The organism is Bradyrhizobium sp. DN3, from assembly GCF_041357655.1.
In the GTDB taxonomy this organism is placed as follows: Bacteria; Pseudomonadota; Alphaproteobacteria; order Rhizobiales; family Xanthobacteraceae; genus Bradyrhizobium.
On the sequence record NZ_JAULLN010000021.1, the window covers coordinates 56793 to 170061 of the forward strand.

Annotated in this window: 110 protein-coding genes, 1 other RNA gene and 1 riboswitch; of the genes, 55 read left to right on the forward strand and 56 right to left on the reverse strand. The window is 64.5% G+C overall.

Annotated features, from left to right (window positions below; genetic code table 11):
• Positions 1-42: 42 nt before the first annotated feature.
• Both AAE027_RS27705 and AAE027_RS27710 read left to right on the forward strand, forming a co-directional pair.
• On the forward strand, positions 43-1872 hold the full coding sequence (locus AAE027_RS27705; protein ID WP_370989328.1) for an aminopeptidase P family protein: 1830 nt from the start codon (positions 43-45) through the stop codon (positions 1870-1872).
• 270 nt (positions 1873-2142) lie between these two features.
• Positions 2143-3417 (forward strand): multidrug effflux MFS transporter, encoded by a 1275-nt coding sequence (locus tag AAE027_RS27710; protein WP_370989327.1) that lies wholly within the window; start codon positions 2143-2145, stop codon positions 3415-3417.
• Between the two features lie 179 nt (positions 3418-3596).
• On the opposite strand, the gene ligA is transcribed toward AAE027_RS27710, so the two are convergent.
• The 19 genes from ligA to rsmH form a co-directional block, all read right to left on the reverse strand.
• Positions 3597-5750 carry an NAD-dependent DNA ligase LigA gene (gene ligA, locus AAE027_RS27715; protein WP_370989326.1) on the reverse strand — a complete coding sequence of 718 codons (2154 nt, stop codon included), beginning with the start codon at positions 5748-5750 and terminating at the stop codon, positions 3597-3599.
• Positions 5751-5903: 153 nt separating this feature from the next.
• Entirely contained in the window at positions 5904-7577 is a 1674-nt protein-coding gene (recN, locus tag AAE027_RS27720) for a DNA repair protein RecN (RefSeq protein ID WP_091879190.1), read from the reverse strand.
• 13 nt (positions 7578-7590) lie between these two features.
• Positions 7591-8481: an outer membrane protein assembly factor BamD gene (locus AAE027_RS27725; RefSeq protein ID WP_091880315.1), complete on the reverse strand. Its 891-nt coding sequence runs from the start codon at positions 8479-8481 to the stop codon at positions 7591-7593.
• A 243-nt stretch (positions 8482-8724) separates the two neighbouring features.
• Positions 8725-9687 (reverse strand): UDP-3-O-acyl-N-acetylglucosamine deacetylase, encoded by a 963-nt coding sequence (gene lpxC / locus AAE027_RS27730; RefSeq protein WP_091879194.1) that lies wholly within the window; start codon positions 9685-9687, stop codon positions 8725-8727.
• 361 nt (positions 9688-10048) lie between these two features.
• Positions 10049-11842 carry a cell division protein FtsZ gene (gene ftsZ / locus AAE027_RS27735; protein WP_370989325.1) on the reverse strand — a complete coding sequence of 598 codons (1794 nt, stop codon included), beginning with the start codon at positions 11840-11842 and terminating at the stop codon, positions 10049-10051.
• A 90-nt stretch (positions 11843-11932) separates the two neighbouring features.
• A complete protein-coding gene (gene ftsA / locus AAE027_RS27740; protein WP_370989324.1) occupies positions 11933-13255 on the reverse strand; it encodes a cell division protein FtsA in 1323 nt (440 codons plus the stop codon).
• Positions 13252-14280: a cell division protein FtsQ/DivIB gene (locus AAE027_RS27745; protein ID WP_091879202.1), complete on the reverse strand. Its 1029-nt coding sequence runs from the start codon at positions 14278-14280 to the stop codon at positions 13252-13254. Before AAE027_RS27745 ends, ftsA begins: the two co-directional genes overlap by 4 nt.
• Before the next feature lie 351 nt (positions 14281-14631).
• Positions 14632-15618, reverse strand: a complete 987-nt coding sequence (locus tag AAE027_RS27750; RefSeq protein WP_370989323.1) for a D-alanine--D-alanine ligase family protein — start codon at positions 15616-15618, stop codon at positions 14632-14634.
• Between the two features lie 154 nt (positions 15619-15772).
• A complete protein-coding gene (murB, locus tag AAE027_RS27755) occupies positions 15773-16690 on the reverse strand; it encodes a UDP-N-acetylmuramate dehydrogenase (protein WP_370989322.1) in 918 nt (305 codons plus the stop codon).
• 4 nt (positions 16691-16694) lie between these two features.
• Positions 16695-18098 (reverse strand): UDP-N-acetylmuramate--L-alanine ligase, encoded by a 1404-nt coding sequence (gene murC, locus AAE027_RS27760; RefSeq protein WP_370989321.1) that lies wholly within the window; start codon positions 18096-18098, stop codon positions 16695-16697.
• A gap of 123 nt (positions 18099-18221) precedes the next feature.
• Positions 18222-19322: an undecaprenyldiphospho-muramoylpentapeptide beta-N-acetylglucosaminyltransferase gene (gene murG / locus AAE027_RS27765; protein WP_370989320.1), complete on the reverse strand. Its 1101-nt coding sequence runs from the start codon at positions 19320-19322 to the stop codon at positions 18222-18224.
• Between the two features lie 118 nt (positions 19323-19440).
• On the reverse strand, positions 19441-20592 hold the full coding sequence (ftsW, locus tag AAE027_RS27770) for a putative lipid II flippase FtsW (RefSeq protein WP_370989319.1): 1152 nt from the start codon (positions 20590-20592) through the stop codon (positions 19441-19443).
• Between the two features lie 236 nt (positions 20593-20828).
• Positions 20829-22229, reverse strand: coding sequence for a UDP-N-acetylmuramoyl-L-alanine--D-glutamate ligase (gene murD / locus AAE027_RS27775; protein WP_370989318.1), 1401 nt, complete (start codon positions 22227-22229; stop codon positions 20829-20831).
• 10 nt (positions 22230-22239) lie between these two features.
• Positions 22240-23343 (reverse strand): phospho-N-acetylmuramoyl-pentapeptide-transferase, encoded by a 1104-nt coding sequence (mraY, locus tag AAE027_RS27780; RefSeq protein WP_091879224.1) that lies wholly within the window; start codon positions 23341-23343, stop codon positions 22240-22242.
• Positions 23344-23512: 169 nt separating this feature from the next.
• Positions 23513-24892: a UDP-N-acetylmuramoyl-tripeptide--D-alanyl-D-alanine ligase gene (locus tag AAE027_RS27785; protein ID WP_370989317.1), complete on the reverse strand. Its 1380-nt coding sequence runs from the start codon at positions 24890-24892 to the stop codon at positions 23513-23515.
• Positions 24889-26346 carry a UDP-N-acetylmuramoyl-L-alanyl-D-glutamate--2,6-diaminopimelate ligase gene (locus AAE027_RS27790; RefSeq protein WP_370989316.1) on the reverse strand — a complete coding sequence of 486 codons (1458 nt, stop codon included), beginning with the start codon at positions 26344-26346 and terminating at the stop codon, positions 24889-24891. Before AAE027_RS27790 ends, AAE027_RS27785 begins: the two co-directional genes overlap by 4 nt.
• A gap of 84 nt (positions 26347-26430) precedes the next feature.
• A complete protein-coding gene (locus AAE027_RS27795; protein ID WP_370989315.1) occupies positions 26431-28185 on the reverse strand; it encodes a peptidoglycan D,D-transpeptidase FtsI family protein in 1755 nt (584 codons plus the stop codon).
• Positions 28182-28574, reverse strand: a complete 393-nt coding sequence (ftsL, locus tag AAE027_RS27800) for a cell division protein FtsL (RefSeq protein WP_091879235.1) — start codon at positions 28572-28574, stop codon at positions 28182-28184. The genes AAE027_RS27795 and ftsL overlap by 4 nt, the downstream gene beginning before the upstream one ends.
• Before the next feature lie 4 nt (positions 28575-28578).
• Positions 28579-29568: a 16S rRNA (cytosine(1402)-N(4))-methyltransferase RsmH gene (gene rsmH / locus AAE027_RS27805; RefSeq protein WP_370989314.1), complete on the reverse strand. Its 990-nt coding sequence runs from the start codon at positions 29566-29568 to the stop codon at positions 28579-28581.
• Between the two features lie 525 nt (positions 29569-30093).
• Here rsmH and AAE027_RS27810 point away from each other — a divergent pair.
• Positions 30094-30876: an N-acetylmuramoyl-L-alanine amidase gene (locus AAE027_RS27810; RefSeq protein WP_370989313.1), complete on the forward strand. Its 783-nt coding sequence runs from the start codon at positions 30094-30096 to the stop codon at positions 30874-30876.
• A gap of 114 nt (positions 30877-30990) precedes the next feature.
• On the opposite strand, the gene AAE027_RS27815 is transcribed toward AAE027_RS27810, so the two are convergent.
• Positions 30991-32223, reverse strand: coding sequence for an RNA polymerase sigma factor (locus tag AAE027_RS27815; protein ID WP_370989312.1), 1233 nt, complete (start codon positions 32221-32223; stop codon positions 30991-30993).
• Positions 32224-32299: 76 nt separating this feature from the next.
• Complete coding sequence (locus AAE027_RS27820; protein WP_091879244.1) at positions 32300-32653, reverse strand: YciI family protein; 354 nt, start codon at positions 32651-32653, stop codon at positions 32300-32302.
• 150 nt (positions 32654-32803) lie between these two features.
• Here AAE027_RS27820 and rnpB point away from each other — a divergent pair.
• Positions 32804-33284: RNase P RNA component class A (gene rnpB, locus AAE027_RS27825), an RNA gene on the forward strand.
• 279 nt (positions 33285-33563) lie between these two features.
• Here the strand turns inward: rnpB and AAE027_RS27830 are convergent.
• On the reverse strand, positions 33564-33992 hold the full coding sequence (locus tag AAE027_RS27830) for a DUF983 domain-containing protein (RefSeq protein ID WP_370989311.1): 429 nt from the start codon (positions 33990-33992) through the stop codon (positions 33564-33566).
• Positions 33993-34071: 79 nt separating this feature from the next.
• Between AAE027_RS27830 and AAE027_RS27835 the strand changes: the two genes are divergently transcribed.
• Positions 34072-35442, forward strand: a complete 1371-nt coding sequence (locus tag AAE027_RS27835) for an aminotransferase-like domain-containing protein (RefSeq protein ID WP_370989310.1) — start codon at positions 34072-34074, stop codon at positions 35440-35442.
• 5 nt (positions 35443-35447) lie between these two features.
• Here AAE027_RS27835 and AAE027_RS27840 read toward each other — a convergent pair whose 3' ends face one another.
• Entirely contained in the window at positions 35448-35714 is a 267-nt protein-coding gene (locus tag AAE027_RS27840; RefSeq protein ID WP_370989309.1) for a hypothetical protein, read from the reverse strand.
• A gap of 227 nt (positions 35715-35941) precedes the next feature.
• Between AAE027_RS27840 and AAE027_RS27845 the strand changes: the two genes are divergently transcribed.
• The gene (locus AAE027_RS27845; protein WP_370989308.1) at positions 35942-36685 is read left to right on the forward strand and encodes a sulfite exporter TauE/SafE family protein; all 744 of its coding nucleotides are present in this window, start codon (positions 35942-35944) and stop codon (positions 36683-36685) included.
• 97 nt (positions 36686-36782) lie between these two features.
• Here the strand turns inward: AAE027_RS27845 and AAE027_RS27850 are convergent, their stop codons facing one another.
• From AAE027_RS27850 to AAE027_RS27870, 5 genes are all read right to left on the reverse strand, one after another.
• Complete coding sequence (locus AAE027_RS27850; protein ID WP_370989307.1) at positions 36783-38189, reverse strand: MATE family efflux transporter; 1407 nt, start codon at positions 38187-38189, stop codon at positions 36783-36785.
• Positions 38190-38242: 53 nt separating this feature from the next.
• Positions 38243-40042 (reverse strand): ABC transporter ATP-binding protein, encoded by a 1800-nt coding sequence (locus AAE027_RS27855; protein ID WP_370989306.1) that lies wholly within the window; start codon positions 40040-40042, stop codon positions 38243-38245.
• A gap of 72 nt (positions 40043-40114) precedes the next feature.
• Positions 40115-40279 (reverse strand): hypothetical protein, encoded by a 165-nt coding sequence (locus tag AAE027_RS27860; protein WP_164940314.1) that lies wholly within the window; start codon positions 40277-40279, stop codon positions 40115-40117.
• A 261-nt stretch (positions 40280-40540) separates the two neighbouring features.
• Complete coding sequence (locus tag AAE027_RS27865) at positions 40541-42124, reverse strand: DHA2 family efflux MFS transporter permease subunit (protein WP_370989305.1); 1584 nt, start codon at positions 42122-42124, stop codon at positions 40541-40543.
• A gap of 211 nt (positions 42125-42335) precedes the next feature.
• Complete coding sequence (locus AAE027_RS27870) at positions 42336-43652, reverse strand: HlyD family efflux transporter periplasmic adaptor subunit (RefSeq protein WP_370989304.1); 1317 nt, start codon at positions 43650-43652, stop codon at positions 42336-42338.
• 197 nt (positions 43653-43849) lie between these two features.
• On the opposite strand from AAE027_RS27870, the gene AAE027_RS27875 reads away from it, so the two are divergent.
• Together AAE027_RS27875 and AAE027_RS27880 are read left to right on the forward strand one after the other, a co-directional pair.
• Complete coding sequence (locus tag AAE027_RS27875; protein WP_370989303.1) at positions 43850-44482, forward strand: TetR/AcrR family transcriptional regulator; 633 nt, start codon at positions 43850-43852, stop codon at positions 44480-44482.
• A 54-nt stretch (positions 44483-44536) separates the two neighbouring features.
• The gene (locus tag AAE027_RS27880; RefSeq protein WP_370989302.1) at positions 44537-44878 is read left to right on the forward strand and encodes a DUF6665 family protein; all 342 of its coding nucleotides are present in this window, start codon (positions 44537-44539) and stop codon (positions 44876-44878) included.
• Between the two features lie 109 nt (positions 44879-44987).
• Here the strand turns inward: AAE027_RS27880 and AAE027_RS27885 are convergent, their stop codons facing one another.
• Both AAE027_RS27885 and AAE027_RS27890 read right to left on the reverse strand, forming a co-directional pair.
• A complete protein-coding gene (locus tag AAE027_RS27885) occupies positions 44988-46199 on the reverse strand; it encodes an extensin-like domain-containing protein (RefSeq protein WP_370989301.1) in 1212 nt (403 codons plus the stop codon).
• A 472-nt stretch (positions 46200-46671) separates the two neighbouring features.
• Entirely contained in the window at positions 46672-47541 is an 870-nt protein-coding gene (locus AAE027_RS27890) for a DUF2147 domain-containing protein (RefSeq protein WP_370989300.1), read from the reverse strand.
• Positions 47542-47736: 195 nt separating this feature from the next.
• On the opposite strand from AAE027_RS27890, the gene AAE027_RS27895 reads away from it, so the two are divergent.
• Both AAE027_RS27895 and AAE027_RS27900 read left to right on the forward strand, forming a co-directional pair.
• Positions 47737-48525 carry a DUF2147 domain-containing protein gene (locus AAE027_RS27895; protein ID WP_370989299.1) on the forward strand — a complete coding sequence of 263 codons (789 nt, stop codon included), beginning with the start codon at positions 47737-47739 and terminating at the stop codon, positions 48523-48525.
• A 298-nt stretch (positions 48526-48823) separates the two neighbouring features.
• Entirely contained in the window at positions 48824-50215 is a 1392-nt protein-coding gene (locus AAE027_RS27900) for a FecR family protein (protein ID WP_370989371.1), read from the forward strand.
• Between the two features lie 249 nt (positions 50216-50464).
• Here AAE027_RS27900 and AAE027_RS27905 read toward each other — a convergent pair whose 3' ends face one another.
• Together AAE027_RS27905 and asd are read right to left on the reverse strand one after the other, a co-directional pair.
• Positions 50465-51031, reverse strand: coding sequence for an NUDIX hydrolase (locus tag AAE027_RS27905; RefSeq protein WP_370989298.1), 567 nt, complete (start codon positions 51029-51031; stop codon positions 50465-50467).
• Positions 51032-51097: 66 nt separating this feature from the next.
• A complete protein-coding gene (gene asd, locus AAE027_RS27910) occupies positions 51098-51961 on the reverse strand; it encodes an archaetidylserine decarboxylase (protein WP_370989297.1) in 864 nt (287 codons plus the stop codon).
• Between the two features lie 35 nt (positions 51962-51996).
• Between asd and AAE027_RS27915 the strand changes: the two genes are divergently transcribed.
• A complete protein-coding gene (locus tag AAE027_RS27915; protein WP_370989296.1) occupies positions 51997-53661 on the forward strand; it encodes an aminotransferase class III-fold pyridoxal phosphate-dependent enzyme in 1665 nt (554 codons plus the stop codon).
• Positions 53662-53978: 317 nt separating this feature from the next.
• On the opposite strand, the gene AAE027_RS27920 is transcribed toward AAE027_RS27915, so the two are convergent.
• The 3 genes from AAE027_RS27920 to AAE027_RS27930 all read right to left on the reverse strand — a co-directional run bounded on the left by AAE027_RS27920 (position 53979) and on the right by AAE027_RS27930 (position 56535).
• Positions 53979-54638 (reverse strand): hypothetical protein, encoded by a 660-nt coding sequence (locus AAE027_RS27920; protein WP_370989295.1) that lies wholly within the window; start codon positions 54636-54638, stop codon positions 53979-53981.
• A gap of 121 nt (positions 54639-54759) precedes the next feature.
• Positions 54760-55449, reverse strand: coding sequence for a class I SAM-dependent methyltransferase (locus tag AAE027_RS27925; protein ID WP_036003432.1), 690 nt, complete (start codon positions 55447-55449; stop codon positions 54760-54762).
• Positions 55450-55482: 33 nt separating this feature from the next.
• Positions 55483-56535, reverse strand: coding sequence for a glycosyltransferase family 4 protein (locus tag AAE027_RS27930; protein ID WP_370989294.1), 1053 nt, complete (start codon positions 56533-56535; stop codon positions 55483-55485).
• Positions 56536-56809: 274 nt separating this feature from the next.
• On the opposite strand from AAE027_RS27930, the gene AAE027_RS27935 reads away from it, so the two are divergent.
• Positions 56810-57517 (forward strand): L,D-transpeptidase, encoded by a 708-nt coding sequence (locus AAE027_RS27935; protein WP_370989293.1) that lies wholly within the window; start codon positions 56810-56812, stop codon positions 57515-57517.
• Positions 57518-57628: 111 nt separating this feature from the next.
• Positions 57629-58051, forward strand: coding sequence for a c-type cytochrome (locus tag AAE027_RS27940; RefSeq protein WP_370989292.1), 423 nt, complete (start codon positions 57629-57631; stop codon positions 58049-58051).
• A gap of 68 nt (positions 58052-58119) precedes the next feature.
• Here AAE027_RS27940 and AAE027_RS27945 read toward each other — a convergent pair whose 3' ends face one another.
• Together AAE027_RS27945 and AAE027_RS27950 are read right to left on the reverse strand one after the other, a co-directional pair.
• Positions 58120-58401, reverse strand: coding sequence for a hypothetical protein (locus tag AAE027_RS27945; protein ID WP_370989291.1), 282 nt, complete (start codon positions 58399-58401; stop codon positions 58120-58122).
• Entirely contained in the window at positions 58398-59192 is a 795-nt protein-coding gene (locus AAE027_RS27950) for a DUF899 domain-containing protein (RefSeq protein WP_370989290.1), read from the reverse strand. Before AAE027_RS27950 ends, AAE027_RS27945 begins: the two co-directional genes overlap by 4 nt.
• A gap of 150 nt (positions 59193-59342) precedes the next feature.
• Between AAE027_RS27950 and AAE027_RS27955 the strand changes: the two genes are divergently transcribed.
• The 8 genes from AAE027_RS27955 (at position 59343) to AAE027_RS27990 (ending at position 69115) form a co-directional block, all read left to right on the forward strand.
• Positions 59343-60563, forward strand: coding sequence for a helix-turn-helix domain-containing protein (locus tag AAE027_RS27955; protein WP_370989289.1), 1221 nt, complete (start codon positions 59343-59345; stop codon positions 60561-60563).
• A 29-nt stretch (positions 60564-60592) separates the two neighbouring features.
• Positions 60593-61231, forward strand: a complete 639-nt coding sequence (locus AAE027_RS27960; protein ID WP_370989288.1) for a Vgb family protein — start codon at positions 60593-60595, stop codon at positions 61229-61231.
• A gap of 141 nt (positions 61232-61372) precedes the next feature.
• A complete protein-coding gene (locus AAE027_RS27965) occupies positions 61373-62941 on the forward strand; it encodes a DUF4403 family protein (RefSeq protein ID WP_370989287.1) in 1569 nt (522 codons plus the stop codon).
• A gap of 106 nt (positions 62942-63047) precedes the next feature.
• Entirely contained in the window at positions 63048-64157 is a 1110-nt protein-coding gene (locus AAE027_RS27970) for an ABC transporter ATP-binding protein (RefSeq protein WP_370989286.1), read from the forward strand.
• 84 nt (positions 64158-64241) lie between these two features.
• Complete coding sequence (locus tag AAE027_RS27975) at positions 64242-65300, forward strand: ABC transporter substrate-binding protein (RefSeq protein WP_370989285.1); 1059 nt, start codon at positions 64242-64244, stop codon at positions 65298-65300.
• Between the two features lie 282 nt (positions 65301-65582).
• Positions 65583-66845: an ABC transporter permease gene (locus AAE027_RS27980; RefSeq protein WP_370989284.1), complete on the forward strand. Its 1263-nt coding sequence runs from the start codon at positions 65583-65585 to the stop codon at positions 66843-66845.
• Positions 66842-67672 carry an ABC transporter permease gene (locus AAE027_RS27985; RefSeq protein WP_370989282.1) on the forward strand — a complete coding sequence of 277 codons (831 nt, stop codon included), beginning with the start codon at positions 66842-66844 and terminating at the stop codon, positions 67670-67672. The genes AAE027_RS27980 and AAE027_RS27985 overlap by 4 nt, the downstream gene beginning before the upstream one ends.
• A gap of 228 nt (positions 67673-67900) precedes the next feature.
• Entirely contained in the window at positions 67901-69115 is a 1215-nt protein-coding gene (locus tag AAE027_RS27990) for an ABC transporter substrate-binding protein (protein ID WP_370989281.1), read from the forward strand.
• A 130-nt stretch (positions 69116-69245) separates the two neighbouring features.
• Here the strand turns inward: AAE027_RS27990 and AAE027_RS27995 are convergent, their stop codons facing one another.
• Entirely contained in the window at positions 69246-69761 is a 516-nt protein-coding gene (locus tag AAE027_RS27995; RefSeq protein ID WP_370989280.1) for a PRC-barrel domain-containing protein, read from the reverse strand.
• A gap of 227 nt (positions 69762-69988) precedes the next feature.
• Positions 69989-70561, reverse strand: a complete 573-nt coding sequence (locus AAE027_RS28000; RefSeq protein ID WP_370989279.1) for a hypothetical protein — start codon at positions 70559-70561, stop codon at positions 69989-69991.
• A 180-nt stretch (positions 70562-70741) separates the two neighbouring features.
• On the opposite strand from AAE027_RS28000, the gene AAE027_RS28005 reads away from it, so the two are divergent.
• Together AAE027_RS28005 and AAE027_RS28010 are read left to right on the forward strand one after the other, a co-directional pair.
• A complete protein-coding gene (locus AAE027_RS28005; RefSeq protein ID WP_091879339.1) occupies positions 70742-71482 on the forward strand; it encodes a response regulator in 741 nt (246 codons plus the stop codon).
• Between the two features lie 14 nt (positions 71483-71496).
• On the forward strand, positions 71497-72816 hold the full coding sequence (locus AAE027_RS28010) for an ATP-binding protein (RefSeq protein WP_370989278.1): 1320 nt from the start codon (positions 71497-71499) through the stop codon (positions 72814-72816).
• A gap of 1 nt (position 72817) precedes the next feature.
• Here AAE027_RS28010 and AAE027_RS28015 read toward each other — a convergent pair whose 3' ends face one another.
• Positions 72818-73018: a hypothetical protein gene (locus AAE027_RS28015; protein ID WP_370989277.1), complete on the reverse strand. Its 201-nt coding sequence runs from the start codon at positions 73016-73018 to the stop codon at positions 72818-72820.
• 229 nt (positions 73019-73247) lie between these two features.
• Between AAE027_RS28015 and AAE027_RS28020 the strand changes: the two genes are divergently transcribed.
• The 10 genes from AAE027_RS28020 to AAE027_RS28065 all read left to right on the forward strand — a co-directional run bounded on the left by AAE027_RS28020 (position 73248) and on the right by AAE027_RS28065 (position 82152).
• The gene (locus tag AAE027_RS28020) at positions 73248-73796 is read left to right on the forward strand and encodes a transglycosylase SLT domain-containing protein (RefSeq protein WP_370989275.1); all 549 of its coding nucleotides are present in this window, start codon (positions 73248-73250) and stop codon (positions 73794-73796) included.
• Positions 73797-73918: 122 nt separating this feature from the next.
• Positions 73919-74047: riboswitch (TPP riboswitch) on the forward strand.
• Positions 74035-75045: an FAD-dependent oxidoreductase gene (locus AAE027_RS28025; protein ID WP_370989274.1), complete on the forward strand. Its 1011-nt coding sequence runs from the start codon at positions 74035-74037 to the stop codon at positions 75043-75045. Its footprint overlaps the riboswitch before it by 13 nt.
• Entirely contained in the window at positions 75036-75233 is a 198-nt protein-coding gene (gene thiS / locus AAE027_RS28030; protein WP_370989273.1) for a sulfur carrier protein ThiS, read from the forward strand. The genes AAE027_RS28025 and thiS overlap by 10 nt, the downstream gene beginning before the upstream one ends.
• A 153-nt stretch (positions 75234-75386) precedes the next feature.
• The gene (locus AAE027_RS28035) at positions 75387-76169 is read left to right on the forward strand and encodes a thiazole synthase (protein WP_370989272.1); all 783 of its coding nucleotides are present in this window, start codon (positions 75387-75389) and stop codon (positions 76167-76169) included.
• The gene (locus tag AAE027_RS28040) at positions 76156-76764 is read left to right on the forward strand and encodes a thiamine phosphate synthase (protein ID WP_370989271.1); all 609 of its coding nucleotides are present in this window, start codon (positions 76156-76158) and stop codon (positions 76762-76764) included. Before AAE027_RS28035 ends, AAE027_RS28040 begins: the two co-directional genes overlap by 14 nt.
• Positions 76765-76934: 170 nt before the next feature.
• Positions 76935-78833 carry a phosphomethylpyrimidine synthase ThiC gene (thiC, locus tag AAE027_RS28045; RefSeq protein WP_370989270.1) on the forward strand — a complete coding sequence of 633 codons (1899 nt, stop codon included), beginning with the start codon at positions 76935-76937 and terminating at the stop codon, positions 78831-78833.
• A gap of 97 nt (positions 78834-78930) precedes the next feature.
• Positions 78931-79542 (forward strand): hypothetical protein, encoded by a 612-nt coding sequence (locus AAE027_RS28050; protein WP_370989269.1) that lies wholly within the window; start codon positions 78931-78933, stop codon positions 79540-79542.
• Positions 79543-79606: 64 nt separating this feature from the next.
• Positions 79607-80119, forward strand: coding sequence for a mismatch-specific DNA-glycosylase (locus AAE027_RS28055; RefSeq protein ID WP_370989268.1), 513 nt, complete (start codon positions 79607-79609; stop codon positions 80117-80119).
• Between the two features lie 440 nt (positions 80120-80559).
• A complete protein-coding gene (locus AAE027_RS28060; protein ID WP_370989267.1) occupies positions 80560-81207 on the forward strand; it encodes a glutathione S-transferase family protein in 648 nt (215 codons plus the stop codon).
• A gap of 249 nt (positions 81208-81456) precedes the next feature.
• Entirely contained in the window at positions 81457-82152 is a 696-nt protein-coding gene (locus AAE027_RS28065; RefSeq protein WP_370989266.1) for a glutathione S-transferase family protein, read from the forward strand.
• 83 nt (positions 82153-82235) lie between these two features.
• Here the strand turns inward: AAE027_RS28065 and AAE027_RS28070 are convergent, their stop codons facing one another.
• On the reverse strand, positions 82236-82670 hold the full coding sequence (locus AAE027_RS28070; protein ID WP_370989265.1) for a hypothetical protein: 435 nt from the start codon (positions 82668-82670) through the stop codon (positions 82236-82238).
• A gap of 467 nt (positions 82671-83137) precedes the next feature.
• Between AAE027_RS28070 and AAE027_RS28075 the strand changes: the two genes are divergently transcribed.
• From AAE027_RS28075 to AAE027_RS28085, 3 genes are all read left to right on the forward strand, one after another.
• Positions 83138-83521 (forward strand): RidA family protein, encoded by a 384-nt coding sequence (locus AAE027_RS28075; protein ID WP_370989264.1) that lies wholly within the window; start codon positions 83138-83140, stop codon positions 83519-83521.
• A gap of 156 nt (positions 83522-83677) precedes the next feature.
• Positions 83678-83938 (forward strand): hypothetical protein, encoded by a 261-nt coding sequence (locus AAE027_RS28080; protein ID WP_091879387.1) that lies wholly within the window; start codon positions 83678-83680, stop codon positions 83936-83938.
• Positions 83939-84178: 240 nt separating this feature from the next.
• Complete coding sequence (locus tag AAE027_RS28085; RefSeq protein WP_091879390.1) at positions 84179-84430, forward strand: hypothetical protein; 252 nt, start codon at positions 84179-84181, stop codon at positions 84428-84430.
• A gap of 109 nt (positions 84431-84539) precedes the next feature.
• Here the strand turns inward: AAE027_RS28085 and AAE027_RS28090 are convergent, their stop codons facing one another.
• Positions 84540-85094: an REP-associated tyrosine transposase gene (locus AAE027_RS28090; protein WP_370989263.1), complete on the reverse strand. Its 555-nt coding sequence runs from the start codon at positions 85092-85094 to the stop codon at positions 84540-84542.
• Between the two features lie 63 nt (positions 85095-85157).
• Entirely contained in the window at positions 85158-85643 is a 486-nt protein-coding gene (locus tag AAE027_RS28095) for a J domain-containing protein (protein ID WP_370989262.1), read from the reverse strand.
• A gap of 111 nt (positions 85644-85754) precedes the next feature.
• Here AAE027_RS28095 and AAE027_RS28100 point away from each other — a divergent pair, with 111 nt between their 5' ends.
• The 3 genes from AAE027_RS28100 (at position 85755) to AAE027_RS28110 (ending at position 87741) form a co-directional block, all read left to right on the forward strand.
• Entirely contained in the window at positions 85755-86522 is a 768-nt protein-coding gene (locus AAE027_RS28100) for an SDR family NAD(P)-dependent oxidoreductase (RefSeq protein WP_370989261.1), read from the forward strand.
• 340 nt (positions 86523-86862) lie between these two features.
• Entirely contained in the window at positions 86863-87111 is a 249-nt protein-coding gene (locus tag AAE027_RS28105) for a helix-turn-helix domain-containing protein (protein WP_091879398.1), read from the forward strand.
• A 108-nt stretch (positions 87112-87219) separates the two neighbouring features.
• Positions 87220-87741, forward strand: a complete 522-nt coding sequence (locus AAE027_RS28110; RefSeq protein WP_370989259.1) for a collagen-like domain-containing protein — start codon at positions 87220-87222, stop codon at positions 87739-87741.
• Positions 87742-87750: 9 nt separating this feature from the next.
• Here the strand turns inward: AAE027_RS28110 and AAE027_RS28115 are convergent, their stop codons facing one another.
• Positions 87751-87963 carry a hypothetical protein gene (locus AAE027_RS28115; RefSeq protein ID WP_091880329.1) on the reverse strand — a complete coding sequence of 71 codons (213 nt, stop codon included), beginning with the start codon at positions 87961-87963 and terminating at the stop codon, positions 87751-87753.
• 97 nt (positions 87964-88060) lie between these two features.
• Positions 88061-88327, reverse strand: a complete 267-nt coding sequence (locus tag AAE027_RS28120; protein ID WP_370989258.1) for a DUF2277 domain-containing protein — start codon at positions 88325-88327, stop codon at positions 88061-88063.
• A gap of 122 nt (positions 88328-88449) precedes the next feature.
• Between AAE027_RS28120 and AAE027_RS28125 the strand changes: the two genes are divergently transcribed.
• The 3 genes from AAE027_RS28125 to AAE027_RS28135 all read left to right on the forward strand — a co-directional run bounded on the left by AAE027_RS28125 (position 88450) and on the right by AAE027_RS28135 (position 90697).
• On the forward strand, positions 88450-89511 hold the full coding sequence (locus AAE027_RS28125) for an alpha/beta fold hydrolase (RefSeq protein ID WP_370989257.1): 1062 nt from the start codon (positions 88450-88452) through the stop codon (positions 89509-89511).
• 166 nt (positions 89512-89677) lie between these two features.
• Entirely contained in the window at positions 89678-90022 is a 345-nt protein-coding gene (locus tag AAE027_RS28130) for a hypothetical protein (RefSeq protein WP_370989255.1), read from the forward strand.
• Between the two features lie 72 nt (positions 90023-90094).
• Positions 90095-90697: an MSMEG_1061 family FMN-dependent PPOX-type flavoprotein gene (locus AAE027_RS28135; RefSeq protein WP_370989254.1), complete on the forward strand. Its 603-nt coding sequence runs from the start codon at positions 90095-90097 to the stop codon at positions 90695-90697.
• Between the two features lie 127 nt (positions 90698-90824).
• Here AAE027_RS28135 and bfr read toward each other — a convergent pair whose 3' ends face one another.
• From bfr to AAE027_RS28150, 3 genes are all read right to left on the reverse strand, one after another.
• Positions 90825-91313 (reverse strand): bacterioferritin, encoded by a 489-nt coding sequence (gene bfr / locus AAE027_RS28140; RefSeq protein WP_091879416.1) that lies wholly within the window; start codon positions 91311-91313, stop codon positions 90825-90827.
• A 133-nt stretch (positions 91314-91446) separates the two neighbouring features.
• Positions 91447-91719, reverse strand: a complete 273-nt coding sequence (locus AAE027_RS28145) for a (2Fe-2S)-binding protein (RefSeq protein WP_370989253.1) — start codon at positions 91717-91719, stop codon at positions 91447-91449.
• 161 nt (positions 91720-91880) lie between these two features.
• A complete protein-coding gene (locus tag AAE027_RS28150; RefSeq protein ID WP_370989370.1) occupies positions 91881-92189 on the reverse strand; it encodes a hypothetical protein in 309 nt (102 codons plus the stop codon).
• Positions 92190-92320: 131 nt separating this feature from the next.
• Between AAE027_RS28150 and AAE027_RS28155 the strand changes: the two genes are divergently transcribed.
• Together AAE027_RS28155 and AAE027_RS28160 are read left to right on the forward strand one after the other, a co-directional pair.
• Complete coding sequence (locus tag AAE027_RS28155) at positions 92321-92644, forward strand: hypothetical protein (protein ID WP_091879422.1); 324 nt, start codon at positions 92321-92323, stop codon at positions 92642-92644.
• A 212-nt stretch (positions 92645-92856) separates the two neighbouring features.
• Positions 92857-93138, forward strand: coding sequence for a hypothetical protein (locus AAE027_RS28160; RefSeq protein WP_091879425.1), 282 nt, complete (start codon positions 92857-92859; stop codon positions 93136-93138).
• 89 nt (positions 93139-93227) lie between these two features.
• Here the strand turns inward: AAE027_RS28160 and AAE027_RS28165 are convergent, their stop codons facing one another.
• Both AAE027_RS28165 and ettA read right to left on the reverse strand, forming a co-directional pair.
• On the reverse strand, positions 93228-94454 hold the full coding sequence (locus AAE027_RS28165) for a lytic murein transglycosylase (RefSeq protein ID WP_370989252.1): 1227 nt from the start codon (positions 94452-94454) through the stop codon (positions 93228-93230).
• Positions 94455-94461: 7 nt separating this feature from the next.
• Entirely contained in the window at positions 94462-96111 is a 1650-nt protein-coding gene (ettA, locus tag AAE027_RS28170) for an energy-dependent translational throttle protein EttA (RefSeq protein ID WP_091879432.1), read from the reverse strand.
• A 233-nt stretch (positions 96112-96344) separates the two neighbouring features.
• On the opposite strand from ettA, the gene AAE027_RS28175 reads away from it, so the two are divergent.
• Together AAE027_RS28175 and AAE027_RS28180 are read left to right on the forward strand one after the other, a co-directional pair.
• Positions 96345-96560 carry a hypothetical protein gene (locus AAE027_RS28175; RefSeq protein WP_128936099.1) on the forward strand — a complete coding sequence of 72 codons (216 nt, stop codon included), beginning with the start codon at positions 96345-96347 and terminating at the stop codon, positions 96558-96560.
• Positions 96561-96688: 128 nt separating this feature from the next.
• The gene (locus AAE027_RS28180; protein WP_370989251.1) at positions 96689-97651 is read left to right on the forward strand and encodes a D-2-hydroxyacid dehydrogenase family protein; all 963 of its coding nucleotides are present in this window, start codon (positions 96689-96691) and stop codon (positions 97649-97651) included.
• An 88-nt stretch (positions 97652-97739) separates the two neighbouring features.
• On the opposite strand, the gene AAE027_RS28185 is transcribed toward AAE027_RS28180, so the two are convergent.
• Together AAE027_RS28185 and AAE027_RS28190 are read right to left on the reverse strand one after the other, a co-directional pair.
• Positions 97740-98939, reverse strand: a complete 1200-nt coding sequence (locus tag AAE027_RS28185) for a L,D-transpeptidase family protein (RefSeq protein ID WP_370989369.1) — start codon at positions 98937-98939, stop codon at positions 97740-97742.
• 199 nt (positions 98940-99138) lie between these two features.
• Complete coding sequence (locus AAE027_RS28190; RefSeq protein WP_256477639.1) at positions 99139-99261, reverse strand: hypothetical protein; 123 nt, start codon at positions 99259-99261, stop codon at positions 99139-99141.
• Between the two features lie 44 nt (positions 99262-99305).
• Between AAE027_RS28190 and AAE027_RS28195 the strand changes: the two genes are divergently transcribed.
• Positions 99306-100097, forward strand: coding sequence for a hypothetical protein (locus tag AAE027_RS28195; RefSeq protein ID WP_370989250.1), 792 nt, complete (start codon positions 99306-99308; stop codon positions 100095-100097).
• Positions 100098-100161: 64 nt separating this feature from the next.
• On the opposite strand, the gene sseA is transcribed toward AAE027_RS28195, so the two are convergent.
• The 3 genes from sseA to AAE027_RS28210 all read right to left on the reverse strand — a co-directional run bounded on the left by sseA (position 100162) and on the right by AAE027_RS28210 (position 102977).
• The gene (sseA, locus tag AAE027_RS28200) at positions 100162-101013 is read right to left on the reverse strand and encodes a 3-mercaptopyruvate sulfurtransferase (RefSeq protein ID WP_370989249.1); all 852 of its coding nucleotides are present in this window, start codon (positions 101011-101013) and stop codon (positions 100162-100164) included.
• A gap of 135 nt (positions 101014-101148) precedes the next feature.
• Complete coding sequence (locus AAE027_RS28205) at positions 101149-101562, reverse strand: rhodanese-like domain-containing protein (RefSeq protein ID WP_091879449.1); 414 nt, start codon at positions 101560-101562, stop codon at positions 101149-101151.
• Positions 101563-101801: 239 nt separating this feature from the next.
• A complete protein-coding gene (locus AAE027_RS28210) occupies positions 101802-102977 on the reverse strand; it encodes a vWA domain-containing protein (RefSeq protein WP_080134207.1) in 1176 nt (391 codons plus the stop codon).
• A 123-nt stretch (positions 102978-103100) separates the two neighbouring features.
• Between AAE027_RS28210 and AAE027_RS28215 the strand changes: the two genes are divergently transcribed.
• The 7 genes from AAE027_RS28215 (at position 103101) to AAE027_RS28245 (ending at position 111965) form a co-directional block, all read left to right on the forward strand.
• Positions 103101-103346, forward strand: coding sequence for a GlsB/YeaQ/YmgE family stress response membrane protein (locus AAE027_RS28215; RefSeq protein ID WP_091879455.1), 246 nt, complete (start codon positions 103101-103103; stop codon positions 103344-103346).
• Positions 103347-103441: 95 nt separating this feature from the next.
• The gene (locus AAE027_RS28220) at positions 103442-104284 is read left to right on the forward strand and encodes an AAA family ATPase (RefSeq protein ID WP_370989248.1); all 843 of its coding nucleotides are present in this window, start codon (positions 103442-103444) and stop codon (positions 104282-104284) included.
• Positions 104285-105573: 1289 nt separating this feature from the next.
• Entirely contained in the window at positions 105574-106980 is a 1407-nt protein-coding gene (locus tag AAE027_RS28225) for a tyrosine-type recombinase/integrase (protein WP_370989247.1), read from the forward strand.
• Between the two features lie 330 nt (positions 106981-107310).
• Positions 107311-108585 carry an AAA family ATPase gene (locus AAE027_RS28230; protein WP_370989246.1) on the forward strand — a complete coding sequence of 425 codons (1275 nt, stop codon included), beginning with the start codon at positions 107311-107313 and terminating at the stop codon, positions 108583-108585.
• Positions 108586-108619: 34 nt separating this feature from the next.
• Positions 108620-109012 (forward strand): hypothetical protein, encoded by a 393-nt coding sequence (locus AAE027_RS28235; RefSeq protein WP_370989245.1) that lies wholly within the window; start codon positions 108620-108622, stop codon positions 109010-109012.
• Between the two features lie 768 nt (positions 109013-109780).
• Entirely contained in the window at positions 109781-111571 is a 1791-nt protein-coding gene (locus AAE027_RS28240; RefSeq protein ID WP_479714252.1) for an adenylate/guanylate cyclase domain-containing protein, read from the forward strand.
• 193 nt (positions 111572-111764) lie between these two features.
• Positions 111765-111965, forward strand: coding sequence for a hypothetical protein (locus tag AAE027_RS28245; RefSeq protein ID WP_370989243.1), 201 nt, complete (start codon positions 111765-111767; stop codon positions 111963-111965).
• A 23-nt stretch (positions 111966-111988) separates the two neighbouring features.
• Here the strand turns inward: AAE027_RS28245 and AAE027_RS28250 are convergent, their stop codons facing one another.
• Complete coding sequence (locus tag AAE027_RS28250; protein ID WP_370989242.1) at positions 111989-112201, reverse strand: hypothetical protein; 213 nt, start codon at positions 112199-112201, stop codon at positions 111989-111991.
• 655 nt (positions 112202-112856) lie between these two features.
• On the opposite strand from AAE027_RS28250, the gene AAE027_RS28255 reads away from it, so the two are divergent.
• Positions 112857-113117, forward strand: coding sequence for a hypothetical protein (locus tag AAE027_RS28255; RefSeq protein ID WP_370989241.1), 261 nt, complete (start codon positions 112857-112859; stop codon positions 113115-113117).
• The last annotated feature ends 152 nt before the right edge of the window (positions 113118-113269 follow it).

Here is a 113269-nt window from a genome sequence, read left to right on the forward strand (position 1 = left end):
CTAGATTGCGGACTGATCCCCATGATCCTAAAGTGATCCACCATGTTCGAAGCGCACTTCCAGACATTCGAGGAGCCCGAGGCCGGCGTCGCATTGGCGGCGCGCCTTGCTGCACTCCGCGAAGAATTCGCCCGCCGCAAGCTGACCGGATTCGTGATCCCCCGCGCCGACCAGCAGCAGAATGAGTATGTGCCGCCGTCGGAAGAGCGGCTCGCCTGGCTGACCGGCTTCACTGGATCGGCTGGATTGGCGGTGATCCTGACCCAGGAGGCCGCGATCTTCGTCGACGGCCGCTATACGCTCCAGGCCGCCAAGCAGGTGGATGCGAAGGCCTGGGCGGTGGAATCGCTGATCGATCCGCCGCCGGAGAGCTGGGTGTCGGCGCACTTGAAGCCCGGCGACCGCCTCGGATTTGATCCGTGGCTGCACACTTCTTCAGCAGCCGAGCGCTTGTCCGCCGCCTGCGCCAAGGCCGGCGCCGAGCTCGTTGCGGTCGACAGCAATCCGGTCGACGCGATTTGGCACGATCGACCGCAGCCTCCCCTCGCGCCGGTGACCGTGCACGGAATGCAACATGCCGGCATCACTGAGGCCGACAAGCTGACGCAGATCAGAGGCGAAATCGCCAAGCTCGGCGTCGATGCGCTGGTGGTGTCGGACAGCCATGCCGTGGCCTGGACCTTCAACATCCGTGGCGCCGACGTCGCGCATACGCCGCTGCCGCTGTCCTACGCGCTGGTGCCGAAGGACGGACGGCCGACGATCTTCATCGACCACCGCAAGCTCTCCAACCTCACGCGCGACCATCTCGAACAGTCCGCCGACGTGCGCGAGCCCGATGCGATGGCGCCGACGCTGATGGCGCTGGCCAAGAGCGGCGCCGCAATCGCGCTCGACAATGCCACGGCGGCCGACGCGCTCAGCCGGCTGATTGCAGGCGCTGGCGGCAAGCCAGTGCGGGGCAGCGACCCGATTGCGCTGCTGAAGGCGGTGAAGAACGCGACCGAGATCAAGGGCACGAAGACCGCACATGTGCGCGACGCCGTGGCGCTGGCGCGCTTCCTCGCATGGATCGATCGCGAGGCGGGAAGCGGCAAGCTCACCGAGATCGACGCGGTCGAGGCACTGGAGACGTTCCGCCGCGACACCGGCGCGTTGAAGGACGTTTCGTTCCCGACCATCTCGGGCACCGGTCCGAACGGCGCCATCGTGCACTACCGCGTCACCCGCAAGAGCAACCGGCGGATCGTACCCGGCGACCTGCTGCTGATCGATTCCGGCGCGCAATATGAAGACGGCACCACCGACGTCACCCGTACGATGGCCGTGGGCGAGCCGACGGAGGAGATGCGCGACCGCTTCACCCGCGTGCTGCGCGGCCATATCGCGATTGCGCGCGCGGTCTTCCCCGACGGCACCACCGGCGCGCAGCTCGACACGCTGGCGCGGCAATATCTCTGGGCCGCCGGCGTCGATTTCGAGCACGGCACCGGCCACGGCGTCGGCAGCTATCTCTCGGTGCATGAGGGGCCGGCGCGGATCTCGAAGCTCGGCACCACGCCGCTCAAGCGCGGCATGATCCTGTCCAACGAGCCCGGCTACTACAAGACCGATGGCTTCGGCATCCGCATCGAGAACCTCGAGCTGGTGGTCGCCGCCGACATCAACGGTGCCGAGAAGCCGATGAATGCGTTCGAGACGCTGACGCTGGCACCGATCGACCGCCGGCTGATCGATGTCGCGATGCTGAGCCGCGACGAGCTCGACTGGCTCAATGCCTATCACGCCCGCGTTCGGGCCGAGGTGCGGCCGGCGCTTGATGAAGCGACGAAGGCCTGGCTCGATCAGGCAACGGCGGAGCTGAAGCCGTAAGATCGGTGCGCATGGCGCTAGGCGATTTGCGCAACGCTGCCTGCTCCACTACAGCCGTTCCCCCGCAGTACGCCGCAGCTTCTCCGCATACGACATCTGTCTCTGGAATACTGGATTCCCCGCCTCCGCGGGGAATGACAGCGGAGGCCGGGGCGGTCATCGCGCCATCATCGTAACCATCCCGGAATCCGTATAGCCGCATTCCGAAACGCCGATATCCGTCTTGCACGAGCGCGCTACAGTCGATTCGAATTCGAAAGACGGATACGTATGCACGGCATGATCAGCAAGCCGCCGGGAGCGGCGACAAACCTCGCGACGTCGCGCTTGGTGCTCCTGCTCTTGGTGGTCATGACCGGGATCGCGCCGATCTCGCTCTACATGCTGGTTCCGGCGCTGCCGGTGCTGGCGACCAATTTCGGCAGCGACATCTCGATCGCGCAGATGACGGTGTCGCTCTACATGGTCGGCATCGCGCTGTCGCAGCTCATCATGGGGCCGCTGTCGGACAGGTTCGGCCGGCGCCCGGTGCTGCTTGGAGGGCTGGCGCTGATGATCGCGGCCAGCATCGCCTGCATCTTCGCGCAAAACCTGCCCCAGCTGATCGCCGCGCGCTTTTTCCAGGCACTGGGCGGAGCCGCCGGCATGGTGGTGAGCCGCGCCATCATCCGCGACATCTATGAACGCGATCGCGTCGCCTCGATGATCAGCCTCGTGGTCGCCGCCCTGATGATCGGACAGATGGTCTCCCCGCTCACCGGCGGCCTGATCGAGACCGCGTTCGGCTGGCGCGCGATCTTCTACGCCATCACGATCGCCGCGATCATCGTCGCCGTCGGCATCGCGGTGGCGCTGCCCGAGACGCGCCGCAGCCGCGCCGCCGGCAGCGGCTTTCGCGGCGACGTCGGCATCCTGATCCGCAACCGCGCCTTCGTCGGTTACGTGATGTGCCAGGTGCTGGCCTCGCAGATCATCTTCACCTTCGCCGGTGGCGGTCCCTACATCGTGGTGACGCAGATGGGCCGCAGCAGCGCCGAATATGGCGCATGGTTCGCGACCTCGGGCTTTGCGTTCCTCGTCGGCAATCTGCTCTGCGTGCGCTTTGCGCCGCGGCACTCGCTGGAGAAGCTGATCTGGTTCGGGCTTGCCCTCCAGCTCTGCGGCAGCCTGCTGAACCTGATATGGAGCTTCGCCGGCTGGAACGAGGCGCCCGGCTGGCTGTTCGGCACGCAGATGATCGTGATGGCTGGCAACGCCTTCGTGATGGCGAATTCAGCCGCCGGCGCCATCAGCATCCGTCCCGAAGCCGCCGGCACCGCGTCGGGCGCAATGGGCTTCCTCCAGCAGGGTATCGGCGCACTGATGTCGCAATTCGGCGCCTATCTCGGCGGCCACTCCACGACCACGCTGCCGCTGACCTCCGCGGTCCTCGCGATCTCGCTGCTCTGCGCCTGCACGATGATCTTCGTCGTCCCCCGCCGCGAAGTCATGGTCAGCGAGAAGCTGATCGAGCAGGCCGAGGAGGAAGAGACGGGGATGATGTGAGGGGGCGCGGGACCGTCCCCACCCTGGCTGTCATGCCCGCCTAGTGCGCAATTGCGCACGGGGGCGGGGCATCCAGTACGCCGCGGCCTCTCGGTTCAATTACCACCGTCTCTGGAATACTGGATCGCCCGGTCAAGCCGGGCGATGACAGCGGAGTGAGTAGCACCAGAGCGTGAAGCTCACTCCCCGATCAGCTTCAGCCACTCGTCCTCGGTCAGTACCTTGACGCCGTGCTTGTTGGCTTCCGCGAGCTTCGAGCCGGCGCCGGGACCGGCCACCACGAGATCGGTCTTCTTCGACACCGAGCCCGACACCTTGGCACCGAGCCGCTCCGCGGTTGCCTTGGCCTCGTCCCGCGTCATCTTCTCCAGCGAGCCGGTGAACACCACGGTCTTGCCGGCGACGGCGGAGTTGCTCTTCGGCTTCTCGGCGTCGACGATCTCGACTTCCTTGGTCAGCCGCTCGACGATGCCGCGATTGTGGCTCTCGCCGAAATAGTCGGCGATGCTCTTGATGACGGTGTCGCCGATCTGGTCGAGCGCGTCCATGTCCGCCATCGCCTCCTCGTCGCCCTTGGCAACCTTGAGGCAGGCGTCGTGAAAGACATCCCAGGAGCCGTAGCCGCGCGCCAGCGCCAGCGCCGTGGTCTCGCCGACATGGCGCATGCCGAGCGCATAGACGAAGCGCTCCAGCGCGATTTTGCGCCGGCTCTCGATGGCGCCGAACAGATTTCGCACCGACGTTGCGCCGTAGCCCTCGATCTGTTCGAGCTTGAGTTTTGAGTTGCGCTCCTCCAGCGTGAAGATGTCAGCAGGCTCCTTCACCCACCCCTCATCGAAGAAATACTGGAGCTGCTTCTCCCCCAATCCGTCGATGTCGAAGGCACGGCGCGAGACGAACAGCTTGAGATGCTCGATCTTCTGATAGGGACAGGCGAACTCGCCGGTGCAGCGGGCGCGCGAGCCCTCCTCGCCGGCCGCCGTCTCCTCACGCGTGACGTCGGTGTGCAGCGGACACGGGCACTTCTTCGGAAAGTGAAATTCCTTGGCGGTCTTCGGCCTCTTGTCGAGGACGACGTCGACCACCTGCGGGATGACGTCGCCCGCGCGCTGAATCACCACCGTGTCGCCGATGCGGATGTCGCGGCCCTCGCGCAGCACCTCGCCCTTGTTGCCGATGCCCTTGATGTAGTCCTCATTGTGCAGCGTGACGTTCTGCACGATCACGCCCCCGACGCCGACCGGTTCGAGCTTGCCGACCGGCGTGAACGAGCCAGTGCGGCCGACCTGGATTTCAATGTCGCGCAGCACCGTCATGGCACGTTCGGCCGGGAATTTGTGCGCGATGCCCCAACGCGGCGTGCGCGAGACGAAGCCGAGCCGCTCCTGCCAGTCGATCCGGTCGACCTTGTAGACGACGCCATCGATGTCGTAGTCGAGCCTTGCGCGCTGCTCTTCGATCGAGTGATGGAACGCGAGCAGCTCCTCGATTGAGTGACACAGCTTGGTCAGCGGATTGGTCTTGAAGCCGCAACGTTCGAACCAGCCGATCATGCCGCTCTGCGTGCCCTCGGGCATCGCGCTCATCTCGCCCCAGGCATAGGCGAAAAAACCGAGGGGACGCGAGGCGGTGATGGTCGGATCCTTCTGCCGCAGAGAGCCTGCGGCCGAGTTGCGCGGATTGGCAAAGATGGTGTCGCCGGCGGCCTTCTGCCGCTCATTGAGCGCCAGAAACGCCCTCTTGGTCATGTAGACCTCGCCGCGCACCTCGCAGATATCGGGGACGTTGCGGCCCTTCAGCTTCTGCGGCACGTCTTCGAGCGTGCGGATGTTGGCGGTGACATCCTCGCCTACCGCGCCGTCGCCGCGCGTCGCGGCCGTGATGAGTTCACCGCCCTCATAGCGCAGCGACATCGACAGGCCGTCGATCTTGGGTTCGGCGGAGAAATTGACCTGATCGTCGCCGAGCTTCAGGAAGCGCGCGATGCGGCCCACGAAGTCGCGCACGTCCTCTTTGGCAAACGCGTTGTCGAGCGACAGCATCGGGAGGGCGTGCCGGATCTTCCTGAAGCGGCCCGACGGCGCCGCGCCGACCTTCTGCGACGGCGACTCCGCGCTGACGAACTCCGGAAAGCGCTTTTCGATGGCGTTGAGGCGCTGCCGCAACGCATCGTATTCGGCGTCGGTAACGGTGGGCGCGTCCTCTTGATAGTAGCGCTCGTTGTGCCCCTCGATCTCGAGCGCCAGCCGCTTGTGCTCGACCTTGGCCTGCGCCTGAGTGAGATCGGCGACGTCGCGAGGCGGTGTTGCTTTGGATTTTGCTGCTCTGGCCATGGTGCTTGGATACGACGGAGCGGGCGGGAGGGTAAAGGTGGTTACGTTTGCGTGCCCCGGGCGCAGCGCAGCGCTCCTTCGGCGGTGCGCTGCAGAGCCGGGGCCCATGCGCGGCATTCTGGGTCCCGGCTCTTCGGCCGGGACAAGAGAGGGTCAAGCCGTCGCCGCCTTGAGCAGCCGTTCTGCGGCTGCCCTGGCTTCCGCCGTGATTTCGGCACCGGCCAGCATCCGCGCGATCTCCTCGCGGCGGTGGTCGGCGGCCAGTGCATTGACGCGGGTGGCGACGCGCTTGCCCTTGTCGAGGGCGTCCTTGGAGATCAAGAGATGCTGGTCGGCGCGGGCGGCGACCTGCGGGGCGTGGGTCACGGCCATCACCTGCACCTTGCCGGCAAGCCGCGCCAGGCGCCCGCCGATGGCATCGGCAACCGCACCGCCGACGCCGGTGTCGATCTCGTCGAACACCAGGGTCGGCGCCGAGCCGCGGTCGGACAGCACGACCTTGAGGGCCAGCAGGAAGCGTGAGAGCTCGCCGCCGGAGGCGACCTTCATCATGGGCCCCGGCTTGGTACCCGGGTTGGTCTGCACCCAGAACTCGACGCGATCGAAACCCTGCGGCCCCGGTGAGGCCTCGTCGGTCTCGACCTGGGTCATGAATTTTGCGCGTTCGAGCTTGAGCGGGGCGAGCTCGGCGTTGACGGCCTTGTTGAGCTTCTCCGCCGATTTCTGCCGCGCCAGCGACAATTTCTTGGCGGCGGCCGCATAGCGGCTATCTGCCTCGATCGCGGCCTGCTCCAGCTTCTTCAGCCGCGAGGCGCCGGCATCGATCAGCACGACGTCGGCGGCATATTTGGCGGCAAGCGCGGCGAGGCCATCCACCGGCGTCGAATATTTACGTGACGCCGCACGCAAAGCAAAAAGCCGCTCCTCGATGCGTTCGAGCTCGGCGGGATCGAAATCGGTTGCGGCCAAGGCCGCCTGGAGATGCTGGTCGGCTTCCTCCAGCGCGTTGATCGCGGCGTCGATCGCCTTCACCGCCGGCTCGACCAGCGCTGGCGAGTTGACGCCGCGCCGTTCCAGCCGGCGCACCGCGGCCGACAGCGCCGCGACCGGCGAATGATTGCCGCCAACCGCCTCCTGCGCCTCGCGCAAATCGGAAGCGATCTTCTCGCCCTGCATCATGGTGGTGCGGCGCGAAGCCAACGAGGTCTCTTCGCCGTCCTTGGGCGCGAGCTGCTTCAGCTCGTCGGAGGCATGGCGCAGATAATCGGCCTCGCGCGCGGCGCGCTCCATGCCGGCGCGATGCTCCTCAAGCTCGGTGTTGGCGGTGCGGCGGGCGTCCCAGAGCGCTTCCACGGCGGCGACGTCCTTTTCGAGGCCGGAAAAGGCGTCGAGCAGGCGGCGGTGGGTGGCGGCATCGACCAGCGCGCGCTCGTCGTGCTGGCCATGGATCTCGACCAGGGCGGCACCGACCGCCTTCAGCGTCTGCACGCTGATCGACTGGTCGTTGATGAAGGCGCGGGTGCGGCCGTCGGCGAGCTGCACGCGGCGGAGAATCATCTCACCGGTGTCGTCCAGGCCGTTCTCGGCCAGGATCTTCGTCGCGGGGTGATTCTTGGGGACATCGAACATGGCGGTGACCTGCCCCTGCTCCGCACCGTGGCGCACGAGGCCGGCGTCGCCGCGGCCGCCGAGCGCCAGTGCAAAGGCATCGAGCAGGATGGATTTGCCCGCACCGGTCTCGCCGGTCAAAACCGCAAGGCCGGTGGCGAATTCGATATCGAGCCGTTCGATCAGGACGATGTCACGGATCGACAGACGCGCCAGCATGGAACCAAATTTCCTAGCCGAGACCCATCTTCTTGAAGGTCCGGCTGATCCAAGACCCCTGATTCTCGCTCGGTTCGAGACCGCCGGATTTTACAAGATTATAGGCGTCCTTGTACCAGCGGCTGTCAGGAAAATTGTGCCCGAGCACGGCCGCCGCGGTCTGCGCCTCGCCGACGATGCCGATCGCCATATAGGCCTCGGTGAGCCGGAACAGCGCCTCCTCGACATGCCGGGTGGTCTGGTACTGCGTGACGACGGTCTTGTAGCGGTTGATCGCCGCCGTGTAGTCGCGCTTCTGCGCGTAGTAGCGGCCGACATTCATTTCCTTGCCGGCGAGCTGGTCGCGCGCACCCTCGATCTTGGCCTTGGCCGAGGTGGCATATTCCGAGTTCGGATATTTGCGCACCACCTCTTCCAGCGCGGCGATCGCCTTCTCGGTACGGGCCTGGTCGCGGCTGATGTCCGGGATCTGGTCGTAATGCGAGGCGGCGATCAGGTATTGCGCATAGGCCGCATCCGGGCTGCCGGGATGCAGCGTGACATAGCGGGTGGCAGCGCCGATGCAGCCGTCATAGTCGCCGCCCTGGTAGGACGCATAAGCGGACATCAGCAGCGATTTGCGAGCCCACTCGGAATAAGGATGCTGGCGGTCGACCTCTTCGAACTTCTTGTTCGCCGCCTTCATGTCCTTCTTCTCGTTCATGAGGTACAGGCCCTCATTGTAGATCTTGTCGGCGGGCTCCTCGACGAAGGTGTCGTCCTTGGCGGTGAACTTGTCCCAGAGCGAGCCGGTGCCACAGCCGGCCAGCGGCAGCGCGAGCAGGATGAAGGTGACGGCGTGAAGCAGGCCGCGGGCTCGAGACGAGACCGGGAGATATCCGCGCGTCATACGCTGTGCCGACATGAGTTTTGCCTTGACGCCCTGTGATGCGGTGCCCGCCAGCCCATGAACCCCGTCATGGGCGCGAAATGTGACCGTGGTGCCTGCCATGCGACCACGCCGATCTATCCGAAAAACGATCTTTAACGAACCGGATAGGCAGGCATTTCGCCCGGATTAAGGCGAAACTGCCGCAATGCTAGTCGATCATGGTTACCAGGAATTTCCCGGGGTCAGTTGCAACCCGTACCTGCGACAACAGGTCCGTCAGGACACGTCCGGCCCGTAGGCCGCGGCGATCCGGCCGCCGACGATGCCGCGACCAACTTCGCCCTGGGGACGCGTGGTGCGGCGGGCCGCTTCGCCCTCGACCACCCGCCAGGCGGTACGGTCGGCCAGCAGCGCGGTCAGGACGGCGTGGTTGAGCTTGTGGCCGCCACGCACCGAGCGGTAAGCGCCAAGCAGCGGCAGGCCGGCCAGCGCGAGGTCGCCGATCACGTCCAGCACCTTGTGGCGGGCACATTCGTCGGCGTAGCGCAGGCCCTCAGTGTTGAGCAGCCGCTCATCGTCGAACACGACGGTGTTGTCGAAGGAGGCGCCGAGGGCATAGCCGGCGCTCCAGAGCCGCGCGACATCGCCCATCAGGCCGAAAGTCCGGGCGCGGCCGACCTCGCGGCGGAAACGCTCGGCGCTGAGGTCGAAAGCGTAGCTCTGCTGGCCGATGACGGGGTTGGTGAAGTCGATTTCGACCTCAGCGCGGAACCCGTTGGCGTAGGGCCTGATCTCGCCGAAGGAATCGCCGATCTTGACCGAGATCGGCTTCAAAATCTGAATGAAGCGGCGCTGGGCCGATTGGGTGACGATGCCGGCCTGGTCGATCGCCGCAATGAAGGCGGCGGCGCTGCCGTCCATGATCGGCACTTCGGGCCCGTCGATCTCGATCGTGGCATTGTCGACACCCATGCCCCGCAGTGCAGCGAGCACGTGCTCGGCGGTGGAGACCAGCGGGCCGTCGCGATCGCCGAGGACAGTGGCGAAGTCGGTCGCAATCACCTGCTCGGCAGTAGCCTGAACCTCGCGGTCACTTCCCTCAAGTCCGGTGCGGACAAAAATAAAACCTGCGTCGACAGGCGCAGGCCCAAGCGTGAGAGTGACGGGAAGACCGGAATGAACGCCTACGCCTGCCACAGAGGCTTGCGCACGAAGCGTTGTTTGCCGGCTAAATTTCATCAGGAACCGCCCCACTACGACCACTGCGACTTATACGAGACCCGCCTGGCCGGTCAGTGCCGACGTCCCGCGAATCCGTATCCCCAAGTCACGGCAAACCATAGTCACTGCCCCAAACAGCGCCAACTCACGCTTTTTTACCGATTGTTACCCCAAACCTGCCGTATTCGCGCCAAGGCTTAACCAAATTGCGCCGAGGTTTGGGGCCGTCATCGGCAGTTTTACTGAACCACCGAATGCGTAATTAATGATTTAAAATCAGTTGCTTGGCTGCGCAATCCGGATATGCACGGGACCAAAGGAAAGGTCCCGGCAAGCTTGTTGCCGGGACCTTTTTTCGTCTGCCTTATTGTAACAATCCTCAGTTCGCCTGCCGCCGCAGGAAGGCCGGGATATCAAGATGGTCGTCTCCCTGTGGCGCCGGCGCAACAGGCGCGGGGCGGCCATGCATGTCCAGGCCCTGCGGCGCGGAACGGCGGGCATACTCCGATACCGGCTCCGTAGCCGCGATCTGCTGCGCCACGGTCTTCTGCGGCCGGCGATCGGGCAGCGGCGGCATCGCGGGACCGGCGGTGCGGGCGGCGATCGGCGCTTCGCTCTCCTCGTCGCGACGGCCGAGGCCGACATTGGCGAGACGCTGGAGCAGCGACAGGCGGGTCTTCTGCGGGGTCTCTTCCTCGACCTCGCCGCGGGCCTGGCGAAGCTCGGCCTGGGCCGGCATCGGCAGTTCCTCGATGCGTGGCATCCGCGGCGCACGGACCGGTGCACGCTCGGCCTGCGGCGGGATGAAGGTTTCCGGCGTCATCGGCTCCTGCATGGCGAGCGGGGCCTGCTCGGGCTCCGGGAACAGGGTCGGCTTCTGCGCGATCGGGCGCACGGTGACATCGCCGTAGGTCTGCATCGGCGCGGGCGCCTGCGGGACGTCCGCGACGGCGGCGGCGATGGCGGCGAGCGCAGCACGCTCGACGTTCGGACGGGGCGCCGCAGCGGCCGGAGCCGGCGCGGCCGCCGGGACCTGCCCCTCCAGCTTCTGGGCGCGTTCGGCCAGACGCTGATTGTCGGCACGGAGCCGCGCGGTCAGGTCGGCGAGACGGCTCTCGGCAGCAGCGGCCGGAGCGGCAGCCTGCTGCGCCTGCGGTGCCGGGTTCGCGACGGGAGCGGAGGTCGCCTGGCTGTTGCGGGCGATCGCGGCCTGCTCGATGCCCGTGGCAACGACCGAGACGCGGATCAGGCCGTCGAGGGCTTCGTCGAAGGTCGCGCCGACGATGATGTTGGCGTCCTGGTCGACTTCCTCGCGGATGCGGGTCGCGGCTTCGTCGACCTCGAACAAAGTGAGGTCCTTGCCGCCGGTGATGGAAATGAGGAGGCCCTTGGCGCCCTTCATCGAGCTATCGTCGATCAGCGGATTGGCGATCGCGGCTTCCGCGGCGGTCAGCGCGCGCTTGTCGCCGGAGGCTTCGCCGGTGCCCATCATCGCCTTGCCCATCTCACGCATGACGGCGCGGACGTCGGCGAAGTCGAGATTGATCAGGCCTTCCTTGACCATCAGGTCGGTGATGCAGGCAACGCCCGAATAGAGCACCTGGTCGGCCATCGCGAACGCGTCGGCGAAGGTGGTCTTCTCGTTGGCGACCCGGAACAGGTTCTGGTTCGGGATGATCAGGAGGGTGTCGACCACCTTGTGAAGCTCGTTGATGCCGGCTTCAGCGGTGCGCATGCGGCGGCCGCCCTCGAAGTGGAACGGCTTGGTGACGACGCCGACGGTGAGGATGCCCATGTCGCGCGCCGTCTTGGCGATGACGGGGGCAGCGCCGGTGCCGGTGCCGCCGCCCATGCCGGCGGTGACGAACACCATGTTGGCGCCGGAGAGATGGTCGCGCAGCTCGTCGATCACCTCTTCCGCCGCCGCGGCGCCGACATTCGGCTGCGAGCCGGCGCCGAGGCCTTGGGTGACTGCGGTGCCCATCTGCACGATGCGCTGCGCCTTCGACATCGTCAGCGCCTGCGCGTCGGTGTTGGCGACCACGAAGTCGACGCCCTGGAGGCCCGCCGTGATCATGTTGTTGACGGCGTTGCCGCCGGCGCCGCCGACGCCGAACACGGTGATCCGGGGCTTCAGTTCGTGAATATCAGGAACATTGATGCTGATGGTCATGGTTGCTGCCTCTCGATCACGCGCGCGTGGGTTCGCCCCGGCCGGCGGCCGCGGGAGTTGGTGAAAATCGACAATTGCGGAAAGCGGTCATCAGAAGCCCTCGCGTAGCCATCGTCCGACCTTTCCAAAATATCCGCCGGTCCCTGTCTTGACCTGCTGCCGCGTATGCCGCGGTTCGACATGTTCGAGGTGAACATATTGCGGGTAGACGAGAAGTCCGGCCGGCACCGCGAACGCGGCATTCTTCGCCTCGTTGGGCAGCCGGCCGAAGCCGAGCGGACGTCCGACCCGCACGGGCCGGCCGAGAATCTGGGTGCCGAGTTCGACGAGGCCGGTCAGCTGCGAAGCGCCGCCCGAGAGCACGACGCGGCCGTTGGGCTCTGAGGCGAAGGGCGAATCCTTCAGCTTGTCCCGAACCATTTCGAAGACTTCCTCGGCACGGTGCTTGACGATGTTGGCGATAGTGGCGCGGGAGACGATCTGCGGCAGATCCTGCTCGTCACCGGCTGTCGGCACAGACATCAGCTCACGCGAGTCCGATCCGCCGGTGATGACGGTCCCATATAAAGTCTTGATTCGCTCGGCATCGGCAATGGTCGCGGAGAGTCCGCGTGCGAGATCCATCGTGATGTGTTGCCCGCCGACCGCAAAACCCGCCGCATGCACGAAACGGCCGCCGGAATAGACCGCGATCGTGGTGGTGCCGGCGCCCATCTCGACGACTGCGGCGCCGAGATCGGCCTCGTCGTCGGTCAGCACCGACAGGCCGGCCACATAGGGGCTCGCGGCCATGGCTTCGACATTGATGTGGCAGCGTTCCACCGCCAGCATCAGGTTCCGTGCCACGGTGGCGTCGCAGGTGACGACGTTCATGTCGACGCCGAACTGGTGCGCAACCATGCCGCGGGGATCGCGGATGCCTTTGACGCCATCGAGCGTGTAGCCGACCGGCAGGGCGTGCAGCACGGTGCGGCCTTCGCCGGTGGCATGGCGCATGCCGGTGGAGGTGACGCGGCTGACATCGGCCTGAGTCACGGCGCCGCCGCGGATGTCGGCGGCGGCCTCGACCAGCTGGCCGGAGAGCCGGCCACCGGACACGGACAGCAGCACGGACTCGACCCGCACCTTGGCCATCTTCTCCGCGAGCCCGACGGCCTGGCGCACCGCCTGCTCGCATTCGCCAAGATCGATCACCGCGCCGGCCTTCATGCCGCGCGACTGGATCTGGCTGTAGCCGATCAATTCCACCGCGTGGGTGCGGCCGCGCAACGCGTCGCTCGGAGGCGACGGCTTCAGCCGTGCGATCATGCAGGCGATCTTGCTGGTGCCGATATCGAGGCAGGCGACGATGCCGCCGCGCTTGTGCGGCATCGGGCGTGTCTTCGGCGTCTGGGTGCGATCGAGACCGGTCATGCGGAATCCCCGGCCTTCTTTTTCTTCTTGTCCTTGAACTGCTCCTCGCGCGCCTTGGCGGCGTCGTCGGACAGCTGCACCACCAGACGATCGGGCAGGCGCATGTCGACGGCGACGATGTCGCGGGAGAACAGCCTGTCCTCCTTGTCGAGCTTGGACAGCATCGCAAGGGCGTTGCCGACATCCTGCTCGGGCAGGCGGATGTCGAGACCATCCTTGAGCCTCAGGTTCCAGCGCCGCTCGCCGACGAAAATCGCGGCTTTCGTCACCGAATTGACCTGCGGATAACGCGCCAGCAGGGCGAGGAAATCGCGGGCCTGGGTGTCGGCGCCCTTGCCGACCACGAGCGGCAACGACAGGAAGCGGCGGGAGACATAGGGTTCGAGCACGGCGCCGTCATCGGCGATCACGGAGAGCCGGCCGGCCTCTTGCCACAGCGCGAACGCCTTGCGCTCGGTGAGCTCGATCATCAGCTGGCCCGGATAGAGCTTCAGCACGGTTGCGTCCGCGATCCAGGGATTGGCCTTGAGCTTGTCGCGCACCGCGTCGGCGTCGAGGAACAGCAGCGAGGAGCGGCCGCTGACGCCGCCGATCGCGAGGATCTCGTCCTGGGTGAGCTGCTTGCGGCCGTTGATCACGACGGAGGTGATGCGGAAGCCGGCGGAATTGGCCAGCGCGTTGCGGGCGTCGTTGACCGCAGTGATGAAATCCTGGAGATGGCCGCCCTTGACGATGCCGAAGCCGCAGCTTCCGATCAGGAGCAGCACGGTCATGCTGATCCCGACCCGGTGCGGCAGATAGCGCTCGACCAGCGCGACCATGCGCGGCGGCGGTTCGCGCTCGACGATGGCCTTGGTCTTGGCCTTGTCCTTGGCGGCGGCGCGCGCCGCCTCGAGTCTTTCCTGGCGCTTGTCCTGCACCCACTCGCGCAGAAGCACGACCGCTCCGATAGCGGCCGCCTTCAGGTCAGCTTGGGGCCTCAGCGATCTCAGAAACGACCGGGTGAGGCTTCCTGCACCATCCATTGCACGAGCTCGTCAACAAGTTTGGCCGCGACATCGCGCGGGTCCTGGCGAACATGACGTCTCGGACTTGCCGGGCCGGGTGCTGGTCTTCAGCAGAAGAAAACCTCTCCCCTTCAAAGCGTTCGCTGGAGGTGACATCACCGCAAACAGCTCACGCGCCGGCAGCCAAAGCGCCATATGCGCCGCCAGCGTTAACCTTCGGACGTCCTGGTAAACAAAAGGTAAAATTCGTTAACGCGGGATGCTTTTTGCCCCGCGATATCTGGCATTTATGCCGCGATATCCGGCATTTTACCGGTTTTTGACCCCAAATCGGGCCGTTTCGGCCTTTCGGTCGTTAACCAGTCCTAATTATTTCCGGGCCCGCTGCTCGGCGAGCTCGATCAGGCCACGCAGGAAGTCCACGAACGCGATGCCCTCGGCCTTCAGCGCCTTGGGGTAGAGCGAAGAGTTCGTCAGCCCGGGGAGCGTGTTGGTTTCGAGATAAACGAGGCCCCTGTCCGAGACGATGAAGTCCGAGCGGGAATAGCCGGCACAGGACATCGCCCGATGCGCCGCCATCGCCTGCCCCTTCAGCGCGGCGGTGATCTCGGGTGCGAAACGGCCGGGGCAGATCTCCTGGGTCGACTTCAAAAGATATTTTGCGGCGTAGTCGAAATTGCCCTCGCCCGGAATGATCTCGATCGGCGGCAGCGCGATGATCGAGCCATCGGTGCGCTCCAGCACGCCGCAGGTCGCCTCGACGCCGGCGACGTAGGGCTCGATGACGTACTCCTCGTGCTTCGCCGCGTTGCGGACGGCGACGAGATCCTGCTTGGCGTTGACGAAGATCAGGCCGTAGCTTGATCCGTCCCGCGCTGGCTTTGCGATCAGCCGACCATATTCGGCGAAAGCCTCGTCAATGTTGTCGAGCGCGACGTTTGCCGGCGGCGTCACGCCGCCGAGCGCGGCGAAGTGCTTGGCCGCGATCTTGTCGAAGGCGAGATGCGAGGAGGCCGAGCCCGATCCGGTGAAGGCCACGCCGCGCGCCTCGCACATCACCTGCAATTCGCCGTTCTCGGCGCGCCCGCCATGCAGGCCGAGCACCAGCACGCGGCCTTCCGCCTTGGCCTGGTCGAGCGCCTGCGCCAGCGGAATGCCACGCGTGCCGGGCTTGAACTCGTCCTCGAACGGACGGGCATGTTCGAGCAGTTGTTTCGACTGCACGACATGCACCTTGTCCTCGACGTCCCACCACCACAGATCGGCCTCGGGCAACGCCTGATGCAGCGCCTGGGCTGAGGCGACCGAAACCAGACGCTCGCGGTTGGAGCCGCCGAAAAGGAGGGTGATGCGCATGTTCATAGTCCGCAATCTCTCCAGTTCGTCATTCTGGGGCTCGCGAAGCGAGAGCCCGGAATCCATTCATCCACGAACACTGCCGCCCGATGGATTCTCCGATGCGCAATTGCGCATCGTAGCTCTCGCTTCGCGAGCCCCGGAATGACGGTGATCATGAAACCCCGATCCGCTTGATTTCCCAGTGTAGCTCAATTCCGGAATTCGCTTTCACGCGTTCGCGCACCGTCTCGCCCAGCGTCTCGATATCGTGCGCGGTGGCGTCGCCCGTGTTGATCAGGAAATTGCAGTGCATCTCCGAGACCTGCGCACCGCCGACGCGCAGGCCGCGGCAGCCGGCAGCATCAATCAGCTTCCAGGCGGAATGGCCGGGCGGGTTCTTGAAGGTCGAGCCGCCGGTCTTCTCGCGGATCGGCTGCGCGGTCTCGCGATGGGTCTGCACCTCCGCCATGCGCGCGCGGATCGCATCGCTATCCCTGATCTCGCCGCGAAAGCGCGCGGAGGTGAAGATGATGGAGGGATCGACGCCACTGTTGCGGTAGACGAACTTCATGTCAGCGTTGGAGAACACGTGCTTGCTGCCGTCGCGCGCGACGCCCCTCGCCTCGATCAGGACGTCCTTGGTCTCCCCGCCATTGGCGCCCGCATTCATGCGCAGCGCCCCGCCGATCGTGCCGGGAATGCCGAAATAGAACTCGAGCCCGCCGATATTGGCGGACACCGCAACTTCCGCCACGCGCTTGTCGAGCGCCGCCGCGCCCGCGGTGACGACATCGCCGCTCGCGCTCGTCTCGCCGAAGGCGCGCGGTGCGAGACGAATCACCACGCCCGCAATGCCGCCGTCGCGCACGATGAGGTTGGAGCCGACGCCGACGACATAGACGGGAATGTCGGACGCGAGATGCGCGAGGAAGTAGGCGAGGTCGTCTTCGTCAGCCGGGGTGAACAGCACCTGTGCCGGACCGCCGACGCGAAACCAGGTGAGCTCGGCGAGCGACTGGTTGGCGAGCAGCCGACCGCGAAGATCGGGCATCGCGACTTTGAGCGAAGGGGTGATGTCGGGGAAGCTCACCGCCCTACCCCAGCGCCTTCAATTCGTCCGGCAACGCATACGCCCATTGCGTGATGTTGCCGGCCCCCAGGCACACGACGAGGTCGCCTGGCTTCGCCAATCCCTTGACGATGCCCGCGAGCGCCGAGGCCGCCGGCAGCGGGATCACCTCGCGATGGCCGTGGGCGCGCAGGCCCGCGACGAAATGATCGCGGTCGACGCCCGCGATCGGCACTTCGCCGGCGGCATAGACTTCGGCGACTACAACCGCGTCCGCATCGTTGAAGCAGGTGCAGAATTCCTCGAACAGCGATTGCAGGCGGGTGTAGCGATGCGGCTGCACCACGGCGATCACCTTGCCGGTGTAGGAATCGCGCGCCGCTTTCAGCACGGCCGCGATCTCCACGGGATGATGGCCGTAATCGTCGATCACGGTGACGCCGTTCCACTCGCCGGTCTTGGTGAAGCGCCGCTTGACGCCGCCGAAGCCTGCGATGGCGCCGCGGATCTTGTCGTCGGAAACACCGAGCGTGTGCGCGACCGCGATCGCCGCCGTCGCGTTCGAGGCGTTGTGCCGGCCCGGCATCGGCAGCGCGAGGTCGGCGATCTCCTGCACGGCCCCGCTCTTGCGATCGCGGATGACGACCTTGAATTTCGAGCCGCCGCCGCCCGCCGTGAGGTCGACCAGCCGCGCGTCCGCCTGCGGATTCTCGCCGTAAGTGATGATGCGACGATCCTCGATCTTGCCGACGAGGCTCTGCACCACGGGATGATCGATGCACATCACGGCGAAGCCGTAGAACGGCAGATTCTCGACGAAATGGCGGAACGCATCCTGCACGGCATCGAAGGTCTTGAAATGATCGAGATGCTCGGGGTCGACATTGGTGACGATCGCGACATCGGTCGGCAGCTTCAGGAACGTACCGTCACTCTCGTCGGCTTCCACCACCATCCAGTCGCCGGCGCCGAGCCGCGCGTTGGAGCCGTAGGCATTGATGATGCCGCCGTTGATCACGGTGGGATCGAGACCGCCGGCGTCGAGCAGCGTTGCGACCATCGTGGTCGTCGTGGTCTTGCCGTGGGTGCCGGCGATCGCGACGCAGCTCTTCAGCCGCATCAGCTCGGCCAGCATCTCGGCGCGACGCACCACGGGAATGCGCCGTTCGCGCGCCGCCATCAATTCCGGATTGTCGCGCTTGATCGCGGTAGAGACCACAACGACCTCGGCGCCGTCGACGTTCTCCGCCTTGTGGCCGACCGAGACCTTCGCGCCCTTCTTGCGCAGCCGGTCGAGATTGTAATTGTCGGCAGCGTCGGAGCCCTGCACGACATAGCCGAGATTGACCAGCACCTCGGCGATGCCGCTCATGCCGATTCCGCCGATCCCGACGAAGTGGATGGGTCCGATCTCGCGCGGCAGTCTCATACTCTGTTCCCTGACCTCGCCGCCCCCGAAGGCGGCATCTGGCGAAGGTCACGGCCAAATCAGCCGCGCGCCTTTCCTACTGGATGCCCCGCTTTAGAAGGCGATGACAAGGGCTTTTTCGCGTCAGATTCCCGCGACTTTGAGCACGAGATCCGCCAGCCGCTCGGCCGCGTCGAGCCGGCCGGCGCCGCGGGCGGCTTCGGCCATGGCGGCAAGACGCGCCGGCTCGGCGGCGAAGGTAGAGATTTCGGCGGCAAGGCGGTCCGAGCTGAACTCGGTCTGCGGGATGCGGATGGCGCCATCGACCTTGACCAGCACGCCGGCATTGGCGAACTGATCCTGGTCGATCGAGCCCGGCAGCGGCACCAGGATCGAGGGCCGCCCGATCGCGGCAAGCTCGGCGACCGTGCCCGCGCCGGAACGCGACACCACCAGATGGTTGGAAGCAAGCCGCGCTGGCAAATCCGTGAAGAAGGGTGCGAGCTCGACCCTGATCTTGAGCTTGTCGTAGACCGCGCGCACGCGGCTCATATCCTCTTCGCGCACCTGCTGGGTCAGGACGAGGCGGCTCCACAGCGCAGGCTCGAGCCGCTCGATCGCGCCCGGCACGATATCGGCCATGATGCGCGCGCCCTGACTGCCGCCGACGACGAGCAAGCGGAGCGGACCGTTCACGTCAGGGGTGATATATTTTACCGCAGCGGCCGCGAGGATCGCCGGCCGCATCGGCGTGCCGACGGTCGTGGTCTTAGCCGATAGCGCCGGATCGCGGTCGAGCACGCCGGGCAAGGACGTCGCGATGGCGCGGACACGGCTCGACAGAAACCGGTTGGCGCGGCCGAGCACGGCGTTGGCATCGTGGATGATCCCGGGCACGCCGGCGAATTTCGCCGCGACCAGCGGTGGCAGCGTCGGATAGCCGCCGAAGCCGACGACAGCGGCAGGCTTCAATCGCTTGATCAGAGCGTAGGCGGAGAGCGTGCCGACGGCGAGCGTGAGGCCGGCATAGGCAAGCTGGAACGGATTGCGGCCGCGCGCAGTCTCGCTCGAGACGACGTCGATCATATCCTTGCTGAACAGCCCGCTATAGCGCAGCGCGCGCTCGTCGGTGACGAGGCGCACGCGAAAGCCGCGCCGGATCAATTCGACGCCGAGCGCCTCGGCCGGAAACAGATGACCGCCGGTGCCGCCCGCGGCGAGAAGAATCAGGGGGGACGTGTCCATGACGGAGGGTTTTACAAGGTCTTTCTCGTCATTGCGAGCGAAGCGAAGCAATCCAGACTACCTCCGCGGAGACAGTCTGGGTTGCTTCGTCGCAAGAGCTCCTCGCAATGACGACGAATTACGCGTAACTCCGCATTGCCTCGGCGCGGCCGCTCGCCTCGACCTCGGTGCGCGGGCGTAGCCGTGTCAGCGCCAGCATCATGCCGACGCCATAGGCGAGCGACACGATCGAGGAGCCGCCATAGGAGATGAACGGCAGCGTCATGCCCTTGGCGGGGATGAGCTGCAGGTTCACCGACATGTTGATCGCCGCCTGCACGCCAAACAGGATCGCAAGGCCGGAGGCCGCAAAGCGCGAGAACATGTCCTCATTGGCATAGGCGCGCGACAGCGTACGGATGACGACGAAGGCGAACAGCGCCAGCATCGCCAGGCACAGGATGATTCCGAACTCTTCGGCAGCAACAGCGAACACGAAATCGGTGTGGCTGTCTGGCAGGCTGCGCTTGGCGATGCCCTCGCCCGGTCCGAGGCCGAACCAGCCGCCATTGTAGAAGGCTTCCATGGCGGTATCGACCTGGAAGGTGTCGCCGGAGGCCGGGTTCATGAAGCGCCTGATGCGGCCCGCTACGTGGGGAACAAAAAGGTAGGCACTGAACAGGCCGGCCGCGGCGGCGCCCGCAAGGCCGAACACCCAGATCATGCGCATCCCTGCGATGAAGAACAGCGAGCCCCACACCATCAGGATCAGCATGGTCTGGCCGAAGTCCGGCTCCATCACCAGCAGCGCGACCAGCATCAAGAGCAGCGCCAGCGCCATCGAGGTCGCCGGCATCTCCGGCCGCTTGGTCGATTCCGCGAACAGCCAGGCCGCGATGACGACGAATGACGGCTTTGCGATCTCGGAGGCCTGGATGTTGATGCCGAGCAGCGTGATCCAGCGCCGAGAGCCCTTCACCTCAGGACCGATCGCGAGCGTCACCACGATCAGGATGATGCTGACCGTGAAGATGATCAGCGCGCTCCTGCGGATCGCGCGCGGCGACAGGAAGGACACCCCGAGCAGCACCAGGCAGGACGGGAGGAGGAACATCACGTGACGGCTGAAGAAATGGAAGGGATCGAGCCCGATACGGGTCGCAACCGGCGGGCTCGCCGCCAGCGACAGGATCACTCCGGTCAGCATCAGCGCCAGGATGGCGCCCATCAGCGGCTTGTCGACGGTCCACCACCACTCGGAAAAGGGGGTGCGTTCTTCACGGGAGAGCATGGGCGGCCGCTTTCGGACAGAGGTCCGTCCATTGGTCGCCGAGGTTGGTTACCGGGGGGTTAATGAATCGCGGATGTTTGGAGATGATCCCCGCTGCCGCCACAAAACACACTGTCATGCCCCGCGAAGGCGGGGCATCCAGTACGCCGCGGCACCTCGGCTCGAGCACCGTCTCTGGGATACTGGATCGCCCGGTCAAGCCGGCCGACGACAGCGGAGTGTGACGCACGTGTTCCCTACACCACCGGCTTCACGCCCGGCAGCGCTTGCACCAGCTCGCGGAACTTGGTGCCGCGGATTTCGAAATTGCGGTACTGGTCGAAGGAGGCGCAGGCCGGCGACAGCAGCACGACGGCGTCGGTGAGCCCTGAGGCTTCTGCGTCGCGCGCGGCGTGCTCGACGGCGACGTCCAGCGTCTGGCTGATCTCGTGCGCAACCTCGCTGCCCAGCGTGCCGGAAAATTCCTGCGCGGCCTCGCCGATCAGATAGGCCTTGCGAATGCGCGGGAAGAAGCCGGTCAGGCTGGTGATGCCGCCCGCCTTCGGCTTGCCGCCCGCGATCCAGAAGATGTCGGCGAAGGACGACAGCGCGTGCGCGGTGGCGTCGGCATTGGTGCCCTTGGAATCGTTGACGAACAGCACGTTGCCGCGGCGGCCGACCTGCTCCATGCGATGGGCAAGGCCCGGAAAGCTGCGCAGGCCGCTCTGGAGCACATCGAGATTGATGCCCATCGCGAGCGCGGCGGCGGCGGCGCAGGCGGCATTCTGCGCGTTGTGCTGGCCGCGCAGCGAGCCGATGCCGCCGAGCGCGGCGATCTCGCTGCGGGCGCCGCCCGAGGTGCGCACGATATTCCCATGCTCGACATGGATGCCGCTCGCCAGCGGATTCTTGACGGAAATGCGCACCACGTTCTTACCGGCGCGGTCGAGCCGGTCGGCGATGTCACGGCAAAAACCGTCGTCGACGCCAACGATCGAGGTGCCGCCCGCCTGCACACCGGCAACGAGACGCTCCTTCACCGCGGCGTAATGGGCAACCGTGCCGTGGCGGTCGATGTGGTCTTCGCTGACATTGAGTAGGATGCCGACGGAGGGATCAAGCGAGGGCGTGAGATCGATCTGATAGGACGACATCTCGATGACGTGGACGCGGCCCATGCGCGGCGGCTCCAGCGACAGGATCGCGGTGCCGATATTGCCGCCCATCTGGGTGTCGTAGCCGGCGACTTTCGTCAGGTGCGCGATCAGCGCCGTCGTGGTCGACTTGCCATTGGTGCCGGTGATGGCGACGAACGGCGCCTCCGGCGCGTGACGACGCCGCTCGCGGCAGAACAGCTCGATGTCGCCGATCACCTCGACGCCCGCCTCGCGCGCCTTCAGCACGCTCCAGTGTGGCACCGGATGGGTCAGCGGCACGCCGGGCGCCAGCACGAGCGCGGCGAAACTCGCCCAGGAGATGTTGCGCAAATCCGCGGTGACGAAACCGGCCTGCGCCGCCTTGGCGACGTTCTCGGCATTGTCGTCGGCGGCGATCACCTCGGCACCACCGGCTTTCAACGCATGGCAGGAGGCGAGCCCCGAACCGCCGAGGCCGAACACAGCGACAGTCTTGCCGGCAAAGGATGTGACCGGGATCATCGCGCGACCGTCAGCGCAGCTTCAGGGTGGAGAGCCCGGCGAGCGCCAGCATCACCGAGATGATCCAGAAGCGGATCACGATCTGCGGCTCGGTCCAGCCGAGCTGCTCGAAATGATGATGGATCGGCGCCATCCGGAAGATGCGTTTTCCGGTGAGCTTGAACGACACCACCTGCACGATGACGGAGACCGCCTCCAGCACGAACAGGCCGCCGATCACCGCGAGCACGATCTCGTGCTTCACCGCGACCGCGATGGCGCCGAGCATTCCGCCAAGCGCGAGCGAGCCGGTGTCGCCCATGAAGATCGAGGCCGGCGGCGCGTTGAACCAGAGGAAGCCGAGGCCCGCCCCTAGCAGAGCGCCGCAGAGCACGGCGAGTTCGCCGGTGCCCGCGACATATTTGATCTGGAGATATTCGGCGAACACGGCGTTGCCGGCGAGATAAGCGATCATCGCAAAGCTCGCGGTCGCAATCATCACCGGCACGATGGCGAGGCCGTCGAGACCGTCGGTGAGGTTCACCGCGTTGCCGGAGCCGACGATGACGAAGGCGCCGAAGATGACGAAGAACCAGCCGAAATGCAGCACCGTGTCCTTCAGGAACGGAATCGTCAGCGCGGTCGACGCGGGATCGCGGTTCAGCCGCACCAGCGCGTAGCAGGCGACCAGCGCGATCGCCGCCTCGATCAGCAGGCGAAGCTTGCTGCCGAACCCGGTCGTGGTCTGCTTGGTGACCTTGAGGTAATCGTCATAGAAGCCGACGAAGCCGAAGCCGAGCGTCACCGCCAGCACGATCCAGACATAGGGGTTGAGCGGATTGGCCCACAGCACCGTGCCAACGGTCAGGCCGGACAGGATCATCAGCCCGCCCATGGTGGGCGTGCCCTTCTTGGCGAGGTGCGATTGCGGACCGTCGGTGCGGATCGGCTGGCCCTTGCCCTGGCGGATGCGCAAGTGATCGATGATCCATGGTCCGAACAGGAACACGAACAGCGCGCCGGTGACGACGGCGCCGCCGGTGCGGAAGGTGATGTAGCGGAAGACGTTCAGGAAGGTGCGAAATGCACCGAAGCCCGGAAATGTGTTGGAGAGCTCGATCAGCCAGTAAAACATTCAGACGGTCCTATGGCGCCTTTGCATGCGCGGCCTTGGCATTGTTCTTGGCCTCAACGTGCCTCACGCGCATTCGCTGGCCTTCATCATCGGGGCGGGCGCGACCTCAGGGACAACGCACGGCTTCGCACCGCAAAGGGGGATTCGGGAACAGCGCCTTCCAAGCAGTTTACGCCTTTGCCTGCAAGGCGGCCACCAGGCCCGGCACAAACTTGTTGACCCAGAACATCTTCTTGCTGCCCTTGACAACCACGACGTCGCCTGCCTTCAGCAGGCTCGCAACCTCGTCCGGCTTCAGCGTGGCGGGATCGTCGTGCCAGCCGAGGCCCTTGCCTGACGGCAGCACGTCGAAGAGGTGGCGCATCAGGGACCCGACACAATAGACGCCGTCGATGCCTTCGAGATGCTTGGCGAGGCCGGTGTGGTAGCTTGGTGCGTCAGCACCCAGCTCCAGCATGTCGCCGAGCACCGCAATGCGGCGCCCGCCAGTCATGTTGCGCGCCTGCAGGCTTTGCAGCGCAGCAGCGACGCTGGCCGGGTTGCCGTTGAAACTGTCGTCGATCACGGTGATGCCGCCGACCGCCTGCTCGACGCCGCGGCCGGTCATGATGCCGACCCGGTCGAGTTTGATCGCGAGCGTCGCCGCATCGAGGTTCGCCGCGCGGATCGCGGCGAGCGCGGCCAGCGCATTCTGTACGCGGTGCGGCGCGCCCGGCGTGAGGCTGAAGGCGATCTCCTTCTTGCCGAGCTTGGCCACGACCTGCCAGCTCTCGCCATGCGGGGCGTGCGCGATCTCGTGCACCTCGGCATGCTCGCCGAAGCGCACCACCGTGCCTTTCCAATCCGGCGCCTTGATCCCGGCGGGCAGCACCAGCACGCCGTCCTCGGGCAGGCCGAGCGCGATCGATACTTTCTCGCGCCTGATAGCTTCGAGCGAGCCGAGCTTTTCCAGATGCACCGGCTGGACGTTGACGACCAGCGCGACCGTCGGCCGCGTCAACTCGCTGAGCCGCGCGATTTCGCCGGGCTGGTTCATGCCCATCTCGACGACCCAGAGGCTGGCGTCCGGCCTGGCGTTGCACAGCGTCAGCGGCACGCCCCAGAAATTGTTGAAGCTCGACGGGCTGGCATAGGCGTTGGGGTAAGCGGCCAGAAACTCCTTGGTGCTGGTCTTGCCAGCGCTGCCGGTGAGCCCAATCACCGGACCGCCAAAGCGAGCGCGCGCGGCGCGCGCAAGGCCCCACAGGCCGTCGATCAGTGTATCCTTCACGACGATCTGGGGAATGCGGATGCCCGCGATCTCGTGCGGCACGATCATCGCGACCGCTCCCGAGGCTTCCGCCTTGTCCGCGAACTCCCAGCCGTCACGCGCGCTGGCGAAGGCGGAGACGAAGCCACCGCTTGGCGTGCCGCTCAGCGCGACGAACAGGCTGCCCGGCTTCACCAGGCGGCTGTCCTGGGTGACGAAATCGATCGGCGTATCCGGGAATGATCCGCCGACACCCAGCGCGCGCGCCACCTCGGCAACCGTCCATATCGGCGCGCTCATGCAACCCTCGATGCTAGTGCGGCGGCGACCGCCTCGTGATCACTGAAAGGCAGCACCTCGCCGCCGACGATCTGCCCGGTCTCGTGGCCCTTGCCGGCGATGAGGAGCGCATCGCCCTCCTGCAAGTCCTCGATCGCCGCGCGGATCGCAGCAGTGCGGTCGCCGATCTCGCGAGCGCCCTTCGCGGTGGCGAGGATCGCCGCGCGGATCGCTTCCGGCTGCTCGCTGCGCGGATTGTCGTCGGTGATGATGACGCCATCGGCGTTCTCGGCCGCGATCTCGCCCATGATCGGCCGCTTGCCGGCATCGCGATCGCCACCGGCGCCGAACACGACGATCAGCTTGCGCCTGGCGTAGGGACGCAGCGCCTGCAAAGCCTTCGCCAGCGCATCGGGTTTATGCGCGTAGTCGACGAAGATCGGCGCGCCGTTGCGCTCGCCGACTCGTTCGAGCCGGCCCTTGGCGCCTTCGAGATGTTCGAGGCTCGCGAACACGTTTGCCGCATCGCTGCCGGTGCCGATGGCAAGGCCGGCAGACACCAGCGCGTTCTCGATCTGGAACTCGCCGACCAGCGGCAGCCGGACCGCGTAACGCTTGCCGCGATGCTCGAGCGCGAGCGCTTGCGAAAAGCCCTCGACCTCGGCACCGGCGAGACGAATGCCCTCGCCTGCCCCGCCGCCGTTGCGGCCGACTGCCATCACGCGCAGGCCGCGCGCCTTCGCCGCGTCAATGACGTCCACTGAACAATCATGATCGGCCGAGATCACCGCTGCTCCATCAGGGGCGACCAGCTCGCGGAACAGGCGGAGCTTGGCCGCGAGATAATGTGCGACGGTCGGATGATAGTCCATGTGGTCGCGCGAGAGATTGGTGAAGCCGCCGGCGCAGACGCGCACGCCGTCGAGGCGGTACTGGTCGAGCCCGTGCGAGGACGCCTCGAAGGCGAGATGCGTCACGCCGTCGCGCGCGATCTCGTCGATCTGCCGGTGCAGCGCGATCGGGTCCGGCGTCGTCAGCGAGCCGTAGACGGTGCGCTTGGGCGAGACGAGGCCGATGGTGCCGATGCTGGCGGAGGCATGCCCCAGCCGCTCCCAGATCTGGCGCGTGAAGGCTGCGACCGAGGTCTTGCCGCTGGTGCCGGTCACCGCGGCAATCGTCGCGGGCTGTGCGGGAAAGAACCTTGCCGCGGCCAGCGCCAGAGCGCGGCGTGGATTGGCGACCGTGACGAACGGCACCTTGAGCCCATCAAACGCATGGTCGCCGACGACGGCCACCGCGCCTGCCGCGACCGCAGCATCGATGAAGCGCGCGCCGTCGGTCTTGCTGCCCGCAAGTGCGAAGAAGAGATCGCCCGGCCTGACCTGGCGGCTGTCGAGCGCAAGGCCGCTCACATCGAGCGCCGTGGCAGCGGGCTCGATTGCGGCATCATTGCCTAGCAGTTCGCGCAGCTTCATGGTGTTCCAGTCGACACGCCGTGCCGGAAAGCCGAATCTTCGGAAAAGCCCCGACTCAGCAGCGGCAACGGCCTACCCGGTTGATTACTGGGTTGTCCTGGATGCTGCAAGAATAAGGCGGTCGGACGGCGGCAGGTCGAACCGCGGCTCGACGCCCAGAAGCGGCGCGATTCGCTCGATCACCTTGCCGCCCGTCGGCACCGCGTTCCAGCCCGACGTGATGAAACCCTTGGTTTCAGGAATCGCCTGCGGCTCGTCCAGCATGATCAGGATGTGATATTTCGGATCGTCGCAGGGCATGACCGCGGTGAAGGAGTTGAGCACCCGCTTCTTGGCATAGCGCCCGTTGATGACCTTCTCGGACGTGCCGGTCTTGCCGCCGACGTAGTAGCCCTTGATGTCGGCGGTCTTGGCGGTACCGATCTCGGCATTGAGCCGCATCAGATACCGCATCTTGTCGCTGGTGTCCTGCTTGATCACGCGCTTGGCCAGCGCCGCCGCTTCCGCTTCGCTGCGCTTCATGAAGGTCGGCGGAATCAAATAGCCGCCGTTCACCAGCGCGTTGATGCCCATCACCGCCTGGAGCGGCGCCACCGAGAGACCCTGGCCGAAGGCTGCCGTGACCGTGTTCAGCTCGCTCCAGCGGCGCGGGATCAGCGGCGCCGCGCTCTCCGGCAGTTCGGTGCGCAGCCGCGTCAACTGGCCCATCTTGGCGAGGAACGCCTTGTGGGCCTCGACACCCTGGCTGAGCGCGATCCGCGCCGCGCCGATGTTGGACGAGAAGGTGAACACTTCCTTGGTGTTGATGAAACGCCCGAGCGGGTGGCTGTCGTGGATGGTGAACTTGCCGTAGTGCAGATTTCCGCGCGCATCCCACGACGAGTTCAGGTTGATCTTGCCGGAATCGAGCGCCATCGCCAGCGTGAACGCCTTGAAGGTCGAGCCCATCTCGTAGACGCCGGTGGTCAGGCGGTTGATGCGGTCGGGGTCGTGCGCTTCCTTCGGATTGTTGGGATCGAAGTCCGGCAGGGAGACCATCGCCACGATCTCGCCGGTCTTGACGTTGGAGACGATGCCGGAGGCGGCCTTGGCGTGGAACTTGTCCTTGGCCTTCAACAGCTCGTCACGGAGCGCGTGCTCGACGCGCAGATCGACCGAGAGCTCGATCGGCTTTTGCAGCCGGTCGGTGGCGAAGCCGGCGCGATGGAGATCGGCGAGCCCTTGATTGTCGAGCCACTTCTCCAGCCCGGCGATGCCCTGGTTGTCGATATTGACGAGACCGATGAGGTGGGCGACTTCGTTGCCGGTCGGATAGACGCGCTTGTTCTCGCGCAGGAAGCCGATGCCGGGAACGCCGAGCTTGTGGATGTCCTGCTGCTGCTTCGACGTGACCTCGCGCTTGAGCCAAACGAAGCCCTTGCGCGTCTTCAGGCGCTCGCGCACCTCGGCCTCGTCGAGGTCGGGCACGGTGGCGGTCAAAAGCTCGATCGCCTCGTCCTTGTCGATGATGCGGCGTGGCTCGCCGAACAGGCTCGCCGCCTTGACGTCGGTTGCCAGGATCGCACCGTTGCGGTCGACGATGTCGGGCCGCGCGGTCGCGACCACTTCCTGCGCCGCGGCGCGGCGTGCACCGTGGGCGTCGGCGCCGATCGCGAACATCACGAGGCGGCCGCCGATCAGGGCATAGACCGAGGCGAAGGCGAGCATTGCGAGGCCAACACGCGCGCGCGCCTTCGCCGCGCGATCGACATTGCGCCCGTAGAGCAGGCTGCGGATCAGCCGCTGCCGCCAAGGCTCGGTCGGCTTTTCCATGGGTTTTGCCGGGATCGGAGCGCTCATTGATTGTCCTCCGGCTGAGGCACGGAGCCCGTCACGGTCTCGGGATCGCTGGCGGCTTCGATGGTGTTGAGCATCGCTCCGATCGGGTCGGGCTCACCCGGTCTGAACATCCGCGGCGGGCGCTCCGGCAGGTTCTTCAGCGAGTCATATTGCGTGCCGTTGACCGGCTTGAGCGACAGATGCCGGTCTGACAATCCTTGCAGGCGCAGCGGCGCATCGAGCTTGGCCCATTCGGCGCGCAGCGAGGCGATCGCATCGCGCTGCTCCCGGATCTCCGCATGCAGCCGCAGCACCTTCTCGGTGCGCGCGGTGGAGTCCATCTTGATCCGGTAGACATGGGCCGCCGCGAAGATCAGCGCGCCGATGACGAGGAGGTGGATGAAGCGCATGCCGCTAGCCGCCCCTCATGACGTCGGAGAGTCTTGGCCAGGACGATGGCTCGCCATCGTCATGCGCGGGCGCCGAGGTGCGCTCGGCGGCGCGCAGCTTTGCGGAGCGCGCACGCGGGTTATGCGCCACTTCGTCCTCACCGGCGACGACCGGCCGCCGCGTCAGCAGCTGGAAGCTCGGCGCGGCCTGCGCGACCTCCGGCAGATGCCGCGAGCCGCCGCCGCTCTTGGAACGTGAGGCGAGAAAATTCTTGACGATGCGGTCTTCCAGCGAATGGAACGAGACCACGACGAGGCGGCCGCCGGGCTTGAGCACGCGCTCGGCCGCAGCGAGCGCCGTCTGGAGTTCCTCGAGCTCTTCGTTGACGAAGATGCGCAGCGCCTGGAACGTCCGCGTTGCCGGATGAATGTCGCCGGGCTTCGAGCGCACGACCCTGCCGACGAGATCGGCGAGCGCGCGCGTGGTCGTGAGCGGCGTCTCCTGCCGATCTGCAACGATGGCACGGGCGATGCGCCGCGAATGCCGCTCCTCGCCGAAGAGATAGATGATGTCGGCGAGATCGCCTTCGGAGGCGCGCGCGACGACGTCCGCCGCGGTCGGGCCCGCCTGCCCCATCCGCATGTCGAGCGGACCGTCGAGACGGAAGGAGAAGCCGCGTGCTGCCTGGTCGAGCTGCATCGAGGACACGCCGACATCCATCACGATGCCATCGACGGTGTCGACGCCCTGCGCCGCGCAAACCTCGGCGAGGTTGGAGAAGCGGTCTTCGACCAGCGTGAGCCGGCCGGCGGAGCGTTCGACGAGCTCGGCACCGCCAGCGATCGCAGTACGATCGCGGTCAATGGCAATGAGCCGAGTTCCCGCCACATCGAGAATGGCACGGCTGTAGCCGCCGGCGCCGAAGGTGGCATCGACGTAAATACCGCCCTCCCGCGGGGCGAGATGGTCGATGGCCTCGCGGCCGAGAACCGGAATGTGCGGAGCCGAGCTCATGCGCCACGCCTGCCGAACGCCCGGCCTGACGTCGACGCCAGATCGGGAACGAAACAGCCCATGACGCCTCGAATGATTCTGCGTCGCGGCGGTTCCACGACAAAGCCCTCGTCCTACATGGTTATCGAGTCCGGTCGTCCCGGGCGGCAAACCCAGTGTTCCCAGCGAATTTTGTCGGGCAGCCATGGGATTTCGAGCCAAAATACGCTTTGGCCGCCTCCGTACGCGGGTCGGCACTTCATCTCTCAGTAACGGCCCTTAGCGTTAAGAAAGCGTTGATCGGCTCGCGACAAGTCGAAATGGTGACGTTGTGGTGATGCTTCATCCACACACATGCGCCAAAATGCATTCGTTAACCGCGCCGCGCGATTGCGCGCGGCCGAGGGTAAAGGAATAGTAAAGAGAAGGGCTTGGCCCACACTCTCCGTCCAACTCGAGCTGTCCATGCCGTCCGGTTCGTCCACGCCGTCTGGATCTGATTCGAAGCGTCAACGCGTTCTGCCGGTTCCCAAAGCCGCGGCGGGCATGCGGACGTTCGATCCGGATTCCTCGATCGTCTCCGACATCATCCCTTCGCCGAACCATGGCGAGCGCGCCAAGGGACGCCAGCCGGACATGATCGTGCTGCACTACACCGGCATGCCCGATGTCGAGGGCGCGCTGGCGCGGCTGTGCACGGCGGGGACAGAAGTGTCGGCGCACTACGTCGTGCTGGAGGATGGCCGCATCGTGCAATGCGTGCCCGAGGCCAGACGCGCCTGGCACGCCGGCGTCGCGTCCTGGGCCGGCGAGGACGACATCAACTCCTGCTCGATCGGCATCGAGATCATCAATCGCGGGCATGACTGGGGCTATCCGGAGTATCCGCTGCGCCAGATCGCCGCCGTGATCGCGCTGTGCCGCGGCATCATGCTCCGCCGCAAGGTGCCGCCGCACCGGGTGCTCGGCCATTCCGACGTCGCGCCCACGCGCAAGAAGGATCCCGGCGAAAAATTTCCGTGGCATTCGCTGGCCAATTCCGGCGTCGGCCACTGGGTGACGCCCGCCCCGGTCGTGCGCGGCGAGACCCTGATGCTCGGCACCATCAGCGACGCCGTGCTGAGCATGCAGCAGGCGCTCGCCAGATACGGCTACGGCGTGCCGCTGACCGGCAAATACGATGCCGCGACCATGGAAGTCATCACCGCCTTCCAGCGCCACTTCCGCCCGGCCCGTCTGGATGGTGTCGCCGATCATTCCACGCTATCGACATTGCAGGCGTTGCTGGCGAGCTTGCCGCAAGAGGGGACGCCTGTCGCGTCGAAGTGACGACGACGGCCACATACTCTGTCATTGCGAGCGAAGCGAAGCAATACAGACTGTCTCCGCGGAAACACTCTGGATAGCTTCGTTCACTCCTCGCAATGACGGAGCTCGTGGCGACTATCCCATCTCCCTCACCCGTCGCGCATACAGCCGCCGCAACGGCTCCAGCTGCGTCGCCTCCGTCGCCGCCCGATACGCCTCGCGCGCCTCGTCCTTGCGGCCGAGCCGCCGCAACAGATCCGCGCGCACCGCGGGCAACAGCTCGTAGCCATCAAGCCCGCCGCGCGCGGTGATCGCGTCGACAAGAGCGAGCGCACGTGAAGGTCCATCGACCATCGACACCGCCGCGGCATGATTCAGCTCGATCACCGGCGAGGGACTGATGCGTAGCAGCACCTCGTAGAGCCCCGCAATCTGCGGCCAATCGGTCTCCTCAAAGCTGGTCGCGCGTGCATGCAGCGCCGCGATCGCGGCTTGCACGGCATAGGGTTGCGGGCGGCTGGGTAGGCGCAGCGCGTCCTCCACCAGGAGCAGGCCCTCCTCGATCTGCGCGCGATCCCACAGCGAGCGATCCTGTTCCTCTAGCAGCACGATATCGCCGGCCGGTGTCTCGCGCCCGCCGCGGCGCGCATCGTGCAGCAGCATCAACGCCAGCAGGCCCTTGATGCCGGCGCGATCGGGCATCAACCGGTCGAGCAGGCGGCCGAGCCGGATCGCCTCGACGACGAAATCGGGCCGCATCAGGCCCGTACCCGAGGTCGCCACGTAGCCTTCGGTGAAGACGAGATAGATCACGGCGAGCACGCCGTCGAGCCGCAGCGCCAGCGCGTCGCGCTCCGGCACTTCGTAAGGAATACCGGCGAGGCGGATCTTCTGCTTGGCGCGAACGAGGCGCTGGGCCATCGCCTCCTCGCTGACGAGAAAGGCGCGCGCCACCTGCGCGGTGGAGAGCCCGCACACGGTGCGCAGCGTCAGCGCGATCTGGACTTCGGCTGCGAACGCGGGATGGCAGCAGGTGAAGATCAACCTCAGCATGTCGTCGTCGAGCATGGCCGGCGGCTCGTCAGGCGCTTGCGCGTTCAGCTCGAGCTCGTGCACCAGCGCTTGCTGCTTGCCGCGAAAGATGGCCCGGCGGCGAATGCGGTCGATCGCCTTGTTGCGGGCGACATTGACCAGCCAGGCGCGCGGATTGTCGGGGACCTCGCAGGCCGGCCAGCGTTCCAGCGCGACGGCGAAGGCGTCCTGAAGCGAATCCTCGGCGAGATCGAAATCACCGACGAGGCGGATCAGCGTGGCCAGCGCCCGCCCCGCCTCGTCACGGAAGATGGCTTCGATCTCGGAAGGGGTCATGTCACACGATCACTCTCCTCCCGTCATTCCCGGACGCGGCAAGGCCGCGAGCCAGGAATGACGAAGGTGAGAGTTGTCACTTCTCATACACCCAGATCGGCCGCACCTCGATCGACCCGATGCGCGCGCTGGGAATCCGCGCCGCAATCTCGATCGCGGCGTCGAGATCCTTGGCCTCGATCAGATAGTAGCCGCCGAGCTGCTCGCGCGTTTCCGCGAACGGACCGTCGGTCGTCAGCGTCTTGCCGTCGCGCACGCGCACCGTGGTCGCGGTCGTGGTCGGCCGGAGCCGATCGCCGGCCTTGAAATTGCCGTTCCGGATGATGGATTGCGTGAAGGCCTCATACTCCGCCGACATCTTCTGAGTGGTTCCCGTGTCAATCTTCGCGTACTCGGCCTCGTTCTGGTAGATCATCAGCAGATACTGCATCGCTTCACTCCTGTTGTTCGGCTGTGTTGCCGACATCCAGTCGAACGGGGCACGCTCCAAACGACATCTTCAGGATAAATTATTTCGGGCCAAGCGTGCACGGCGATATCGGCTTGACGGAACCGTCACAAATGCTCCATGCGTAGACCGTCAGTCGGCCGGACGGCCGCTCCGGCAGGGGCCGAAAGGCCGCCGGGGAGGAAAGTCCGGGCTCCCTTGACATGCGGTGCCGGATAACGTCCGGCGGGGGTAACCCCAGGGAAAGTGCCACAGAAAACGAACCGCCCGCCTTCGCCCCTTCGGGGCTATGGCGTGACAAGCCCGCGAGGCTCGCCACGCCGAAGCAGCGCAAGCTGCATAGGCGGGTAAGGGTGAAAAGGTGCGGTAAGAGCGCACCGCGGCTGCGGCAACGGAGCCGGCATGGTAAACCCCACCGGGAGCAAAACCGAATAGGGACGGCGCAGCGGGCTGTTCGCGCAAGCGATAACGCCGCGGGGCGATGTCAGGCCCGCCGTCCGGGTAGGTTGCCCGAGGCCATGTGCAAACATGACCCCAGAGGAATGGCCGTCACGTACCGTTCGCGCAAGCTGACGGTGCCCTACAGAACCCGGCTTACAGGCCGGCTGATATTCTAAAGCGTTTTCGAGCGAAGTGGGTTTCCGGTTCGCGTGAGGAAAACGCGTCTTGCTAAGGAAGCAACGAGGGGTTCGGCGTGAATACGCCGGGCCCCTCACCATTTTAGGGGCAAGCGCGCAGCCATTTAAATGGTGTCATTCCGGGGCGCGCGAAGCGAGAGCCCGGAATCCATCGGACGGCACGTTGGTGGAGAAATGGATTCCGGGTTCGTGCTGCGCACGCCCCGGAATGACGATGTAGCGGCCGGCCGCGCAATGTAAACGCTGCGGCCACGTTAGGCCGCGCGCGTATTCGCCTTTACGATGACGGGTGCAAGCTCGCCGGCCTCGCGCCGCAGCTTGCTCGCCTCGAAACCGTGCATGCCAAGCTGCCATTGCAGCCCGACGATGGCGCCCTTGGTCCGCTGCAGTAATGCGAGCGAGGCGAACAGGGTCACCGGCAGCCACAGCGCGAGTTGCAGCCAGAGTGCCGGCGCGTAGGCCGTCTCGACCGCGAGGATCGCCGGCACCACGAGATGGCCGACCACGACCATCACGAGATAGGCAGGAAAGTCGTCTGCGCGTTGGTGGAACAGCTCCTCGCCGCAGTGGTCGCAAGCGTGAGCCACTTTCAGGAAGCGGCCGAACATGTGCCCTTCCCCGCAATTGGGACATTTGCCGCTGAAGCCGCGCCACATCGCCTTTGCCAGAGAGACCGTCGCCATGACCACACCTCTTCCTTTTCAACGATCCAGACAATAATATCTTGTATCCATACATTCAAAGGATATGGGCCTATATTGCATGGACTGGACCCCTACAATCTCGGAGCTCTCCGGCCCGCGCTACCAGCGCATCGTCGAAGCCATGGAGGCCGACATCGCCGCAGGGAGGCTGGTGCGCGGCCAGCAATTGCCGACGCAGCGGGCACTCGCAAAAGCACTCGGCATCGATCTCACCACGGTGACGCGCGCCTACACCGAGGCGCGGCGCCGCGGCATCATGGAGGCCCGGGTCGGACAAGGCTCGTTCGTATCGGAGACCAGCGCGCGCCGTGCGGTCGACATGCCGCATCCCGTCGCGATTGATCTCTCGATGAATGTGCCGCCGCGTCCGCTCGAGGCGCAGCTCGACGAGCGCATCATCGCCGGAATGGAGTCGATCCGCGCGCAATCGGGCCTGACGGCGCATCTCAACTACCAGCCGCCAGGCGGCAGCGCGCATGAGCGCGAGGTCGCAGCGCGCTGGATGCGCGCGCGCGTTCCGCATACACATGCCGACAGGTTGGTGATCTTTCCGGGCGCGCAAACGATCCTGTTCAACCTGCTCGCCCATCTCGCGCGGCCCGGCGAAATCGTGCTGACGGAAGCGCTCACCTTTCCCGGCATCAAGGCCGCCGCGGCGCGGCTCGGCGTCAAGCTCGTCGGTGTCGCCATGGACGACGGCGGCATCCTGCCCGACGCGCTGGCGAAGGCCTGCCGCGCGCACAGCCCGAAGGCCGTCTATCTCATTCCGACGCTGCACAATCCGACCACGGCGACATTGTCCGCCGAGCGGCGTCACGCCATCGCAAAGATCATCAGCGATGCCGGCACGACGCTGATCGAGGACGACGCCTACGGGCTGCTCGATCGCTCGGCATCGCCGATCGCGAACCTCATTCCGGAGCGGACTTATCTCGCGACCACGCTGTCAAAATGCATCGCGCCGGCGCTGCGCGTCGCCTATCTGTTGGCGCCCGACAGCGACGCGCAGCAGACGATGCGTAGCCATTTGCAGGCCACCGTGCAGATGCCGGCGCCGCTGATGGTCGCGCTGGTCACGCATTGGATCGAGACCGGCATTGCCGATCGCATCATCACCGCCATCCGCAACGAGGCAGTCGGCCGCCAACAGCTCGCGCAGCGGGCGCTGAAGGGGTTTCAGTTCCTGGCCAGGCCCGCCGCTCATCATCTCTGGCTGCGGCTGCCGGAGGGCCGGTCCGATGTCGCGGGGCATCTCTTGCGGAATGGACTCGCGGTGGTAGGCGGCGAAACCTTCACCGTGGACGGAACACCGCCACATGCGGCGCGCCTCTCGCTGGGCGCAGCGCGCAACCGGGCGGAATTGACCGAGGCGCTGCGCATCCTGGTCGGCGCGCTGCACGAGCCCGCCGACACCAGGCAGATCGTCTAGACTCTTTATTGATGAGGACGGCGATGGCGCGAGCGAACCACGGGCACAGCGGGTGACGGATAGGCCTGCAATGCATAGGCATCGCGCGGGCTGCCCGGCTCGCCGCGCGCGGCGCGCCCAGCCGGCGTGAGCTGACCGCCATTCAGCACGTCGCGGTCGGGATGGGCGGCCTGATAGGCCGCAGGCTCCGAAAACTGCGCCTGCGCCATTGTCGGCATCAAGGCCGTCGCCGACAACAGCGCGGCCGCAACGGCAATGTTCATGCGGGTCATCGTCATTCTCCATCATCTCGTTCGGGACTGGCCGATCGGAGCGCACGATGGCGTCGGGGGCCCCGGAATTGCAGTACGACCGTCATGTAGGCGTGTCTTTCGCGAAAGCCCGAACGCCGCAGATCACGCTTGCGTGCAGCATGGATTGACCTGCAATCCAGCAAGCGTGCTATGCGGGCAATGGCGATCAACCGTTCGGAATCGCCCATTGCGACAAGGATGATCCATTGGAAACGCTCACCTACGTCCTGCTGCTGTTCGGCGCGCTGGCCGGCGGCTTCGTCTCGGGACTGGCCGGCTTCGGCACGGCGCTGATGGCGCTCGGCATCTGGCTCTATGTGCTGCCGCCATCGCTCGCCGTGCCGCTGGTGCTGATCTGCTCGGTGATCGCGCAAACCTCGACGCTACCGTCGATGTGGAAGAGTTTTGACCTCTCGCTGGTCTGGCCGTTCCTGATCGGCGGACTGATCGGCGTGCCGCTGGGAACGATGATGGTCGCCGCGGCCGATCCAAAAGTGTTCAAGCTGAGCGTCGGCGTGCTGCTGCTGATCTTCTCGAGCGCGCTGTATCTGAACAAGAGGCCGCTCGCGATCAAGTTCGGCGGCCGGATTGCCGACGGCGCGATCGGCTTTGCCGGCGGCATTCTTGGCGGCCTCGCCGGACTGTCGGGGCCACTGCCGATCCTGTGGGCCAACATCCGCGGCTGGAACAAGCACGAGCGGCGCGGCATCTTCCAGCTCTTCAATTTCACGGTGCTCGCGACCGCGCTGGCGTTGCAGACCGCCTCGGGCCTCGTCGAACTCAAAGTGGTCTGGCTCGCGCTGGTCGCATTTCCAGGCACGCTGATCGGCGCATGGGCCGGCGCGCGGGTCTATCACGCCCTGAGCGACAAGCATTTTGGCGATGTCGTGCTCGGCCTCCTATTCCTGTCGGGCCTCGGCCTCGTCTGGAATAGTGTTGGTACGCACTAAAGCATGATCCGCAAAAGTGCGGAGCGGTTTTCCGAAAAGATCATGCTCAAACAACAACCTAAAGCGCGATGACGATTCATCCTAATCTCATCGCGCTTTAGGCGGGCACGCGTGCGGGAGGCGCGACTGGCTCGGTCCCCGCCTGCTCCAGGGGTTGCTCCGGACGGGGCAATACCAGTCGCCTCCTGAATTCGCGACGCAACAACCACAAGCTCAGCGCAGCATGGAGCGTCGTCGCAGCGATCGACAAGTACCACACGTGCTCCATGCGGAAGCCCGGCCGCGTCGACAGCCAGATCGCCGGCAACGAATAGGTGAACACGCGTGTCGCCGAGCTCAAGAGCACCGGCTTGGTATTGCCGAGCCCCTGGAACATGCTCGAGCAGGTGAAGATCAGGCCCTGCGCCACCATGTTGAGCGAGATGATCCGCAGGAACAGGAAGGCGATCTCCATCGTCTCCCGATCGTTCGAGAATCCGGCGAGCAGCAGTTCCGGCTTCAGCTGCGCAAGAATCATGAAGCCGATCATCACGACGGTGGTGATCAGCGCCGCCTTGACGAAGGTTTCGCGCACGCGCGCGCCGTTTGCAGCGCCGACGTTCTGGCCGGCGATCGGCCCGGCCGCCAGCGCGACCGCGAGCGCCGGCATCTGGATCAGGCCGAGCACGCGCTGTCCGATGCCGAATCCCGCCTGCGCCGCCGCGCCGAAATCGCGCAACACGTAGTAGACCACCGCCATGAGGATGAACATCATCGCGAATTCGCCGCTGGCGGGCAGCCCGACATTGAGGATGCGCTTCAAATGGCGCGGCTGCGGGCGCCACTGCGTCGCGTCGAACGCGACGTAGCGCTCGACCTTGCGGAAGTACGCCAGCAGCATCAGGACGCCGATCACCACCGCGATCGAGCTTGCGAGCCCCGCGCCGGCAACGCCGAGTGCGCAGCCCGTGCCCCAGCCCGCGATCAGCGCCGGCGCCAGCGCGATGTTGATGACGACCGCAAGCGCCTGCACCAGCATGGCGGGACGCACGATGCCGGTCGCGCGCAGCGCAGACGCCATCACCTGCGTGGCGAATTGCAGCGCGAGCGCCGGCATGAACCACAACAGATAGATGGTCCCCGCCTCGATCGTCGCCTGGTCCGCGGCAATCGAGCGCATATAGAAGCGCGACAGTGCTGCGCCCATGGCCAGAGTCAGCAGGCCGAACAGCACAGACAGTGCGATCGCCTGGTTGAAGATCAAATTGGCATCCTGCCGATCCTTGCGTCCCACCGCATGCGCAATCAGCGCAACAGTGCCGACGCCGAGCACCTGCATCAGCGCGTTGACGAGAAATCCTGCGTTGCCGGCCGCGGCGACGCCCGCGACCGCTGCATCGCCCAATCCCGAGACGAAGTAGAGATCGACCAGCTGGCAGACCATGATCGTGACCATGCCGACCATGATCGGAGGGGCCATGGCCAGGATGTGTCTCACGATGGAGCCGTTCGTCAGGTCTTTCATGTCAGTCCATCCTTGGCGCCGTAACATCGGGACGTTCGCCCCTGCCGCGCGCCTCACTCCGCTGCTGCGATATGTCCGAGCTCCACCACCTGGCGCTCGAACAGGCCGCGATAGATGCCGCCGGGCTTGGCCGCGAGCAGAGCATGCGTGCCCTGCTCGACGATCTCGCCGCGGTCGAACACCAGGATGCGATCGAGGCTCTTCACCGTCGACAGGCGGTGCGCGATCACGATCGAGGTGCGGCCCTTCATCAGCCGCTCCATCGCCTGCTGGATCAGGGCCTCCGATTCCGAATCGAGGCTCGAGGTCGCCTCGTCCAGGATCAGCACCGGCGCATCCGCCAGGAAGGCGCGCGCCAGCGCGACGCGCTGGCGTTCGCCGCCCGACAGCTTCACGCCGCGTTCGCCGACCAGCGTGCCGTAGCCCTTGGGCAGACGCAGGATGAAGTCGTGCGCATTCGCAAGCCGCGCCGCCTGCTCGATCGCCTGCAGGCTGGCGCCCGGCCGGCCATAGGCGATGTTCTCGGCGAGCGAGCGATGGAACAGGATCGGCTCCTGCTGCACGATCGCGATCTGGCTGCGCAGCGATTGCTGCGTAGCCAGCGCGATGTCCTGCCCGTCGATCAGCACGCGGCCGCCGGAGACGTCGTAAAGCCGCTGCACCAGCTTGACGAAGGTCGTCTTGCCGGAGCCAGAGCGGCCGACGAGGCCGACCCGCTCGCCGGCGCGGATCGTCAGCGACAGCCCGTCATATAGCGGCGCGCGATGGCCGCCATAATGGAACGTGACGTCGTCGAACACGATCTCGCCGCCCTCGATCGCGATCGGCCGCGCATCGGAAGCATCCGCAATGCCGACCGGCTCGTCGTGGATCGCCACCAGCTCGTCCATGTCGTTGACCGAGCGCTGGAGGTTGTTGATGTGCATGCCGACGTCGCGCAAGTAGGCGTGGATGACGTAGTAGCTCGTCAGCACATAGGTGACGTCGCCGGGCGAGGCGTGCCCTGACATCCACAGCAACACCGATCCGCCGATCACGGATGCGCGCAGGCACAGCAGCAGGGAAAGCTGCGACATGGCCGTGTAATTGTAGCGCAGCCAGGTCCGCCGCACGCGCACGCGCCAGCGACTGATGACGCGGGCGAGCCGTGCATCTTCGCGCAGCTCTGCACCGAACGACTTCACCACGGCGTTGCAGGTCAGCGCGTCCGCCAGCGTGCCTCCGACCTTGGTGTCCCAGGCATTGGAGACGCGCGCCGCCGGCGCGATGTAGCGGGTCGAGAACACCACCGTGATCGTGACGTAGAAGATCGCCCCGAGCGCGATCACCAGGCCGAGCGAGGTCCAATGCACGCCGATCAGGACCATCGAGCCGATCAGCACCAGCAGCGAGGGCGCCAGCGCCATCAGAATGGTGTCGTTGAGCAGGTCGAGCGCCCACATGCCGCGCGTGATCTTGCGCACCGTGGAGCCTGCAAAGGAGTTGGCGTGCCAATCGGTCGAGAAGCGCTGCACGCGCGTGAACGCATCCTGCGCGACGTCGGACATGATCTTCAGCGTGAACGGCACGATCGCCTGGAGGCCGACGAGCCGCAGCACCATCGAGGCGGCGCCCAGCGCCACGATGGCGCCGAATGCCACCAGCGCCGCGTGGCGCGCGTCCGGATCGGATGGGCCGCGCGTCAGCGCATCGACCAGGTGTCCTGAGAACACCGGCATGAACAGGTCGGCGATGGTCGCACCCAAGAGGCCGCCGGCCACGATGAGGCCGCGCCCGGGCTGCTTCAGCCAGTGCCGGAACACGAAGGGCAGCACCACGCGGATCGCGGCGGGCTTTTTGGACAGAGCGGTCATGACATCATCCGGCCGCTCGCGCAGGCCGGCTCCATCGATGGACGCAGGCCGGCCGCGAGGGCCGAAACGGCGTCACTCAAAACTGACTTTGACTTGGGAAGCGGAGCGATCGGGGCGCTTGGCCGAAACCTTGGCCCAATCGAAGCTGGCGGAAAGGGCCCCTACGAGGCCGAGCACATACCGAGCCAGAACATCGAGCGCGGGCGTGCGATCTGCGAATGCGACGAAATCATGCAAATCCCTCCCCGGTTCGATTGAATGAGGTGCGCTTTATAGATGTGTCGTTTGCGATTTGCAACGGGGCTCGCGCGAGATCACAGATGAGTGTTGCAATTTGGTGCGGCTTTGGTGCGCATCAACGCCGTCATGCCCCGCGGAGGCGGGGCATCCAGTATTCCAGAGGCGGTAGTATTTCAATCGATAAGCCGCGGCGTACTGGATCGCCCGCCCCAGTGCGCAAGTGCGCACAAGGCGGGCGATGACATCGAGAGTGCCGCGTCAATGCGCGTCGCCGCCGCCGGTCATCGCGGCCGGCTTGTTCAGCAACCCGACCAGCAGGCTGAGGCCGAGATAGAACAGCGTCAGCATGAAGAAGGCGTCGCCGAAGCTCATCACCACGGCCTGGCGGTGCACGAGTTGGGAGAGCTGCTTCATCGCCATCAGCGTGGAATCGCCGAGCCCCTGGAATTTCTGCATGAACATGGTCAGGGTTTCGGTCGCGGTCGCGTTGCCCCAGGTCACGCGCTCCTGCAGGCGCGTGATGTGCAGATCGGTGCGATCGTTGAGCACGGTGTTGATGATGGCGAGCCCGACCGCGCCGCCGAGATTGCGCATCAGGTTGAACAGGCCGCTCGCGTTCTTCACCCTGTCAGGCGCCAGCGTGCCGAGCGCGATGTTGTTGGTCGGCACCATCGCGAACATCATGCCGATGCCGCGCAGGATCTGCGGCACCAGCAGCTCGTAGAAATCGTAGTCGCGGGTGATCCAGGTCATCTGGTAGGAGCCGATCGCGAACACGACGAGGCCGAACGCGATCATGTAGCGCATGTCGAACTTCACCATGAGACGGCCGACCAGCGGCGCGACCAGGAACATGGTGATGCCGGAGACGAACATGGTCTCGCCGATCATCAGCGCGCTGTAGCCGCGCACTTCGGCGAGATAGCGCGGATAGATATAGGTCAGGCCGTAGAGGCCGATACCGATGCAGAACTGCAGCAGGCAACCGATCGCGAAGTTGCGGTTGGAGAAGGTGCGCAAATTGACGATCGGCTCGGCCGCCGTGAAGACGCGCCAGAAGAAGGCGATCGCCGAGATCGCGCAGATCCAGGCGCAGATCGCCACCGAGGTGTCCTGCAGCCATTCATATTGCGGACCTTCCTCCAGCACATATTCCAGCGTGCCGAGGAAGCCGGCCATGAACAGCAGGCCCCACCAGTCGAAGCGGTCGAGCAGCTCGAAATGCGGCTCGTCGAAATCGACCAGCGCCAGCACGCCCAAGGTGATGCTGATGCCGGGCACGACGTTGATGAAGAACAGCCAGTTCCACGACATCAGGTCGGTGATGTAGCCGCCGACGGTCGGCCCAATGGTCGGGGCCAGCGTCGCGACGAGACCGATGATGGGACCGACGATGTGGAATTTCGTGCGCGGGAAGACGGTATAGGCCGAGGCGAACACCGTCGGAATCATGCCGGCGCCCAAAAAGCCCTGGAGCGCGCGCCAGAGGATCATCTCCTCGATCGTGGTGGCGAAGCCGCAGAGCAGGCTCGAGAAGGTGAAGCCGGCGGCCGAGATCGCGAACAACAGCCGCGTACCGAAAGCGCGCGACAGAAATCCCGACAGCGGGATCGCGATGACTTCGGCGATCAGATAGGCGGTCTGCACCCAGGACACTTCGCTGGAGCTCGCCGACAGGCCGGCCTGGATCTCGCTCAGGGAGGCCGAGACGATCTGGATGTCCAGGATCGACATGAACATCCCGAACACCATGATGATGAAGGCAAACAGCCGCTTCGGCGCGATGCGCTCCGAAGCGGGATCCGCGATCATGGCAGGTGAAGCGGTGGTGGCGTTGGCCATGGTGTCAGCTCAGATGCAAGCTGCGAGCTCTCTTCACCTCTCCCGCTTGCGGGAGAGGTCGACGCGCTCGCAGAGCGCGGCGGGTGAGGGCTCTATCCTCTTGGGGAGTCTCCCTAGCGGAGGCACCCTCTCCCCTGCCCTCTCCCGCAAGCGGGAGAGGGAGCGCAGCTGCACTCGGAGCTAGAGTGTCGCGAGTCATGAGTGATCAATCCTACTGCGGGTGGATCGCGGTGGGATCGTCGAGATCGACCTCGCTGTCGGCGTCGGCCGCGCCTTTGTTGGTGTCGACGGTGGCGTAGACCGACATGCCGGCGCGGAGCAGGTTCTGCTTCGCCACCGACTTCGGCACGCGGATGCGCACCGGCACGCGCTGCACGATCTTGGTGAAATTGCCGGTGGCATTGTCAGGCGGCAGCAGCGTGAACACCGAGCCTGCGCCCGCCGCGATGCTGTCGACCACGCCCGAGAACTTGCGCATGCCGTAGGCATCGACCTTGATCGTCACCGGCTGGCCGGGACGGATGCGCTTGAGCTGCGTTTCCTTGAAATTGGCGTCGATATAGACATCGTTGAGCGGCACGATGTTGCCGAGGCGCTGGCCGACCGCAACGAAGTCGCCGGCGCTGACCAGGCGATTGGAGAACGTGCCGTCGACCGGCGCGCGCACGGCGGTGAAGCTGAGGTCGCGCTCGGCCTTGGCGAGCGTGGTCTTGAGCTCGGCGAGCTGCGCCTGCGCTTCGGCCTGCTGCGCCTTGGCGACGTCGACATTGCTGACGGCGACGTCGTAGGCGGCCTGCGCAGCCTTGACCGCGGCGGCGCCCTGATCGCGTCCGGCTTCCGAGCTCTCGAACACGGCGCGCGAGGCAAACCCCTTGTTGCTCAGCGCCTGCTGACGCTCATAATCGAGATCGGCGCGCTTGAGGCCCGCCTCAGCCGAGACGAGCTGCGCCTTGGCTTGCGCGACCTGGCTGTCGAGCGCGGCGACCTGGCGGCCGATGCGATCGATCGTCGCCTGCTGGGTCGTAATCTTGGTCGCGGCGGCATCGACCGCGATCTTGTAGTCGCCGTCGTCGATGCGGAAGACGACGTCGCCGGCGCGAACCGGCGTGTTATCGCCGGCGAGTATCGAGGAGATGTGACCGGCGACGCGCGCGCCGAGCATGGTGTTGTTGGCGCGGACATAGGCATCGTCGGTGGAGATGTAGAAGCGGCCGACCAGCGTGTAGTAGCCGGCATAGCTCGCGACCGCGAGCGCCAGCAGCAAGCCGACGCCCATCAGGACGAATTTGCGCTTGCCGGATCTGGGCGCGCCGGCAGCGGCGCTATCGGCAGGTACAGCCGGGGCCGCCCTGTCGGGTGCGGGCTTCTCGGCCACCTCGGCGGTGCGGCGCTTGGTTTCCTCGGCCACATGAGCGCGCAATTGCTCGGCCAGGACGGCGGGTTTCTCGGTCGCAGCGTCACCGCCCGTCTGCTCGTCCACCGCTTCCTGGCGAAGAACGCGCGCAGCCTGGTCTCTCGATACGGCCATAAAGGCCTCCCCAAAAAAGCGCGACCAAGGGCAGGCCGTCGTGCGGCCTGTTCCCTCCCGCTCACCTCAAATACCATTGACCGAACCGTTCGGTCAATATACATAATATTCCCGTCCGGGACCCTACGGGCCCGAATCCTTATATTTGCGTTTCATGGTGTCAGACCCGATCCAAAACCTTCCGAGACCCTAAACCAATGGTTGTAGCTGCCAGCGAACATCTGCACGTCGTCCACGAGGAGGACAGCTCCAAGCGCCGCCAGATCCTGGACGGTGCCCGCAAGGTGTTCATGGCGCTCGGTTTCGACGGGGCCAGCATGGGCGAGATCGCGCGCGCCGCGCAGGTCTCAAAGGGCACGCTCTATGTCTACTTCGCCGACAAATGCGCGCTGTTCGAAGCCATCCTCGAAGAGGAGGCGCTCCAGCACGGCCAGGTCGTGTTCAATTTCGATCCCGCGCGCGATGCCGAAACCACGCTGAAGGAGTTCGGCCGGGCCTACATCCATCTGCTCTGCCGCCCCGGCGGCGGATCGGCGATCCGCACCGTGATGGCGATCGCCGAGCGCATGCCCGATGTCGGCCGCCGCTACTATGGGCGGGTACTGGACAAGACCATCAACCGCCTCTCCGAGTATCTCAGAGCCCATGTCGCCTCCGGTGATCTCGCGATCGACGACTGCGATCTTGCTGCCTCGCAATTCATGGAACTCTGCAAGGCTTCACTGTTCCTGCCCTTCGTCTTCCAGGCCGCGTCTGCGCCATCGGAACAACGGATGACCGAGGTGGTCAACAGCGCAACGCGGATGTTCCTGGCGGCGTACCGGAAGTAACGGCAAGCAGGCCGCGCGTTGCGCAGGCCGGCGCCGCGGCCCTATATTGCGACCATGTCTCGTGATCTTCGCCCGCCGGTCGATATCCTCCATTATGAGATCGTCCAGGAACAGGCCTCGGCGCTTGGACGGATGGGTCGCGCGCTCGAACAGACGCTGACGCGTCTGCGCGAGTTCGACGCCGCCCACGCACTCTCGGAGACGCCGGCCTCGCTGCAACCGGCGAGGCGCAGGCTGGTCGCGGAAGCCGGCCAGGCGCTCTGGATGTTCGTGGTGCAACGGGAGGCGTCCGGCTTGCGTGACAGCCGCCATATCATGCGGACCTACAACGTCCCCGGCGAGGTGCAGCAGTGCATGGGGCTGGTCCCCGTACCGTTGAAGCCGGCGTCGACGTGAGTTGCTGAGCCGTCGAGCTACGCCCCATCGTAGCCCGCATGGAGCGAAGCGGAATGCGGGGATACCTGTCCCGGATTGCGCTTCATCCGGCTACAGGGTTTTGCAAGCCTCAATCGTCGGCGTACTCGTCCTCTTCGCGCTTGTGCGCGGTGCTCTTGCGGCCGAGCGAACCAGTCACGGAAGGATCACGCGCGTTCGCATACGGACTGCGTGACTGCGCACGCGCGGCGACCTCTTCGCCGGCGACGGCGGCGGGCTGGCAGATCAGGCGACGGCTGGCGCGGCGCATCAGGTCGACGTGGATGTGATCGTAGTGATAGACGTTGGAGCCCGGCGCGAGCACCGTGGTGAAATGCGCGCAGGCGCCGGACTGCACGTCGCGCAAAAACCCCTGCTCTTCCGGCATGCCGCGCCAGCCGTCCTTCACGGTGACGCGGCGGCCGTCGGCGAGCACGAAGGCGGATATGTCGAGCGCATTGCCGAAGGCGTGCTCGGAGATGTGGGCGCGCGAGTTGCCGTTCATGCCGCGGCAGGAATAGGCTGAGATCTGCTTGATCTCGGCGACGCGGACGCCGAACCAGCGCATGGCCGAGGGCTGCACGGTGTCGGCGAGCCAGCGGTCGAGCTCGGACACGATCGGACAGGCCAGCGTCGCAGTCGGCTTGATCGCAACGGGACCGACGGCGGTGACGGGATTACCCTGCGCCGGGCCAAGACGCGGCAGCGGCTGCTGCGCGGGCGCCTGCGAGTAAGGTGCCGGACCGGCCGGCCGCGCCGGATAGCTCGGCGCATTCATGTAGCGCGCGGCACCCGCCGCATCAGTGCCCTCGGGAGGCAGGTCGATCTCGTCTTCCTGCGGCGCCACGCCGGGCGCGTTCAGCGACATCGGACCGGTTGAGCTGCCATAGCCGGAAGGCTGTTGCACGGCGCTCTCGGGGTAATTCGATCGCTGCGGATAGGAGGAGGCAGGATAATTCTGGCTCTGCGGATAATTCGATCGCGGCTGCGTCACCGGCCAGCGCGGCTGGTTGCCGATGTTCGCCGGCGGACGCAGTTCCTCGTCGGCAAAGCCGTAGCTGCTGGAGGCTTCGCCGATGGCGGCGACCTTGAGCGGAAATTCGGCGCCGCACTGGCCGGGGCCGGAGATCGGGTCGATGCGGACGATGTCCGCACTCTCCTTGACCGCCCCCGATTTCAGGCACGCCGCTTCCGCCTCGGCCCGCCACGGTTCGCGTTCGGCCTGAAAGAAGCCGCGACCGCAACCCGCTAGCGAAACAAGGACGATGGAGCCGACGAGATACAAACGAACTCCGCGCGTCATGAACGCACGTTCGGCGAATTTACTTAAAGACTCTTCAACGTGTCGATTTCAGCCTTCTTTAACCATGCCGGCCCGCGCGCGCCGAAATGCTGCAAGGACTGAGCGACAGCAAAGCTGCCTTTTTCGGCAAGAGACTTTCTGTTAACCATAAAGCTCGCGCCCAAGGCGGCGCGACAGCGGGACCGATCTCATGACGTTCGCCGACAGATTGAGCATTATCACCGCGTACCTCGCCATGGCCTTCGTCGGCGCCATCGTGCTCGGCATGATTTAGCGGCTCAAACGTAAGACGGTGTCTCTCCTCCCTTCTCCCCTTGTGGGAGAAGGTGGCGCGAAGCGCCGGATGAGGGGTCTCTATCCTCGCGCGCTTCTGGTGGAGACAGACCCCTCACCCCAGTGAGCCCGCGTCGACCAGCGGAGCTGCCCTCTCCCACAAGGGGCGAGGGCACAACAATGCGCATCTCTCGATGAGCTACGACCGCGTACCCCACTGCTGCGACGTCGTGACCACCTTCTCCTGCCGCTCCTCAACACGCGTCCAGTCGTTGCCGGAGCAGAAGAAGCGGCCGAGCGCACAGGCTTCGACGTGCAGCTTGCCGGAGCTCTTCAGCGTCATCGTCGCGTAATAGGTGTTGCCGCTGGAGCGGCTATAGATGCTGCCGGTCCAGGCGTCGTGCGATTTCGGCTTCATGTTGACGAGAACGCTCTCGCCTCGGTTTGAGGCCTCGCTCAGCGCGTAACCGCACAGTGCCGGTCCGCAGCGCTCGATGCGAACGGTGCCGTTGGCGCCAGCGCTCTCCCACTCACCGAGCGGCGTATAGCCCTCGTCGTCGCTGCGCTGTGCGACTGTTGCGGTCTGCTTGATGTCGGGCCTCGGGACGATGACCGGCGGCGCGACGCGCGGCGGATCGAGCGCAACAATCTTCGGCGGGTCTACGCGCTGCAAATCAACCCGCGGCGGATTGAGGCCCGCCCCCTCGAGTTTTGGCGCCGGCGGCAACACAACGGGCTGCGACGTCGTCGCGGCAAGGACGGGAGGCGCTTGTGGCGGCACGACCACAGTCGCTTGTGGCGGCCGGACCGGCGCCGCCGGACAAACCGGGTGCGGTGCCTGGACCATCGGCGCGGGCGCCGGCTGCGAGGCAGGTGTTGTGCTGACGTCTTCTATCGGCCGGAGGCTGCGACTGGACACCGAAACACAGGAAGCAGATCGGCAATTGCGCGGTGCCTCGACATGAAGCCGGTGGCCGCCGATCGAAAACGAATAGGAACCGGCCTGGGCGGCGGGCGCAATCGCCATCAAGGCGATCAATGTGCCAAGCGAAGTCGCAAGCCGCTGCATCGAGGCCTCCCTCCGTGTCGCGGCGACGTTACCCGGATGAAGATTGGCCCGAATGTGCGCCGGCTCACGCAAGCGGCCGCAAGCCGGCGTGACGTTTGTCACGGAAGAAGGGACCGCCCCGGCGTAGGGTCGAACCACGCTCAGTCACCAGCGACATCAGTCCATACCGGGACCAGGCCATTTTCGGAGGTTGTCATGAACAAGCTGGCCATCGCCACCACGGCGCTCTTCCTCGCTTCGACCGCCGCCGCGCATGCCGGCAATTCGATCTCGTTCCAGATCGAAGGCCAGCACATCCGCATCGAGACGCCGCGCAACTGCGCCTCGCTCAATTGCGTGACCATCGTCGCGCCGGGCCTGTCGGACAGGCCGATCAAGCTGAACAACATCAACCTCAAGGGCCTTGGCGGCTCCAACGACGATGACGTCGACACCACGCCGGCTCCGGCGAACACGACTGCACAGCCCGCGCCGACTCCGGTGCAGCAGCCCGTGCCGCAGGCGCCGGTCCAGGCGGCTGCGCCCGCCATTGCCGCCCCCACAGCCCCCGCCGCGAGCGTTGCCGCCGCTCCGTCCGTCGGCGTCGACAATACGCAGCCTGCGCCTGTTACCGCGCCTGCTCCCGTTACCGCGCCCGCTCCCGTCGCTGCGGCTCCCGCGCCGGCCCCGGCGCCGGTTGCGGCGGCGACTGTGGCGGCACCGAACTCGCCGATCGGCGTGTGGGCGACCGAAGAGAACAAGGGCAATGTCCGTGTCGAGCAGTGCGGTCCCAATCTCTGTGGTTACGCCGAGAAGACCAACGCGCGTATCCTGATCAACATGAAGCCCGAGGGCTCGAAATGGAGTGGCCGCATCCACGATCCCGACTCCGGCCGCAATTACGACTCGACCATCGCGATGAAGGGCCCGAATGCGATGCGCGTGCAGGGCTGCGCCTTCGGCGGCATGTTCTGCGGCGGCCAGACCTGGAAGCGCGTGAGCTGACACTGAAGGCGTCACATCGACAGGCAAGCACAAGTCATCGTCATGCCCGGGCTTGTCCCGGGCATCCACGTTCTTCGAACCGCGCGCCAGCACGTGGATGGCCGGGACAAGCCCGGCCATGACGGTGAGGAGATGCCGGAGCCCATAACACTGGCATTGCTCGCGACCTGGTCTTGTGGACACGACGTTCGAGCATTCGCTCCCCCCTGCCACACATGTTCATCCGCCATTCAGCTGCCCCCGGCTGAAATCCGCAGCTCTCACCTCGCGTTCTCACCGGGATCTCCTCGTGACTTCATTGGCAGCCTGGCGCCGCTTCGTGTTTGCGCTCGCCCTGCTGGCCTTGCCGCTGGCCGGCGCGAGCGTGACGTTCGCAGCCGACTCGATCGAGTTTGCGCAGGCGCAGCCGCAAGCACAGCCGATACCCGCACCCTCCCCGACGCCGTCGGCCTCATCTAGCCCCGCGACAGACGCGCAGCCCGCCGCCGTCGAGCCGATCGGCAACGTCGCGACCGTGACGGGGATCGCGACCGTGATCCGCGACAAGAACTCGTATCCGCTGCGCGTGCGCGACGACATCTATCTCAACGACGTCGTGCAGACCTCGTCGAACTCCTCGCTCGGCATCACCTTCAACGACGCCACCACGTTCAACCTCTCGGCCAGCGCCAGGATCACCATCGACAATTACGTCTATGAGGACGGCGGCAAGCAGAACGCCGCGATCTTCGACGTCGGCAAGGGCACGGTGGCTTTCGTTGCCGCAGCGGTGGCGAAGACCGGCGACATGAAGATCACGACGCCGACCGCGACGCTCGGCATCCGCGGCACCACCGGCGTCGTCGATGTGCCGGAAGGCGCGGCGGCGAACAGGTCGAGCAATGTCAACATCAAGCTCTATCCCGACGCAGACGGCCGGGTCGGGCACATCGACGTCGATGACCGCACAAGCGGCACGCGGCTCGGCGCGCTGACGCAAGCAGCGAGCGGCTTTGCGATCCGGCCGGGTGCAGGCGGCGCGGGCGGCGTCATGCGCTTTGCCGCGGTGCCGATCACGATTCCGCCGCAGCAGATCGCGCGCGACCGCGGCTTCGTCAGCCAGGTGCATCTGGCGCAGACCACGGGCCGGCAGATCGTCACCGAGCAGCGCGACTTCCGCCGCGCCAATCCCGGTGCGCTCAGCCGCATTCCGCGACCGCTCCAGCTGCAACAGCAGCAATTGCGGCCGACCACGCCGCCAAGCCAGCAGCCGCAGAGGCCGAACGGCCAGCCCGGCCAGAACAACCGTCCGGGTCAGCAGCAACCGGGCACACCGGGCCGGCAAGGCGCGCAGCCACCGCAGCGGCAGGGCCAAGGCGGCGCCGTGCAGCCGGGCTCACCGCGCGCGGGTCAGGGGCAACAGCAGCGACAAGGCGAGCAGAAACAGGGACCGCAACATCAAGGCCAGCAAGGCGCGGGGCGGCCGCCAGGAGCGCCACGCACTGGGCAAGGCGCCCAGCCCGGTGGCGTACAGCAGCAGCAGCCGCAAGCACCGCGCACGGGACTACGACCTGGCCAGCCAGCACAGCCACCTGCGGCCCAACAGCCAGGCGGGATCCAACGTCAAGGCGGCTTCCAGCAGCGCCTCCCTGGCGCGCAACGCCCCACAGCGCCGCGCAAACCGGCGCCGAAGGAGAAGGAGCGGCGGTGACTCTTCCTTCTCCCCTTCGTGTGCGCGAAGCTGCATCGTCAGCGCGACGGCGGTTCTGAGGAAATCGTGCGAAAGAAGCCCGCTCCGCCGCCTCCCCGTCATTGCGAGGAGCCCTTGCGACGAACAATCCAGAGTCCCGCCGCGGAAAGATCCTGGATTGCTTCGCTGCGCTCGCAATGACGACTTGGAAGGAGCTGGCGTTACCGCACTAACTTGCAGATGCCGTTTTGCTCAGCACGCGGCACGCGCTCATGCATCGCCGCGGAGCCATGCCTTCACCTTCTGCAACAAACCATGCCGCAATTCATCGACCGAGGCGGCTTCGGCCGGCGTCAGCGTCTGCAGGGCCGCATCGATGTCATCGGTCGCCGGCCGTGTCGGCTCGGGCGGCGGCGAGGACATAACACCAGCCGCCGCCAGCGCGATCGGGCCAATCTGCGTCAGGAACGCGCGCTCATACTCGCGTGACAGCCGCGCGATCGCATCGTCCAGCGTCAGCCAGTCGACCGCCTTGATGTCATTCATCAGTTTGCGGACCGGCCCACCGTCAGCCTCCATCCGCCAGAAATGCACGACCTTGGAGCGCCCGCCGGACTGATAAACGAGCGTGCCCAGAAATTCGCGCACGGCTACATCGTGGCCGGTCTCCTCCAGCACCTCGCGGTGCGCGGCTTCCTTGGGCGTCTCGCCGTCGTCGAGCTTGCCCTTGGGCAAGACCCATTCATTGCGCTTGCGCTGGCGCACGACTGCAATCAGCGGCGTCGAACCACGCCGCAGCACGATACCACCCGCCGCCATCACCGGCGCCCGCGCCATCACCAAATCCGTATCGGTCGAACCGCCCCGCTGACGATATAGGCCGCGGGCGCGGCGGATTGAAGGCTACTTTCTTTTCAGCAGCGCTTGACCTGCACGAATGCGCGTGCCCTCGGTGATGCCGTCGCAGAACGTGAAATCGCCGGGCGCCAGGATGATGATGGTCGAGCCGTGCTCGAACCAGCCGAGTTCCTCGCCTTTGGTCACGTTGACGTCGCAGGGGAAATTGACCGGCCCGCGGGTCTGCGCGTTCAGCACCATGTTGAGAAAGTGCAGGCGGATGCTCGCGACCAGGATCGCCGCCACCGGCACCAGCGTCACGGCTTCGCCAGTCGACAAATGCGTGCGGATCACCGCGCGCTCGTTCTTGCAGAACAGCCGCTCGACCCGCTTCAAGGCGATCGGGTTGACGTTCCAGACGTCGCCATGGATCAGCGTGACACGCTCGATATGCGCGTCATAGGGCGCGTGGAAACGGTGATACATGCTCGAGGTCAGCCGCAGCGTGACGAAACTTCCGTTGCGGTGCTGGTCGACGAGCGCGGAATCGCCGACGAGGTCAAGCAGCGAATAAGGCGCGCCCTTGACCTGAAACAGCTCGGTGTCGGCGATCCGGCCATGGGCGCCGACAATGCCGTCCGAGGGGCTGGCGACAATGGAAGCGTCCGGATCAAAGGGACGCAGGCCTGGCTTGAGCTCCCGGGTGAAGCAGTCGTGCAGACTCCGAAAGTGGGTTTTGCGCGCCTCCGACAGATCGAGGTCGGAGAACAGCTTCCACAGCGCGATCGAGAAGTCCCGCACCAGCGGGTTCTCGACCTTGGAGAACCAGCCCATGAAGCGGGTCAGCGCCGCACGCGGGATACGGTTGGTCAACAGGAAGTTGAGGTCTTCCTGCTGGGTGAAAGAGGCGATGAGGGCTTTGACTGTCATGAATCTGTCAGCTCGCAGTATTAGCGCTTGTTGTCATGGAAACGACACTCCCGATTCTCTCGATGTCCGTGGCCGCCGCAGCGTCCGCTGCCGCCGCCTTCCCGAAGCTCAAGGCGCGCATCGAGCTCTCCCGCGCCAAGCACCGCTCGCTCGCGGGGCACTCCAAGATGTCGCGCCGCGTGGCGCGGCTGCTCCCGTTCTACGAGTTCGAGGGCGACAAGTACTTCGGCTGCGACGGCGCGCCTGCCAACGTCGTGGCTCAGCGCCAGGACGCCTTCTTCCGCCTCGCCAAGCTTTACGCCGAGCGCTACCCCAAGGGCCGCGCGATGACGAAGGAAGCGGCGGAGACGATCTCCGACCTGAACTTCACCGAGAGCTATCGCGTGCCGTTCCAGTTCTCGCGCCTCGTCCGCGAGCATCTGGGCACCTCGACCTTCATGGAATCCTCCAGCGGCGTCACCGTCACGGATGTCGATGGCAACATCTCCTACGACCTCACGGGGTCCTACGGCGTCAACATCTTCGGCAATGACTTCTACAAGGAGTGCATCGAGGGCTCCGAGAAGCGCGCGCATGCGCTCGGACCGGTGCTCGGCCCCTACCATCCCGTCATCCTCGAGAACGTGCAGCGGCTCTGCCAGATCTCCGGCCTCGACGAGGTCTCGTTCCACATGTCCGGCACCGAAGCGGTGATGCAGGCGGTGCGACTCGCGCGCTACCACACCAAGCGCACGCATCTCGTTCGCTTCGCCGGCGCCTATCACGGCTGGTGGGGCGACGTGCAGCCCGGCGTCGGCAATCCTATCCCTGCGCACGAGACCTACACCCTCGCCGAGATGTCGGAGAAGACGCTGCACGTGCTGCGGACGCGCAAGGACATCGCCTGCGTGCTGGTCAACCCGCTCCAGGGCCTGCATCCGAACGCCAATGCGCCCGGCGATTCCTCCCTGGTCGATTCCTCCCGCGGCGGCGATTTCGATCGCGCGGCATATACGGAGTGGCTGAAAAAGCTGCGCGAAGTCTGCACCGAACGTGGCATCGTGCTGATCTTCGACGAGGTGTTCGTCGGCTTCCGTCTCGCCGCCGGCGGCGCCCAGGAATATTTCGGCGTACGCGCCGACATGGTGACCTACGGCAAGAGCCTCGCTGGCGGCCTGCCGGTCGGCGTGGTCTGCGGCAAACGCGAGTTGATGCGCCGCTTCCGCGACGATCGCCCCGCCGACATCTGCTTTGCCCGCGGCACCTTCAACTCGCATCCTTACGTCATGACGGCGATGGACGAGTTCTTGAGCCGTCTCGCCAGCCCCAACTTCCGCGCCGTCTATGACGGGCTGGAGGAAACCTGGAACGGCCGCGTCCAGAAGCTCAACCGGATGATGACTGAGGCCGACCTGCCGGTGCGGTTCGCCAACTTCTCGTCGATCTGGACGGTGAAATACACCACGCCGTCCCGCTACAACTGGATGCTGCAATACTACCTGCGTGCCGAGGGTCTGGCGCTGAGCTGGGTCGGCACCGGACGGCTGATCTTCAGCCTCAACTACACCGACGCCGACTTCACCGAGGTCGCCGAGCGCTTCGTCCGCGCGGCCGAAAAAATGAAGGCCGACGGCTTCTGGTGGCACGACGGCGTGCTCACCAACAAGAACATCAAGCGGCAGATCCTGAAAGAGATGCTGGCCAAGCGCTTCGGGCGCTGAGGCCAACACTCCAAGCACATTCACCGTCATTCCAGGGCGAGCTCTCTCCTCCCCCTCTCCCCGCTTGCGGGGAGAGGGTTGGGGTGAGGGGGGCCCTCCGCGAGTGCGGTGAAAGTTGGCGGATAAACCTCTAGCAGTGCCCCCGCGGAGACTCCCCCTCACCCGGATCGCATCTGCGATGCGCTCCGGCCTCTCACCGCGCGCGGGGAGAGGCGAAGGACACACCGCGCTCGCAGCACTCGACACGTGGATGCCCGGGACGAGCCCGGGCATGACGCAACCAATCGACATCGCAGTATTGGATATGCGCAGCGCGCTCAGGCGTGCTGCTCTTCGAGCGTGGGCTCGCCGATGAGGCCCAGCGTGTGCTCGGGGTTGAGGTGCAGGCCGGGGTCCATCAGCTCGCCGCGCATCAGCGCGAGCGGGGCTTTGTGATAGAGCATCAAATCGTGGAACGGGTCGGTCAGGATCTTGGTCATCCAGACGAGGCCGGTCTCGATGTCACGGATGAAGAACAGGTGCACGGTGCGGAACAAGAGGCCACCGCCGCCGACCACGAGCCAGATCTTGGCGACCTGCCGCATGAAATCGGTCGCGCTCGCCCAAGGTGTGAACAGGCCGAACAGCGTGGGATCGGCGACCAGCACCAGCGGCGAGAGCGCCCAGATCGCCATCAGCACCACCTTGCGCTGAAGGTTGTAGCCGACCTTGATCTCTTCCTTGTACTCGTGCGTCGCCTGGTTGATGTGGTCGTAATCGTGCGGCTCGAAGAAGAAGTGACCGGCCTGGCGCGAGGTCATCGAGACCAGCCAGCCGACCAGCCCGGAGACCACGGGATCGATGAACAGCCAGACATAGGCAAAGAGGAAGCTCAGCGCGCTGACGAAGTGCAGGCTCTGATTGATGCGGCTGTGGTGATAGTAGCGATGGTCGTCCCAGCGCTGGATGCGCAGCTGCTCGAGATAATTCTTGATCATGCTCTTCCCCAAAATGCTTTCGGGTACGGGATTTAAAGGGATTCGATGTACGCCGTGTGACATCATCATTTTGTCATGTGACGATGTGCAGCGGCGCGATGACGCACGCGGACGCGTAAGCTCAAGCCGCCTTGGCGACGTCGACCTTGCGGAAGCGCACCAGCGAGAAGTGTCCGAGCGGCGGGATCAGACGACGCTCGGCGAGTTCGATGCCGTGGGCGCCGGCCAGCCATTTGGCGTAACGCGACCAGGCGAACTCGGCGGTGCGGAAGCCGAGCGGACGCACCACCGGCTGGAGCTTCTGCTCGATGAAGCGGCGCATGCCGGTGTCGGCGCTGACGCGGGTGAGGATGATCAGCTCGCCGCCCGGGCGCAGCACGCGGGCGAATTCGTCGAGCGCCTTTTCCGGATTTGGCACGGCGGTGACGACATATTGCGCCATCACCACGTCGAAGGAATTGTCGGGGAATTCGAGCTTCTCGGCATCCATCACCGCGAGACCCTCGACGTTCTTCAGCTTCTGCTCCGTCACGCGGCGACGCGCCTTGTCGAGCATCGCTTCCGAGATGTCGGTGCCGAAGATGCGCAGGTTCGGCGCATAGAGCGGCAGCGAGATGCCAGTACCGACGCCGACCTCGAGCACCCGGCCGCCGATCTTGTTGGTGGCCGCGATCGCCGCCTGCCGGCCCTTGGCGAACACGCCGCCGAACACGAGGTCGTAGACCGGCGCCCAACGGTCATAGGCCTGCTCGACCGTGCCGCGGGTGAGGTCGAGCTGCTGGGTGCCGTCAAGGTTCATGATCTTAGCCATCGATGAGGTTCTCGCTGTGGTTCAAATAAAAGATCAACCGCGCACCGGCCGCCGCGCCATGCGAGGCGAGGCGCGCAAGACGCGACTGGGCTGAAGTGAGGTGAGGTTGCCGACGAACTGGCGCGCGCTGTTCTCCCAGGAGCGTTCCAGCGCGAAATTGCGGCAGGTCTCGCGCGACATCGTGAGCGCGCGCAGGCACGCGTTGCGCAGATCATGGTCGATCGCGCCGATCGGATGATCGGCGATGACGTCCTTCGGGCCCGTCACCGGAAAGGCCGCAACCGGCGTGCCGCAGGCGAGCGCTTCAAGCTGCACCACGCCGAAAGTGTCGGTCAGGCTCGGAAACACGAAGACGTCGGCCGCAGCGAGATGCGCAGTGAGATCCGCCCCCTTCTTCTCGCCGAGGAAGACGGCGCCGGGGTATTTCTTTTCCAGCGCGGCCTTCTGCGGGCCGTCGCCGACGACGACCTTGCTGCCGGGCAGATCGAGCGAAAGGAAGGCTTCGAGATTCTTCTCCACCGCCACGCGCCCCATCGTCATGAAGATCGGGCGCGGCAGGTCGAGTTGAGCCGGACTGTCGGGATGGAACAGCTCGGTGTTAACGCCGCGCGTCCAAAAGCCGAGCCGCTTGAAGCCGCGTTCTGACAGCTCCTGCCGCAGCGAGGGCGTCGCCACCATGGTCATGGCGGCGGCATCGTGGAAGTGGCGCAGCACGGCATAGCCGATGCTCGCGGGGATGCCGGTCCGCACCGAGACATATTCGGGAAAGCGCGTCGTATAGGAGGTGGTGAAGGCGAGCCGGTTACGCCGGCAATAGGCCCGCGCGGCCCAGCCGATCGGGCCCTCGGTCGCGATGTGCAGCGCTTCCGGCGCGGCCTTCTCGATCCGCCGCGCGATCTCCTTACCCGTAGGCAGCGCGATGCGCAGGCCTGGATAGGTCGGCAGCGGCCATGACGGAAAGCCGTCCGGGGTCAGAAAGTCGATCTCGACATCGAGAGCCTTGGCCGCGTTCGCCAGCGAGGTCAGCGTCCGCACCACACCGTTGACCTGCGGATGCCAGGCGTCGGTCGCGATTAATACCCGCATGGGAAAATCCCGAGAGTTTGATGATTCTCGGTTTCCGACCATCAACGAAGGATATTTCAGGCGTATGACGTCACAGAAGTGTCGGCCCACTGTTTTGTTCGTTAACGGGTCCGCGCAGCCACGAAACTGTCATGAAACAATCCTTGCCGCCGTGAAACCGTTTTCGGTTTTCCGCGCAAATGTCCCGAAACGTTTTGCCGTTAAGTGATCTACCCAACGGAGCACCGAAACGGTGCCGCGGTGAGCAAAAACACCGAGCAAACAGGGGCGATCAATGTTCAATCTGGACACGTTCAAGAATTATTCGCGCGCCGTTGCTTTTGGCGCAGTGGCGATCTCCGCATTCGCGTTCGCAGGTGCGGCCAACGCCGCGCCGGTGCAGCTCTTTCCCTTCTTCCAGCCGCTGCCGCCGATGACCGCGCCGCAGCCGCTTCAGCCCTACCAGACCACGCCTTACCAGGCCGCGCCGTCCGAGGATCAGGACGCGGTCGAGATGCCGGCCCGCTTCCGCCGCCAGACCGTTTCCTATGCGACGCGCGAGGCGCCGGGCACCATCATCATCGATACGCCCAACACCTATCTCTATTACGTGCTCGGCAACGGCCAGGCGCTGCGCTACGGCATCGGCGTCGGCCGCGATGGCTTCACCTGGTCCGGCATCCAGTCGGTGAGCCGGAAGGCCGAATGGCCGGCCTGGACTCCGCCGCCGGAAATGATCGCCCGCCAGCCCTATCTGCCGCGCCACATGGCCGGCGGCCCCGGCAATCCGTTGGGAGCCCGCGCCATGTATCTCGGCAGCACCATCTATCGCATCCACGGCACCAACGCGCCCGAGACGATCGGCAAGCACGTCTCCTCCGGCTGCATCCGCATGACCAACGACGACGTCACCGACCTCTACGCCCGCGTCAACGTCGGCACCAAGGTGATCGTGCTGCCGATGACGGAGCGGCGAGCGGAACTCGGAGCTGCGACGCGCTGAGCGACAGGACATTGTGACGCAAACGGCCCCGGAACCCACCGGGGCCGTTTTCGTTTGCCCTCGACATCCCGAAGCGCGCTTGCTGTGGCGCGATCCCCGATGGAGGCGCAGATGCAAGCACGCCTGCAACGTTCGTCAAGCGCCTGGCTGCGCGCGATCGGCACCGGGGCACTGACGCTGCTCCTGTCACCACCACTCCTCTCGTTCGCGCAGCAGCCGGCGAGCGACGACGCGGCCCACCAGGCCTTCAACAATTCCTGCCGCACCTGCCACTCCGTGAAAGAGGGCGACAATCGCCTCGGACCCAATCTCAACAAGATCGTCGGACGCAAGGCCGGCTCGCTGCCGAACTACAATTACTCGTCGTCCATGAAGGAAGCCGGCTTCGTCTGGGACCAGGACAAGCTCACCCGCTTCATGGTCAAGCCGGACGAGGTCGTGTCCGGCCACAAGATGCAGCCCTATGGCGGCATCTCGGCGGAGGAAGCGGCCAAGGTGGTTGCCTATCTACAGGCGGCGGGCGGCTCGCAATAAGAGGCCGGACACACCGCGCCATTTTGGTGTGGCGCATCCTTCGAGACGCTCGCCGTTGGCCAGCGCCTTCAGGATGGCTCGCCCCCGCGCCGTCGTTCCGCAATCAACCGCAGCCACGCCGCGGAATGAAACGCGCTCATCAACAGATACATCGGCACCATGCCAATGAGCGCGGATCCCTGGCCGGCGGAGCAGAGCATGTCCGCCGGACCGCCGCCGAGCACGGCGGTCAGCAGGGCCATGATCGCGAAGGTCGGCGTGGCCGCCAGCCCCAGCCATCTGGCGAGGTGACGCGCGGCCGCGACGCTGTCGCGGTTGACGCTGGCGGCCGCGCTGACGGGAGAGGTCATTTCCTTTCTCCCGCGGCCTCCTCGCGAAAGGCCTTTTCGCCGGCGTCCGAAACCTCGACCCACTTCTTGTCGGGCGCCGCACCTTCCGTGTAGCTGTCGTGCCAATTCCACCATTTATAGGTCGGCGTCTGCGGATAGCCCTTCGGCGAATCCTCCCAGACCTCCTGCCGGCCGAGCGGCGTGATGTCGAGATAGTTCCAGGTACCGCCCATCTGCTCGTCGCCCCGGCTCTTGACGAAATAGGTGCGGAAGACACGGTCGCCGTCACGGTAGAACACGTTGGTCCCGTGCCATTCGTCGACGCCGAAATCGGCGTCGAAGCTGTCGGTGATGGTGACCCAGGGCATGGTCCAGCCCATCCGCTTCTTCAGCCGTGCGATATCGGCCTGCGGCGCGCGCGAAGCGAAGACGAGAGTGGTGTCGCGGGCGTTGAGATGCGCGACATGGGCGACCTGGTCGGCGACCATGGAGCAACCCCGGCAGGCATGATCGGGCCAGCCGAACACCCCCGGCTCGAAGAAGGCGCGGTAGACGATCAATTGCCGCCGGCCCTGAAATAGGTCGACCAGACTGACCTTGCCGCCGGGGCTCTCGAACGCATAGGTTTTGTCCACTGCCATCCACGGCATACGCCGCCGCTCGGCGGCCAGGGCATCGCGGGCACGGGTATGCGCCTTTTCCTTCACGAGCAGTTGCAGACGAGCTGCCTCCCAGTCCTGCGGCGACACCACCGGCGGTGTTTGCATGGCGGAATGTCCAGTATTCCCTGCGTTTTCAACTGATGTCATCATGGCTCTCCAAACCTCTTGCCTGGGCGGTCATTCCGCGTCGCGTCATGACAGACGCGGAACAGCTCGCCCCTCACCGCACATCGTCGGTCGTAAACTGTTTCTGGCACCGGACGGTTGCGCGGTGGGAGTAACAAGTGTGGCGGGATTTGCATGGAGTCGCTGATCACGGCCGCGGCGCGCGCGCTCGAAGCGGGCGATCCGCTCGGTGCGCTGAACCGCGTTGCGCTGCGTAATGACGCGCCGTCGCTGGCGCTGCGCGGCATCGCGATGGCGCAGCTCGGCGATCTCGCCAAGGCCAAGGGGCTGCTGCGGAGCGCCGCACGTGCCTTCGGTCCGAGAGAGGCGGTGGCACGCGCAAGGTGCATCGTGGCCGAGGCCGAGATCGCACTCGTCTCGCGCGACCTGAATTGGCCGGTGAAGACGCTCGCGGCCGCGCGGGCGACACTCGTTAAGCACGGCGATCTCGGCAATGCCGCCCATGCCGGTCACATCGAGGCCCGCCGCCTTCTTCTGGTCGGGCGCCTCGACGAGGCCGAGCGCACGCTGGCGGAGCTCGGCGCGTCGCCACTCCCGCCTGCATCTCAGGTCGTCCGCGAACTCGTGGTCGCCGGCATCGCAATCAGGCGGCTCAGAACCAAGGATGCGCGCGCGGCGCTCGACCGCGCCGCCGACGCGGCGCGGTTAGCCGGGATTCCAGCGCTCACGGCCGAAGTCGAAAGTGCGAACCTCGTGCTCGACACGCCGGCGGCTCGCCTGATCGCGCGCGGCAAGGAGCATCCGCTGTTGCTCGGCCAGGTCGAAGCGCTGGCGGCCTCCCAAGCGCTCGTCGTGGACACCTTCCATCACACCGTTCGCAAGGGAGGGATCGTCGTGTCGCTCGGGACCCGGCCGGTGCTGTTCGCGCTCGCCCGCCGCCTGGCACAGGCGTGGCCCGCGGACGTGTCCCGAGAAGCACTGATGACCGCGGCATTTCAGGCGAAGCACGTCGATGAATCGCATCGCGCCCGGCTGCGGGTCGAGATCGGGCGGCTCCGCGCCAAGCTCAAGCCTCTTGCCGACGTAAGCGCGACCAAGCAGGGCTTTGCGCTGACACCGCGCAAGACGCGCCAGGTTCTTGTACTGGCGCGGCCGGTCGGGGAGAAGCACGCCGCGGTGCTCGCCTTCCTCTCCGACGGCGAACCCTGGTCGAGCTCGGCGCTCGCGCTGGCGCTTGGAATGAGCGCGCGCACCGTGCAGCGCGCGCTCGAAGAGCTCGCGCGATCGCACAAGGTGCAGTCATTCGGACATGGAAGGGCGCGGCGCTGGATGACCCCGCCTGTCCCGGGTTTCCCGACAGGCTTGTTACTCCCCACGCCGCTTCTGAAGACGTAAGGTGAGGTCACATCACAGGGATCGAGCACATGAAGCGTTCAACCGCCGAGATCATCAGGGAGTATGGGCCTTTCGCGGGCGTCGAAGCCGTGCATGGCGTCACCTATGACGGCGCGCATGTCTGGTTCGCATCCGGCGACAAGTTGAACGCGGTCGATCCGGCCGACGGCAAGATTGCGCGCTCCATCGATGTCGCCGCGCATGCGGGAACGGCGTTCGACGGCCGGCATCTGTTCCAGATCGCCGAGGATCGCATCCAGAAGATTGACGCCGCCAGCGGCAAGGTGCTCAGCACGATCCCTTCACCTGGCGGCGGCGGCGATTCCGGATTGGCCTGGGCCGAAGGCTCGCTCTGGGTCGGGCAATATCGCGAGCGCAAGATCCATCAGGTCGATCCCGAAACGGGAAAGGTTCTCCGCACCATCGAGAGCAAGCGCTTCGTGACCGGCGTGACCTGGGTCGATGGCGAGCTCTGGCATGGCACCTGGGAGAACGAAGAGAGCGACGTGCGGCGGATCGACCCAGATACGGGCAAGGTGCTCGAGCAGCTCGACCTGCCCGCCGGGGCGATGGTCTCGGGTTTGGAGTCAGATGGCGGCGATCGCTTCTTCTGCGGCGGCGGTGGTCGCGGCAATGTGAGAGCGGTCCGTCGTCCCCGGCGCAGCTAGCCTCGTAGTGACGGTTTGAATGCTCGGCAACGACGGAGTCGCATCCGTTAACCTGTTCGCCCCAATTCCACCCCATCCTTGCGCTCTAGCGCCCTTCTCGCCTGCCCTATAGACTTCTACCCGGGGCGGCCTGGGGGATTGATGGGACTGACGCTGAACTTGAAGACTATCCTGATCGCCGTCGTAGTGCTCGCGGCGTCGTTCTTCATCAGCCTGAAGGCGATGGACTTGCTGTCGCCGCAGCCGACCAATTCGGCGCCGCCGGTCGCGCAACTGCCGCCGCTGCCGCCGGTCTCGAAGAGCTCCATCGTGATCGCACCGGTCGCGATCGCGCTGTCGGCGATCCGCGAGCAGGCCGAGAAGGCCTCGCCGCGCAATTTCGCAGGGAAGGCCGACAACCCGATCTCGCAGATCCTGGAGAACGCCGACATCGGCTGGTCCGCAGCCCGCGGTCCGATGGCGGCGAACGGCGACAAGGACGTGCTGACGCTGTCGACGCCGCTCACCGGCAAGCTGAACGTCACCGGCTCGCTGTCCTCGAAGGCCACAGGCGCGCTTGGCGATGCGCTCGGCAGCGTGCTCGGTGGCGATGCGGCGAAACGGATCGGCGCCGTCAACATCAAGAACCTGAACGCCAGCGCCGAGATCAAGGGCAACGTCGTCGTCACCTCTCGCCCGAAGCTCGCGGCCGCCTGGCATCTCGAGCCCAATCTCGGCGCCCAGGTCAATCTCGGCGATACCAATCTCTCGGTCGCCGGCGCCAAGGTCAACGTGCCGGCGCAGGTGAAGCCGCTGATCGACAAGAATGTCGGCGAGCAGATCAACGCCGTCTCCGAGCGCATCCGCAACGATCCTTCGCTGCGGGAGAACGCGAAAGCGCAATGGGCCAAGGCCTGCCGCTCGATCCCGCTGCAAGGCTCGAGTTCATCGGCCGCACTGCCGCCGCTCTGGCTCGAGATGAAGCCGGTGCGCGCGATCGCGGCACAGCCGCGCGTCGATGCGCAAGCGGTGACGCTGCTGCTCGGCCTCGAGGCCGAGACGCGCGTGACCTCGACGCCGACCAAGCCGGAGTGTCCGTTTCCCGACAAGATCTCGATCGTGCCGCCGACCGGCACCGGCGTGAACATCGGCGTGCCGATCGACGTGCCCTTCACCGAGATCAACAAGCTGATCGCGGCGCAGATGGTCGGCCATACCTATCCCGAGGACGGCTCCGGCCCGGTCGACGTCACCGTCAAGACCGTCAACGTGATCCCCTCGGGTGACCGCCTGCTGATTTCGCTCCTAGTGCGCGCCAAGGAGAAGAAGAGCTGGTTCGGCCTCGGCGCCGAGGCGACCGTGCACATCTGGGGCCGGCCGATGCTCGACCAGGCGCAGCAGACGCTGCGGCTCGCCGACATCCAGCTCGCGGTGGAATCCGAGGCCGCGTTCGGCCTGTTAGGAGCCGCGGCGCGCGCCGTGGTGCCACAGATGCAGCAGGCCCTACTGCAGAAGGCGACGCTCGACCTGAAGCCGATCGCCGCCAACGCCCGCGAGAAGATCGCCGCCGCGATCGCCGACTACCAGAAGAGCGAGGACGGCCTGAAGGTCGAAGCCAAGATCGACAGCCTGACGCTCGCCGACATCGCCTTCGATTCCAAGACCCTGCGCGTGGTGGCCGAAGCCGGCGGCTCGCTGAACGTCTATGTGACGAAGCTGTCGGGGATGTAGCGCGCCTTCACTCACCAGGTCCGTGCGCGCCTTCGTCGCTTGCACCGCTGGCATTCTCGTCGGAGGATGCTAATCTCGGCACTGTAGGGGACAACGCGAGGACGACATGGAAGCCGGCATGGTCACGCCTGCGCCGGCACTGGTGCGCTTTTCCGGCATTCAGAAAACCTACGATGGCGAGCACCTCGTGGTGAAGAACCTCGACCTCGAAATCAGGAAGGGCGAGTTCATCACGCTGCTCGGCCCATCGGGCTCGGGCAAGACGACCACGCTGATGATGCTGGCTGGCTTCGAGGTTCCCACTCATGGCGAGATCTACCTCGCTGGCCGGCCGATCAAGAACGTGCCGCCACACAGGCGCGACATCGGCATGGTGTTCCAGAACTATGCCTTGTTTCCGCATCTGACGATCGCGGAGAATATCGCCTTCCCGCTATCCGTCCGCAAAATCAACAAGGCGGAAGCGCAGCAGCGCGTGAGGGCGGCGTTGCGCATGATCAAGATGGAAACCCTGGCGCAGCGGCGGCCCGGGCAGCTGTCCGGCGGTCAGCAGCAGCGCGTCGCGCTGGCCCGCGCGCTGGTTTTCAACCCGCAGCTCGTGCTGATGGACGAGCCCTTGGGCGCCCTGGACAAGCGCCTGCGAGAGCAGATGCAACTGGAGATCAAGCAACTGCACCAGACGATGGGCATCACAGTCGTCTACGTCACCCACGATCAGAGCGAAGCGCTCACCATGTCGGACCGCATCGCGGTGTTCAACGACGGCATCGTGCAGCAGATCGACAAACCCGACGCGCTGTATGAGCATCCGGTGAACAGCTTCGTCGCCCACTTCATCGGCGAGAACAATGTGCTGGCCGGCACCGTCGAGACGGTCGACAAGGACTATTGCCGCGTCGCGCTGGCTGGTGGCGCTGCCGTGACCGCACGGGCGGTCAACGTATCAGGCGCCGGCGCGCCGACTTCCCTGTCGGTGCGGCCGGAGCGGATCGCCATTGTCCTGGATGGCATCTCCAGCGAGGGACCGAACCGCCTGCCGGCCAAGGTGCAGAACACCATCTATCTCGGCGACCACGCGCTGGCGGTGCTCGACGTCGCCGGCAACGGGGAGTTCATGGTCAAGCTTCAGCCGGGGGCATATGACAGCCTGAGACATGGCGACAGCGTGTTCATCACCTTCCGCCCCGAGGACTGCCTGGCCCTTGATCCCGTGTGATTCAATCCTGCAGCATGTCTTTGGCGCAAGTGGACCGGCATCGATCAACCTCAACGCAACGCACATGAAGAAGGAACAAGGACCATGCTAAAGCGCAACATTGGCAAGATTGCACTAGGTTTCGCCGCGGCGTTCACCGCCAGCGCTGCGCTGGCCACGGTCGCGCAGGCGCGTGACCTCACCGTCGTGTCGTGGGGCGGGGCGTATCAGGATGCCCAGAAGAAGGTCTATTTCGAGCCGTTCAAGAAGGCGGCCGGAATTCCGATGAATGACGAGTCCTGGGACGGCGGCGTCGGGGTGCTGCGCGCCAAGGTGCAGGGTGGCGCCGCAACCTGGGACGTCGTCCAGGTCGAGAGCGACGAACTGGCGGTCGGCTGCGAGGAAGGCCTGTTCGAGAAGATGGACTATTCCAAAATCGGCGGCGAGGCCGCCTATATCCCGCCGTCAGTCAATCCCTGCGGTGTCGGCGCCATCCTCTACGATTTCGTTCTCGGCTACGACAAGGACAAGCTGAAGCAGGCCCCGGGCGGCTGGGCCGACTTCTTCGACACCAAGAAGATTCCGGGCAAGCGCGGCCTGCGCCAGGGCCCGAAGACCACGCTGGAGATCGCCCTCATGGCCGACGGCGTCGCACCGAAGGACGTCTACAAGGTGCTGGCGACCGACGAGGGCATCGATCGTGCCTTCAAGAAGCTGGACACCATCAAGGGCGACATCGTCTGGTGGAAGGCCGGCGCCCAGCCGCCGCAATTGCTCGCTTCCGGCGAGGTGGCGATGACCTCGGTCTACAACGGCCGCATCGACACCGCGAACAAGAACGAGAAGAAGAATTTTGGCATGGTGTGGGACGGAGCGCTGTTCACCCTCGACAGTTGGGTCATCCTGAAGGGGAGCCCGAACAAGGACGCGGCCTACAAGTTCCTGGACTTCGCCGGCAAGGCGGAGAATCAGTCCAGGCTGTCGGAGAACATTGCTTATGGCACCTCGAACAAGGACGCAGCCGCTCGGCTGCAGCCCGCCGTTCTGAAGGACCTGCCGACGGCGCCTGATAACATCAAGAACGCGGTCGAGATCAACGTTGGCTTCTGGCTCGAGAACATCGACCGCTTGACCGAGCGCTTCAACAAATGGGCAGCAAAATAGCGTGCTGTCGAACCGGCGTGCGGCGCAGGTAGAGGGTGCGTCGCGGACAACGCGCCCGTGACGCACCCTTCGAGACGCCCGCCTACGGCGGGCCCTCAGGATGAGGACGGAGTGTGCGGCAGCAGTGTCACAGCAGGCGCCGATGTCGATGAGCCTCATCCTGAGGAGACCGCGAAGCGGTCGTCTCGAAGGACGAGGCGCTTGCTCAGGTCGATCGACAAAGCCACATGCGATTGCCCGGCCTGAAGCGGCGAAGGATGTGCAGTCAAAGAGGCTCGCAGCATGACAGCAACACCCGCGATCGGCGCAGATGCCCAGACCGAGGTGCCCCTCAAGCGCCGATTGAGGCGTGCAGAGCGCGCGCGCCAGGTCAAGGCATTGGCGCTGGTGCTGCCGCTTCTCGTCTTCCTGCTCTTCACCTTCGCAGGCCCGATCGCCGGCATGCTGTGGCGCTCGGTCGACGATCGGGAGGTGCGCCAGATCCTGCCCCAAACCGTAGCTGCTCTCGCCGACTGGGATGGCAAGGACCTGCCAGACGAAAAGGCCTTTGCTGCGCTGGCAAGCGATGTCCTGGCGGCGCGCGCCTCCGGCACCATGGCCATTGCGGCCAAGCGGCTGAACTACGCACTGAACGGCTTCCGCACCATCCTGACCAGCACGGCACGCAATCTGAAGGCGGTGCCGGAGCGAGGGACGGCCAAGGAGACGCTGGGCAAGATCAATCCGGCCTGGCGCGAACGGGCTACCTGGACGACGATCAAGGACGCCAGTGGCCCATTGACCAGCTTCTACCTGCTGGCGGCGCTCGACCTCACCCGGGGCATGGACGGCGCGATGGTCGCGGCCCCACCGGATCAGGCCATTTACCGCAACGTATTCACCCGTACCTTCGTGATCAGTCTCAGCGTCACGGCACTCTGCCTGATCCTCGGCTTCCCGGTCGCCTACCTGCTGGCGACGCTGCCGCCCGGCCGGTCGAACCTGCTGATGATCTTCGTCCTGCTGCCGTTCTGGACGTCGCTTCTGGTCCGCACCTGCGCCTGGATCGTGCTGTTGCAGAGCAAGGGCGTCGTGAACGACAGCCTGCACTGGCTTGGCATCATCGACGAGCCGTTGCGCCTGATCTACAACCGCTTCGGTGTCTGCGTGGCCATGACCCACGTTCTCCTGCCGTTCATGATCCTGCCGCTGTACAGCAGCATGAAGGCGATCTCGCCTGCTTACATGCGTGCCGCCGCCTCGCTCGGTGCGCCGCCAGTCACCGCCTTCCTGCGCATCTACCTGCCTCAAACGCTACCCGGTATCGGTGCCGGAAGCCTGCTCGTCTTCATCCTGGCGCTCGGCTACTACATTACGCCGGCCCTCGTCGGCGGCGCCGCCGATCAAATGATCAGCTACTTCATCGCGCTCTACACGACCGAGACGGCCAATTGGGGCCTCGCCTCGGCGTTGGGTGCGGTGCTGCTGCTCGCCACTGTTCTGCTCGCTCTCCTCTACGGAAAGCTGGTGCAGGGACAGCAGGTCACGGGAGGAATGAAGAATTGAGCGATGATCCCTCCCTCCGCACGCCGAGCCAACGTATCGCATGGACCGCGACCATCGTCATCTCCACGCTGGTGTTCATCTTCCTGATCGCGCCAATCCTGGCGATCATGCCGCTGTCCTTCAGCTCCGGCTCGTACTTGACCTATCCGCTGCCCGGCCTCTCCTTGCGCTGGTACGACGATTTCATCAATTCGCCGCGCTGGATGAATTCGCTGAAGAACAGCATGATCATAGGCGTCGCCTCGACCCTGCTGTCCATGGTGCTCGGCACATTGGCTGCGCTGGGACTGGCGCAGTGGAAGAGCCGGTTCAAACCGCTCGTGCTGGCCTTCGTGCTGTCGCCGGTCGTCGTGCCCGGCGTCATCACCGCGGTCGGTCTGTATTTCTTCTTCGCCCCGATCGGACTGACCGGCAGCTATCTCGGCTTGATCCTGGCCCACACCGCGCTGGCGACGCCCTTTGTGGTGATCACGGTCGGCGCGACGCTGCAAAGCTTCGACACCAATCTGGCGCGCGCCGCCGCCTCACTCGGCGCCTCGCCGCTCTACGCGTTTCGCCGCGTGATCCTGCCGCTGATCCTGCCCGGCCTCGCGTCGGGTGCGCTGTTCGCCTTCGCGACCAGCTTCGATGAGGTGGTGATCGTGCTGTTCATGGCAGGTCCCGAGCAGCGCACCCTGCCGCGCGAGATGTTCGCCGGCATCCGCGAGAACATCAGCCCGACGATCACGGCCGCGGCGGTGATGTTGACGACGGTATCGATCATCCTGCTCGCGACCATGGAAGGCTTGCGCCGACGGAACGAACGGCTCAAGGGCAGCAGCGCCTAGGCGACGTTCGTCTTCCTTTTCCCGCGAGCGTCGCTGCCCTCTCCCGCAAGGGGAGAGCGCACAGCAATGCGCTATCGTGACGTTGCGATATTCCTCCTCGCGGGAACACCACCCGCCCTTTCTTTTTTGCATTCTGCTATGGCGCGGATCGCTTAGCTGCGCCTGCAGATAGCCGTTAAAACTCCTCCCGCAACAAAGCCCAAACAACAACACACAGGGAAAAACAACATGCAAAAACTCAGTGTCGCGATCGCAGCTGGCCTCGCTCTGGCCGCAACATCCGGCGCCGCGCAGGCGCAGATTTCCGACGACATCGTCAAAATCGGCGTGCTCACGGACATGTCGAGCCTCTATGCGGACGCGACCGGCAAGGGGTCGCTCGCCGCCGTCGAGATGGCGGTCGCCGACTACGGCGGCAAGGTCGCGGGCAAGCCGGTCGCGGTCGTCGCCGCCGATCACCAGAACAAGCCCGATGTCGGCGTCAACATCGCCCGCAACTGGTACGACAACGACAAAGTCGACGCGATCTTCGACGTTCCGACCTCCTCGGTGGCGCTGCCGGTCTCGGCGCTGACGCGCGAGAAGAACAGGATCAACATCAATTCCGGCGGCGGCTCGTCCGACATCACCGGCACCGCCTGCTCGCCCAACACGGTGCACTGGACCTACGACACCTATGCGCTATCGAACGTCGCCGGCAAGGCGATGGTCAAGCGCGGCGAGGACAGCTGGTTCTTCGTCACCGCCGACTACGCTTTCGGCATGGCGCTCCAGCGCGACGCCGCCAACGTGGTCAAGGAGAGCGGCGGCAAGGTGCTCGGCGAGGTCCGCCATCCGCTCAACTCGTCGGACTTCTCCTCCTTCCTGCTCCAGGCCCAGGCCTCCAAGGCCAAGGTGGTCGCGCTGGCGAATGCCGGCGGCGACACCACCAATGCGTTGAAGCAGGCTTCCGAGTTCGGCCTGACCCAGGGCGGCCAGAAAATGATCGCGCTGTTGCAGGAGATCACCGATACGCATTCGCTCGGCATCAAGGCGACGCAAGGCCTGATCGTCACCGACGCCTTCTACTGGGACATGAACGAGGAGACGCGGGCGTTTTCGAAGCGCTTCAACGAGAAGGTCGGGCACATGCCGACCATGATCCAGGCCGGCCTCTATTCGGCGACCATGCACTACCTGAAGGCGATCGACGCCATCAAGACCGACGAGGCGCCGAAGGTGATGGAAGAGATGCGCAAGACACCGATCAACGACTTCTTCGCCAGGAACGGCAAGATCCGCATCGACGGCCGCATGGTCCACGACATGTATCTGTTCGAGGTCAAGAAGCCCGAGGAATCCAAGGGCGAGTGGGACCTCTACAAGCTGATCGCCACCGTGCCCGGCGACGAGGCGTTCCGTCCGCTCGACAAGGGCGGCTGCCCGATGGTGACGGGGCATTGATCTGCGCTCGTCGTCATTGCGAGCTCCGCAATTTTGTCGCGAGCTCCTCGCAATGACGGGGACGAAAAGACACGACAGCGCGCCCAGTGAAAACCGGGCGCGCTTCGTCTAGGCAGTTACGCGAGCCGCATTACTCCGAGTACTTGAACTCGGGCATGCCCTTCAGCTCGTCCTTGCTGGCGTTGAACACGGCATGATCCGGATACCATTTCGACGCGGACGAGGTTGTCGCGGTCTTGTCGGTTCCGGTCGCTGCGCCAGTCGTCGTGGTCGAGGCCGGCCGGCCGGGCGGGCTGGTGGCCGGGGCGCTGTAGGCGATGGCCTCGTTGGTGAACTTCAGCTTCTCGTAGGGCACCGCGACCAGATGCTCGCCCATGCCGAGGAAGCCGCCGACGCCGATCACGGCGATCTTGATGTTACCGTTCTTGTCCATCAAGAGGTCGTTGATCGAGCCGATGTTCTCGTTGGCCTCGTTATAGACCTTCACGCCCGACATTTTCGACACGCGCCACTGGTCGGACGCGCTCGTCGTCGTGGCGGTAGCCGCGGTCGGCGCCTTGTCGGTGGTGGCGGTTGGTGCTTGCGCGAACGCCGCGGTCGCAAGCAGTACTGTGCCGGCGAGGCCGGCAACGATCGACTTCATCATGTTGTCCTCTCCTTCACAAACCTCGTGCGGAGAAAACAGCGCTGATCACGCGCGGTTCCGTGCGGGCGGCAATTTCGTTGCGCAATGCGCGAAGCCGAAAATCACGGCAAGGCACGCTCCTGCGTCATCCAGGAACATATTGCGGCGCACGGTTCCCCGCCGACGATCATGCGCCCTGGGTGAAGCATGATCGCGGCGGGGAACGCGCCGACCCAGCGTCGCCCAGGTCAGCTCTTGTAGTCGATCAGGAGCGCGGAGAAGCTCGAGCCGCTCGACGCGCTGCCATTGGCACCGTAGGACGACGCCGATGATTGCGATTGCTGCAGCGCCTGGAGGAATTGCTGGAGGATTTCCGCGGTCGTCGCGTCAGCCGACGTGCTGCTGGTCGAATCCGTGGTCGTCGACGAATCCGAATTAGCATCATCCGGCGGCGGGCCGGGCGGCGGTCCGCCTGCCCCACCGGGACCACCCGCCCCGCCGGGACCATTGGCGAAGGCGGACTGAAACACGCTCTTCAGCTCCTCGGCCTGATCCGAGGTCAGCGTCCCGTTCGACACCTCGTTCGAGATGAGGTCGTCGATCTTCGACTGCATCTCGTCCCTGGAGGGACGCGTGCCGCTCGATTGGTCGCTCGACCGGCTCTGCTGGAGCGCGGTGTCGATGTCGGTCAGCGCGGTCGAGAGTGCGGACTGGTCCGACGACGAGATCGTGCCGGCAGAGACTTGCGATTGCAATTCCTGCTGCAGCCGCTGCAGCGGCGACTGATAGCTGCCGGCGGAGGCCGCCGAAATCGAGGTCATGATGGCTCCGTGGATCTTGCGGGGTTTCGTGGCGAACGGCGCCACGGTATGGTTAACGGCCTTAACGAGATCTTGCCGCTCCACTGCCCGGTCATGTCCCGGCATTGCGACGGGGCTGATGGAAACACTCTGAAACAAAAATCTTCGCCATTTGGCCCGAATCTTGGACAAACAAAGCGCATGGCCATTCCCAATCCCAACATCCTGGTCGTCGAGGACGACCGCGAAACCCGGACGTTGATTGCCAAGTACCTGCGCAACAACGCCTGCAACGTCACCGCCGTGAGCGACGGCCGCGAGATGTCGCGCGCCATGGCCGACCATCGCGTCGACCTGATCATCCTCGACGTCATGCTGCCGGGCGAGGACGGCCTCAGCCTGTGCCGCAAGGTGCGCGCGGAGGCGCAGACGCCGATCATCATGCTGACCGCGCGTGGCGAGGACGTCGACCGCATCGTCGGCCTCGAGATGGGCGCGGACGACTATCTGCCGAAACCGTTCAACCCGCGCGAGCTGCTCGCCCGCATCAACGCGGTGCTGCGCCGCCAGGCCGCCGCGCAGGCGGCGAGCACGATCGAAGGCGCCTCCACGCTCGCCTTCGAGGGCTGGCGTATCGACCTGCGCCTGCGCGAATTGCGCAATCCGGAAGGCGCGCGCGTCGCGGTGACCAGCGCCGAATTCGATCTGCTCAGGACGTTCTGCGAGCGGCCCGGCCGCGTGCTGTCGCGCGACAGCCTGCTCGACCTCACGCAGGGCCGCAACACCGGCTCGTTCGAGCGCTCCATCGACGTGCTGGTCAGCCGCATCCGCCGCAAGATCGAGCCCAATCCGGCCGATCCCACCATCATCAAGACGGTGCGCTCCGGCGGCTATCTGTTCACGCCGAGGACGGAAGCGGTGACCGCGCCCCTGAGCAGCTGAAGGGCGCGCCGACGATGAAGCCGTTCGGATTCTTCCACCTCAAGGGGATCGGCGGGCAGATCGCCGCGCTGGTGCTGGCTTCGACCGTCGCGCTGCATCTCGTCGTCACCACCGCCTTTCTGATCAGCCGGCCGGACCGCCCGGACACGCCGCCGGACGGCGCCCATCAATTGACCGATGCTGCGCTGCTGCTCGGCGCGGCCGATGCCAGCGAGCGACCGCGCCTCGTCGCCGATCTCGCACGCGCCTTCCCCAGGCTCGGCATCGAGATGCTCGCACCCGGGTCGGTGGTCGAGACGGGCGACGGCGCCCACCTGTTCGGGATGCGCCGTCATCTCGGGCGCGGCTACAAGGTGATGCAGCTCGCCGCCGAGGGTCGCGCACACCGCGTCGCCGTCGAATTGCCCGACGGCACCGTGATCGCCGGCCGCGTCGACGGCGGCCCGCGGCCGTGGTTCTGGGGCGCACCATGGCTGGTGACGCTGATGACCGCCTTCATCTGTATCACCGTGCTCGGCCTGTGGGCGGCGCGTGCGCTGGCCGCGCCGCTGTCATCCTTCGCCAAGGCCGCGGAGAATTTCAGCCTGGACGGCACCGCCGAGCCGCTGCCCGAGCGCGGCCCGGAGGAGATCCGTTCGGTCGCGCGCGCGCTCAACCGCATGCACGAGCGGATCGCGCGGCTGATGTCGGATCGCACGCGGATGCTGGCCGCGATCAGCCACGATCTGCGCACGCCGATCACGCGCCTGAGGCTGCGCGCCGAGTTCATCGAGGACGAAGGCAACCGCAAGCGCATGCTGATCGACCTCGACCAGATGCGCTCGATGCTGGAATCCGTGCTGTCGCTGCTGCGCAACGACCGCAAGATCGAGGCGGTGACGCTGGTCGACATCGCCAGCACGCTGCAGCTCGTCGCCGACCAGTTCGGCGACATGGGCCACGCCGTGCATTATGACGGGCCGGCGTCCGCGACCGCCGCCGCGCGGCCCGACGATCTGCATCGCGGCGTCACCAACCTCGTCGAGAACGCGGTGCGCTTCGGCGCCGAGGTGACGATCCGCCTCGACGTCTCGGGCACGACACTCGTCATCGACGTCGAGGACGATGGACCCGGCATCTCGGATGCGCGCAAGCAGGAGATGCTAGAGCCGTTCGTGCGCGGCGACGATGCCCGCACCATGGACGAGTCCACCGGCTTCGGGCTCGGCCTGTCGATCGCGCGCGCGATCGCGCTCGCCCATGGCGGCGAGTTGTCGCTGCACGACCGCGAGCCGCATGGCTTGATCGTGCGGATGCAATTGCCGGTCTGGCAGGAGCCGCGGCTGGCGGCTTAGCTCAAGCCGCGAGCGGCGGGTGCTCGACAGCCTCACGCTCGAAGATCGCCACCGCCTCGAAGCGGTAGCCGCAGGCGTGGCAACTCCAGAGATAGGAAACGCGCCCCTCGCCCGGCTCGATCCAGTCCGGGAACGGAATTGGCGTGCCGCACTGTGCACAGGGGTTCTGTGTGGGAATGTCGTCGATGTCTGCCGGGGTCATGGACGTCCTCCCGCATGCTGTTTTGACGAGCGATTTTTGGGCGGAGACACGAATGGACAGACCAGCTGTCGCGTAAGGCGCCCCACCAGCTCCAAACTTAACCTAGGTTTGAGTCGTAAAAGCGACGGCCCAACGAAAATCGCCGGAGGCGGCGTTTCGCCACATCATCGCCGTGTTCCCACGGCCTAACCCGCACCGGTGCAGGGCCGTTCTGCCAAGGAATATTTCGATGAAGATTTTACGCATTGCCGCGCTGCTCGCGGCCGGATTGACATTGCCGCAGGCCGCATTCGCCGGCGAAGCCGAATATGCCGAAATGGTCGCGGCCCATGCCCGCGCCAACGGCGTGCCGGAGGCGCTGGTGCACCGCGTGATCATGCGCGAGAGCCGCTATCAGCCCGGCCTCGTCGGCCGTGGCGGCACCATCGGGCTGATGCAGATCAAGCTCGCGACCGCCCGCGGGGTCGGCTACACCGGCGATGCCGCAGGTCTGCGCGATCCCAACACCAATCTCACTTATGCGATCAAATATCTCGCCGGCGCCTATCGCGCCGCCAATGGCGATCACTCCCGAGCCGTGCGTTATTTCGCGGGCGGCTATTACTACGTTGCAAAGCGGCAGCGGCAGGAGGCCGTGCAGGTCGCCACGATGGGCGAGACCAATATGGGCGAGACCTGGCTCGAGTCGAACGGCAACCCGCAGCCGATGTTCGGCACCGCCCCGCACAGGAAGCTCGCCCAGCGCGTCCGCAACGCCCGGGCGCAGGCCTTGAAGTAACTCCGCGCGTCCCGGACGCGCTGCAGCGTGCCAAGAGCGCGTTCACGCGCGTTTTCGATGCGCCACGAACGGCCCGGTTCCCGCCTGACGCGTTGACACCAGCTCCCACTGGCATACATTAGAGCCGTTCCGAGGGGTGCTCCGAGGAGGAGCTGAGATACCGCTAAATGGGCAATACCGCCCAGGACCGCGGTGACCCTTTGAACCTGATCCGGGTCATGCCGGCGAAGGGACAGGGATGTACCAGACCACCAAGCGACCGGACTCACCGGTATCCATCATCGGCGCAGGCATCGCAGGGGCTTGGCAGGCCTTGCTGTTCGCGCAGGCCGGCCATGCCGTGACGTTACACGAGCGTGGTGACGCCGCCATGACCGACGCCACCAGTCATTGGGCCGGCGGCATGCTCGCGCCCTATTGCGAGGCGGAGGTCGCCGAACCCATCATCAGCCGCCTCGGCCTGCACTCCCTCGACATCTGGCGCCGCGAATTGCCGGAAACGCCGTTCAACGGCTCGCTCGTCGTCGCCCATCCCCGCGAGCGCAACGATTTCGAGCGCTTTGCCCGGATGACGGAGGGCCACGAGCGGCTCGATGCCGCCGGCCTCGCCGCGCTGGAGCCGTCGCTGGAGGGCCGCTTCCGCGAGGCTCTGTTCTTCCCGAGCGAGGGCCATGTCGAGCCGCGCCGCGTGCTGCCCAAGCTGCACGAGCGCATCCGCGCCGCCGGCGGCACCATCAAATTCTCCAGCGACGTTTCAGCCAAAGACCTCGACGGCATCGTGATCGACTGCCGCGGCCTTTCCGCGCGCGACGAGCAGCCTGACTTGCGCGGCGTCAAGGGCGAGATGATCCTGATCGAGACAGGCGAGGTGCAGCTTGCGCGTCCGGTGCGGCTGATCCATCCGCGCTGGCCGCTCTACGTGATCCCGCGCGAGGACAATCTGTTCATGTTGGGCGCGACCTCGATCGAGGCCGAGGACACCGGCGTCAGCGTGCGCTCGGCGCTGGAGCTGTTAGGGGCCGCCTATGCCGTGCACCCTGCCTTCGGCGAAGCCCGCATCGTCGAATTCGGCTCCGGCCTGCGCCCCGCTTTTCCCGACAATTTGCCACGCATCGGCATTCGCGACGGCAAGATCAGTGTCAACGGGCTCTACCGTCACGGCTTCCTGCTCGCGCCGGCGCTCGCCGAGCTGACTCTTGCCTACGTTCAGCGCGGCCAGATCGACAACGAGGTGATGCAGTGCGGGTGATCGTCAACGGCGAGCAGCGCGAAGTGAGCTCGTCGAGCGTCGACGCGCTGCTCACCGAGCTCGACTACGAGGGCACCCATTTCGCCATCGCGCTCAACTATGACGTCGTGCCGAAGAGCCGCTGGGCGGAAACGCCGCTGAAAGCCGGCGACGAGATCGAGATCATCACGCCGCGGCAGGGAGGGTGAGGTGATGGTGTTCTCACCAAACACTCCGCTGTCTTCGCCCGGCTTGACCGGGCGATCCAGTACGCCGCAGCCCCTCCGCATTACGGCACGGCCTCTGGAATACTGGATCCCCGCCTTCGCGGGGATGACAGCTGCATTCGAGGAAACACCGACATGGTGACCTTCTACGGCAAGACCTTCGCTTCCCGCCTGCTGATCGGCAGCGCGCTCTATCCCTCGCCGGCGATCATGCAGGCCGCGATCCGCGCCTCCGGCTCCAACATCGTCACGGTGTCGCTGCGGCGCGAGGCCGCCGGCGGCAAGAGCGGGGACACGTTCTGGAAGCTGATCCGCGAGCTCGACGTCACCGTGCTGCCGAACACCGCCGGCTGCCGCAGCGTGCGCGAGGCGGTGACGACCGCCAAGCTCGCGCGCGAATTGTTCGGCACGAGCTGGATCAAGCTGGAAGTCATCGCCGACAACGACACGCTGCAGCCCGACGTCGTCGGCCTGGTCGAGGCCACCAGCATCCTGATCAAGGACGGATTCGAGGTCTTCCCCTATTGCACCGAGGATCTCTCGGTCGCCAACCGCCTGGTCGATGCCGGCTGCAAGGTTGTGATGCCATGGGCCGCGCCGATCGGCTCGGCCCGCGGCATCACCAACCGCGATGCGCTCAAACTGCTGCGCGAGCGGCTGCCTGACATCACGCTGGTGGTCGACGCCGGCTTAGGGGCGCCGAGCCACGCCGCGCACGCGCTCGAGCTCGGCTACGACGCCGTGCTGCTCAACACCGCCATCGCCAAAGCCGCCGATCCCGTCGCCATGGCAAACGCCTTCCGCCTTGGTGTCGAGGCCGGCCGCACCGCTTACGAAGCCGGACTGATGAACGCCCGCGACTTCGCCTCCCCCTCCACCCCTGTCGTTGGGACCCCGTTCTGGCATGCTGTATCCTGATCGTTTCTATCCCGTCGTCGACAGCCTTAAATGGGTCGAACGCCTGACGAAACTCGGCGTCGGCACCATTCAGCTGCGCGCCAAAGAGCTGAACGACGCCGACGCGCTCCAGATCGTCACGGATGCGCTGGCGATCACCAAGGACACGCAAGCCAAGCTGGTCGTGAACGACTATTGGCGCGCGGCGGTCGTCGCCGGCGCAAAATATCTGCATCTCGGCCAGGAGGATCTCGTCGACGCCGACCTCAAGGCGATCCGCGAGGCCGGGCTGTCCCTCGGCATCTCCACCCATGACGACGCCGAGCTTGCGACCGCGCTCGAAGCCAAGCCCGATTACGTCGCGCTCGGCCCGATCTTCTTCACCACGCTGAAATCGATGCGCTTCGAGCCGCAAGGCATCCCAAAAATCCCGGAATGGAAGCAGCGCATCGGCAACATTCCGCTGGTCGCGATCGGCGGCATCAAGTTCGAGCACGCCGCCGAAATCTTTGCCGCAGGCGCGGATTCCATCGCCGTCGTGTCCGACGTCACCCAGAACGCCGATCCCGATGCCCGCGTGCGGCAATGGCTCGGCCTGTCCAAGGAGGCTGCGTGATGCATGTCCCGCTCTCTCCACCCGTCATTGCGAGGAGCCCTTGCGACGAAGCAATCCAGACTGCTTCCGCGGAAACATTTCTGGATTGCTTCGCTGCGCTCGCAATGACGGAGAACTTCGTCGCCAGCGTCGCCCAGACGCACGCACAACAGAATTAAACGGAGGCCCCCATGAACATCCGCTCCAACCCTGAAAAGACCATCCCAGCCGTCACCACCGGCCCGCTTCCCTCCTCGCGAAAGATCTTCGCATCACCTGACGCAGCGCCCGACCTGCGCGTGCCCTTGCGCGAGATCATCCTCTCCGAGGGCGCCGGCGAGCCGAACCTGCCGGTCTACGACACCTCGGGCCCCTACACCGATCCGAGCGTCACCATCGACGTCAACGCCGGCCTTGCCCGCAGCCGCAAGCAATGGGTGCTGGAGCGCGGCGGCGTCGAGGAATATGAGGGCCGCCAGATCAAGCCGGAGGACAATGGCAGCGTCTCCACCGACAAGGCTGCGCGCGCGTTCAGCGCCTATCACAAGCCGCTGCGCGGCCTCGATGGCCACAAGGTGACGCAGCTCGAATTCGCCCGCGCCGGCATCATCACCAAGGAGATGATCTACGTCGCCGCCCGCGAAAATCTCGGCCGGAAGGCACAGCTCGAGCGTGCCGAAGCCGCCCTCGCCGATGGCGAAAGTTTTGGCGCCTCCGTGCCCGCCTTCATCACGCCGGAATTCGTGCGCGACGAGATCGCGCGCGGCCGCGCCATCATCCCCTCCAACATCAACCATTCCGAGCTCGAGCCGATGATCATCGGCCGCAACTTCCTGACCAAGATCAACGCCAATATCGGCAACTCGGCAGTGACCTCGTCGGTCGAGGAAGAGGTCGAGAAGATGGTGTGGGCGATCCGCTGGGGCGCCGACACTGTGATGGACCTTTCCACGGGCCGCAATATCCACACCACCCGCGAATGGATCTTACGCAACTCGCCGGTGCCGATCGGCACCGTGCCGATCTATCAGGCGCTGGAGAAGTGCAACGGCGATCCGGTGCAGCTGACCTGGGAGCTCTACAAGGACACCTTGATCGAGCAGTGCGAGCAGGGCGTCGACTATTTCACCATCCACGCCGGCGTGCGCCTGCAATACATCCACCTCACCGCCAACCGCGTCACCGGCATCGTCAGCCGTGGCGGCTCGATCATGGCGAAGTGGTGCCTGGCGCATCACAAGGAAAGCTTCCTCTATACGCATTTCGACGAGATCTGCGACCTCATGCGCAAGTATGACGTCTCGTTCTCGCTCGGCGACGGCCTGCGTCCGGGCTCGATCGCCGACGCCAACGACCGCGCGCAGTTTGCGGAGCTGGAGACGCTCGGCGAGCTCACCAAGATTGCGTGGGACAAGGGCTGCCAGGTCATGATCGAGGGCCCCGGCCACGTGCCGATGCACAAGATCAAGATCAACATGGACAAGCAGCTCAAGGAGTGTGGCGAAGCGCCGTTCTACACGCTTGGACCGCTGACCACCGACATCGCGCCGGGCTATGACCACATCACGTCAGGCATCGGCGCCGCCATGATCGGCTGGTTCGGCTGCGCCATGCTCTGCTACGTCACGCCGAAGGAGCATCTCGGCCTGCCCGATCGCAACGACGTCAAGACCGGCGTCATCACCTACAAGATCGCGGCCCACGCCTCCGATCTCGCCAAGGGCCACCCGGCGGCGCAACTGCGCGACGACGCGCTCTCGCGCGCCCGCTTCGACTTCCGCTGGAGCGACCAGTTCAACCTCGGCCTCGATCCGGATACCGCCAAGAACTTCCACGACGAGACCCTGCCGAAGGAAGCCCACAAGGTCGCCCATTTCTGCTCGATGTGCGGGCCAAAGTTCTGCTCGATGAAGATCACCCAGGACGTGCGGGACTATGCCGCGACGCTGAACGATCCGAACTCGGTGGGCATGTCGATGGCCGGCACGGTCGAAGACGGCATGGCCAAGATGAGCGAGAAGTTCAAGGAGATGGGCAGCAATGTGTATCTCGATGCGGAGAAGGTGAAGGAGAGTAATCGGGTGTTGTGAGGGCCCTCTGCCGATTGATCTCCCGAAATTTGCCAAGTTACCAATCAGAGAACAGAGGCCGGGCGAAAGCCCGGCTTTTGAATTGGAGAAAAGCAGGATGGCTGGCGAACCTGACTATGCAAACTACACGAGGTGCATGGAGGAGATTAAACGCAGGCAATTCGCAATAGACGAGATACTGTCCGAAAGAAAGACAACCTCATTCAAATACACAAACGTCGAATTCGTTGCCCTGCAATTCCGGAAGATTTTTGAGTTAGTGATTTTGGCAACCCTGGCGTCCCACCAGCACTTTTTTGAAGGACTGGCACGCAAGCTAGCTAAAGAATGGCAAGTGACGAAGATCGTTGCCATTGTCAGAAATAAGAACCCTGGCTTCTTTCCGAATCCAATCGATCGAGCATCCTCGGCAAACGCGAATGCAAAGGACGAATGGAAGCCGATTACTCTTGGCTTCTTAACACTCGACGAGCTTGTCGAAGCACATGGCAAAATTGGGACTCTGATGCATGCAAGCAATCCATATCGAGAAGAACAGTCTCTGAGCGAGCTTGAGAGCTTGTTTCCCTCATGGCGAGCAAAGTTGACCCGCCTTTTGAACAATCATCTCATAAGGTTTCCGGATGACGAGACTGTCCTATATGTTGGCATGAGCAACGAAACGGGATCTGTCCATACTGCGTTGTTCAAGAAGCAAGCGCCGCGCTGATGAGCGACGCGATCCTGAATTAACGTCGCCCCGCACATCGCCGATCCAGCGACGGATGCTTAATTTGCCCGCCTCCACCCCCCACCGCCTCCCTGACCAACTCCGTCCCAACCTCCGCCTCGTCTTCGTCGGCACCGCCGCCTCGACGCGCTCGGCCGAGCTCGGGCACTACTACGCCCATCCCGGCAACCGCTTCTGGCGCGCGATCCACGAGGCCGGCATCACGCCGCGGCGCTATCAGCCGGGTGAGTTCGCTTCGCTGATCGCGCTCGGGATTGGCTTCACCGATCTCTGCAAGACGGGCGCCGGCATGGATCATCAGATCGCAGCCGCATCCATCGACGTGCCTAGCTTCAGGGCCAAGATCGAAAAGTATCGGCCGCGGACGATTGCGTTCACGAGCAAGAAGGCGGCGAGCTTGTTTTATGGCAGGCCGTCGAGCGTGATTGCGCTGGGGCGGCAGAAGCGGGATGAATGTCCGGCCGAGGTGTTCGTGCTGCCATCGCCGTCGGGCGCGGCGTCGGGGCATTGGACGCTGGAGCCGTGGCGGGAGTTGGCGGCGTGGATCAAGTCGTAGGGTGGGCAAAGGCGCTCTTGCGCCGTGCCCACCATCTCTCCACGCAATCCGGTAGAGCGGTGGGCACGGCGCGCGAGGAACGCGCCTTTGCCCACCCTACGAGACCGCTTGCGAGGCGGGCAGCTCACCCCGCACGCCCACTCGTCGTCCTGGCGAAAGCCAGGACCCATTACCCCAGGGAAAAGTTTGGCGAAGACTCGCGGTCCGGTACTGCGATCGTGCGCACCCGATAGATTCCGCGGTATGGGTCCTGGCTTTCGCCAGGACGACACCGGTGGATTGGCTGGCAACTCGTAGCCCGGATGAGCGAAGCGATATCCGGGGTCGGCGGTTGACCCGCATGTCGCTTCGCTCATGCGGGCTACAGGTTCTATGAAGTACCCTGTCGGAATCCGCCCCACCCGTTCGTCCTCTGGATACATCACGCCCGGAGCCCCCCGATGCCCACCATCACCGCCTTCAAAAACTCGCCCGACCGCGGCCGCGGGCAGGCCCGCGACATGCGGGTTCGCTGGGCGCTGGAGGAAGTCGGCCAGTCCTACGACGTCCGCCTCGTCTCGTTCGAGCAGATGAAGCGGCCGGCGCACCGTGCGCTGCATCCGTTCGGGCAGATCCCGACCTTTGAGGATGGCGATCTCGCCCTGTTCGAGTCCGGCGCGATCGTGCTGCATATCGCCGAGCGTCATGACGGGCTGCTGCCAACCGAGCCGAACACGAGGAGCCGTGCGATCGCGTGGATGTTTGCCGCGCTGAGCACGCTGGAGCCGCCGATCGTCGAGCTGGCCATGGCGATGCTGTTCGAGCGCGACAAGAGCTGGTACGCGGAGCGCCTGCCCATGCTTCAAGATCGCGTCCGTGTCAGGCTCGGCGAACTGTCCCGCCACCTCGGCGATGCCGACTGGCTCGACGGCGCCTTCAGCGCCGGCGATCTCATGATGGTGACGGTGCTGCGCCGGCTGAACACATCGGGCCTCCTGGACGAATATCCTGAGATCGCCGCCTATGTCGCCCGCGGCGAAGCGCGGCCGGCTTTCAGGCGGGCGTTCGATGCGCAGCTGGCGGTGTTCAACGCCGCATCGCGTTCGTAGGGGCAAGGATCGGAATGGTGCCGCACACTCAGTCGTCGTCCCGGCGCAGGCCGGGACCCATACTCCCAGGGAGAGGTTTGGCGAAGACTCGTCGTTCGGTACTACGCCCGCCCACAACACATAGATCACGCGGTATGGGTCCCGGCCTGCGCCGGGACGACACCGTGGATGTGACGACTTCCGCGGGCCATTGCGTCCACCACGGCGCCCCTGCATGCTTGCCCTGCCACCACAGAGGAGCCGCCGCCCATGCTGACCCTCTATTCCTACCCAGAGCTGTTCGGCGTCGCCGACAACAACGGCTACGGCCTCAAGGTCTATGCCTTCTTCAAGCTCGCGGGCGTGCCGTTCGTGCACGAGCACGTCTTCGATGCCTCCGCCGCGCCGCGCGGGCAGCTGCCTTACATCGTCGACGACGGCGAGACCATCGGCGACAGCGAAACGATCATCTCGCATGCGATCGCAAAATATCTCCTCACCATCGATGCCTTGCTCTCACCGGAACAGCGCCGCACCAATCATCTCGTCGCGCGCATGCTGGACGATCTCTACTGGGTGATGTCGTATTCGCGCTGGAAGGACGAGCGCTTCTATCCGGCGTTCCGCGACACCTTCATCGCGCAGCATCCGCAGATCGACGCGGCCGGCTTCGAGAAAGCCAAGGCCTATAACGCGCAGCGTTATCATTTCCAGGGCATCGGCCGCTACACGCCCGAGCAGGCTTACGCGCGGGGGCTTGCCGATCTCAAGGTGCTGGCCGAGATCGTGCCGGCTGCCGGCTACGTGCATGGCGCGGCGCCCACCAGCATCGATGCCGGCATCTACGGCTTCATCGCCAACATCCACTATTTTCCGATCCCGACGCCGCTGAAGGTCTTCGTCGATGCGCACGCAAACCTCGTCGCGCATTGCGAGCGGATTCATGCGGCGGTGACGGCAGCGTAGCCCGGATGAGCGAAGCGACATCCGGGGCCGAGAGCCGACCCGCATGTCGCTGTCGCTCATGCGGGCTACAGATTGAGGCGCCCCTACCGCATCGTGATCGCAAGCCCGCTGAGATCCGCATTCGCCATCAACCCGACCTGCCGGCCGGTCAATTCCAGCACGGCGCCCTTCTGGTTGGTCAGCACGATGGCGCGGGCGCCGGCGCCGACGGCAAGGCCGGCACCGGCGGCACCATAGACGCCAGCGACATCCGAGGGACGGTTGATGTTGGAGACGCGGCCGCGCAGCACGGTTTTCGAGCCGCCGAACACGAGGCCGTAGTCGAGGCCGCCGGTGGAGAGCCCATAGGTGCGGCCGCGGAAGTTGAGCACGCCGCTCCCGCCCGAGCCGCCGATGATCCAGCCCGCCTTGTAGATCGTCAGCGTCACGAAGCCGCTGTCGGCCCGTGCCGCCGTCGAAAGGCCAGCCAGGGCGACGATGGCAACCAGCGCGGCGCGGAAGGTGGATGCGAGCTTCATGGGGATCTCCGGGGGCTATTTTTCAAGGCAGGATTCGAATCAGATGCGACAAATCTATCCGATCGATCGCGGCGGCAACATGATGGCGCGGTGTGTGAGGAGTGAGGAGTGAGGCACGAGGCGTGAGGCGTGAAATGCGGCAACGCATTCAACTGTCATCGCCCGGCTTGACCGGGCGATCCAGTACGCCGAGACGGTTGTGATCGAATCGACGGGCCGCGGCGTACTGGATGCCCCGGTCAAGCCGGGGCATGACGGCGCGGTCTGGTCCAGAAAGGCAATCTCGCCATCATGCAATTCTGCCGGTGTTTTGCCCGACGGGTCAACCTTTATTTCGCATTTACCGAAGGCGCTGATAAGCTTGGTCTTTTCTACTGTGCATGGGGTTGTTTTTGCATTTTTTGTTTTGAGCGGCCCCGGCCTGCCGCTACGCTCATGCGTCTATCGACCATCCCCGAGGTGATGCCATGCCGATCCAGCATTTCGCGCCCCCGCCGCATGTCAAGGCGCCGCCGCTGTCGTTTGCCACCCGTGTTGGCGATCTCCTGTTCGTCTCCGGCATTCCCGGGTTCGACGCCAATGGCACTCTGCCCGATGGGTTCGAGGCGCAGTTCGCCAACGTCGTCGTCAACATCAAGCGGGTGCTGGTTGATGCCGGCGCGAGCGTGCACGACCTCGTCAAGGTCAACGTGCTCCTGACCCGCGCCTCGGACGTGGCCGCCATGAACGCACTCTATGCCGGCGCCTTCGGCCCGCCGCCCTACCCCGCGCGCACAACTTGCGTGGTGCATGCGCTGCCCGATCCGAAGATGCTGATCGAGATCGAGGCGGTGGCGTCGCTTTTGAAGTGAGCAACGCTTAAGCACGTGTGACTTGTCGGGCACGCGGCCAAACCAAATGCGCGGCAGCAACTGACATGTCCGTGAACGGCCGCTCCCCGGCTTGCAAAGACCCTGCTTTTCCCGCACGAATTTTCGGATCCCACTTCCCCCACAAGGAGATATTTCATGCGTCGCGCACTTGCGCTCTGTGCCGTTGCCGGCATCGCTTCGTCCGTGTTCGCCGTGCCCGCCTCGGCGAAGGTCGGCTATTACGTGATCCGCTGGGACAACACCGGCATCTGTCAGGTCTGGAACGAGGACCTGCAGTACAAGCCGTTCCAGTGGGGGGTGTCGACCTACAAGGTCGTCAGCAAGCCGCTCCCGACTTTCCAGGAAGCGTCGGACCTCCAGATCAAGATGCGGTCGGACCGCCGTTGCACGCTCTGAACTGACGCAACGGATCGGATCTGAAGGGCGGGTCGCGCGAGCGATCCGCCCTTTTCCTTTTGCAACGGCCTTGGCTTTTTCCAGCCAAAATCGCGCATTTTCCCGCGCGCCCGCTTTGAACCTGACCGGCCGGCGGAACTACTCACATCTTGTCCGGGGCGCAGGCCCAAAAGCGTCCCGCACCGGCCCTCCCATCATTGTCGGGAGGCGCATCCCATCTTTCATTTTGAGGAGCTGATCATGCGTCGTATTTCCGTGCTCTGCGCTGCCGTCGGTCTTGCCGTCACTGCGTTCGTCGCTGCGAGCCCTGCCGAAGCCAGCTATCACCTGATCCGCTGGCAGGACACCGGCTTCTGCCAGATCTGGGACGAGAGCATCCCGACCACGCCATGGCCGTCCGACTATTCCCGTGTCAGCGCGACCGTGCCGACCTTCGGCGATGCGCTGATGTTGAAGGATCAGGCGCTCATGAACGGCCACTGCACCTGGTAACAATTCGATCGGCGGACAAAAAGCCGGGCAAGGACCTCGCGTCTTTGCCCGGGTTTTTTTGCCCAACTCCCGTAGCCCGGATGAGCGAAGCGACATCCGGGACGCGGGCCTATCCTCCCAGTCGACCCTCCTCAGCGCGCTCACCGAACGCATCTCCACTTTCGCCGACCTCACCGGCCCAATCCTCCGGCAGCAATCCCGCCCGCACGTACCGGTGGAAGGACGAATGCGGCCAATCACCAACACGCCGAACGTAACCATGCTTGACAGGGTTGAAGTGAATGTAATCGACGTGACGAGCGAAGTCGTCTTCGTCGCGGATCGTATGCTCCCAGTAGCGCCGCTGCCATAGCGCCAGTTCTCCATTGGAGTAGCGAGCTATGTCGACACCGGCACGAAGCAAAGCACTGCTGAAATGCCCCTTGATCCTGCGCCAGCGTCCTGCGAAGTCGGCGTCGTCCAGCGGGAGTTTCATGACGGCATGCAGATGATCCGGAAGGATCACGATGGCACCGATTTCAAATGGACGCTCCTTCCGAGCGTTTCGGAAGGCACTGCGTAGAGCGTCGATGTTTTCAGTAAGTAGGCGCGACCGACGGTCGAAAAGCGTCACAGTAAAAAAGTAAGTGCCGCCGGGAAGAAAATTTCTGCGGTACAGAACCATAGGCTACACCTGTCCCGGATATCGCTTCGCTCATCCGGGCTACAGGATAGCATATGGACGCTCTCACGCGTCCTTGTGCGCGCCGGGATGGATCAGGATGTCGCGCGCGGCGGCGAGGTCGATGAAGGCTTGCGCGCTGCCGCCATGGTCGGGATGCATGCCCTTGGCGGCGCGGCGATAGGCTTGATTGATATCCTCGCAAGTGAGCTGCACGGCGAGCGGCAGGCCGAGCACCTTGCGGGCGCGATCCTCGCTCGACAACTTCTTCGGCATGGCATTGCGGCGACCGAAGCGCGGCGCGGTCAGATCATGAATGACCTCGAGCACCACACTGATGCGGCGCTGGGCCGCCAGCGTGACGCTGTGATCGTCATTGTCGACGGCCTGACGCAGCACCGGAAGCGCCTGCTCGGCCGCCTGGCGCAGCGTGATGTCGCTGCTCATCCGCGCGATCTCGGCCACGAGCCGGCCGGCCTCGGCCCAGTCGGCGGACTGCGCCGCCCGCAGGCGTTCGAGTGCGAGTTTCCAGGATTCAAGCCGTTCCATCATGCGCGCAACGTTTAGCAATGAAGATCAGTATGCCAAGGCCGCCGTTTCCGACCCCTTAATTTCGAGTTAGCTTTTCGTGAAACTTCGAAACGAAATCGGGAGGAAACTGTCATGGCATTGCTTGCAAACCACATCGCCGTCGTCACCGGCGCCGGTTCCGGCATCGGCCGGGCGATCGCGGCTGGCTATGCGCGGGAAGGCGCGCAAGTGGTGCTGCTCGACGTCAATGCCGACACGGTCGCGGAGGCCGCCCAGGAGATCCGCAAGGCCGGCGGCAAGGCCGAGAGCTTTGCGCTGGACGTGACCAGGCGTGACGATTGCTTCGCGCTCGCCAAGCAGGTCGCGGACAAGGTCGGGCAGGTCTCGATCCTCGTCAACAATGCCGGCATCACCCGCCGCAACGCCTTCACCGCCGAGACCGAGACGGTGGCGAAGGACTGGAACGACATCATTTCGCTCAACCTCAACGGCGTCTTCAACATGACGCAGGCGTTCCTCGCGCCCCTGCGCGCGAGCAAGGGCCGCATCGTCAATATCGGCTCGATCCAGTCCTTCGTGCATCTGCGCACGCCGAGCTCGGCGGCCTATACGACCTCGAAGCACGGCGTGCTCGGCTTCACCAAGGCGCTCGCGGTCGAGCTCGGCAAGGAAGGCGTGCGCGTCAACGCGATCGGGCCCGGCTTCATCGAGACCAACATCAACGCCCATGTGCGCGCGACCAATCCGGCGCTCGTGCAGGCCTTCGTCGATCACACTCCGCTGGCGCGCACCGGCAAGCCCGAGGACATCGTGGGACCCGCGATCTTCCTTGCCTCGGATCTGTCGGCCTATGTCACGGGAACGATCGTGATGGTGGACGGCGGATACCGGACGGTGTGAGCGGGCGCGGAAGCTCTTACCACTGGCTCAGTTTCATCGTCCGCGCAGGCGGACGATCCAGTATCCCAGAGGCCGTTGTGGGATACGGAAGGGCCGCGGCGTACTGGATGCCCCGCCTCCGCGGGGCATGACAGCTGCGTCGCGCAAGATAGGCCCGCATCACCATGCATCCCGCGCCAATCGCGGCGGCTTCGCGGCATTCCTGAGGTCAATTGGTGCGATCGCCCACGGTTAACTTTTCATTAACCAAACCGGACCACCGTAGATTCACGGCTTGGGGGTCGTTTGTTCTCGATCCGCTTCCAACGGTGGAAGCGGGCGTTGATCGGGGAGTGTATTGATGACCACTGTTCATGTCGCTGCGTCCGAACCGGGCGCGCAATTCCTTGCACCGAACCAGATCGTTCCGTTGCTGATCGGCGCCACCGTCGACGAGGTCGAGCGCGAGCTCGTGCTTCAGACGCTGGCGCGCTGCGACGGCAACCGCACACGCGCCTCGCGCGTGCTCGGCCTGTCGGTGCGCACGCTGCGCAACAAGATCCGGCTCTATGCCGCCTCCGGAATCGAAGTGCCCGCCTATCAGGATTAGCGCGCGGTGCCGATCGATGTTGCCCGATCCCGTGCGATACGCGGGCGGAATTGCTGCTGTCGTCAAACGCCGCTAAGTAGCTTGCTTCCGTGAAAGGGGAGCAGTGGCGTGGCAGACGATCAGGGACGACGGCAGGGACTTCAGGGACCGCGCGGGCGGCAGGGCGAGCCGGGACGGCCGGGACCGCAGGGTCATCCGGGCCGGCGCGGCCCCGACGGCGCGCGCGGCAAGCCGGGTCCGCAAGGCAAGCCGGGGCCGATCGGAAAGGCCGGACCGCCAGGCAAGCCCGGTCCGCAAGGCAAGCAGGGCGAAGCCGGTCCGCGCGGACCGGCGGGCGCGCAGGGGCCCGTCGGACCGCAGGGGCCCGCAGGGTCGCAAGGCCCGCGCGGCGAAGCCGGGCCGCCCGGTCAATTACCTTCGATCGAACAGGTGCTGCCGTGGCTCGAGCAGCTGTTCGACGCCTGGGATGAACGCCGCCGCCAGCGCGAGCGCGAAGCCGCCGAGCGCGAGGCGCTGGAGGCCGCCGTGCAGGAGACCGACGAGCCGATCGCCGATGACCGGAGCGACGATGGCGAAGGCGACACTCGCGGGAAGAAGAAGAAAAAGAAGAAGCGCGGCAACAAGGGCTAGCAGACGAGCCTATTCCTCGTTTTCGCGTCGCGGGAGCATGCCCATGCGCTCGAACTGCCAACGCATGGCCCGATACCAGAGATAGCCGACCGCGGCGCCGCACAGGGCGAGGATGATCGTGTTCACGCTCGAGAAGGAGCCGCTCCACCACATCATCCAGGCGGTCCACAGTACCGTGAGGGTGACGGCACCTGCTTTCAAGGGAAGAAGGGGGCGGCTCATGATCGTGCTCCGGGTTGTCAAAACCCCGGCAGACATCATCGCGCAGTAAGTAGCGCTCTTCCGTGAGCCAAATCACGGAATGGGCTCTCTGGGATCGCTAACCAAACCTCAGCCGCGAGCGCTCCTTGGCCTTTTCCGCCTCGACCTCGCGGTCGCGCGCCGGCGCATGGGTGTGCAGCGAGCTCAACAGCCGCCGCGCGGCCTCCGACACCTCCGCCACTGCGCGCTCGAACACCTCTTCATTGGCCTGCGACGGCTTGTTGAAGCCGGACAGCTTTCGCACGAACTGGAGCGCGCTGGCGTGGATCTCGTCCCCCGTAGCCGGTGGTTCGAAGTTGAACAGCGTCTTGATGTTACGGCACATGCAGTCTCTCCGGATATGTCCAAGGACGATCGGCGGCGACGAAATCCTACATCCTCCCCCGCACTTCTGTTAAGTTCCGCGGCAACGCGGCCGCCGAATACGAGCCGCACGGGGAGAGGAACATGAGAACTTCTTGCGCGGCCTTGTCGGCCGTTCTGCTATCCATCTCGACGTCAATATGGGCAGCCGACTATCCGGCGCCAAAGCAGGGCGACTGGATCGCCAAGGATTTCAAGTTCCACACCGGCGAGACCATGCCGGAACTGCGGCTGCACTACACCACCGTCGGCGAGCCGAGCGGCCAGGCTGTGCTGGTGCTGCACGGAACAGGCGGCTCGGGCGCGAGCATGCTATCGCCTGCTTTTGCCGGCGAGTTGTTCGGCGCCGGGCAACCACTCGACGCCTCCAAATATTACATCATCATTCCCGACAGCATTGGCCATGGAAAATCGTCAAAACCGTCCGACGGGATGAAGACGAGCTTCCCGAAATACGACTACGACGACATGGTCGAAGCGCAATATCGCCTGGTGACCGAAGGCCTCGGCGTCAAGCATCTGCGGCTCGTCATCGGCAATTCGATGGGCGGTATGCACACTTGGCTGTGGGGCGAAAAATATCCGAGCGCGATGGACGCGCTGATCCCGATGGCCTCGCAGCCGACCGAGATGGCCTCGCGCAACTGGATGCTGCGGCGGATCATGCTCGACACCATCCGCAACGATCCCGACTACAACGGCGGCAATTACACCAGCCAGCCGCGCATGATGAAATACGCCATCACGGCCTATGGCATCGCCAGCATCGGCGGCACCCTGGCCTATCAATCGCAGGCGCCGACGGCAGCGAAGGCCGACAAGATCGTCGACGATCGGCTCGCGACGCCGATCACGGCGGACGCCAACGACTTCGTCTATCAGTGGGAGTCCTCGCACGACTACAATGCCGGCGAGAAGCTGGAGCAGATCGAAGCGTCGCTGTTGCTGATCAATTCCGCCGATGACGAGCGCAATCCGCCCGAGACCGGCATCACCTACGCTGCAATGAAGCGGGTCAAGAACGGCCGCCTCTTCCTGATCCCCGCAAGCGCCGAGACGCGCGGCCACGGCACCACCGGCAATGCGAAATTCTACAGCGAGCAGATTCGGCAATTGCTGAAGACCGCGCCGCAGCGGACCATGTAGGAGCACCACGCGCGCCATCTCGCAACGCATCATATGCAGCGCTCGCCGCCGCATATTATTTGAGCATGCATTGCGCTGACGGCTCGGGCTTAATCGCGCCAACGAAACGAATCGATGCGCGGGACAATCGCGCGCCTTCGGTACGACACGCGATGAGGAGGATCGCATGCACAGGCTCGCACTGTGCGTTTGGCTGGCCGCGCTGACGAGCGCCGCGCTCGCGTTCGACAACGGGCAATATGACCACGTCCCGCCCGACATCCGCGACTGGTTCAAGAGCGTGATCGCGCCGAACGGCGTGCCCTGCTGCGACATTTCCGATGGCCATCGCACCGAATACGACGTACGCGGCGGCGCCTATTGGGTGCCGATCGAAGGACAATGGATGGAGGTGCCCGAGCGCGCCATCATCCGCGACCGCGGCAATCCGGTCGGTCAGGCCGTGGTGTGGTACGTCCACCACCGCGGCGCCATCATCATCAGCTGCTTCGTGCCGGCCGATGCGGTGTAGCGCGCTGGATTTCGTTGGCTGCGGGCGCCCGATCGGTTAGCTTGAGGCCAAGCCGAAAGCGGAGGCACGCCGTTGACCGATCTTAGCGCCGAAGACCTCGCCACCATCTATGCCAAACCGTCGCCGCGCGTCATTGCGAAAGCGCGTCCGGCGATCGATGCCCATGCGAAGAAATTCATCGAGATGTCGCCGTTCTGCGTGCTCGCGACATCGGGAGCGGACGGCAGCGTCGACGCATCGCCGCGCGGCGGCGGCATCGGCTTCGTCCACGTCGCCGGTCCCAACCAGCTGTTGATGCCCGACCGCTCCGGCAACAACCGGATCGACAGTTTTCGCAACGTCGTCGAAGGCTCTGGCTTCGTGCATCTGCTGTTCTTCGTGCCAGGGATCGACGAGACGCTGCGCGTCGGCGGACGCGGCACGCTGTCGGCCGATCCGGATCTGCTCGCCGCGATGGTGGAATTCGGCAAGCCGCCTCGCGCGGTACTGAACGTCACCGTCAGCGAGGTCTATTTCCACTGCGGCAAGGCGCTGATGCGCTCGAAGCTATGGTCGTCCGAGAAGGTGCAGCGCTCGGTGATGCCGAGCATCATCGAGGTCATTCACGACCAGACGGGCTTGGGTGAACCGCAGAGTCAGGAGAGCGTGGAAGAACTTTACAAGACGCAGTTGTAGTTGGATCGTGGTTCCGCAAACGACCGTCATGCCCGGGCTTGTCCCGGGCATCCACGTCTTCGTCGTGCGGTAGCACGTGGATGGCCGGGTCAAGCCCGGCCATGACGAATGGAGGGAGGGCCGGAGCTTAGTGCCCCTCGCCTTCGAGACCGCCGACGTGCTTCTGGGTGTAGAGCTCGAGGCCGATACGGCCGATCAGGTCGAGCTGGGTTTCGAGGAAGTCGATGTGATGCTCCTCGTCGCTCATCAGCTTCTCGAACAAGTCACGCGTGACGTAGTCCTTGGCGCCGTGGCAGTAGGTCGCCGCTTCCTGGTAGAGCGCCCGCGCGCTCATCTCGGCGGCGAGGTCGCATTCGATGATCTCTTTGACGTTCTGGCCGATGCGCAGGGGATCGAGCACCTGCATGTTCGGGAAGCCATCGAGGAACAGGATGCGCGCGGTGAGCTTGTCGGCGTGCTCCATCTCCTCAATGGACTCCTTGCGCCAGACCTTGGCCATGTCCAGGAGGCCCCAGTTATCGAGGAAACGGTAGTGCAGCCAGTACTGGTTGATCGCAGTCAGCTCGTGACGCAGCGCCTTGTTGAGATAGTCGATGACTTTTGGGTCGGCCTGCATGGTTCACTCCAGCTCTTGCAATCAAAATCGGCCCCAAACCGAATTTAGAATGCTTCTAAATGAATTTGCGGACGACGGCAACCGGCTGGGGGGACGCAGCCGGGGGAAAGCTCAGCCAGCGTTGAGGAAGTTTTCAGCAGGCCGCGAGCGCGAACTGGGCCGGTTCGGCCGTCTCGTCGTTGGCGGCCACGGCGTGGCTGTGCGGACAGCCGGCACAGCAGGATTGGGCACAGGGGCCAAGCGCTTCTTCGATGATGGTCTTGATGGTCCGGGCACAGCGGCCGCATTCGGCGCTACAACCGAGGCATCCATAAACTTGCTTGGCATGGCGCACGGCGTCGTCGGACTCGGCGACGGCGGCGCGGATGTCGTCATCGCTTAGCACGTTACAGGAACAAACGATCATGGAAGCGGCAGGCCCTTCGGTGATGCACCATCATCGATATTTAAGGGGCCGGCCGGATGCAAAAGGAAAAACTGGTATTTGAAGCTATTCCAAACTGGCCCGCAAACATCCTAGAACGGCTCTAAAATAGGGTGTTGCTTTGGATCAAGATTGCAGCGGACCTAGTCGCCACCACCGCCTCCCGCGCCATCACCGCCGCCACCGCAATCCCCGCCGCTGCTGCCGCTATCGCTGCTGGAACAGCTGCCGCCATCAGTCGAGCTCCCCGAATCGTCACTGGAAAACCAGCTTCCCAGCGAGAAGCCATCGCTCGTCCCCGAATAGCTGTCACCGCCGCTACTCCCTCCATCGCTGCCGGCCGCGGCGCGGGAGCGCCGACCGCGGTTCTGGAGGTGTGTGATCCAGCCGTAGCCGATCGCGAAAACGATCCCCGCAGCAATCATTGCATTGATCATCGCGTTACCCATCATCGTCTCCCGGGTGGAGCTGCGGTCCATACCAATCTGTCGTACCCGGCAAGGGTGCCGTTCATTGATCATTCAAGCGAAGTATGGAACTCTGCTACCAAAGAGTTCCCGCGTGATTGTGTGAAAGGTCAACAATGAAGAAGTCGCTCCTGGCAATTGCTGCCATCGTCACTCTGGCCCTGACGGCCGGAACACCGGCCCATGCGCAGCGCGGCGTCGCTGCAGGCGTGGCGGCCGGGATCATCGGCGGCGCCATTGTCGGTGGCGCGCTGGCTTCTCCGTATTATTACGGACCGGGCCCTGGCTATTACGAACCCGGCTACTATCCGCCCCGCTACTACGCCCCCGGCCCGGGCTATGTCGCCGACGACTATTACGGCGGCGGCTGTGTCTGGCAGAAGCAGCGCTTCTGGGACGGCTACGCCTGGCGCGTCCGCCGCGTCAGGGTCTGCGGCTGAGTCGCCCCTGAACCGGTTCACTACGGATGCGCCGTTCATCTCTGGGCCTGAAAAAGACCGCTTTTTCTCGTCACAGCTCCGTGTGCGTTTACCGTGGATTGACCATTTGCGCGCTTGCTAGCCCAACGGCCAATTCCATCAGAGTGTGCGTGAACCTTTGAAACCCGGGCACCTCTAACAAGGGGAGCCCATCTCCCAGGAGAGCCCTGAGCATGAAAAAGACTTTAGTTGCCGCCCTCACGGTTGCGACGGTCGCCGGTTCGCTGGTGACCGCCACTCCGCCCGCCAAAGCCGGTGACGGCGTCGGCGCCGGCATCGCAGCCGGCCTGATCGGCGGCGCGATCGTCGGCGGCGCCATCGCGTCGAGCCGCCCCGCCTATGGCGGCCCCGTTTACGTGGCTGAGCCCCCGCCGCCGGCGCCCTGCTACTGGCGTCGTGAGCGGTATTGGGACGGGTACGGCTGGGTCAGCCGGCCGGTTCGCGTCTGCTACTGATCTGATCGTTACGCGCGCATTCGCGCCGCGATCGAAGCCCGGCCGAGCATCTCGGCCGGGCTTTTTCTTTTGGCCGAAGTCGAGAACAATTATCGCGCAGCCTGGATCGAGCGCAGCACCTCTTCACTCGGCCAGCAATCGACCTTGAGGCCCGCCGACTTCTGATAGGCGCCGAGCGCGGCGCGGGTCTGCATGCCCGCCTTACCGTCGATCTTGTCCTTGTAGAGCCCGGCGCGCGTGAGCCCGCGCTGCATGGTCTCGACGTCTTTGGTGCGCAACTGCTTCGAAGCCGACCAGGGCGTTGCGAATGGCAGCGGGCTCATCATGCGGTCGCTGAGGTGGCCGACGAACAGCACGTAGAGATCGGAGAAATTGTATTCCTTGATGACGAAGTAATTCTTCGTGCTCAGGAACGACGGCCCGTAGATGCCCTCCGGCTGCAGCAGCGAGGCCGGCTGCGCCTGTTCGGCCGCGCTGAGCTTCTGCCCACGCACCGGCACAAAACCTTCGCGCAGCCATTGGCCGATTGGCTTCGTCACCTCGGGCACGCCGGTGGTGCAATCGACCTTGGCCGGTGCCTGCACCTCGTAGGCCCAGCGCACACCGCTTTGCCAGCCCTTGTTGACGAGCTGCTGCGCAGCAGACGCCAGCGCATCCGGCACCGAATGCCAGATGTCGATGCGACCGTCGCCGTCGAAGTCGACGCCGTGCTTGTAATATTCGGAAGGCAGGAATTGCGTGAGACCAGTCGCGCCGGCCCAGGACGAGCGCATGTCCTTGCGCGTGACCACACCCTCGCCGAGGATCTTGAGCGCGAGGATGAACTCGTTGCGATACTGATCCTTGCGGCGTCCGACATAGGCCTGCGTCGCCAGCACTCGGACGAGATCGTAAGGCAGCGTGTAGCGGCCATAGTCTGTCTCGCGGCCCCAGATCGCGAGCATGACGGTCGCAGGTACACCTGAGCTCTTCTCGATCTCGGTCAGCGCGGTGCGATATTTTTGCAGCAGTCGCTGCCCCTCACCTGCAAGCCGCGCGATCGAGGCTTCTTTGACGTAGTCGGCGGGCACCTGCACGAACTCGGCCTGCGACGGTGCGCCGGTCGCGGGCCGCCCCGGCAGGATCAGATCGGGCAGCTTGTAGTCAGGCTCGAGCCCGCGTATCTGCTCCTCGAACGTCGCGCGCGACACGCCTTCGGCCTGCGCCTCCGGCCAGAGCGAGACGATGAATTGCGTGAAGGCGGCGTCGGCGGCGCGGGCGGACGACAGGGCACAGGTGATCGCAATCACCGCAGCGATGAGCGCCCGCCACATCATGCCGAGATCACCGCGTCAGCTTCTTGTACTTCACCCGGTGCGGAATGATGCTGTCCTGGCCGAGCCGGCGCATCTTGTCCTTCTCGTAATCCTGGAAGTTGCCCTCGAACCATTCGACATGGCTGTCGCCTTCGAACGCCAGGATGTGGGTCGCGATGCGGTCGAGGAACCAGCGATCGTGGCTGATGATGACGGCACAGCCGGCGAAATCCTCCAGCGCCTCTTCGAGCGCGCGCAGCGTGTCGACGTCGAGGTCGTTGGTCGGCTCGTCGAGCAGCAGCACGTTGGCGCCGGATTTGAGCATCTTGGCGAGATGGACGCGGTTGCGCTCACCGCCAGAGAGTGCGCCAACCTTCTTCTGCTGGTCCGCGCCTTTGAAGTTGAACGAGGAGCAATAGCCGCGCGAATTGACTTCCTTCTTGCCGAGCAGGATCAGCTCGTTGCCGCCGGAGATCTCCTCCCACACGGTCTTCTTGCCGTCGAGCGCATCGCGCGATTGGTCGACATAGCCGAGATGCACGGTCTCGCCGACCGTGATCGTGCCCTTGTCCGGCGTTTCCTGCTCGGTGATCATCTTGAACAGCGTGGTCTTGCCGGCGCCGTTGGCACCGATCACGCCGACGATGCCGCCGGGCGGCAGCTTGAAGGTGAGATCGTCGATCAAGAGGCGATCGCCATAGCCTTTGCTGAGGCCTTCGAAATCGACCACGTTGGCGCCGAGGCGCTCGGCGACCGGGATGATGATCTGCGCGGTCTGGGTCTGCTTCTCGCTCGCCTGCTTGAGCAGCTCCTCATAGCGCTGGTAGCGCGCCTTCGACTTGGCCTGGCGTGCCTTTGGCGAGGACGCCACCCATTCCTGCTCGCGGGCCAGCGTTTTCTGGTGCGCGGCTTCTTCGCGGCCTTCCTGCTCCAGGCGCTTCTGCTTCTGCACCAGCCAGGACGAATAGTTGCCCTCGTAGGGAATGCCGCGGCCGCGATCGAGCTCGAGGATCCAGCCCGTGACATTGTCGAGGAAGTAGCGGTCGTGGGTGACGATCAGGATCGCACCAGGATAGTTGCGCAAATGGCCTTCCAGCCACGACACCGACTCGGCATCGAGATGGTTGGTCGGCTCGTCCAGCAGCAAAAGCTCGGGCTGGTCGAGCAGCAAGCGGCACAGTGCGACGCGGCGGCGCTCACCGCCCGAGAGTTTCGTCACGTCGGCATCGTCGGGCGGGCAGCGCAGTGCGTCCATGGCCTGGTCGACCTTGCTGTCGAGATCCCAGAGGCCCTGGGCCTCGATCTCGTCCTGCAGCTTGGTCATCTCGTCGGCAGTCTCGTCCGAGTAGTTGACGGCGAGCTCGTTGTAGCGGTCGAGGATCGCCTTCTGCTTGGCGACGCCCTGCATGACGTTCTCGCGCACAGAAAGCTTGGGATCGAGATGCGGCTCCTGCTCGAGATAACCGACGCGGGCGCCTTCGGCGACCCAGGCCTCTCCGGTGTATTCCTTGTCGAGGCCGGCCATGATCTTGAGCAGGGTCGACTTGCCCGAGCCGTTGACGCCGAGCACGCCGATCTTGGCGTCCGGATAGAAGCTCAAATGGATGTTATCGAGCACCTTCCGGGTCGGGTAGCTCTTGGTCAGGCCCTGCATGAAATAGATGAACTGGCGCGCCATCGGTCCCGTGAAACCTTCGATTTGAGGAAATTTGCTTGCCGCCGATGTAGCGATCCCGCCCCCAAAGGGCAATGTTTTCCGTCCGTTCACCACGGATGAATACGGTTCGGACACCATCCGGACTCAGATCCGGACAATTGAAACCATCTTTTAATAAATCAGGCCAAAGCTCGGTTTCGCGCGGAAACAGCGCCACCCGCTCAGAACGAACGGGAGCACAGCGAGGCCGCATCATGGCTCTGATCGAGACCAACTCTTTTCATGTTCCGGCAGAAGCCGGCCGCGTCTCCGGATTCGTCTCCGAGATCCAGAGCTTCTGGAAACGCTTCTTCGCCACCGCCTTCAACCCGTACCGGCCCGAATTGCACTACATGCGCGGCCCCGGTCCGGCCTGGCGCGCCAAGCACGGCATGGATGCACCGTTCCGTCTGAAGCCCCGCGACCTCTGAGCCCGCCGCTATCGGATTTTTGAAGACGCAGGCTGCTTGCGCGCGAGACTGATTGCGCGCAACCATGGCCCGGTTCCGACGAGGGCGCCCCCGCTCGCGCCGTCACCTCTCGCCATGGATGAACGCTGATGACGCGCCTGCGCTGTGCAATTCTCGACGACTATTTCAACCTCGCCCTCGACGTCGCCGACTGGCCAAAACTCTCCGACCGCGTCGACGTCACCGTGTTCAGCCACCCATTTGCTTCCGAGCAGGCCGCGGCGAGCGCGCTGGCCGATTTCGAAATCATCTGCGCGATGCGCGAGCGCACCGCATTCCCCAAGGGCCTGTTCGATAAGCTGCCGAAGCTGAAGCTGCTCTTGACCTCCGGCATGCGCAACGCCGCGATCGACATGGAGGCCGCAAAGGCGCGTGGCGTCGCCATCGGCGGCACGCAATATTCGCGCGATCCCACTGCCCCGCTCACCATGGGCCTGATCCTGGAGCTGACCCGCGGCATCGGCCGCGAGAATGCGCGCATGCATGCCGGCGAGCCCTGGCAGACCTTTGCCGGCGTCGAGATCGAAGGACTGACGCTCGGCATCGTCGGGCTCGGCAAGCTCGGCAGCAAGATGGCTGGGATCGCCAAGGCATTCGGCATGAACGTGATCGCCTGGAGCCCGAACCTCACGCCGGAGAAGTGCAAGGAGGCCGGCGTCGGCTACGCCAGCAAGGAGGAGCTATTCGCCAAGGCCGATATCATCACCATCCATGTGGTGCTGAGCGATCGCTCGCGCGGGCTGGTCGGCCGCGCCGATCTCGCGCGGATGAAGCCGACCGCCTTCCTCGTCAACACCGCGCGCGGGCCGATCGTGGACGAGCAGGCGCTGCTCGAAACGTTGCAGCAGAGGAAGATCGCAGGCGCAGGCTTGGATGTGTTCTCGGTCGAGCCGCTGCCGGTCGACCATCCCTTCCGCAAGCTCGACAATCTCGTGCTGACGCCGCATCTCGGCTACGCCACCGCGGACGGCTTGCGCATCCATTACGGCCAGATGGTCGAGGCGATCGACGCCTTCGCCAAGGGCAGCGAGCTGCCGCGGAAGCTGGCCTGAAACGACGATGGCCTGAAACGACAATGGCCTGAAACGACAATGGGCGTGCCAAGGCACGCCCATTGCAATTCGAATGCGCGCGAAGCGCTTAGCGCACGGTGACCGGCGCGGGCAGCGGCGGCACCACCGTCGGCTGCGTGCCCGGGACCGGGCCAGCCTGGGCGGCCATCGGCGCCGGACCAGCAGCACCGGGGGTCGGCGCGGCGGAGGCGGTCGCCGTTCCCGGCTGCGGGCCGCCCGGCAGCACCACCACACGGGTGCCGACCTTGACGCGGTCGAACAGGTCGGAGACGTCCTCGTTCAGCATGCCGATACAGCCGGAGGAAACGAACTTGCCGATCGTCGAGGGCTGATTGGTGCCGTGGATGCGGTAGACGGTCGAGCCGAGATACATCGCGCGGGCGCCGAGCGGGTTGCCGGGGCCGCCGGCCATGAAGCGCGGCAGATAGGGCTGGCGCTCGATCATCTCGGTCGGCGGATGCCAATCCGGCCACTCGGCCTTGCGGGTGATCTTCTGTACGCCGGTCCAGGTGAAGCCGTCGCGGCCGACGCGGACGCCGTAGCGGATCGCGCGACCGTTGCCGAGCACGTAGTAGAGGTAGGTGTTCGGCGTATCGACCACGAGCGTGCCAGCCGGCTCCTTGGTCTGGAACGCGACTTCCTGGCGGCGCAGGTTCTGAGGCAACTGCGCCGGCGCAGCATCAGGCTGCTCCTCGGGCGGCAGCGACGCGACTGTCATCGGCCGGCCGTCTGCGCCGACGGGCGGCTGCCCGGCCTGGACCGTACCGGTCGCGGCGGGACCACCGACGGCCTCAGGCGGACGCAGGCCGTCATTGGCCGGTGCCTGGCCCTGACCAGGACGATCGGCATAGATCACCGGGGGCGGACCGGCGGGACGGCCATAGCGGGGATCGTCGGGCGACATCACGGGGCCTTGCGGCGCCGCGGCCGAATAGGCCGGAGCGCCAGCCGGACGGCCATAACGCGGATCATCCGGTGACATCACCGGACCCTGCGGCGGGGCCGCCGAATAGACCGGAGGCGCGCCGGCCGGGCGGCCGTAGCGCGGATCGTCGGCGGGGCCGGGCGCCGGCAGCGAGGTCTGCGGCATCGCGTCGTCGTCTTCGTCCAGCGCGTCGAAATTCGGCGTGCGATCGCCTGGGCGATATTCAGCCGGGGCGCCATAGCCCGGCGCCTGCTGGACCGGATAGCTCTGAGCCTGCGCGAGCGAGGTTCCCGCCGCAGCGACTGTCGCGGCAGCGCATATCGTCAGAAAATGTTTGATCATCATCGCTCTTGTATAGTCCCCAAGCCCGACCGGACCGTTAACGGCCAGATGACCGAAGATAGCGGCACATTCAAGACATATCAGGCGTATTTGCGCCGGATTTGCCGATTTGTGATCCGCAAGACTACCGTTGCCCCTTTGCATCACGGGGGAGAAATCGCATCACGCCATCAATTGCCGGAGTTTTCGGGCCCGAATTTTAGGGAACGGCGGAGAGCCGTTGCGATATGGTCGAATCAGCCTGATTCGTCACCGCTTTGAGCTCCGATCCGGGCGTGGCGAACGCGGCAATCAGTACCGTCACCGCGTTCAGATGGCTCATGGGCCCTGGCCACCAACCCGGGGCGGAAATTCGTAACCCGACCGATGCTTCCCGGCTTTCGCTTCCTGTTTGCCGCGATCCTGTTGTCAACCTCCATCCTGGTGTTCGGCCTAGGGGCCGCCGCGCTGCTGCGGGCGAGCCATGAGCAGTATGTCAGTAACCCCGCCTGGCGGAACGGCCCGCAGGAGCAGGTGTTTGCGCAGGCTCCCGAGCCGGCTCAACCGGTGCTCGCGGTATTACAGCCGGAGCCGGAGGTGACCGCCGAGCCCACCCCGTCGCTGCGTGACCAGATTCCAACCATCGGCTTGCCGGCGAACGGGCCCGAGCAAGTCGCCACGCCGACGACCGAGACCGACGTTCAGCCCCAGATCACTGAAGCCGCGCCTGAAGCCCAGACTCCGAGCAGGGAACCGGCCACACCCGAGCCGACGACGGACGCCACAGCGCCAGCGGCCACCGACACGCTCACCCCGGCCGACACCACGGCATCGATTCCCGAGACGCAGCCTGCTGCTGCCGCGACCGCCAGCGAGCCGGCGCCGGCTGATTCCAGTGTTACCCCTGATGCCAGTGTTGCCCAGGCCTCCTCGGCGATCGATGCCGCCGCGGCCAAGCTGGCCGCGCTGAACGATCCGGCGGCGACGTCCGTGAAGGATCCACCGGCGAAAGCCAAGGCGGACATCAAGGCGGACAGCAAGGCGACCAAGCGCAAGGCGAAGGCCAAGAAACGGCACCGCGTGGTGCAGCGTCCGCCGCCTCAGCAATTGCAGCAACAGCTCAATCCGTTCGGACAGCAGCAGCCGGCGTTCGCGACAACAACTGCACGCACGCGCTGACGCTCCTTCTTCGCCTCTCCCCGCAAGCGGGGCGAGGGAGTGAACCGTCGCTGCGGCGACGAGGTTACGCCGGCCCGGTTGCGATCGGCGGGCCGCCGGCCTGGCCCCATTCCGACCACGAGCCGTCATAGAGCGCGGTGTCGGTGATGCCGAGGCGATAGAGCGCAAGCGTCAGCACGCCGGCCGAGACGCCCGAGCCGCAGCTCGTCACGATCGGCTCGTCTAACTTGACGCCGGCGCCGGTGAAGGCGGCGCGGAGATCGTCGAGCGGCTTCATCGTGCCGGTCGCGGCATCAAACAGGAGATTGTAGGGCACGTTGCGGGCGCCGGGGATGTGGCCGGAGCGGATGCCCGGCCGTGGCTCCGGCGCGCGGCCCTCGAAGCGGTCGGCGGCGCGCGCATCAATCACCTGCTCGGCGTGGCTTGCGACGTTAGCGATGAGCTGCTGCATGCTGCGCACGCGCTTTGCATCGTAGCTCGCCTTGAACGTCGCCGGTTTCGGCTTCACCTCGCCGCTCTCGACGGGGCGGCCCTCAGCGCGCCACTTCTTCAAGCCGCCATTGAGGATGCGCACATTGCCGTGGCCGTAGGACAGGAACATCCACCATGCGCGGGGCGCCGCGACCCAGCCGCCAGCATCGTAGATCACGACGGTGTCGGCATTGGAGATGCCGAGATTGCCGATGTCGCGGCCAAACTGCTCGGCGCTCGGAAACATGTGCGGCAGCGGGTTGGAATGATCCGACACCGCATCGACGTCGAAGAACACGGCGCCGGGCAGATGCGCGGCGAGATAGTCGTCCTTCGGCAGCGGCAGCACGCCGGGGAGCTTGAAGCTGGCGTCGAGCACCTTCACGTTGGCGTCGTTGATATGGGCGGCGAGCCATTCGGTGGAGACGAGGGGGTCGGTGGTCATTACGTGCTCCGGCTGTTGTCCTTAGTCGTCATGGCCGGGCTTGTCCCGGCCATCCACGTTCTTCGTCGCGGCAAGACGTGGATGCCCGGGTCAAGCCCGGGCATGACGGAGTGTGTGGCGAGGACGGTGTTCACCTCACCCCTTCTTCTTCGGCTCCCATTGCTCCGTCGGCCCACCGGCATCGCGCCAGGCGGCGTAGCCGCCGGCGATGTGGGCGACGGGCTTGAGGCCCATGTCCTGCGCGGTCTTGGCGGCGAGCGCGGAGCGCAGGCCGCCGGCGCAGTGGAAGACGAACTTCTTGTCCTCCTGGAAGATCGGCTTGGCGTACGGGCTCTGCGGATCGATCCAGAATTCGAGCATGCCGCGGGTGCAGGCGAACGCGCCCGGGATGCGGCCCTCGCGCTCGATCTCGCGGGGGTCGCGGATGTCGACGATGACGACGTCGCCGTTCTTGGAGATCTCGATGGCGTCCTTGGCGCTGAGCGTCTCGATCTCGGCATTGGCCTCGTCGATCAGCGCCTTGATGCCGCGGGTGATTGTCTGGGGCATATGGTTCTCCCTCTTGTTACGTCGCCCTAGGCGATCTGCCGGAGGCGGAGGTCACCTCTCCCGCTTGCGGGAGAGGTCGACGCGCCCCGGGCGATGCGAAGCATCGTCCCGAGCGCGGCGGGTGAGGGCTCTCTCCTCTTGGGGAGCCTCGCTCGTGGAGAGACCCTCTCCCCAGCCCTCCCCCGCAAGCGGGGGAGGGAGCGCAGTCCCGTCGCCGATCGAGCCGGACTAACTATGCATCAGTGCGTCAACTCCTTCATCGCCCCCTCAAGACCTTCGATCGTGATCGGATACATGCGATTGGCGAAGATGCGTTTGATGATGGTGGTCGATTCCGAATAGTCCCAATGCTTCTGCTGCACCGGGTTCAGCCACACCGCATGCGGATAGGTGCGGATGATGCGATCGAGCCAGACCGAGCCCGGCTCCTCGTTGACGTGCTCGACCGAGCCGCCCGGCACCATGATCTCGTAAGGGCTCATCGAGGCGTCGCCGACGAACACGACCTTGTAGTCGTGCGGGTATTTGTGCAGCACGTCCCAGGTCGGCGTGCGGTCGGTGAAGCGGCGCTTGTTCTGCTTCCACACGCCTTCATAGAGGCAGTTGTGGAAGTAGAAGTATTCCATGTGCTTGAACTCGCTCTTCGCCGCCGAGAACAGCTCCTCGACCTGCTCGATATGCGCGTCCATCGAGCCGCCGATGTCGAAGAACACCAAAAGCTTCACCGCATTGCGCCGCTCGGGGCGCATGTGCACGTCGAGATAGCCGTGATTGGCGGTCTCGCGGATCGTGGTGTCGAGATCGAGTTCGTCAGGCGCACCGGTGCGCGCGAACTTGCGCAGGCGGCGCAGCGCCACCTTGATGTTGCGGATGCCGAGCTCGACATTGCCGTCAAGATCCTTGAACTCGCGCTTGTCCCACACCTTCACGGCGCGGTTGTTGCGGTTCTTCTCCTGGCCGATGCGCACGCCTTCAGGATTGTAGCCGTGGGCGCCGAACGGCGAGGTGCCGGCGGTGCCGATCCATTTCGAGCCGCCCTGGTGCCGGCCCTTCTGCTCCTCGAGCCGCTTCTTCAACGTCTCCATGAGCTTGTCCCAGCCCATGGCCTCGATCTGCTTCTTCTCTTCCTCGGTGAGGTACTTTTCGGCGAGCTTCTTCAGCCACTCCTCGGGGATCTCCGCCTTCTCCATGGCGTCGAGCAGGCTTTCCAGCCCCTTGAACACCGTGCCGAAGACGCGGTCGAACTTGTCGAGGTTGCGCTCGTCCTTCACCAGCGAGGCCCGCGACAGATAGTAGAAGTTCTCGACCGTGTAGTCCGCGAGGTCAGCGTCGAGCGCCTCCATCAGCGTGAGGTATTCGCGCAGCGTCACAGGGACCTGCGCGTCGCGCAGAGAGGTGAAGAATTGCAGGAACATGGGTGACAGATTGCCCGTCGGGTGGCGAACGTCAAGGGGCGGAGGCCACTGCTCCGCGCTGGACCGGGAGGCTTTTTGCTCTAGAATTGGCCGCCTCGAGGGGTTGTTTGGGGGACGTTTGCAATGGGAATTGTCGCAGCGCTCATCATCGGCGCGATCGCCGGCTGGCTGGCGGGCAAGATTGTCCACGGGGCGGGATTTGGGCTGATCGGCAACATGGTCGTCGGCATCATCGGCGCGCTGGTGGCGAGTTGGGTGCTACCGCAGCTGCATATCGCGCTCGCCACCGGCACGGTCGGCGCCATCGTGGACGCCACGATTGGCGCGGTGATTGTGCTGGTCATCCTTTCGCTGATAAGACGGGTCTGAAAGCCTGACCGAACCAGGAACGGCCGCCACGCGCGGCTGTTCCCTTGTCGCGACCGGGGCCTGCGCCTCACGCCGACGATATTTAAGGACACGCAATGAAATTTACGGGCACCAAGGACTATGTTGCGACCGACGATCTCAAGGTCGCCGTCAACGCCTCGATCGTGCTGGAGCGCCCGCTCCTGGTGAAGGGCGAGCCCGGCACCGGCAAGACAGTGCTGGCGGAGGAAGTGGCAAAGGCGCTGAAGGCGCCGCTTTTGACCTGGCACATCAAGTCCACCACCAAGGCGCAGCAGGGCCTCTACGAATACGACGCGGTGTCGCGCCTGCGCGACAGCCAACTCGGCGATGCCCGCGTCTCCGACATCAAGAACTACATTAAGCGCGGCAAGCTCTGGGAAGCCTTCACCAGCGAGCAGCGCCCGGTGCTGCTGATCGACGAGATCGACAAGGCCGACATCGAATTCCCGAACGACCTGCTGCTCGAGCTCGACCGCATGGAATTCCATGTCTACGAGACCGGCGAGACGATCAAGGCCAAGCAGCGCCCAATCATGATGATCACCTCCAACAACGAGAAGGAGCTGCCGGATGCTTTCCTGCGCCGCTGCTTCTTCCACTACATCAAGTTCCCCGACGCCGACACCATGGGCCGCATCGTCGACGTCCACTTCCCCGGCATCAAGAAGCGCCTGGTCGAGGAGGCGCTGCGCATCTTCTTCGAGGTGCGCGAGGTGCCGGGCCTGAAGAAGAAGCCGTCGACGTCGGAGCTTTTGGACTGGCTCAAGCTGCTGCTCAACGAGGACATGAGCGTCGAGCAGCTGCGCGAACGCGACCCGCGCAAACTGATCCCGCCGCTGCACGGCGCCTTGCTCAAGAACGAGCAGGACGTGCACCTGTTCGAGCGGCTGGCGTTTTTGAGCCGAAGGGAAGTGTAGTTTGAGCCGATGGGAAGTGTAGACCTCGCTGCCGACCACACTCTCGGTGTCGTCCTGGCGAAGGCCAGGACCCATACCGCGTGATCTATCGATTGCGGACAATCGGCGCACCGAACGACCAGTCTTCGTCAAACCACTCCCTGGGGTAATGGGTCCTGGCCTTCGCCAGGACGACGTGTTGGACATCGGCATCGCTCCCAAGTGACACCGTCATTCCCCGCGAAGGCGGGGAATCCAGTACGCCGAGGCGTCTCGGCTCAATCACAATCGCCTCTGGATACTGGATCGCCCGGTCAAGCCGGACGATGACAGTGTGTGGCGCGCGCCTGCCTCCCCATCGTCATTGCGAGCGTAGCGAAGCAATCCAGAATCCCTCCGCGGAAAGATTCTGGATTGCTTCGTCGCAAGAGCTCCTCGCAATGACGGAGCAAGGGGCATTGGCGTCGTTCTCCAAACAGCGCTGTCATTCCCCGCGAAGGCGGGGAATCCAGTATGCCGCGGCGTCTCGGCTCAATCACGAGCGCCTCTGGAATACTGGATCGCCCGGTCAAGCCGGGCGATGACAGTGTGTGGCGCGCGCTTGCCTCCCCTTCGTCATTGCGAGCGCAGCGACTTGTCCGCCGAAGCCTTGGCGCAGGCGGAAGCAATCCAGAATCCCTCCGCGGAAAGATTCTGGATTGCTTCGTCGCAAGGGCTCCTCGCAATGACGGAGCAAGGGGCAACGGCGTCGTTCTCCAATTCACATCTGCGTTGCAGACACGGCTTCGCATCCTCGCGGCGCATTTCGCCCGAGCTTTGCTCTCTCCATCGCCCCCAAAGAAAGAGGGTGCAGGGAAGGCCGGGTGCCGGCTGGCACCCACGGTCCGCTGTGCGAAGGCACACGCAGAAAAACTGCACAGCGGCATACAGGTGAAGCCGAACACACGGCCTTCCCTGCGTAGTGGTTGGACGGCTTATGCCGCGCTCTCCCGGGAGCCGAGTTCGTTCTGGCCTCCCTCACCCCAGCGAAAGTCGCCGACACCGCGCCGGTTGACGCCAATGCCGCATCCGCCAAGGCTTGACCGTAGCAACGACGGCCAGGACCACACGTCTATATTTTGGCATTCGGTGAAACACGCCGAAACTACAAAAACCCTTTAAAACAAGCGCTTTTCGACTAGCCTGATCCGGGCTGTTTCAGCGGGCTTCACCAAAATAAGGGCCCGGCCCTAAGCCTTTCAGCGTCCGCACGACAGACTGAAAGCCCCGAAGCCGAGCCCTTGGTCTCAAGCCTTAGGAGCAGAAACCACATGGATAGTAGCATCGTCCCCTCCCCCGCCGGCAAGCGGGCCCGTAATAGCAGCGTGATCCTGACCGACCGCCTGTGCGAGAAGCGGGTCGCCAAACGGACCAAGTTCTACGACCGCAAATGCCCTGGCCTGTACGTCAGCATCATCACGGCCGGCATCGCGACCTTTTCCTTCAAGTTCACCGACCGGCAGACCGGCAGGCAGCGCACTGGCTGGCTCGGCGTCTACAATCCTGAGACCTTCACCGTCGAGGACGCCCGCAGCAAGGTCTACGGCCTCAAGGGTATGGGCGGCGACGCGCTGGCCGAGACCTTCCGCGACCAGAAGGCTGCGAGGGCCAAGCGTGGCAAGACCGTCTCTGAAATCATCGACGAGCGCATCGCGTGGATGAAGACGCCGGTCAAGAAGCCGGACGGCGAGATGCGGCCCCGGCTGGAAAGCTGGGAGAACACGGCAAGCCACCTCGATCGCTTCATCCGCGCCCGCCTCGGCAAGAAGCTGGCCATGGAGGTCACCAAGCATGACATCGCCACGCTGTCGAACGATATCGTCGCAGGCAAGTTCGGCAAGCCTTCGGTCAGCAACGCGCGTCATATGCGCAAGGCGGCCTCCGGCCTGTTCAACTGGGCGGCGGAAGCGGGCCGCGACTACGTAACGGCCAGCCCCTGCGTCAACTTGCCGAAGCTCGATCCGGAGCATCCCCGCACCCGCGTCCTGTCCGAGGACGAGATCAGAACGTTCTGGCATGGGCTGGACCGCAACGACCTGCCATGGGACCGGAAGACCCGCCTCGCGCTCAAGTTCGAGTTGGTGACTATGCTGCGCTCACGCGAACTGCTCGGTGCGCGCCGGGATGAATTGTTCGACCTGGACGGTGAGCATCCGCGTTTCGACGTGCCGCTCAAGCGCGTCAAGAAGCGGCGGGTGATCCAGCAGCCACTGTCCGATCTGGCGATCGAGATCATCAAGGAAGCACTGGCCTCGGATGATCAGCAGTTTATCTTTGAGAGCCCCATGTACAAGGGCCAGCCGATCCACCGCAAGGCGATGGCGGACGCGCTGCGCGGCACAAAGCACGAGAAGAACAAAGACAAGACCAAGACCGCCGGACTTTGCGAGTTGCTCGGCCTCAAGCCGTTCACGCCGCACGACCTCCGCCGGACGGCAGCGACCTTGGCCGGCGATCTCGGCTTCGAGGATGCGTGGATCGCAAAGTGCCTCGATCACGCCGCGAGCAAGAAATCCGAGCAGATCGTGCCGACGGTTACCGGCAAGGTCTACAATCACAGCAAACGAATCAAGGAAAAGCGCGCGGTGCTGGTTGGTGTTGCCGCCGAGCTGCGGCGCATCATCGAGAATGTTCCTACGCAAGCCATCGAACAGGCCCGATCTCAGCTTCTGGCCTGACGGGCTTAGTTAGCCCAGCACATATCGCGCTGGCTGTATTGGCATTTCACTGCGCAGGGCTTCGCAACCGACAGAAAAGTCAGCAAAAACAAAGCTGTAGCCTAGCTGTGTCCACCGTTGTGTCCCAATCCGATATTTTTGAAAAATTTTCGGCGTAAGCTGCCGGACAAGCGGGCGGCGGGTCACCCAGCAATTGAGTACCGCTTGGCCCGCGTCCGTCCAGGTTGGGCATCACCCGCATGAGCCCTTATAGAAGCGGGCAGTTTCTTAAATCGCAACCATTCGGATATACCGTGAGTGTAGATTCGACATCGCTCTCATGGGTTCAAGATGGCTTCACTTAAGATACGAAACTTTTCTTGCGTTGATGAGGCGCACTTAGAATTGGCCCAGTTGACAGTGCTCATTGGCCCGCAAGCAAGCGGAAAGAGCGTCATCTCGAAGCTAATCTACTTCTTCCAAGACATATTGAGCCGCCAGTTTCTTGACTTCGAAGAGGATGAGACGCTGGAGGAGTTCCGAACGTCCGTCGCCGACGACTTCAGGAAATGGTTTCCCCCAAGCGCATGGGGGCTAAAGAAGTTCGAGATTACGTTTCAAGCCGGACAGTACTTTGTAAAGATCACTCGAGCTGCCACCCGAAAGAACGTGGTCGAGAACGATAACATTCGTGTCAATTTCTCGCCATGGTTTGAGAAGGAGTTCGAGCACGCCAAGGCTCTCTTCACGCAACGGAATAAGGCGCCGAAGCAACGCGATTTCTCGTTCGAGGATACTTGGAGGATACGGGCTGCTACCCGCAAGAGGCTACAAGACGCGCTCAAGGACGACTTTGCCGAATGGCAACTTTTCGTTCCGGCGGGACGCTCTTTCTTCACAAGCGTGGGGAAAGCTATGGCAGCCTTCGAATATAGCGGAATGATTGATCCGCTGACGGTTCGATTTGGAAGATTTTTTGCGTCTGCGCGCGATGAACGGCGAGGATCTCGCATGGTGAGGAGGGGGAGTAAGCCGAGCGAACAACAGCAACGCATCCGAGATGAGATGATGAAAGAGCTGTTTGGCGGCAACATCACCTTCGGAAGAAATCAAGAATACGTTGTCTCCGACGATGGGCGAAAGATACCCTTCGCATCCTTGTCCTCGGGACAGCAAGAGCTTTTGCCGCTTTGGCTCGCCATCGAGTTTGCGCAAGAGGGATTGCCCAACAGCATGGTGTATATAGAAGAGCCCGAAGCGCATCTATTTCCTACAGCGCAAAGCCAAGTCGTTGAGTTCTTGGCTTCGGTAATCGCCGAGAACAACGCCAAAATGGTGGTCACGACGCACAGTCCTTATGTGCTCACGCAGATCAACACCTTGCTAAAGGCAGGTCAGCTTGCTCAGCAATTTCCGGAGGCCCGAGCCGAAATCAGCAAAATCGTGAGAGAGCGAAACTGGCTTAAGCCGAACTCGACAGTGGCCTATGCAATTGCTCGTAGGAGAGTAATTCAAATCACCGACGATGAAGGACTATTAGTGGGCGACTATCTTGATGAAGTTTCCGGCTACCTTGATCGCGATTTTTCAAGCCTCTTAGAAATTGAAGTTGCCAATGAGCGCTAAGTGCACGAACAGGAAGTGTGTTTCTCGGATTTTGGTGGGAGAGAAGAAGAGCAAGGCGATCTTTCTGAATGTTGAGCGAGTTTGGTTTGAGATTACAAAAGTCGATGGGTGCCTCTGCAAGCATGCGCTGGCTGCAGATTTCGCAGTGACTAAGGATCAGGTCGGAACAGTCATCGTCGAGCTGAAGGGCAGTGACGTTCCGCATGCCGTTGAGCAAGTGCTCGCCAGCGCCGGCTTCTGGCGCGAGCACCAGCCCAATTGCGCTTCGCTGGCTGGTCTAGTTGTCAGTCGCCAACGCCCTCGCTACTCAACATCGGTGCAAAGAGCACAAACGAAATTTGCGAGAAGCCATAAAGGGCCGCTGCATGTGGTGAGTTCCAACCGGGAGTATGTTTTTGAGAAGGTGTTGAGCTTCAAGGGGCCTTGAGCCAAAGGGATGGGGCTGTGGGCATAAAAGAACCAAAGCTTTGTTGCCACCCGGCGCGAACCGTTCTTCGTAGTGATCGCGCGGGGGATTTCGCGCATCGCGCATTTGGTCAGGCAGGTGGCGGAATTTGGTGGGCGATCAATTCAACTGACCGCAAGAGCCAAATCGCTTTGTCAAACTACATGTGCGCACCACAACCGCAATCCCCGCGCTCATCGCTACGTTGACAACCTTGCGCCTATGCCGTCGTCTTCCCAGACCATCCAGTTCCCTTGATCCGCAATACGGAAGCCGCGACAGAGATGACGCTGATGCCGGGGCATCAGTTATCGCCGCGCGGTAGCTTAGCGACAGCTCGACGGAGCTTGGCTTCGATGCACCGAGCGCAGATCAGCTCGTCGTCCCCGGCCGGTGGCGCAAGAATGGTCAACTCCTCTGCGGCGAACTCTTCTTCGCAGTGATCGCAGCGGGGGATTTCGAGCATCCGCGCATTTGCTCATGAAGTTGTGGCGGAATTCGGCAGGCTCTTCTCAACCGACCGCGAGCCGCCGTCATCCCGATATCCTGCGTCGTTGTCAGCCGTGATAGATGAGCCAACTCTCCTGTCGGGCACTGCGGCCGGCGGCGCGGCTAAGACGGGGCATAACCCTAATCAGCGCCGGACTTCGCCGGGATTGGGGGTTAGATCGTCGCCACCCATGGGCGTGTGGGTATAGCATCATGTCTAAACCCGTCGTACAGTGCCTAGCCGGTCGGATTTAGATGTTCATGGCACAAGAATTACCCGCGAGGCTTGAGCGCAGGTTGGCGGCTATATTGGCCGCTGATGTAGCTGGGTATTCGCGACTAATGCATCATGACGAGGAAGCTACGCACGCCAAATTGTCCGCGGTCCTTGCGAATGCTGTCACGCCGGCGATCTCCGCGCATGGAGGTCGCGTCGTTAAAAATACTGGCGACGGGTTCTTGGCTGACTTTCCAAGCGCGGTCGAAGCTGTTCGATCCGCCTTGCAATTCCAGAACCGGATCAAAGAACTTACATCGGGCGATGCCGAAGACGAACGGATTGCCCTTCGCGTCGGCATTAACGTCGGCGACGTCATCGTTGAACCGCACGATATTTTTGGCGACGGCGTAAACATTGCGGCGCGGCTTGAGAGTATCGCAGAACCGGGCGGCATCTGCATCTCGTCAGCCGCTTACGAGCATATTCAAGGCAAGATCGGGGCTTACTTTATCGATATGGGCGAGCTGCGCCTCAAGAACATCGACCGCCCGGTGCGCGCTTATACTGTCGTCCCGCATGAATTAGCGACAGCGACCGTTGGCACGCGTTCTGGGCCGAACTCGATTTTAGCGCCTCATCTCTCGATTGTTGTTTTGCCGCTTGCGAACCTCAGCGGCGACCCCAGTCAGGAATATTTCGTAGACGGCGTGACCGAGAGCCTGACCACGGATTTGTCACGCATCCGTGGTTCATTCGTCGTCGCCCGCAACAGTGCTTTCTCTTACAAGGGCAAATCTATCGACATCCGCCAGGTCGGCCGCGAGCTGAACGTCCGTTACGTGCTTGAAGGGTCCGTGCAGCGTAGCGGCAATCGCTTTCGGGTGAACGTTCAGCTCGTCGATGCACAAACTGGCAACCACCTTTGGGCTGAACGCTTCGACAAGCCTCTTGCCGACCTCCTCGATATGCAGGATGAAATCGTATCGCGGCTCGCTAATACGTTGAATGCCCAACTCATTGCAGCCGAGGCGAGGCGAGCGGAGCGTTCGTTGCATCCCAACGCATTGGACTTGTATTTCCAAGGAATGGCTCGTTGGAACAAACGCTGGACTTTGGAAAATATGATGCAAGCGCGAGGCTTTTTCGAGCGTGCCCTAAAGCTCGATCCCGATCATGTTGAAGCGTTGGTAGGTATCGCTTCTATTGACATGTCGATCGCTGGTTTTTGGCTTACTGACAACATTGAAGAGCATTTTGTTGCGGCTGAAGCGGCCTTGGTTAAGGCGATCTCCTTGGCCCCGCACTACGCACCTGCTCACGCATTTTTGGGCTGCCTCCAATCATGTACCAACCGGGCCGCACAAGGCATTGCTGAGTGTGAGCACGCATTGGCGTTAAATCCCAACTTGGCCGACGCCCATGCTTTCATTGGCGTCGGCAAGATCTTTCATGGTCGTGCCGCGGAAGCGGAAGCGGATATAAATGAGGCATTTCGTTTGTCGCCTCGCGATGAAGGCGCGCACCGATGGATGTGTTGGATTGGGTTCAGCAAATTTGTACTCGGAGCTGAAGACGACGCTGTCGTCTGGTTACGTCGAGGTCTGAAAGCGAACCCAAACTATCCTGTAGGGCATTTTCAGCTCGCCGCTGCACTCGCCCTTGTCGGAAAGCTGGACGAGGCACGAGCTGCCACGAAGGAAGGGCTTGCGTTAGACCCATCGTTCACGGTCCGTCGCATAAAAAAGTATGGGTATAGCGATGATCCGATCTTTCGCGTCGCGGGCAAGCGCATTGTTCAAGGCATGCGCATGGCTGGTCTGCCAGAGGGTTAAAAATAACGCTAGGCGCGCCTCATAATGGTCCGGGCTTTGCATTGGTTCGTTCCAATTCCGGAACGCGGCGAAGCAAATCGCGGGCGTTGCAGATTTACCACCCGCATGAGCATTCAAGATACTAAGCTCGTCAATCGAGACGGGCCGGACCATACTTTCATAGCTTACTTTCATACGAACAGCGGAGACGCATGTGTTTGATGTCTATCGCAATGATAAGCGCGACTTTCTCGTTCTAAGCACAGGCTCTGCGATACCCCTCGTTTGCTCTCGGATTAAGTGGCGCAAGAGCAGAAAAAGAGTTCTCAAAGTCAGCGACGAGATCAAGTTAGCCGTTCAAAGACAGGGCTATTACGTTCGCAGCTTACGGATCACAAAGGAGCGGGTAATCTAGGTCGAGCGCGAAATGTCTTGTGGTTAGGTCTTCGCCGCACCATCCAGCTGCACCAGCCCAGCCTCGATCACGATGATATCTTCCTCGATCTGCTGAATGGTTGTCCGGCAGTCAAAGTCGGTGCGTGCCTTCAGGTCCACGGCCAGCTTCCGGCGCTGTATGCGCAAATCGTCGAGAGCTCTCCTGTCACTGAGGCGAACGTAAGCGTCCACAATAAGCTCGATTGCGCTTGGCATCCCCGATCCTAGTCTCAATGAACCACCCGCAACGATTAGCCCGCGACACTCTTCACAACGGCATCCCTTCGCAGATTGTGGCCGGCAGCCGTCAAATGGGACCCTATGACTAGGCCGAGCCGGCTTAACGTCAGGAGGGCAAGAGGGTCGCACAATTCAATGGAAAGCCCGGCTCCCAATATCGCAATGGTTCGCTGCTCATCGCTATTGAGATCAGCCCATGAGATGTCCATCACGCGCCTCCGCGCCAAAAGAATTGTCTAAAAACCAAACGCGTGCCTGATTTGCCGCAGCATAGCCATAGCCGCGTCGGTGTACCGACCGTTGGTTAGATATCGATCCAGCTGCGCTGTGCTAATCAGCGCCACAACTGCCGTGAAGCCCTTAAACATTGGGCCTCTCCTTCAGGAGACCGCCAACCGGACGTGTCGAAGTATTAAACTGTTCTCGGAATGCGCTGCCGCATATGACGACCTAATATGTAAATGGTGACAGTGACTAGTAACGAGTTCCTTAACGGGCGCGATGTCGCGATGGGATAAGGCCAAGACGCTGCAACGGCCGTTGTCCGACGAACCCGGTGGCCCCGAAGGAAGACCGAGCGGTAGCACAAGGTTGCACTTGTCCCGGTGTGCTTCGGCCCCATATTCGACGTATGCAACTCACCGATATCCACGACCAAGCAATCCAAGCCCGCATGGCGCTCATCGTCGGTGCAAGGACGTTCGACCGTCTCTTCGCAGGCGTGCGGTTTGATGAAGTCGATGGGGACATCCTGTTCGTCTACGCCAAGGACGAGGACACCGCCGCTAAGATCGAGGATGAATTCGCGCTGCACATATCGATGATTGCCTCAAAGATATTGGAGCGGGAGATCAACATCGTGATGGTGTTGCCGAGACAACTCGTCAGTTGAGCTTACGCGGGCGGCCGGGGAAGCGGCGTTGGATGTGCCAACGTCCGGTCTTCTGCGGACAGCCGACATGAAATCGACTGATGCACTTGTTGTGCTCAGGGCCGATTCTGTTGAAAAAGACGGCTGTTGCGACGCAGAGATATCAGTGATTC

Excerpts from the sequence above, each read along its gene's own strand:
- AAE027_RS28065 (WP_370989266.1), top strand. The coding sequence starts at position 81,457 with ATGCTGACCCTCTATTCCTACCCAGAGCTGTTCGGCGTCGCCGACAAC.
- AAE027_RS27840 (WP_370989309.1), bottom strand. The coding sequence starts at position 35,714 with ATGACCCGCATGAACATTGCCGTTGCGGCCGCGCTGTTGTCGGCGACG.
- AAE027_RS28150 (WP_370989370.1), bottom strand. The coding sequence starts at position 92,189 with ATGATGGGTAACGCGATGATCAATGCAATGATTGCTGCGGGGATCGTT.
- AAE027_RS27870 (WP_370989304.1), bottom strand. The coding sequence starts at position 43,652 with ATGGCCGTATCGAGAGACCAGGCTGCGCGCGTTCTTCGCCAGGAAGCG.
- AAE027_RS28125 (WP_370989257.1), top strand. The coding sequence starts at position 88,450 with ATGAGAACTTCTTGCGCGGCCTTGTCGGCCGTTCTGCTATCCATCTCG.
- AAE027_RS27890 (WP_370989300.1), bottom strand. The coding sequence starts at position 47,541 with ATGCAGCGGCTTGCGACTTCGCTTGGCACATTGATCGCCTTGATGGCG.
- ftsA (WP_370989324.1), bottom strand. The coding sequence starts at position 13,255 with ATGACCGGTCTCGATCGCACCCAGACGCCGAAGACACGCCCGATGCCG.
- AAE027_RS28025 (WP_370989274.1), top strand. The coding sequence starts at position 74,035 with ATGTACCAGACCACCAAGCGACCGGACTCACCGGTATCCATCATCGGC.
- AAE027_RS27965 (WP_370989287.1), top strand. The coding sequence starts at position 61,373 with ATGGGACTGACGCTGAACTTGAAGACTATCCTGATCGCCGTCGTAGTG.
- AAE027_RS27830 (WP_370989311.1), bottom strand. The coding sequence starts at position 33,992 with ATGGCGACGGTCTCTCTGGCAAAGGCGATGTGGCGCGGCTTCAGCGGC.
- AAE027_RS28015 (WP_370989277.1), bottom strand. The coding sequence starts at position 73,018 with ATGACCCCGGCAGACATCGACGACATTCCCACACAGAACCCCTGTGCA.
- AAE027_RS28000 (WP_370989279.1), bottom strand. The coding sequence starts at position 70,561 with ATGACCTCGATTTCGGCGGCCTCCGCCGGCAGCTATCAGTCGCCGCTG.
- AAE027_RS28075 (WP_370989264.1), top strand. The coding sequence starts at position 83,138 with ATGCCGATCCAGCATTTCGCGCCCCCGCCGCATGTCAAGGCGCCGCCG.
- AAE027_RS28205 (WP_091879449.1), bottom strand. The coding sequence starts at position 101,562 with ATGCCCCAGACAATCACCCGCGGCATCAAGGCGCTGATCGACGAGGCC.
- AAE027_RS28195 (WP_370989250.1), top strand. The coding sequence starts at position 99,306 with ATGCTTCCCGGCTTTCGCTTCCTGTTTGCCGCGATCCTGTTGTCAACC.
- lpxC (WP_091879194.1), bottom strand. The coding sequence starts at position 9,687 with ATGAAATTTAGCCGGCAAACAACGCTTCGTGCGCAAGCCTCTGTGGCA.
- AAE027_RS27785 (WP_370989317.1), bottom strand. The coding sequence starts at position 24,892 with ATGAGCGCGCCGATATGGACGGTTGCCGAGGTGGCGCGCGCGCTGGGT.
- AAE027_RS28155 (WP_091879422.1), top strand. The coding sequence starts at position 92,321 with ATGAAGAAGTCGCTCCTGGCAATTGCTGCCATCGTCACTCTGGCCCTG.
- AAE027_RS27875 (WP_370989303.1), top strand. The coding sequence starts at position 43,850 with ATGGTTGTAGCTGCCAGCGAACATCTGCACGTCGTCCACGAGGAGGAC.
- rsmH (WP_370989314.1), bottom strand. The coding sequence starts at position 29,568 with ATGAGCTCGGCTCCGCACATTCCGGTTCTCGGCCGCGAGGCCATCGAC.
- AAE027_RS27810 (WP_370989313.1), top strand. The coding sequence starts at position 30,094 with ATGCGGACGTTCGATCCGGATTCCTCGATCGTCTCCGACATCATCCCT.
- AAE027_RS27855 (WP_370989306.1), bottom strand. The coding sequence starts at position 40,042 with ATGACCGCTCTGTCCAAAAAGCCCGCCGCGATCCGCGTGGTGCTGCCC.
- AAE027_RS27955 (WP_370989289.1), top strand. The coding sequence starts at position 59,343 with ATGGAGTCGCTGATCACGGCCGCGGCGCGCGCGCTCGAAGCGGGCGAT.
- AAE027_RS28240 (WP_479714252.1), top strand. The coding sequence starts at position 109,781 with ATGGCACAAGAATTACCCGCGAGGCTTGAGCGCAGGTTGGCGGCTATA.
- AAE027_RS28090 (WP_370989263.1), bottom strand. The coding sequence starts at position 85,094 with ATGGTTCTGTACCGCAGAAATTTTCTTCCCGGCGGCACTTACTTTTTT.
- AAE027_RS28225 (WP_370989247.1), top strand. The coding sequence starts at position 105,574 with ATGGATAGTAGCATCGTCCCCTCCCCCGCCGGCAAGCGGGCCCGTAAT.
- AAE027_RS28060 (WP_370989267.1), top strand. The coding sequence starts at position 80,560 with ATGCCCACCATCACCGCCTTCAAAAACTCGCCCGACCGCGGCCGCGGG.
- recN (WP_091879190.1), bottom strand. The coding sequence starts at position 7,577 with ATGCTGGCGCGTCTGTCGATCCGTGACATCGTCCTGATCGAACGGCTC.
- bfr (WP_091879416.1), bottom strand. The coding sequence starts at position 91,313 with ATGCAGGCCGACCCAAAAGTCATCGACTATCTCAACAAGGCGCTGCGT.
- ligA (WP_370989326.1), bottom strand. The coding sequence starts at position 5,750 with ATGGCCAGAGCAGCAAAATCCAAAGCAACACCGCCTCGCGACGTCGCC.
- AAE027_RS27990 (WP_370989281.1), top strand. The coding sequence starts at position 67,901 with ATGCAAAAACTCAGTGTCGCGATCGCAGCTGGCCTCGCTCTGGCCGCA.
- AAE027_RS28095 (WP_370989262.1), bottom strand. The coding sequence starts at position 85,643 with ATGATGGAACGGCTTGAATCCTGGAAACTCGCACTCGAACGCCTGCGG.
- AAE027_RS27915 (WP_370989296.1), top strand. The coding sequence starts at position 51,997 with ATGGAAACGACACTCCCGATTCTCTCGATGTCCGTGGCCGCCGCAGCG.
- AAE027_RS27865 (WP_370989305.1), bottom strand. The coding sequence starts at position 42,124 with ATGGCCAACGCCACCACCGCTTCACCTGCCATGATCGCGGATCCCGCT.
- AAE027_RS27995 (WP_370989280.1), bottom strand. The coding sequence starts at position 69,761 with ATGATGAAGTCGATCGTTGCCGGCCTCGCCGGCACAGTACTGCTTGCG.
- AAE027_RS28165 (WP_370989252.1), bottom strand. The coding sequence starts at position 94,454 with ATGATGTGGCGGGCGCTCATCGCTGCGGTGATTGCGATCACCTGTGCC.
- AAE027_RS28230 (WP_370989246.1), top strand. The coding sequence starts at position 107,311 with ATGGCTTCACTTAAGATACGAAACTTTTCTTGCGTTGATGAGGCGCAC.
- AAE027_RS28255 (WP_370989241.1), top strand. The coding sequence starts at position 112,857 with ATGCAACTCACCGATATCCACGACCAAGCAATCCAAGCCCGCATGGCG.
- AAE027_RS28070 (WP_370989265.1), bottom strand. The coding sequence starts at position 82,670 with ATGAAGCTCGCATCCACCTTCCGCGCCGCGCTGGTTGCCATCGTCGCC.
- AAE027_RS27710 (WP_370989327.1), top strand. The coding sequence starts at position 2,143 with ATGCACGGCATGATCAGCAAGCCGCCGGGAGCGGCGACAAACCTCGCG.
- AAE027_RS27880 (WP_370989302.1), top strand. The coding sequence starts at position 44,537 with ATGTCTCGTGATCTTCGCCCGCCGGTCGATATCCTCCATTATGAGATC.
- AAE027_RS28020 (WP_370989275.1), top strand. The coding sequence starts at position 73,248 with ATGAAGATTTTACGCATTGCCGCGCTGCTCGCGGCCGGATTGACATTG.
- AAE027_RS28220 (WP_370989248.1), top strand. The coding sequence starts at position 103,442 with ATGAAATTTACGGGCACCAAGGACTATGTTGCGACCGACGATCTCAAG.
- AAE027_RS27745 (WP_091879202.1), bottom strand. The coding sequence starts at position 14,280 with ATGGATGGTGCAGGAAGCCTCACCCGGTCGTTTCTGAGATCGCTGAGG.
- AAE027_RS27925 (WP_036003432.1), bottom strand. The coding sequence starts at position 55,449 with ATGGCTAAGATCATGAACCTTGACGGCACCCAGCAGCTCGACCTCACC.
- AAE027_RS28190 (WP_256477639.1), bottom strand. The coding sequence starts at position 99,261 with ATGAGCCATCTGAACGCGGTGACGGTACTGATTGCCGCGTTCGCCACG.
- AAE027_RS28105 (WP_091879398.1), top strand. The coding sequence starts at position 86,863 with ATGACCACTGTTCATGTCGCTGCGTCCGAACCGGGCGCGCAATTCCTT.
- AAE027_RS27920 (WP_370989295.1), bottom strand. The coding sequence starts at position 54,638 with ATGATCAAGAATTATCTCGAGCAGCTGCGCATCCAGCGCTGGGACGAC.
- AAE027_RS27940 (WP_370989292.1), top strand. The coding sequence starts at position 57,629 with ATGCAAGCACGCCTGCAACGTTCGTCAAGCGCCTGGCTGCGCGCGATC.
- AAE027_RS28035 (WP_370989272.1), top strand. The coding sequence starts at position 75,387 with ATGGTGACCTTCTACGGCAAGACCTTCGCTTCCCGCCTGCTGATCGGC.
- ftsW (WP_370989319.1), bottom strand. The coding sequence starts at position 20,592 with ATGCTCTCCCGTGAAGAACGCACCCCCTTTTCCGAGTGGTGGTGGACC.
- AAE027_RS28130 (WP_370989255.1), top strand. The coding sequence starts at position 89,678 with ATGCACAGGCTCGCACTGTGCGTTTGGCTGGCCGCGCTGACGAGCGCC.
- AAE027_RS27790 (WP_370989316.1), bottom strand. The coding sequence starts at position 26,346 with ATGAAGCTGCGCGAACTGCTAGGCAATGATGCCGCAATCGAGCCCGCT.
- AAE027_RS28145 (WP_370989253.1), bottom strand. The coding sequence starts at position 91,719 with ATGATCGTTTGTTCCTGTAACGTGCTAAGCGATGACGACATCCGCGCC.
- AAE027_RS27945 (WP_370989291.1), bottom strand. The coding sequence starts at position 58,401 with ATGACCTCTCCCGTCAGCGCGGCCGCCAGCGTCAACCGCGACAGCGTC.
- AAE027_RS28080 (WP_091879387.1), top strand. The coding sequence starts at position 83,678 with ATGCGTCGCGCACTTGCGCTCTGTGCCGTTGCCGGCATCGCTTCGTCC.
- AAE027_RS27885 (WP_370989301.1), bottom strand. The coding sequence starts at position 46,199 with ATGACGCGCGGAGTTCGTTTGTATCTCGTCGGCTCCATCGTCCTTGTT.
- ftsL (WP_091879235.1), bottom strand. The coding sequence starts at position 28,574 with ATGCGCTTCATCCACCTCCTCGTCATCGGCGCGCTGATCTTCGCGGCG.
- AAE027_RS28100 (WP_370989261.1), top strand. The coding sequence starts at position 85,755 with ATGGCATTGCTTGCAAACCACATCGCCGTCGTCACCGGCGCCGGTTCC.
- AAE027_RS27795 (WP_370989315.1), bottom strand. The coding sequence starts at position 28,185 with ATGAGCGCTCCGATCCCGGCAAAACCCATGGAAAAGCCGACCGAGCCT.
- AAE027_RS27895 (WP_370989299.1), top strand. The coding sequence starts at position 47,737 with ATGAACAAGCTGGCCATCGCCACCACGGCGCTCTTCCTCGCTTCGACC.
- AAE027_RS27970 (WP_370989286.1), top strand. The coding sequence starts at position 63,048 with ATGGAAGCCGGCATGGTCACGCCTGCGCCGGCACTGGTGCGCTTTTCC.
- AAE027_RS27930 (WP_370989294.1), bottom strand. The coding sequence starts at position 56,535 with ATGCGGGTATTAATCGCGACCGACGCCTGGCATCCGCAGGTCAACGGT.
- AAE027_RS28250 (WP_370989242.1), bottom strand. The coding sequence starts at position 112,201 with ATGCCAAGCGCAATCGAGCTTATTGTGGACGCTTACGTTCGCCTCAGT.
- mraY (WP_091879224.1), bottom strand. The coding sequence starts at position 23,343 with ATGTTTTACTGGCTGATCGAGCTCTCCAACACATTTCCGGGCTTCGGT.
- AAE027_RS27905 (WP_370989298.1), bottom strand. The coding sequence starts at position 51,031 with ATGGCGCGGGCGCCGGTGATGGCGGCGGGTGGTATCGTGCTGCGGCGT.
- AAE027_RS27980 (WP_370989284.1), top strand. The coding sequence starts at position 65,583 with ATGACAGCAACACCCGCGATCGGCGCAGATGCCCAGACCGAGGTGCCC.
- AAE027_RS28115 (WP_091880329.1), bottom strand. The coding sequence starts at position 87,963 with ATGAGCCGCCCCCTTCTTCCCTTGAAAGCAGGTGCCGTCACCCTCACG.
- AAE027_RS28175 (WP_128936099.1), top strand. The coding sequence starts at position 96,345 with ATGGCTCTGATCGAGACCAACTCTTTTCATGTTCCGGCAGAAGCCGGC.
- thiC (WP_370989270.1), top strand. The coding sequence starts at position 76,935 with ATGAACATCCGCTCCAACCCTGAAAAGACCATCCCAGCCGTCACCACC.
- AAE027_RS27705 (WP_370989328.1), top strand. The coding sequence starts at position 43 with ATGTTCGAAGCGCACTTCCAGACATTCGAGGAGCCCGAGGCCGGCGTC.
- ftsZ (WP_370989325.1), bottom strand. The coding sequence starts at position 11,842 with ATGACCATCAGCATCAATGTTCCTGATATTCACGAACTGAAGCCCCGG.
- AAE027_RS28010 (WP_370989278.1), top strand. The coding sequence starts at position 71,497 with ATGAAGCCGTTCGGATTCTTCCACCTCAAGGGGATCGGCGGGCAGATC.
- murC (WP_370989321.1), bottom strand. The coding sequence starts at position 18,098 with ATGAGACTGCCGCGCGAGATCGGACCCATCCACTTCGTCGGGATCGGC.
- AAE027_RS28005 (WP_091879339.1), top strand. The coding sequence starts at position 70,742 with ATGGCCATTCCCAATCCCAACATCCTGGTCGTCGAGGACGACCGCGAA.
- AAE027_RS27820 (WP_091879244.1), bottom strand. The coding sequence starts at position 32,653 with ATGCAGTATCTGCTGATGATCTACCAGAACGAGGCCGAGTACGCGAAG.
- AAE027_RS27960 (WP_370989288.1), top strand. The coding sequence starts at position 60,593 with ATGAAGCGTTCAACCGCCGAGATCATCAGGGAGTATGGGCCTTTCGCG.
- AAE027_RS28215 (WP_091879455.1), top strand. The coding sequence starts at position 103,101 with ATGGGAATTGTCGCAGCGCTCATCATCGGCGCGATCGCCGGCTGGCTG.
- AAE027_RS27750 (WP_370989323.1), bottom strand. The coding sequence starts at position 15,618 with ATGCGCATCACCCTCCTTTTCGGCGGCTCCAACCGCGAGCGTCTGGTT.
- AAE027_RS28160 (WP_091879425.1), top strand. The coding sequence starts at position 92,857 with ATGAAAAAGACTTTAGTTGCCGCCCTCACGGTTGCGACGGTCGCCGGT.
- asd (WP_370989297.1), bottom strand. The coding sequence starts at position 51,961 with ATGACAGTCAAAGCCCTCATCGCCTCTTTCACCCAGCAGGAAGACCTC.
- AAE027_RS27975 (WP_370989285.1), top strand. The coding sequence starts at position 64,242 with ATGCTAAAGCGCAACATTGGCAAGATTGCACTAGGTTTCGCCGCGGCG.
- AAE027_RS28180 (WP_370989251.1), top strand. The coding sequence starts at position 96,689 with ATGACGCGCCTGCGCTGTGCAATTCTCGACGACTATTTCAACCTCGCC.
- AAE027_RS27935 (WP_370989293.1), top strand. The coding sequence starts at position 56,810 with ATGTTCAATCTGGACACGTTCAAGAATTATTCGCGCGCCGTTGCTTTT.
- AAE027_RS28120 (WP_370989258.1), bottom strand. The coding sequence starts at position 88,327 with ATGTGCCGTAACATCAAGACGCTGTTCAACTTCGAACCACCGGCTACG.
- AAE027_RS28040 (WP_370989271.1), top strand. The coding sequence starts at position 76,156 with ATGCTGTATCCTGATCGTTTCTATCCCGTCGTCGACAGCCTTAAATGG.
- AAE027_RS28185 (WP_370989369.1), bottom strand. The coding sequence starts at position 98,939 with ATGATCAAACATTTTCTGACGATATGCGCTGCCGCGACAGTCGCTGCG.
- AAE027_RS28050 (WP_370989269.1), top strand. The coding sequence starts at position 78,931 with ATGGCTGGCGAACCTGACTATGCAAACTACACGAGGTGCATGGAGGAG.
- murD (WP_370989318.1), bottom strand. The coding sequence starts at position 22,229 with ATGATCCCGGTCACATCCTTTGCCGGCAAGACTGTCGCTGTGTTCGGC.
- AAE027_RS27725 (WP_091880315.1), bottom strand. The coding sequence starts at position 8,481 with ATGTCGGCACAGCGTATGACGCGCGGATATCTCCCGGTCTCGTCTCGA.
- AAE027_RS27850 (WP_370989307.1), bottom strand. The coding sequence starts at position 38,189 with ATGAAAGACCTGACGAACGGCTCCATCGTGAGACACATCCTGGCCATG.
- sseA (WP_370989249.1), bottom strand. The coding sequence starts at position 101,013 with ATGACCACCGACCCCCTCGTCTCCACCGAATGGCTCGCCGCCCATATC.
- AAE027_RS27835 (WP_370989310.1), top strand. The coding sequence starts at position 34,072 with ATGGACTGGACCCCTACAATCTCGGAGCTCTCCGGCCCGCGCTACCAG.
- AAE027_RS28085 (WP_091879390.1), top strand. The coding sequence starts at position 84,179 with ATGCGTCGTATTTCCGTGCTCTGCGCTGCCGTCGGTCTTGCCGTCACT.
- ettA (WP_091879432.1), bottom strand. The coding sequence starts at position 96,111 with ATGGCGCGCCAGTTCATCTATTTCATGCAGGGCCTGACCAAGAGCTAC.
- AAE027_RS27950 (WP_370989290.1), bottom strand. The coding sequence starts at position 59,192 with ATGATGACATCAGTTGAAAACGCAGGGAATACTGGACATTCCGCCATG.
- AAE027_RS28210 (WP_080134207.1), bottom strand. The coding sequence starts at position 102,977 with ATGTTCCTGCAATTCTTCACCTCTCTGCGCGACGCGCAGGTCCCTGTG.
- AAE027_RS27815 (WP_370989312.1), bottom strand. The coding sequence starts at position 32,223 with ATGACCCCTTCCGAGATCGAAGCCATCTTCCGTGACGAGGCGGGGCGG.
- murG (WP_370989320.1), bottom strand. The coding sequence starts at position 19,322 with ATGGACACGTCCCCCCTGATTCTTCTCGCCGCGGGCGGCACCGGCGGT.